This is a genomic window from Akkermansia muciniphila (assembly GCF_018709685.1).
GTDB lineage: Bacteria > Verrucomicrobiota > Verrucomicrobiia > Verrucomicrobiales > Akkermansiaceae > Akkermansia > Akkermansia muciniphila_E.
Window position 1 is genome coordinate 1 of sequence record NZ_JABDHQ010000008.1, and the last position, 115,343, is coordinate 115,343.

Below are 115,343 nucleotides of genomic sequence, written 5' to 3' on the forward strand. Positions count from 1 at the left end.
CCAGCTACAACAATCTGGCTTTCCTGTACAAGAGCCAGGGACGGTACGACCAGGCACTTCCACTCTATCAACAAGCGCTCCAAATTCTCCAGAAGACGCTCGGCGAGGAGCATCCGGACACCGCTACCAGCTACAACAATCTGGCAGGACTGTACGAGAGTCAGGGACGGTACGACCAGGCACTTCCACTCTATCAACAAGCCCTTCAAATCTGGCAGAAGACGCTCGGCGAGGAGCATCCGGACACCGCTACCAGCTACAACAATCTGGCAGAACTGTACGCAAGCCAGGGACGGTACGACCAGGCACTTCCACTCTATCAACAAGCCCTTCAAATTCTCCAGAAGACGCTCGGCGAGGAGCATCCGGACACCGCTACCAGCTACAACAATCTGGCTTTCCTGTACAAGAGCCAGGGACGGTACGACCAGGCACTTCCGCTCTTTCAACAAGCCCTTCAAATTCTCCAGAAGACGCTCGGAGAAAGCCATCCAACAACTCGGGCGGTCCTCAGTAATACCCTGTTCTGTCTTTATAAAATTTCGAACTCCAATCTTGATTTTGTTGATTGGCTTCAACAAGAATTTAATGATACTCCGTCCTAGGCTCAAAGACCAAAACTTCCATACCAACCGGGCTGTGGTGATTTTCATCCGCCAGCATCGTCACGGTATCAAGCAACACCAGGAGCCGACGGGCATGGGGCTCTCCCCGCCTCACTCTATAAGATGCCGTTTCAAGGCATAATAAGCCCCCCGGCGCCCTTTGCGGGATGACATCAGGCGGCAATGCAGGGAAGAAAGGAGATTGCCCTGAAGGGGGTAGTCCAGCAACAGGCGGCAGAACGCCTGGTCCCACCTGTCCAGTTGGCTGAGGATTTTCTCTGCGCCCACCAGTTCCAGCCACTTTTTCCATCCGGAAAGGAGGACTTCCCGTTCTTCCCGTGAGGCCTTGAAGAAGGCCCCTTCTTTCATGATGAAGTGCCTGCGGATGAATTCCATGTAGTAGTCCACCAGACCGAAGAGCGCCGCAGAATCAAGCAATCCATGCCGTTCCCAGAAACGGGCCACCCGGTCCATGCCCAGCAGGTCCATGCGGAAATCCCCCAGCAGCAGGTCCCTTCCATACGTGGCGGAGCCGGGACGTTCCCTGCGGTAATGGTAAAAACGGTCCGACAAGGTCCGGAGCCGGGGAGCAAAGGGCAGCAGCATCAACAGGAAGGCCAGGTCCTCCCCCTCCTTCAGCCCTTCTACAAAACGGAGGCCATGCTCTTCCATCAGGCTTCTGCGGACCAGCTTGTTGTACACGGGGCCCACGCACCGGCACCAGGCGGAACCGCGGCGGAATTGTTCCACACGTTCCTCCGCATAAAATTCATCATCCGGGGACCAGCCGCCCTCATGAACAACCACACCGTCTTTTTCCACAAATTCCCGGTAGCCGCACACCACGGCGTCCGCATCATTCTTTTCAGCGGCGCCCAGCAGGCGCGAGAACATCCTCCGGTCCACCCGGTCATCCGGGTCCACAAAGCCCACGTATTTTCCCTCCGCGGCATCCAGCCCCGCATTACGCGCGGCGGACACCCCCGCGTTGGCCTGGCTGATGATCCGGAGGCGACTGTCTTTTTCCCGCCACCGGTACAGACGCTCCAGCGTCCCGTCCGTGGAGCCGTCATCCACGCAAATGATTTCCATGGGGGCCAGCGTCTGTTCCGCCAGGCCGGACATGCAATCGTCCACGTAGGGTTCTACATTGTAACAAGGGACGATGACGGAAACGGCGGTTTTCATGATAATCCGGATAACAGGAGCTTAAGGCGGTGGTACCGCCCCTTTCTTCCACTGCAGGCGGACATCAGGGTACTGTAAAGACGCCCGCAGGGACCGACCTTTACCGTCTCCGCACTAAGCAGGAGGCAGAACGCGCGGTCCCACTTGTTCAAACATGCAAAGCCGGGCGCAATTTCCACGTCTTTCAACCATTTGCGGTAACGCGCCGCCAATCCCCGGCGTTCCTCTTCATCCAGCCTCTGAAAGATTTCTTCTGCGGAAGTGACATGAGCCAGCAGATAACGCTTCATGACATGGCCCAGCCAGCCCTGCCTGACGGCAGATTCCAGCCACCCGATTTTTTTCCAGTAGGCCGTCACGTATTCCAGGCGGTCCATGTTCATGGAGTAAAACCATCCGTCCCGGTCCCAAATATCGGAAAGGGACCCGGCCCTTTTCCTGCGGTAAAAGTACAGTTGATCCGGAATGACGGCCAGGCGGGAGGCGTGAGGGAGCGTCATCAGCCAGAATACGTCATCTTCCCCGCCCTTGAACGAAAGTTCAAACCGGAACCCGAGACTTTCCAGGAATTCTCTCTTGTACAGTTTGTTCCAGGCAACCACGTCCATTCTTTTCCAGACAGCATCTTCTTGGAATACGCTCGCGCGCGCATTCTCCTCCACTCCGCATAACGGGGAATGAGAGCATTCTTCCAGTACTTTTCCATCACCATCGGAAAAACTGACGTAACCGCAGGCCGTCACCTGCGCCTCATGCTTGCGGGCTTCCTCCACCAGACAGGCATACATGGAAATATCCACGTAGTCGTCCGGGTCTATAAAGCCGATGTATTCGCCCGTCGCTGCATCTATCCCGGTATTGCGAGCCGCGGAAAGACCTCCGTTTTCCCGGTCAATCACCCGGATGCGGGCGTCCTTTTCAGCCCATCCGCGCAACACGGCCGGCGTATCGTCCGTGGAGCCGTCGTTGACGCAGATGATTTCCAGGTCTTCCCAGGTCTGCCGGACCAGGCTTTCCAGGCATTCATCCAGATAGGGAGCAACGTTGTAGCAGGGTAAAATAATGGAAACAGTACCATCCATAGAGGAATCAGGAGTATCATTCAGTTTTTCATGGGAAAAACCAGAGGAAACCATGGTTCATGATGTCCGCGCCTTTTCCCGCAACGGCCATCCTACTTCAATACGGACGTTCCCGCAAGCCCCAACGATGCGCAGAAGTTTAAGAACCAGTCCGCCGGAAATCTATTTCCCACCGCCGCAAGAGGAAAGTTTCCCTTTAAGCCTGTAGTAACGCCCCCGCCGGCCGCGGCAGCGGGAGAGAAGATTCCACCACGCACGGGACAGGAATCCGGGATGTTCCGGCGGAGAGGCCAGCACCCGGCACAGCGCAAAGTCCCACTTGCCGAGAGTCCGGAACGCCTCCGCCTTCCCCGCCAGGGCAAACCATTCCCGGCATTTGCCGTGCAGACGCCCCCATTCCTCCTCACTCAATTGCGGCAGGGGCTGCCCCGGATTCAGCAGCCGGACCAGAAGATAATGCCTCAGGGCCCGGAGTACCCAGCCGCGCTCCAGGCCAGATTCCAGCCAGCCGCATTTTTTCCAATACTCCGTGGCATGCAGCAGCCGTTCCGCCACCAGCAGGAGGGGACGTTCCTGCGCTTCCAGCATCTGGGAGACGGAGCCGCGCCTCTGGCGGCGGTACCAGTACAAGCGGTCCGGTATCACGGCCAGGCACGTGGCATGGGCCAGCACCATCAGCCAGAGGACGTCGTCCTCCATGGATCTGAAAGAAGTTTCAAAACGGAGACCGTGCCGGTTCAGAAAATCCCTCCGGTACAGCTTGTTGCATGTCACCACGTCCATCCGCTCCCAGACGGAGTTCGTTCGCATCGCGTCTGACTGCACCTCCTTGTCCACGCCCGGAGCCGGAGACCAGCTCAATTCCTCCAGCACGGAACCGTCTCCGTCGGAAAAGCTGGTATAGCCGCAGGCCGTCACATCAGCGCCATTCCTGCGGGCTTCCTCCACCAGGCGGGCAAACATGGAATGCTCCACATAATCGTCCGGATCCACAAAGCCCACGTATTCACCCCCGGCCATATCCATGCCGAGGTTCCGCGCTGACGCCTGCCCTCCGTTTTCACGGTGAATGACGCGGATGCGGTCCTCCTTTTCCGCCCACGCGTCCAAAAGAGCCGGGGTCACGTCCGTAGAACCGTCATTCACGCAGATGATTTCAATATTCCGCAAGCTCTGGTTCACCAGGCTGTCCAGGCAGGCCTCCACATACGGGGCCACATTGTAACAGGGAACAATAATGGAAACGGAAACGGACATGGTGCATCAGCTATGGGTTTTACCTCCGCAGGAAGACAGAAGCAGACGGAGAGCGTAATAGCGGCCGCGGCGCCCTTTGCGGAGGGAAAGGCGTTTCCACCAGATGCGGGACAGCAGGCCGGGACGTTCCGCAGGCCGTTCCAGCAGGCGGCAGAAGGCTGTTTCCCACTTGTCAAGGCCCTGCAACCGCTCCGTGCCTCCCACCAGGGAGAACCATTCCCGGAACTGGCCGTGCAGCTGCGCCCATTCCTCCGCAGCCAGGCGGGGGAGAGGCTTGTGCGCAGGCACCAGATGAACAAGCAGGTAGTACCAGAGGGCATGCAGAACCCAGCCGCGTTCCAGGCCGGATTCCAGCCAGCCGCATTTTTTCCAGTAGGCGGTGGCATGGAGAAGACGGTCCGCAACGAGGGGCAACGGGCATCCCTCTTCCTCCCATGCCAGGGAGATGGCGCCCTCCCTCTGGCGGCGGTACCAGTATAATTGATCAGGAATCACGGCCAGCCGGGTGGCGTGGGCCAGCACCATCAGCCAGAAGGCATCATCCTCACCCTGCCGGAAGCGGGGTTCAAAGCGAAGGCCGTACCTTTCCAGAAATTCCCGCTTGTACAGCTTGTTCCAGGCCACGGCGGCCATCCTTCTCCACACGGCATTTTCCTGAAAAACGCATGACTGCACCTCTTCCTCCACCCCCTCTTCCGGAGACAGGCTCCATTTTTCCAGCACGGAACCGTCCTGATCGGAAAAGCCGGTATAGCCGCAGGCCGTGACGTCAGCGCCATGCCTTCGGGCCTCCTCCAGCAGCCGGGCATACATGGAATGCTCCACATAATCGTCCGGATCCACAAAACCTATGTATTCGCCGGAAGCCAATTCCATGCCGGTATTGCGCGCCGCGGACAATCCGCCGTTTTCCCGGTCCACCACCCGGATGCGGCCATCCCTTTCAGCCCACGCGCGGAGGATGGCGGGCGTGCCGTCCACAGAGCCGTCATTCACGCAGATGATTTCAATGCCCTCCAGCGTCTGGCTGGCCAGGCTTTCCATACAGGCATCCAGGTAGGGAGCCACATTATAACAGGGAAGAATGATGGAAACAGCCGCGCTCATACCAGGAAATTCTTATGTAACCGGATTTCAAATCCGAAGTCAATTCAAACAGCCGCATTTGAAAGTATCTAGACATAACCGGATGTGCCCCATAGCGCAACGTGGTTTGACAGGACAATGTCCCTGGATTTTCCCGGCTCCTTTTATTTCCTTGGGTTTCACGCTTTCACTCCGGAGAGCTACTCCCTCCGGATTTGAAATCCGTATGATGGCCGGACGTAATAGGGGCGTTTTCACCGCGGGAAGTATCCCATGCCGGGAATACCGGAATGCCGGGTCGGGAACGTCCATTTCCCTCCTTTCTTCATGACCTGTTGAATTCTTCCCATGCCGGCTGCACCCCCCTTATCCAGCATGAAGGGACCTCCCGTTTCCGTCATGTTTGCCGTCACTCCCTCCTGGCTTATCCCGCTGGCCGTAGCCATCCGTTCCCTTTGCCTGCATTCCAGCCCGCACCGGAATTATGAACTTCACATCGTCCACCAGGGGTTGGAGAAACGGCAGATGAAAGAACTGGAAAAAGCCGTTTCCGGTTATCCCCACGTTTCATTGGGATTCTCCATGCTTCCGGAAAAACTGCTCCGCATTCTGAATGGCAGGGATTGCGGACGCTTTTCTCCCCTTACGTACGGGCGCCTGCTGGCAGCGGACCTGTTCCCCAGGTGTGACAGGCTGGTATATCTGGACGTAGATGTTCTGCTGAATGGAGATGTGGCCGAACTTTACGGGGCGGACCTGCAGGGCGCGCCGGTAGGCGCCGTCCGGGACTGCGCCGTCCTGGAAAGCATGGGAACGGGCCAGCTTCCCGCCCATCTGGAATACATCAGCGGCATGGGGGTGGCTTCCGCCCGCCTGTACTGCAATGCCGGAGTGATGGTGATGGACCTGCGGAAAATGAGGGAAGAGGAGACGGAAGACAGGCTGCTGGGGCTGCTTGAGTCCCGTCCGGAGCCCTTCCCGTATGGCGACCAGGATATTATCAACATCGCCCTTCACGGGCGCATCACTCCGCTGCCCATCAACTGGAATTACCACTTCCAGTTTGAACTGCACCACGCGGGCATGGCGGAGCTTGTCTCCGGCACCGAGTTCGAGGAGGCCCCTTCCCTGTTTGAAACCCGTTCCTGGAAGCTCTTCCATCTGGTTGGCGATTACAAGCCGTGGCTGCCGCCGGACATGGAGAAAACCTACCACCGCCTGTACCTCGCGCTCTGGTGGCCGGTCGCCCGGCAAACTCCGGCTTTCCGCCGTGAACTGCGCGCACTGTACCGGCAATTCACGCACGCCCTCCGCTCCCGCCTGCGCCACCACCTGTGGAGCCTCCCCTTTTCCCCGGGCCGGAAGTTCCGGAAACGCCGGGAAAAAATCAAAGCCCTTCAGCGCCGGCTGGCAGTTTTCGACGGCCTGTGGCCATAACCCCTTTTAACACCATGTTCACCTCCACCCTTCCCTCCTCCATGCCGGGTACAGTTTCCGGCCCTCCCGCCGGACAGGCTCCCGTGGCCGTCATGTTCGCCGTCACCTCCGCATGGACCATGTGCCTGGCCGTCACCCTGCATTCCCTGGCGCGCCACTCCAGCCCGCACCGGAGCTATGAACTATGGGTGGTGCATGACGGGCTGGAGGAAGAGCATGTGCAGGGACTTCAAACCGCCGTTTCCGGTTATCCCAACGTGGTCCTTCAGTTCATGACCATTCCCGGCAAACTGGAGCAAATGCTCCATGACCGGGATGTCCGGCGGTTCTCCGCCCTGGCTTACGCGCGCCTGCTGGCTCCCAGCCTGTTCCCCCGGCATGCCCGCATGGTCTATCTGGATGCGGATACCGTCCTGTACGCAGACGCAGCGGAGCTTTATGATGCGGACCTCCACGGCGCCCCCCTGGGCGCCATACGGGATACGGCCGTGCTGAGCAGCCTGGTAGCAGGCTATCCCCGGCGCCAGCTCCGGAAGCTCCAGCCCCTGGGCCTGCACGATCCATTCCATTATTTCAATTCCGGCGTGCTGGTCCTGGACCTGGGCCGCATGAGGGAGGAAGATGCGGAATCCCGCCTGATCCGCTTCATTGAAGAACACAATGAAGCGCTGGAACATCCGGACCAGGATGCCTTGAATATTGTCTTCCACCGGCAGATTTCCCCGCTGCCCATTGAATGGAATTACCATTTTCAGTTTGAACTGGAAAAAGACGGGCTTGAGGAAGCCATCGCAGGTACGGAATTTGCGGGAGTCTCGGGCATTCACGCCCTGCGGGCCTGGAAGCTATTCCACATGATCGGCGCCAAAAAGCCGTGGCTGTTTCCTGAAAAGTCTGAGGAGTACATCATGTCCGCGGCCGTCTGGTGGAAACCGGCCATGGAGACCGCAGCCCTTCAGCCCCATTTATCCCAACTGCTGGCGGAATTCACGCAGTGGACGCGGCACCAGCTCCGCCACAATCAATGGCATCTGCCGTTCTCGTTCGGCAAAAGCTTCCGGAAGCGCAGGGCCAGAATCAATCTGCTGAAACGCCTGTTGCGCATCTTTGAAGAAGCGTAATCCCGCGCCTGGCAGCGGGAGCCCTTTCTTCAAGGGCTCCCTGTGGCCGTTACTCCGGCAGTTTAATGATCTCCCCCGTTTTCGGCTCCCGGTCCCTTAGGAAGGGATTCAGGCGGATGACTTCTCCCGCACGCTTCCCGTCCTTCAATTGGCTCTCAGCGATGGACGCCCGGGTTTCTCCGGCTTTCACCTGGTAATCCCGCACGCCATTTTCCGGCAGCGCCTGCCCGTACACCACTTTTCCGATGTCCACTACCTGCTTCCTGTCATTCAGGCGGAACATCAGCGTTTTCCGCTTTTCCTGCGGACGGGCATAGTCCGTGTACACTTCCGCATACAGGGTCACGGGAGCCAGCATTTTCTGGGACCGGGTTCCATAGTAATGCGTCTGAATGAGATAGGGACCGGGAAGAGCCTTGCGCACCAGGTATTCTTCCGGACCGTAGCCCTCCGTCACGTCACGGGACAAATGGCCGCCGTGAGTGGTCAGCTGATGCCTGTAATAGCATTTCTCTCCGGTGATGTCCGTGACCCAAAGGTCCATGTCAGACGCGTCCGTGTCCCAGTTGATGACCACGCGCAGATCAGCTTCCACCGGCTGGAGAAAAGCCGGGTCCAGCCCTCCGGTATCAAGCTCCACTCCGGCCGCCCTGCTCCGGCTAACGAGCCGGTTCAGTTCCACCAGCACAATTTGATCCACTCCGGTGAAGCGGCTGGACATCCGGCGTTCCAGCACCTCCCGGTACATGCCGAATGCCTTCCGGGCTTCTCCCAGTTCATCCAGCACCAGCGCCAGATCCCGGTAAGACTGGGGTTCCTCCGGAAACAGGGTTTTTACGGTTTCAAAAATGAACCTGGCCTGGCGGAGTTCCCCCATGTACCGCAGCTTGTAGCCCAGCATCCGCAGCAGGGAACGGTTTTCCAGTTCCAGCTCCGCCAGGTTGGACAGGATCTGGACGGCCAGCGCCTTGTCTCCCTTCCCGGCAAACCAGTCCGCGCAATCCATGTAAAATCCGGGGCTTTCCCCGTACTCCTCCTTAAGCTTCATGTAAACCGCAAAAGGACGGTCAGCCGCCTCCAGAGCGGCCAGATACGGAGCCTTGGAGTCCCACGCCTTCACGTTTATCACGGGAGAAGAACCGGCGTCCCGTTCCCGGGCCTTTGAGCCATTGAAAGATTCTCCCCCTCCCAGAAACAGGGACCCTACCATGCCTTGCCTTTGCAGAGCGGGATTCTCGTTCCCCAGCAGATCCGGGGAGGCGAAATCCGGAGAACTCCCGGCTTCCTCATTAAAACTTCCGGACGCCCTGATGGCAGCACCGGAATCTCTGGATATATTGTTACCTTGAACTATAATAGGCGCCGGGGCGGACTGCCCCGAATTTTCATTCCCCGGGGAGGACTGGACCGGACGCTCCCAGAGGGAATCAGCTTCCGCCAGCATGGCGCTCCTGCTTTCATCATAAGCCGCGGAGTAGTAGGCAGTTTTTCTGCGCTTGACGGTCTCCGCACCTCTCTTGGCCGCAACATTTCCCGGGTCTTCTTCCAATATCCTGTTAAACAGGAGAAGGGCCTTGCCGTAATCCCCCAGGTCATAAAAGCCGTAGGCCAGACGGAGGCTCCCCGCTATGTCCGCGGGCTCCCGGTCCAATTCCCTGTTCAAGTTTGCCCTTGCCTCAGTCAATTCCCCGTCACGGGCAACTTTTTCCCCCGCGGCTTTTTCAGCCCGCGCTTCTTTTTCTCGGAGGCGCTTTTCCATGACCGCGACGCCCCTCAGGGCCGTCCGGTTATTGCGCTCTTCCTTCAGTATTTTCCGGTAAATCTCCAGCGCCTCCCGGTCGTTGCCCCGGCACGTATGAATCAAGGCCTGTTTCAACCGGTCATCTTTCAGGATGCTTTCCATCTCTTCCGCATTGAAAAATTTCTTCCCGTACCATTCCTGCGTCTTTTTCCAGGAAGCAAGGCAGGCCTTCAGGCGGTTTAATTTTGCGGTCTCTTCAGCCATGTCCTCCCTTTGGCCGCGTTTCAGCATCCTCCGGTCATATTCCGAGCGCAGTTCAGGAGCGGAAGCGGGAGGGCGCACGCCGTATTTCAGGTATTGGTCCAGGGAGTCCAGCACCAGCAGGGAGGTGCCGGGCGTCACGATTCCGTATTCCATCCCCAGTTTCCCGACAGCTTCATCCCTGGCGGCGGAGGGGGCCTGGCAGAGGAGTTCCCGGAGCCTTGCCTGGGCATACAAGGCCTTCAGCATGGTTCCCGGCTCCGCTCCGGAGGCGTCCACCTCCACGGGAATGTCCACTCCGGCGACCTCCGCCGTCCCGCGGTAGGAACCCGGCTCCAGTTCCGCCAGCAGAAGAATGGAATCCGACGGCATTCCGGGGGCTTCATACCTTGAAAACGCTCCCCAGGGCATGTTTCCCCCGTCAGCGTAACGGATGGCCGCTTCCCCCCTGGCGACACGCTCCACCGCCTGCTCCGCCGTTTGGCTGGTCAGGTCAATCACGGGGATGCCTATCCGCGCGAACGTATTAGCATCCTGGCGCGGAGTCACCATCAGGGCAAAAGTGTTAGCGGAGCTGGCCGCCCGCTTTTCCGGCACGGGGCTGAAATTGGCAAAACCATCGCTGACAACCAGGCAGTCCCGGGCACGGGAACCGGCGGCCAGCCTTTCCTGAACGGCGCTCCAGTCACAGGTGGCCCCGTCATAGTCCAGAGCCAGCAATTCGCGGGCCAGTTCGTCCATGTTGTCCGGAGTAACCGCAAACGTTTTTGAAGGCATGATCCGGTCCCGGAAGACAGTCAGGCTGATGCGGATTTGCTGCCCCGGGGTTCTGCCGCAAGCAAGGTAGCGTTTCAGAAAATCCAGGAATTTCCGGACATCCGCCCCTTTCATGGAACCGGAAGCGTCCCAAACCAGCTCTATCGCGGGCGCGGCTTCCACGGCGTTCTTTTTGTCCGCCCGCACAGGCCGGGGAATAATCACGGCGGCATAATCCCTGCCTTCAGAAGATTCCACGAATACCCGCGCGGCCCCGGCCTCTTTACCCTCCGCACGCGGCAGGGAGATGAACAGGTCTTCCGTCAGGGAGAGGCCGTTCCACTCCTTTTCCGCCAGAAAGGCACGGCGCCAGCCCTTGAATTCCACGTTGTCCAGCGGGGAGGAAACCACGACGGGCCTCCGGCTGCCGAATACCTCCACCCTTAGTTTGAGGGAGTCCAGCTTTTCCTTGAAATTCATCGGAAGCCGGAGAGTGGGGACGCCTCCGGCATCTACGGGAAGGACGGCGGAATAACGCAGCCGCACGGTGCGCGTGCCTCCCGCAGGGATGGGATACACGCGCGTCTTGAACATGTTGCCGCCGGACCATTCCACCAGTCCGGGATCAACCTGTTTGCGTACTTCCTCTTCAAACGCCACGCGCGCCTTCTGCCTGGGCACGGGCACGCCGTCCACCATGCGGCCGTTGATGTCCAAAGCATAACCCTGCACGGTGGCACCGGAGGGAAGCGGACATGTCAATTCCCCCTCCATCACGCGGGTGTTGGGATTATGGAAAACCAGCGTCACTTCCGTTTCCGCCAGAAAATCCATCACGCGGGATTTGATTTCCGCCCGTGAAATGGAAACGGGCCGTTCCCCCTGGCGGCACTCCACTTTCATGAAGGGCGGGGGAAGAACGGTAGAACGCAGGGAAGCCGTTTGAGCCACGGAAACGCAGCAGGCAAGAATGCACAGGCAGAAAGAACACAGTAGTTTCATCATAGGGGGGGTTGGAGTTGGGAGGGAAAGGAAAAAGCAGGTTTTTCCAATCCCCGTCTTCCTAGCATAAGAAAAAAGCCGTGGCAAGCTATTTGTTATAAACGGCTCCCGCATGTTAATCGCCAGGGTGTTGCTGCCCCGTAATTAAAGGAGCCCTCTCTTCCCCGTTCAGAAATGGAACCTGACGGCGGCAAACCAGGTCCAGCCGCTGAAGCACCTGGCGCCTTCCGGCGCGCCGCTGGTCGTCGTGTATTCGCCCCCTGCCATCAATTTCAGCATGTCCGGGTCTTCCGGGAAAAAGTAATAATTCAGGCCCAAGTAAAAAGAATTCATCGTGCTGACCCATTTGGGATACGTGGTCACCGCAGGAATATAACGGGCGTACATTTTCACGGCGTCACGCCCATGGGAGAGCTGGTAGCGGAACACGCCTTCCAGATGAGGGGAAAACCTGTAGGAAGGCAATACCGCCAGGCCGTAAACATTTTCCCCCAGGGAGGTCCCCACCACGCGGAAGCCGGACATTAGCTCCGTCACCATGGAAAATTTCCCGCGGGACATGACCCAGTCCACCGCCGCCACATCCCGGGCGCCAAGCCCGGAATAATAGGAATCCTCCGGCAGGGGGCGCCCCGCGTAATGGGTGAAGTTGTGGGCATACGTCAGCCACACACGGCTTTTCTCCCCCGGCAGAAAGCCGCGGGCGTCCAGATGGACGGAGGCCTTGGCAAAGGCGTTATCCGCCGTATTAAACCTGATTTCATGCGCCAGGCTGTCGCTGGTGTCATTCAGGAAGACGGAAGCCTCCCATCCTACGGGCACGTCCTGACGCGGATTTTCCAGCACAATGCCCCAACTGGAAATAGTCCCGAGCTGGTTGACCAGGCCGGACCGTTCCAGGGTCTTGAGTTCACTGGCCGTCTCCCGGAATTCCGCAGTCATTTTGGAGGTGATTTTTCCAATGCGCGCGAAGAAGGAGGGGTTGACCTTGTATTTCAGGTAGAGTTCAAAGATGCTCCAGTCCGTCTTCGTCCTTCTCCAGCGGCCATCCTCCACCTTGTACATGCCGTCCAGCTCCCCCATGTTGGTCAGACTGTGCAGCGTCAGGCGGTTTTTGAAGAACACGGCTTCAAACCCTATCTGGAGCCGCCGCCATTCGTCTTCCCTGCCGTGCGATCCCTTGCGGAACCGGCTGGCTCCGGAAGGGGAAACCTGCGCCCCCTGGTACTGCCCCGTCAGCAGCAGCTTGAACTGGTTCAGGAATTCCGCGTCCTTGTTGTCGTAGAGATACGGCATTTTCTTCAGACGGGAGTACAAGCCGTCCTCCGCCGGATGGGAAGGAGCCCTTACGGAAGCGCCGGGGCCCGCAGGGCCGGACGCCTGCCATGCCGAACCTTCCGCCCAGGCAGAGCCGTGCCCCCCAGCCAGCGCGATCAGGAAAAAACAGCATACGCGGGCAAACATGTCTCATGAAAAGACACGTTCCGGGCCGGAACCTGTTGAAGGCATGCCGGAGAATGCCGCGCAGGCTCCCCAATGCCCCGGGCCGGGTTAATGCGGCGTGTGAGGCTCCAGCATCTGCTGGCGTTCCCGCTCCTTGTCCTTGGCCAGTCGGCGCGCCTCCTTGGTCAGGTATTGCTGGAGACGGAACGCTTTCTGGCCCTTTTTGCGCACGATGTGCTCGGAAGTGCCGTCCGGAAGGATGCTGCACGCCTGCACGTTGTCCTTGAAACAGGCTTCCAGGACGGACTTGAGGCGGCGCGCCAGCCTTCCGTTAGTGACGGGCACCATCAGCTCCACCCTCTTGTCCAGATTGCGGGTCATCCAGTCCGCGCTGGCGATGAAGAGCTGGTGGTTGCCGCCGTGGTGGAAGAAGAAAATGCGGGCATGTTCCAGATAACGGTCCACAATGCTGACCACGCGGATCACCTTGCCGTTGGGCCGTGGGCCCGTTTTCAGGCAGCAGATGCCGCGCACATTCAGTTCAATATCCACCCCGGCATCCGCGGCCCTGTACAAGGCGTCAATGATTTCCACATCCTGAAGGCTGTTCATCTTGGCGGAGATGCGGGCGGGTTCCCCCTGCCTCGCGCGCTCCGCCTCCCCCTCAATGAGCTCAATGAGGCGCGCCTTCATCAGCACTGGGGAGGGGTACAGCTTGCGGAAGCGCATGAGCTTGGTGCGCCCCGTCACGGAGTTGAAGAACTGGGAGGCGTCCGCCCCCAGCTGGTCGTCACAGGTAAGGTAGGAGATGTCCGTGTAAATCTTGGCGGTGGTTTCATTGTAATTTCCCGTGCCGAAGTGGCAGTAACGCCGCAGCATGCCCTGCTCCCGGCGCACCACCAGGCATATCTTGGCGTGGGTTTTAAGTCCTTTGACGCCGTAGACCACCTGCACGCCGGAACGCTGGAGCTCCTCCGCCTTTTCCAGATTGCGGGCTTCGTCAAACCGGGCCTTTAATTCCACCAGCGCCGTCACCTGCTTGCCGCTTTCCGCCGCTTTTTTCAGGGCGGCCACAATGCGGGAGTTTTTGGCGGTGCGGTACAGCACCTGCTTGATGGCGATCACATCCGGGTCCTCCGCGGCTTCCTCCACCAGGCGCAGGACGGGCTCAAAGCTTTCATAGGGGTGGTTGAGCAGGATGTCCCCGTTGGCGATGTTTTCAAAGATGCTGGCGGCAGGGTCCACGGAAGGGGACGGCTGTGGGGACCATTGCTCCACCTTCAGCTGGTCATTGCCGGGGGCGAAGGCCATTTCCATGAAGTCGGAAAGCATCAGGGGGCCCTTGAGGTCATAAGTTTCCTCCTTCCCCGCGCCCACGATCTGCATGATCCTGTCATGAAGGGGGGCGGGAGCGGAGGATTCAATTTCCAGTCTCACGCATTCGGAGAATTTGCGGGCCACCAGCACTTCCTCCATTTCATCCGCCAGGTCCAGGGCGTCCTCCTCCTGCACGGCAATGTCTCCATTGCGCGTAACGCGGAATACCGCCGCGGAGAGAACGGTCTCACCGGGGAAAACGGTACCTATGCATTCCCGGACCAGGTCTTCCAGCATCACGTAGCGTTCCGTTTCCGCGGAGGGAACGGGCACGCGCCGCGGCAGGCCGTCCGGCAGGGCCACCACGCTGGCGCGGACCTCACCGGTTTCATTGTCCCGCAGTTCCACGCCCATCAGCAGCTTGAGGGACGGGAGTGAGGGGGCTTCCGGAGCATCCATGTCCAGCGGCGTCAGCAGCGGGAATATCTGGTTGTTGAAATATTGTTCCAGCGTCAGCTTCTGGGACGTGCTGAGGTCCTCCATCGCCAAGGGGTTGATGCCGTTGATTTCCATCCACGGCAGGATTTCCTCATGAAACAGGCGGTACTGGTCCTCAATCATGCGGCCCACGCGGGCGCGGATGGCTTTCAGCTGGCGGGTGGGTGTGAGCCCGGAAATATCTTTCACGCGGGAACCGGAATGCCGCAGCATTTGCAGGCCTCCCACGCGCACCATGAAAAACTCGTCCAGGTTGGAGGCGGTAATAGCCAGGAACTTCAGGCGTTCCAGCAGGGGGAGGTCCGTTCTCACGGCCTGGTCCAGCACGCGCTGGTTGAATTCCAGCCAGGAGAGCTCTCTGTTGATGTATTCGTTCGACATGGAGAAATAAGAAATGGGAATTTGTAGAATCAGCTACCGCTGGGGCACCAGCACGACGTCATAACCGAAGATATCCGCAAAGAGGTCACCCTTCAGCCTCAGGGCCAGGTCTTCCACGGCGGTTTCCCGCACGCCCTGGAGCTCCAGCTCCAGCGTCCGTCCGCGGATATGCGCCCTGACTCCGTTCACGCGCTGGGCATGGCCGCGTTCCAGGGCGTCCGCCACGCGCAGGATGGCGGCCATCTTGGCCACGCGCATGCGGTCCGTCAGCTCCAGCTCCCCGTACATGGGATCGGAATTGGCGGGCACTTCATGCCGGTGGTAGCGGGCCAGCAGGGCGATGGTTTCCACGTCGTCCCGGGAGAGGCCGAAGATTTCACTGTTCAGGATGATGTACTGGGAATGGAGCTGGTGGTCCTGCTGGCTGATGAATGACCCCACCTCATGCAGGATGGAGGCCACCTCCAGCAGCAGCCGGTCATGCTCGGAAAGGCGGTGCAGGTCCTGGAGCTGGTCAAACATTTCCATGCACAGGAGAGCCACATGCTCGCGGTGGCCCTTGTCCGCCTTGTACCTGTCCGCCAGGATGCCGGCAAAGTGGAGCACTTCCGCCTCCAGGTCCCCCGGGTGCTGTTCCGCCTGGATCAGGCTGCTTGAGAATTCCTCGTCATAGCCGCTCCCGGGAATGATCACGTCATTCAGGTGCAGGCTGCGGGCAATCATTTCCGTCATCAGCACGGCGGGCAGCAGGGAATCCACCCCGGCAAAGTCCGCCCCGTAAACGTTCATGCGCTGTTCCAGGGTGGTGCGGGACATCCTTTCCGCTTCCGCCACCAGGGCGGAACACGCCACCTTGCCTTCCGGCGTGGGGTCCAGGCGGCCGCGCAGCTGCTGCATTTCCTGGCCGATGACGATCAGGCCCGCCAGCCCCTTGACGCCGCCGTAATCCAAGCAGATCTGGTCCACCTGCCCGCGCATGTGCTCCCGCAGCAGGGAGAGTTCCGTCACATCATCCCCATATTCAATTTCCCCCACGGCTTCACCCGTGCGGTGCGTCCCAAGCCGGTAGCAGGAATAGCGCACAATGCGCCCCTTCTGGAACAGGAGCACGCGGGTATTGCCCGGCCCCGTGTGAACCACGAGCACTTTTTTCTTGTTGAAGCCGGGGTACTGCGCCAGCGTTTCCTGCACCTTCACGTAAATGAGGCGCGTCATCTTGCCGTCGTCAATGCGGCGCCCGCGCAAGCCGTGGGCCACGTGCATGCGGTTGACGAAGACGTCCACATTATCCGCCTCGGAAATGATGTTGGAGATCATGAGGCGGACGGAGAGCTTGCTGCCGGTCCCGTATTCCTTGAGGATTTCCAGATAGTCCCCGATGATCTGCACACAGCGGTCCATGGTGTGCCGCGAGATGCGGTGGAACCGGAAGATGTCCCGCGCCATGGGTACGGGCTGCTGGAGGAAGTCCAGCATGCGGATCCTGTCCTGAACCACCTCAGCCACCAGCAGGCTCATGGAGCTCGGCCCCAGGTAGATCACCGCCTGCGTTGTTAATTCCGAATCCTGAGCCTGTTCACCTTGAATCATCGCCATACCATGTGTTGTTTCCCAGCCGTGGGGCAAGAACGGGAGCGTGACAAAAACGCCATCCCCGCCCATTCCAGCAAGGGGCAGAATAAGGAATTTGCCTTTTGACGGCAAGAGATAAGCGCGGCTCCTTTTCCGGTCCGGCGGAACGGACTTGCAGAACGGCTATTTTCCGTAAGCTCCCAGCAGGGGGACCAGGCGCGGGGCAAACCTTTTCATGCAGAAGAAGAGCCCCGCCAGCACGGCAAAGATGACAGGCACCAGGCAGAGCCAGAGAACGTCCCAGGCCTCCCCCCTCCAAGTAATCCACCCGCTTTCACGCAGCAGGATAATGACAATGTAATGCGTGCCGAAGATGAAGAAGCACGCCGGAGCCAGCCCCGCCACCCATTTGGCCGCGCGCGGAAACCATTCCGTGAACAGGATGGCCAGGGACATCAGCCCCAGCATCCCCAGCGCAATGAGCATGGAGTTATGCTGCTCCCGGTGGCCCACCAGCCACCAGGTGAGCGCGAGCGTGGCCAGCAGGAACGGCACCGCATACCGGCGTACGGATTCCGTCAGGAACGGAAGAGGATAACGGGATATGTACATCCCCAGCAGGAAAAAGCCCAGGCTGTTGGCAATGGGGAAGTCATGGTCCGCCAAATCCAGGGCAAAGTAGTTCAGGGAGAGCATGATGATACCCACCCAGAGCAGGTAGTTCCCCAACCGGTGCAGGAGGGGAGCCACGGCGGTATAAATGATGATGTCCCGCAGGAACCACATGGGGGCGTCCACCGGATGCCCGGCAATGCCCAGAGCGCGGCCGAACGCCGCCAGGGCGGGCCAGAAGCCGCTGCCCGGCTCTCCCTTCAGCCACGCATACATGGGCTGGTAGGACGCATAGTATTCATGCAGGGGGGACCAGCCGATCAGGACGGCCGCCGCCAGCCCCCATACCAGGTACGGACGGAACAGGAACCAGCTGCGCTTCCACAGGAAGAGGCTGCCGCCATCCAGCGGCCCGAATGCGCCCCGCCCTACAAAGTAACCCGCCACCAGCAGGAAGAAGGGGGTGCGCGAGGCCAAGAATTCCGCCCATATCCACCGATACAGCTCCGCCGAATAGAAAGCCATGTGATTGGCAATAATCAGCATGCACGCCACCACGCGGGCCACATCCACCCATACCATCCGGTGAGTGGCCGTTTTCTCCAGGATCACGGGATCGGGAACATGGGCGTCCGGCGGCGTCATTCCCTTGGGGGGGTGGAGTTGGTTATAAAGGAGCAATTCCGAGCTGCTCCGGCAGAGCGATGCGCGGACGCGCCGTCGTAATCAGCGGTTCCCCGTCCGTTACGATGACCGTGTGTTCAAAGTGGGCGGAGGGCTTGCCGTCCGCCGTGATGACCGTCCAGCCGTCATCCAGGATTTTAACGGACGGCCTGCCGGCATTCACCATGGGTTCAATAGCCAGCGCCATGCCTTTTTTCAGGCGCGGAAGCTTGTAATGGGGGCGGTAGTTGGGAATCTGGGGTTCTTCATGCAGATGGCGGCCTATGCCGTGCCCTACGAAGTCCCTGACCACGGTATACCCGCGGGGGCGCACAAAGCCTTCCACTGCCGCGCAAACATCCGCCAGCAGGGCCCCGGGCCTCACCAGTTCAATGGCGCGGAACAGGGACTCCTCCGTCACGGCCAGCAGCCGCAGCTTTTCCGGGTCTACCATGCCCACCGGCACGGTCATGGCGTTGTCCCCATGCCAGCCGTCCACAATGGCGCCCACGTCCAGGCTCACGATGTCCCCGTTCTGGATGCGACGGGGGCCACCGCTGCCGTGCACCACTTCCTCATTGATGGAAATGCAAAGCTGCCCGGGAAATCCGCGGTACTGGTAGAAGGAGTTGCCTACCTTGTGCTTTTTGAAAATTTCACGCGCGATGTCGTCTATTTCCCGCGTGGTGCGGCCCGCCTGAACCTCGGCTCCGATTTCCATCAAGATTTCCGCCGTTACAGCACCGGCCTTCTGCATCTTGGCAACTTCACCGGGAGACTTGATGTGGATTCGTTCTGCCATGGGATTCTTTTTTCTATTGCCGGTATTCTTCCAGCTTGCGGGCCAGTTCCCGGGAAACTTCCGCGGGTTCCCGTTCCTCGGTCACGGTCATTTTGACCACCAGGCCGCGGGCTTCGTAGTACTTGGCTACGGGCAGCGTCATGGCTTCAAAATCTTTCCAGCGGCGCGCGAAGGCTTCCAGGTTGTCATCCTTGCGGGAGACCATTTTGCCGCCGCATTTGGAGCATTCCTCCTCCGACGTCTGCACCACATACCCGCACGTGGAGCATTCCCGGCGGTGCATGATGCGTTCTTCAATGAGTTCCCTGGATACGTCCATCCAGACGACCACGTCCACGGACGTTCCACGCTGGGTCAGGAAGTGGTCCAAGGCTTCCGCCTGCGCCACCGTCCGGGGGTAACCGTCCAGCAGCCACCCGTCATTGTCCATTTCCGAGAGCCAGCCGCGCACCATGTCGTTGACGATTTCGTCCGGAACCAGCATGGCCTTGTCCATATAGCCCAGGGCCTTGCGGCCCAGCTCCGTGCAGGACTCCACTTCCCGCCGCAGCAGGGAACCGGTGCTCAGGGAGTTCAGGTTGAAAGTATCAGCCAGAAACCGGCCCTGGGTTCCTTTGCCGGATGCGGGAGGCCCAACCAGGATGAAATGCTTGAGTTCCTTCATGTCTTTACTTTCAGAAGAGGGGATGGAGTTCCTTACTGCATGGCATTGTAGGCGATGGCTCCGGCCAGCACAAGCAGGGCGATGACGATCCACATGACCGTGACCGTGCGGCTGCCTGCGGCGGCGCCGGTGCCCTGGATGTGGCTGTATTTGCCCTTGAGCTTGCCTTTTTTCAGGAAGCCGTCGTAGTTGCGGGAAAGAAGAGTGGTTTCCACCTGGCGCATCATGTCAAGCAGCACGCCGACCAGAATCAGAAGGCTGGTGCCCCCGAAGAACTGGGTGACCAGGTAGGGGATGCTGCCGCCGATGTTCAACAGGGAGGGCAGGAAGTAAATGAGGGTCAGGAACGCGGACCCGGCAAAGGTCAGCCTCTGCATGGTCTGGTCCAGGAACAGGGCCGTGGGGGGGCCGGGGCGGATGCCGGGGATGTAGCCGCCGTTGCGCTTCAGGTCTTCCGCGATCTGGGAGGGCTGGAACATGGTAGCCACCCAGAAGTAGGAGAAGAAGAAGATCATGAGGCCGGAGATGATGTAGTAGCCGGAGGAAGCGGGGTTCATCCAGTCATTCATCTTGGTGGCGATCCATTGCAGCGTGGTGTTGTAGTGGGCGATCTGGGAGAAGAGCACCTGCGGCAGGGACAGGATGGCCGTGGCGAAAATGACGGGCATCACGCCGGAGTAGTTGAGCTTGAGGGGCAGGTATTGCGTGGCGCCGTTGAACATTTTGTTGCCCATGACCCGTTTGGCGTACTGCACGGGGATGCGCCGCTGGGCCTGCGTCACCGTGACGACGAGCGCCACCACGATAATCAGGAAGGCGATCAGGGCCACCAGCAGCATGGCACCCATCGGAACGACTGCGCCGTCCTTGTACACCAGCGTTTTCCAGGCCAGGGTCACCGCGCCCGGAAGGGCGTGGATAATGTTGACGGAAATGATGAGGGAGACGCCGTTGCCGACGCCGCGCTCCGTAATCTGGTCACCGATCCACATCAGGAACATGGTGCCCGCCACCATGATGAGCACCGTCATCAGGGCAAACTGCATGCCGGGGTCAATGACGAGCTGGCAGTCCGGAGGGATGTTGAGGCCCACGGCTTTCAGACGGTCCGGGTGTTCCAGCGTGCCGACCAGGAACCAGCCCTGCACGATGGCGATGACGATGGCAATGGCACGCGTCCATTTGGTCATCTTCTGGCGGCCGCCTTCTTCCCGCACCATCTTGGCCCACTGCGGGACCACAGCGGAAAGAAGCTGGGTCATGATGGAAGCGGAGATGTAGGGCATGATGCCCAGGGCAAAGATGCCGCACTGCTGGAGACCGCCGCCGGAAAAGATGGTGAGCACGGTAGCCAGGCCCGCTCCGGGGCCGCTGGCGTTCGCGGAGGCTTCAATCACTTTCTGCAGCTCCATGACGTCAATGCCCGGCAGGGGTATCTGTACCCCCAGGCGGACGACGACGATCATCGCCAGTGTGAACAAAATCCGGTGCCTGAGCTCCGGTACTTTCATGGAGTTTGCAAATGCGGATATCATAGTCCTGTATTATAAAAGTTGGCGCGCAGCTTGGCTTGCCTGTCGGCGGCTTGTACCCGGGGCATCCATGGGAACCGCAACAGTAAACACAATGATGCGAACCGGGTCAAGCTGCATGACCCGGTTCGCCAAATGTGATTAGGCTTCGCTGAGCACAGTGACGGTGCCACCGGCCTGAGTCACCTTTTCGCGGGCGCTGGCGCTCACGAAGTCCACGACTACGTTCAGGCTCTTGGTCAGGGTGCCGTTGCCGAGAAGCTTCACGGCGTCACAGGGACCTTGAACGAGCTTGGCTGCACGCAGGGTGTTTTCATCAACCGTAGCGCCGGCTTCAAACACGCGTTCGAGCTGGGAGAGGTTGATGATGAGGATTTTGTCCTGGAAGCGGGTGTTGTTGAACCCCTTCTTAGGCAGACGGCGGTGAAGGGGCATCTGGCCGCCTTCAAACCCCGGACGGATGGAGCCGCCGGAACGGGCCTTCTGGCCCTTGTTGCCTTTGCCGCAGGTCTTGCCGAGACCGGAGCTTTCCCCGTTGCCGAGGCGCTTTTTGCGGTGCTTGGCTCCGGGATTGGGCTTAATCGTATGAAGCTGTAACATGTTATTTACAATGGTTGGATTTCGTGGAGGCGGCGGCGCCGGGCAGCCGCCTCCTTTGGATTAGATGGCCTTTTCCTTCTTCTTGCCGCGGTCGGCAAGAACCTGGTCGCTCGTACGCAGGGAAGCGAGCGCCTGCAGGGTAGCCTTCACCACGTTGGCATGGTTGGAGGAACCGAGGGATTTGGCAACGATGTCACGCACGCCGGCTGCTTCCAGCACGGCACGGATGGTGTTGCCGGCAATGAGGCCGGTACCGGGGGAGGCAGGCTTCAGAAGAACCTTGCCGCCGCCGAATTCGGAGTAGACTTCATGCGGAATGGTGCCGTTGGCGATGGAAACCGGACGAAGCTGGCGCTTGGCGGATTCCGTAGCCTTGCGGATGGCGTCTGCCACTTCATTGGCCTTGCCGAAGCCGAAGCCTACGCGGCCTTCCATGTCGCCGCTCACGACGAGGGCGGAGAAGGAGAAGCGGCGGCCGCCTTTGACGACCTTGGCGCAACGGTTGATGAACACAACCTTTTCAGCCAGCTGGGGGCCTTCTTCCACGGGAGCTTCAGCCTGGGGGCCACGGCGGCCGTCACGGCGGGGACCACGGGGTCCGCGGCCATTCTGGCCATCACGGCGGGGTCCGCGGGGACCGCGGAAGTCGCGGCCGCCCGGTGCGGGTTGCTGCGCTTGAGCGGGAGCGGCGGCTTCCGTAGCAGGAGCAGTGTTTTCCGTTTCGTTATTCATTTAAGGGAATCTTTCAATTAGAATTTCAAACCAGTTTCACGGGCGGCATCGGCCAGGGCCTTTACCTTGCCGCAGAACTTGAAACCACCGCGGTCGAAGACGACTTCAGTGACGTTGGCGGCCTTCGCACGTTCACCAATCAGGTTGCCCACCTTGGTGGCGGTAGCGCAGTTGGCGAGCTTGGAAGGATCGGCGATGGAGGCATCGGCCGTGGAAGCGGAGCAGATGGTCTTGCCCACCGTGTCGTCGATGATCTGGGCATAGACGTGACGGTTGGAGAAATAGACAGCCAGGCGGGGACGGGAAGCCGTTCCGGAGAGCTTTCTGCGGATGCGGCGGCGGACCTTGGCGCGGGTGGCTTTGCGATTGATAGTACTCATCGTGTATAAATATGTTGTAATAGTTATTACCTGAATTACTTACCGACGCTCTTGCCTTCCTTGCGGCGGATAACTTCACCGGCAAAGCGCACGCCCTTGCCCTTGTAGGGTTCCGGGGGATAGTACGCACGGACTTCAGCGGCAAACTGGCCTACGACCTGCTTGTCAACGCCTTCAACCGTCACTTTCGTGTTTTCCGTCACGGTCACCTTGAGGCCTTCGGGAATTACCTGGTTGATCGGATGGGACTTGCCCAGGTTCAGGTCCAGGATGTTGCCCTTGACGGCGGCGCGGAAACCGACACCGATGATTTCAAGGTTCTTGACGAAGCCTTCGGAAACGCCGATGACCATGTTGTTCAACAGGGAACGGTTCGTGCCGTGCAGGGCGCGAAGCTGGCGGCTTTCGCCGGCGCGGTCAACGGACAGCTGATTGCCTTCAACGGTGGCGGTGATGCCTTCCGGGAGAGTCCAGGAAAGCTTGCCTTTGGGGCCTTCCACCTGAACGGAAGAGCCGTTAACCTTTACCGTTACCTTGTCCGGCAATGTGATGGATTTTTTACCAACTCGGGACATATGTTTAGGAAATGTTAATGGTTACCAGACAAGGGCGAGAAGTTCGCCACCAATGCTCTGCTTGCGCGCCTGCGCACCGGTCATCACACCACGGGAGGTGGAGACGATGGCAATGCCAAGCCCACTGAGAACGCGGGGAATGTCCTCGGAAGAAACGTACTGACGGCGGCCCGGCTTGGAGCTGCGCTTCACGTCGGTAACGACCGGCTTGCCCTGGGAGGTAAATTTGGTCTTCACCTTGATTTGCTTCTTGGTGCCTTCACCGGTCACTTCATAGTTCCAAATGTAGCCTTCTTCCTGCAGAATCCGGGCGATTTCCACCTTGATGTTGGAGCAGGGAGCGGTAAATTCCTCGTTGCCGGCCAGGCTGGCGTTTTTCAGGCGGGTGAGGAAGTCGGAAATGGGGTCACTTAATACGGCCATGGTAAGAAATAGTTAGGCGTTAGCGGGTTGAGTTTCTTCGGCCTTCTTCGGTTCGCGCATGGGAACGCCCAGGGCGCGGAGCAGGTCGCGGCCTTCATCGTCCGTAGGAGCGGTGGTCACGAAAATGATGTCGAAGCCGATCTGGCGCTTGATCTGGTCAAGTTCGATTTCCGGGAAGATGGACTGGTCAGAGATACCGATAGCATAGTTCCCGTTGCCGTCAAAGGACTTGTAGGGGAGGCCGCGGAAGTCGCGGATGTTCGGAGCCGTAACGTTGATGAAACGGTCCAGGAATTCCCACATGCGGGCACCGCGCAGCGTTACGCGGGCTCCCAGAGGTTCGCCTTCACGCACCTTGAAGTTGGCCACGCTCTTGCGGGCAAAGGTAGTGGACGGCTTCTGTCCGGTGATTTTGGCAATTTCGTTGACGGCATCTTCCACGGCCTGCTTGCGGTCCGGGTGCTTGCCCATGCAGGAGGTGACAACAATCTTCTCCAGGCGGGGAATCTGATGCACGTTCTTGTATGCATGCTTCGCTTGAAGGCCGGGAACGACCTTTTCACGGTAGTATGTTTGCAGTGTTGGTGTACTCATTGTTTTAGCGGGTCAGCTCTTTATTAATGATTGGTATGGCTTAAGCGCAGGGTCAGGCCGGAGGCCTAGCCTACTTTTTTCACGTTGGAGATGTGAATCGGGCCGTTGATCTCCTGAATGCCGCCTTCCGGGTTCTGTTCGGTCGGGCGCACAGCCTTTTTCAGGGTGCGGACGCCTTCTACGATGACAGTACCTTTGGAAGCATTTACGGCGAGAACGGTGCCGCGCTTGCCCTTGTGGTTACGTCCGGCGATGATTTCTACTTCATCACCTTTTTTCACGTGGGTCTTCATATATGACTATTTCTTACGCGTTTATGCGATTAAGATCTACCACCCCCTTGGTGGTAGGGCAGGAAGAGTATGATAGGATGGGCCTTTTCGTCAAGCCCGCATCCTAAAAAAATAGTTTTACCGCCCCTCCGCCAATGCGGAACGATAAATGGAGGGCTCTCTCCGGCCCGCCAAAGCCGCCGCTGCGGGAACAGGCCGCCGGACGGCGGCTTCCGGGCCTCCGTAAGGGTTTACTCATCATCCGTGGGAATCTCCGCGCCCTGCCAGCGCAGCTTGGCCCTGAGAAGGGCGCCGAAGTTCTGCTTCCGGAGATGAACCAGGGAGAGGGTTTCCGGAGCTTTCCGGATCACGAGGCTTTCTCCCACTTCAATGGGGTAGGCGGAACGGCCGTCCAGGGAATAAACCATGGAATCAAAGCGGCCGCGGCGCTCGCGGGGGCGCAGGCGGATGGTCATGGTATCCGGAAGCACCACGGAGCGGTTGGTCAGGCTGTGCGGGCAGATGGGGGTGACGCACACCACCCGGGACATGGGCCATACCAGAGGCCCCCCCGCGGAAAGGGAGTACGCAGTGGAACCGGTGGGGGTGGAGACCAGGACGCCGTCCGCATGGTAGCGGTTCAGCAGTTCTCCGTCTATCTCCGCATCCAGGTCCACCATCTTGCCGGACTGGGCGCGGATGAGGGAAACCTCATTCAGCGCCAGCTTGCGGAGCGGTGCCGGAGAGCCGTCCACCCCCATCTTGACCACCTCCAGCATGGAGCGGTCATCCGTCAGGTAGGATCCCTCCTGGAGGGCATACGCCAGCAGCGGCAGTTCCTGCACGGAACAGGTGGTCATGAATCCCAGGCGCCCCAGGTTCACCCCCGCCAGGGGCACATGGTGCATGGCCGCCAGGGTGGAGACGGTAAGCATGGTGCCGTCCCCTCCGAACGTCACCAGCAGGCTGCACCGGGTGATGCACTGTTCCAGGGCATCAGGCGTTTCAATAACGCAGGAGCCCAGCCCGTGGCGGGCAAGCTCACGGCGCATGATGCGCAGCGCCTCCGGCAGCCCGGGTTTCTCCGCCAGTGCGACCAGGCCAATTACCTTGGAAGGATTCATGCGGGCAAGCATACTGCATTTTTCCACACCGCTCAACTGGTAAACCTCAGCGGGCGGAAGATTCCTCCCTGACCTCCCTACCCCTTAAATTTCAATTCCTGTTTCTTTTTTGTTATACAAGATTATAAACATGTGTTAAGGATAAAAAGCGTGAATTGGTCCATCCCCGTCCTGCTGCTTTTTCTGATGCCGGCCTGCTCCACCACGGAGAAGTGCGCACGGAAAACGGCCCCGTCCGTACAAGCGGCAGAAGCGCATGTAAAAAATGCGCCCTACCGGGTGCGGGGGAAAAGATATACACCCATGAGCGTGGCTGATGCCCTGAAATACAGTGAAACCGGCTATGCCTCATGGTACGGCGGAAAAGGCCGCAGCATGAAGACCTCCTCCGGAGAGTACATCAATCCCCAGAGCTCCATGACCGCAGCCCACACCACCCTGCCGATGCCGTGCAAGGTGAAAGTCACCTGCCTGGCAACCGGAAAATCCGCCATCGTCCGCATCAACAACCGCGGACCTTTTCACAGCAACCGCCTGATTGACCTCACCGCGTCCGCCGCAAGCCGCATCGGCCTGCGCAGCCGCGGCGTATCCAAGGTCCGTCTGGAAGTCATTTCCGTGGGCGACGGGCCTTACGAGGTTTTCGCCCGTTAATCACCATTCCATCCTTTCCGCAGCTCTATTTTTCCGTCCATGATTCCGCCTCGCATTATTCTTGCCGGTCTGGCCTGCCTGTGCCCGTTCTCCCTGGCCCAGAAGCTGAAATCGGACCCCAATAAAACGCTGATCATTATTTCCACCGGCGATATTCACGGCAATCTGGACAAATTACCCAAACTGGCCACGCTGGTAAAACAGTACCGCGCCAAGTACCCGCACGTCCTGCTGGTTGATTCAGGGGATTATTTCATGGGCAATCCCTACGTGGACGAGTGGGAAAAACGGGGCGAACCCCTCACCATCCTGATGAACAAGCTGGGGTATGATCTGGCGACCGTCGGGAACCATGACCTGGATTACGGACAGGAGGCCCTCCGCGACCACATCAAGGGGATGCCGCGCACCAAGTTTGTCCTTACCAACGTCAATGCCTCCCCCACGCTGACAAATTGTTTTTCACCGTATGTCAGCATACCTCTCAAGGGCACTCCCATTTCCGTAGGGTTCATCGGGCTGGCAGACCTGCAGACCACGGACGTCCGGAGGATGGGAGGCATTTCATGGAAGCTGCCGGATGAAGACGACTACAAGAGCATCATGGACAGGTTCCGCCTGCACCATAACACCATTAATATCATCCTGAGCCACCTGGGTTACGAACACGACATGAAAATGATGAGGTATTCACCGAATATCGACGTCATTCTGGGCGGTCATACCCATGTCATGCTGCCCAACGGACAGCTCAAGACCGGTACCCTGCTCAGCCACACGGGCCACAGGTTGAGCCATGCAGGCGTTACGGAAATTACCTTCTCCACGGAAAAGCCAGTCTCCATCCTCTCCAAATCAACCAAGACCATCGAGCTGAACGGCAAGATACCTGACGACCCGGAAGTGGAAAAGCTGGTGAAGAAGTTCACCGGAAACCCGCTTTTCAAGCAGCAGGTAGGCGTAGCCGGGGAGGACCTCACGCACGTCACCATAGGCACCATTTTCTGCAAGGCCATCCAGCAGGCCTCCAATGCCGACATAGCCATTTACAACCGCGGCGGCGTCAGGGCCAAGAGCCATCTCTGCAAGGGACCCATTACGATCAAGGACATTTATGAAATGGAGCCCTTCCGGGAAAAGATCGTCACCTGCTCCATGAGCAAGGCGGACATTGAACAGCTGATCCTGTCCAAATTCATGTCTCCGTCAGAGGATGAGGGCGGCATTCTGGAAGTTTACTGCTCCGGCTTTTCCTACCAGATTATGGACGGCGTTACGCCAAGCATCTCCAGCACCCTGAAGAATAACATGGTCTATACCGTGGCGATGGGAGACTACCTGTGCAATAATTTCAAGTTTCCTCAAAGGGGTAACGGCAAACCCACCGGCATTAAAGTCCGCGAAGCCGTGATTACCTACCTGAAACAAATCAAGGAGCTTTTCAACCCGCCGCCGCCCAAACTGCCCATCATCAAGACGAACACCTTCGCCCTGTAACGCCGCACGGGAACTGCATGCCACAGCGCGGCAGGATGGATTGAACAAGCCGCGCCGGCATGCTACAGTCCCGCCAGCCATGCAGCCGGACCCCCATCATGCAGCGCCGGAAGAGGAGCGGAACTTCAGCGGTTTCCGCATTCTTCCCTCCGGGGCGCTCGTGACGGATATTCCCCCCCTGGACCGCCTGTTTGAAGAAGGAGCCGGAAACGGGCTGTATGCCCTGGCCGTCTCCAACTGGGAAACCACGCCGGACCCGGCCGCTTATTTCATCAGGAATCTGGCGCGCCAGGCGCTCACTCGCATGGCGCATGCCGCCGCGGAAAGACCGGATGAGGTGGATGCCGTTCTGGACCACCTGCCGGGCTCCGCAGCGGAAAGAACGGCCCTGGCGGAGCAGTTCCCTCCCGTACCGGGCGCGGAATACGTGACTCCCGGCGTCATCGCAGGGTGGCTTTGGGACTTCCGGCGGCTGGTGAGCAGGGAAATCTCCGCACGCGGCATTACTCCCGCCGCATGGCTGAACAGCCTGGGCGCCCCCTGGAACCAGATAGGCAAGGTATTCTTCCACCTGGCGGAAAACCGGGATGACGCCACGGGCTCCCGCCCCTTTGCCTTTATGGCTACCTTCGCGCATCAGAGTGCGGCGGATAACCAGGTGCGCCACCTCCCCCTTTCCACCGCCCTGAAACTTCATGAAGGGAACCATACGGCCCTGCTGGCCGTGCTCCAGCCGCTGAAGGAAGCGGCGCGGGAAAGCCCCCTGCTCCAGCGCCTGCTGGACACCGGCAAGATTTACGCCCCGCTGGCCTGGAGCGCTCCGGAAGCGCGGGACTTCCTTCAGGACTCTCCGGCGTATGAACGCGCGGGCATCATCGTGCGCATGGTGAACCTGTGGAAAAAGGCCCCTCCCAAATTACAGGTGAAAGTCACGGCGGATGCTCCCGGCGGGGAAAAAACGGCCCATTCCTCCGGCCTTTCCGTCCACAGCCTGTTGAGATTCTCCGTCTCCGCCACGCTGGGAGGCAGGGACCTGGCACCGGAGGAACTGGAAGAACTGCTCAACAACGGGGACGGCCTGATCCGCTTCAAGGGGGAATGGGTGCGCGTGGATGCCCAGAAGGTCCGGGACCTGATGGACCGGTGGAACAAGGCCGCGCGCATGATGAGCTCTCTCGGCATTCCCCTGGTGCAGGGGCTCAGGTTGCTGGTCAACGGCCCCTCCGGCCAGCTGGTACAGCTTCCGGAACCGGATGAAGACTGCGTGATGGAACCGGGTAAGGGGCTTCAGCAGGTGCTGGACATCCTGGCCGGGGAGGTTCCCGTATCCGTGCCGGAGCTCCCGCCTCATTTAGACGCGCTGATGCGGCCCTACCAGAAAGAGGGCTTTGGCTTCCTGTACCGGGTGACGGAACGCGGCTTCGGCGCCTGCCTGGCGGACGACATGGGACTGGGAAAAACCCTCCAGGCCATCGCGTGGCTGGATGCCCTGCGCAGGGAAGGACGGCTGGACGGCCTCCCGGCCCTGATCGTGGCTCCGGCTTCCCTCCTGTCCAACTGGAAGGAAGAAGCGGAGCGCTTCGCTCCGGAGCTCGCGCTGCGCATCATGCACCCCTCCGCTCCGGACTCATGGCGGCCGGGGGAAAGAACGCACCGTGAAAACTGCCACGCCGTCATCACCACGTACGGCATGGCGGCACGCACGCCTGGCCTGGTGGAACTGCACTTTCCGGCCATTATACTGGATGAAGCGCAGGCCATTAAAAACGCCGGTTCCGCACGCTCCCGCGCCATCCGCTCCCTGCACGGGGAACGGCGCGCCGCCCTGTCCGGCACGCCGGTGGAAAACAACCTGAATGAGCTATGGAGCCTGATGGAATTCCTGAATCCGGGACTGCTGGGAAACAGGAAGAGCTTTGAAACCTTCACCCGCACCCTGGAACGCGGCTATGCCCCGCTGCGCCGCCTGGTGCGCCCTTTTATCCTGCGCAGGATGAAGACGGACCCGGCGCTGGTGCCGGACCTGCCGGACAAGACGGAAATCCCCGCCTACTGCCCCCTCACGCCGGAACAGGCCGCCCTGTACCAGACGCAGATAGACGCCCTGCACGCCATGCTGGATGAACCGGACCCCGCCACGCGCCTCATGCTGATTCTTCCCGTACTGGCGCGCCTCAAGCAGATTTGCAACCATCCCGCCCAGTTCCAGGGCACAGACGACTATGCCCCGGAGCGCTCCGGAAAATTCCTGCGCCTTCAGGAACTGTGTGCCTCCATCGCCGCCCGGCAGGAAAAAGCCATCCTTTTCACCCAGTTCCGCTCCATCATCCCGCACCTGCATGACCTGCTCTCCACTGTCTTCGGCCGCTCCGGGCTTACGCTGCACGGGGGCACCCCCATTCCGGAGCGGCAGGACATCGTGAACGCCTTCCAGAAGGAATCCGGCCCTCCCTTCTGCATCCTGTCCCTGAAAGCCGCCGGAACCGGCCTGACGCTCACCCAGGCATCCCACGTCATCCATGTGGACCGCTGGTGGAATCCCGCCGTGGAGAACCAGGCTACGGACCGGGCCTACCGCATCGGCCAGCACCGGAACGTGCTGGTGCACCGCCTGATCTGCCGCGGCACCATTGAGGACCGCATTGACGCCATGCTGGCGGAAAAACGCCGCATGGCGGACGACCTGTTCTCAGGAGGCCCGGAACAATGGCTCATGAACATGAATGCGGAAGAATTGAATAACTTATTTTCCCGCTACCATTCCTGATATTTCAGGACGGAAATTCAGGATAACAGTTCCTCTCTTGAATCCCTGCGATGACCTATCCCATCCAAAACATTTGGGAAAAATGAAAAAGCCTATGGTTCAATTTCATAAATGAAATTAACCTGGTCCCGCCTGGACTCTGTTACCAGCAGAGGAAACGCCTGTGTTTCCATGAATACATCCTCCAGCACCATCCTGTCCGGATGTCCGTACTTATTAGACTTTCCGGCAGAAATAAAACAAACCGGATTACTTTTCAGCATGCAGGAATCATAATTATGTCTGGAACCATGATGGGGTATCTGCAGCACTCCTATATGATCGGTCAGTGGAGCACAGTATGTTCTCACCTGTGACCATTTTATCTTATTAACGGCAAAATCCCCCGTATACATACACCCTGAGTATTTAGGGTATCTATACAATTTTTCATAATATAAATGAGCATACAGGGTGGGAGGCCAATCCTTATACGCAAGCCTCCGGAAATCTGCCAGGCGGCAGCTGTCTTCTTCGCATGGCCCGGAATACACCATCATTGAATGAGCGTTTATTCCACCATGCGGGAGTGCCTGATAGAATGCTTTTAATTTTTTAAAAGCACTTCTGTTTTTCAGCAACGTTTTTATTTCCTCCGAATTCGTCGGAACAGGAATTTTTTCTTTTTTTAAATACTCTTCCAGCTTTTCAGAAAGCTCCTCTCCATCCAGATTCACAGGGAAATAGATCCAGAAATACCCCATTTTCCCATGAAGGCTGGGAATTCCTATACTTTCCGAATTCTTTAAAACGATCTGATTTCCGGTTTTTAAATTATCCGGAAATTGATTAACAGACAGGATTGATCTTTCACTGTTTTCAAAATTTTCCCCCAGAGGACTCACGAAAATAATCTGCGGAGGCGTAGGGAGTCCGCGCACACTTTCCACGGGGTCAAGAATGAACTTGTACACAAAGGAGGTTTCCCTGAGGCCTTCAACAGCGCATTTTACCAAGGCCAGCAATTTCTCATTACTATTGAGCAGAGGAATACAAATATTCCGCACATCATGCTCCCTAATCAAATACTCCAGGCCATTGATGTGGTCGTTATCCAAATGGGAAATGAAGACAATATCTATTTTTTCATTCCTGGAAAAGACAGAATCAATTTCCCTCTGCACGTACCTGGATATTCCATTTCCGGCTTTTCCAGTATCGCTTCCGCAATCATAGACTACATTGTACGATTTCTTTTTGAGATATGAAATTTCTTTAAACCGCTCTGTATAAAAGCCTCCCTGGCCTACAGGATGTATGGTTCGGAAGAGGTATATCCTATCTTTTTCCATTTTTTCTCCAATAAACGTTCAGGATTGTTTATTTCAAAAAAATCACTTCCTTTCAACATTTTAATTGAATTCTTGCCTATGCGTCCTTAAAAACGCAACTTCCACTTCATCAAGACCTGGAATCCATTCAGGAAATCACGGCCAGCGGCGCGGTGGTTTTCCAGTCTCCGCGGGTAAAGTCCGGGAACTCCACGGGCATGCCGCCCTGGGCGATGGAATGGGCCGTCAGCGGCAGCAGGGAAGACCACGCGGCGCCTTCATAAACGTTCTGGTCCAGCGGCTCCCCATTCTGCAAGCATTCCACAATGCGGGAAAGCATCACGAAGTCCATGCCGCCGTGCCCGCCCATCTTCTGGGCCAGATCCCCGATGCGCTTCCAGAGCGGGTGGTCATACTTCTCATAGATGGCGGCCAGCTTCTCCCTGCCTTCAATCCATTCATGGTAGTTGCCGTTGCCCAGCTTTTCACCGGCCACGCGGGTCGGGAAGCCGGCAAGCGTTCCTTCCGTGCCCTGGATCAGGTTGGCGCGGGAATAGGGCCGGGGAGAGGTTTCATCCAGCTGGACGACGATGGTGCGCCCCAGCTGCGTCTTGACGATGGCCGTGTTCATGTCCCCGCAGATGAAGGGGGTGCGGTTCCAGCGGTGGTCCGCAGGGAGGTGCTTCTTCGCGTACGCGTTGCGTCCCAGCGCGGGAGAAGCGAACGCCGCTACCCGGCTGAAATGGTCTTCCCCGCGGGCCAGTCCCATGTATTGCGCCACCGGGCCCAGGCCGTGGGTGGGGTACAGGTTGGCGTTGATTCTGGTATGGTATTCAGGCCGCCAGGCTCCTTCACCGCGCGTATCCCCCAGCTGCGTCACCAGGCAGTGGATGTAGGCGGCCTCCCCGTGGAGCAGCTCGCCGATGACGCCCTGCCGGACCATGTTCAGGAACATGAGTTCATCCCGCCCGTAGTTGACGTTTTCCATCATCATGCAGTGCTTCCGGGTGGCCTCGCTGGTGTCCACCAGGTCCCAGAGTTCTTCCATGGAGACGGCTAGCGGAACTTCCACAAAGGCGTGCGCGCCGTGCTTCATGCTGTCACAGGCGATTTTCGCGTGCGTGCTCCAGTCCGTGCTGATGATGACGGCGTCCGGTTTCAGTTCCTTCAGCATGGTCAGGTATGCCGTGTCCCCGCCGGAATAACCCAGCGGCGTTTTCCCCATTTTGGCCAGCACGCGGTCCACGCCGCGCTTGGCCAGGTCTTCCTTCAAATCGCACACGCCCACAATTTCCACGCCGTCCATCACGCACATTTGCGCCAGATGGGAGAATCCGCGCCCTCCCACGCCAATAAAGGCCAGCCTGATGCGGTCCAGCCTGGGAGCCTTGAACCCCCCCATGTACATGGAGCCGGAAGGCCGCGGGGATGCCTTGGCGCCGGAGCGCCAGAGGCTGTCACCGGAAGGAATATCCAGGGCCTGCCCGGGAAGAACGTTTCCGGCGGCAGCCGCTCCGGCCGCCAGCCCCAGGGATTTGAGAAATTGCCTGCGTGATGAAAAAATAGACATGGTTTGAAAGTATAGTTTCAAAGAACTTTACGGGCCCCTGACTGCGGATTTATCATTATTCCGCCTCCGGAGGGAAAAAGCTCCGGATGGCTGATTTTATAGTTTGCAAATTCCGGCGGAACTTCCACTATAAGTTTAACTTCTGACTCTACCCTCCTTCAACTTATGCGTTATCTTCTCCTTATCCTGTTGCTCGCCGGCGGCTATTACGGCTGGGATTATTATGAAACCGGCCTTGTTCCGCAGCATGAGGCCATTAAAGCCATGGAGCAGGAGCCGTACCCGGAACTGGATGCGGCCCGGGAACGGTTTGACGAGGCGGCGGAGCTTCATGAGCAGCAGGCCGCACGGCTCCAGGCGGCCATCCAGCGGAAGGAGGAGGCCATCCGCAAGTACTGGGACGCCCAAATGGAGAAGGCGGACCAGGCCGCCGCCGGACAAAAAACAATGCCGGCGGACAAGGGAAAACCCAATGTGCGGTCCGTGGAAAGCCGGATAGCCCGTCTCCTGGAACAGTATGACCAGCGTTCCGCGGACGTGGAGGAGCTCAAGAGCAAGCTGGACACCACCCGCCAGCAGCTTGCTGCCGCCCGGGACCGGCTTCAGGAACAGATACGCCAGGTGGAAACCCGGCTGGACATCAACCGCATCCAGCGCGCGGAAGCCTCCAACACGAAGAGCAAGGGTTTCAAGGTGACGGAGAACCGGGCGGACCTGCTCAAGCTCCAGGCCAGCCTCCCGCAGGAACTGGACCGCGTCAACCGCAAGGGGGAAGCCCTGGTCAGTGAACAGACGGCGGCCTATGAGAAGGCCAAGAGGGAACTGACCCTGTTCCAGAACAAGGTGGACCGGCAGATTGCCAGCCTCCGGGATTCCATGAACTCCCCGCTGGCGGAAGAATATGACGAGACGGAAATTCTTTCGGAAGACCCGCAGTTCCGCACCATGATCGCCCCTTATGACCAGGCGGTCAGCCATGAGGAAACACTGGCCATGCGTACGGAGGCGGACGTGGAGGAACAGGCCAAGGTCCTGCACGGGCTCCAGCGCGTCAGGGACGGAAAAATAGAAGGGGAGCGCAGCCGGTTGAAGCAGGAGGAAGAGATTTTCTTCACCGCGGCAGCCGTCATCGGCGTGGTTCTGCTTATCTCCATCCTGCTCTCTTTCAGCAAAAGGAGATGATCTCCTTGATGGTTGACAATGCACGGCAAACCTAGTTTACTGTGTGGGCCGCCGGGAACCCGTGGAGGCACGACTGGCAAACCCCGCCAGGACCGAGAGGTAGCAACGGTAGCTTGTTCGTGTTTGCCGCGTCCGTTCCCGGCGGTATTTTATTGATGTCCCTCCATACCGGGGATTGAACCGGGGCCTTCCCATGGTAGAATACCGCCCATGAACGCGTCCGCCGCCCTTGACTGGCTTTTTTCCACTCAATTCTTCGGGATCAAGCTGGGGCTTGAGAATACGGAAAAGCTGCTGGCGGCAGCCGGGGCGGACCGCCCGGACGCCACGGTGGTGCACGTAGCCGGTACCAACGGCAAAGGCTCCACCTGCGCCATGATTGAGGCGCTGGCCAGGGCGCAGGGCTACGTAACCGGCCTGTTCACGTCCCCCCATCTGGTGGAGTTTTCCGAACGCATCCGCGTGAACGGGCAGATGATTTCCCCGGAGGCGCTGGCGGAGGAAATCACCTTCCTGAAACAACTGGCGGAAACCTGGGAACAGCCGCCCACCTTCTTTGAACTGGCGCTTGCCGTTGCCCTGCGCCACTTCCGCAAAAGCGGCGTGAACTTCATCATTCTGGAAACGGGCCTGGGCGGCAGGCTGGACGCCACCAATGCCGTTCCCAAGGACATCGCCGTGCTGGCCCCCATCGGGCTGGACCACCAGCAGTACCTGGGGGACACGCTGGCGCAGATTGCCGCGGAGAAGGCGGCCATCATCGCCCCGGGCAAGCCGGCCGTCACCGCTGTCCAGCACCCGGAAGCCATGGCCGTCATTGAACAGGCGGCGCGGGACTGCCATTCCCCCCTCACGGTCGCCCGCATGACCCGGGAAACGCCGCAGCCTTCCCTGCCCGGAGCCCATCAGCGGGAAAACGCCGCCCTGGCGCTGGAAACCATGAAGCAGCTCCATGCCCTCCCCTCCCCGGCGGTTGCCGGCGCAGCCCTGGCCAATGTGCAGTGGCCCGGACGGTTTGAACGCCTGGCCTGCCCTGCCCTTGTGCTGGACGGGGCCCATAATGAACATGCCGCGCGCGTGCTGGCGGCCACCTGGCGGGAAGAATTCCCCGGGCGGAAGGCGGCGCTGGTTTTTGCCGCCTCCGCAGACAAGCACATCCGGGACATGATTCCCGTTTTGCGGGAGATTGCCGGAGAATGGCACCTGGTGCCCTGCTCCTCCCCCCGCATCATGCCGCCGGAAGAACTGTCCGCCCTGCTGGCTGAGCTGGAAACGGGGCCCGTATTCATCCATTCCTCCCTTCCGGAGGGTCTGCATGCGGCCCTGGCCTCCCCCCTGCCGGCCCTAGCGGCAGGCTCCCTGTTCCTGCTGGGGGATTTGAAAGCGCTGCTCCTCCATGCGGAAAAACGCAGCACCGTCCAATAACCTTTTTTCTTTCTTCCCGTGACTCCTGACGACGATACCACCCTTTCCTCCCTCCGGCCCGGAGACCTGCGCCCGGAATTGCTCTCCCCCGCCGGGGACATGGAGTGCGCCCGCGCCGCCGTAGCCAATGGCGCAGACGCCATTTATTTTGGCCTGGACCGCTTTAACGCGCGCTTGCGCGCAGACAATTTCACGCTGGATTCCCTGCCGGAGCTGATGCGCTTCCTCCACGCTCACGGCGTGAAGGGGTACGTGACGATGAATACGCTTATTTTCACCTCGGAGCTGGAGGACGCCTTGGACTACCTGGGCCATCTCAACGCCGCCGGCGTGAACGGCGTCATTGTGCAGGATGTCGGGCTGGCACGCTGCCTGACGGAATGGGGCAGGCAGGATTCCGCCATGAAGCTGGAGCTGCACGCCTCCACCCAGATGACGCTCACCTCCCCCGCCGGGCTGGAATTCGCCTCCGGTTTTCTGGACCTGAAGCAGGCCGTGCTGGCTCGGGAATTGAGCCTGAAGGAGATCGGGGAATGCGCGCGCCATACGGACATCCCTCTTGAGGTGTTCGTGCACGGCGCGCTCTGCGTGGCCTATTCCGGCCAGTGCCTCACGTCGGAAAGCCTGGGCCAGCGCAGCGCCAACCGGGGGGAATGCGCGCAAGCCTGCCGCCTGCCGTACGCCCTGGTTGTGGACGGCAAACAGGTTCCCCTGGGGGAAAGGCGCTACCTGCTCAGCCCGCAGGACCTGTGCGCCATTGACCGCATCCCTGACCTGGTCCGCCTGGGCGTGAAGAGCTACAAGATAGAGGGACGCCTGAAAAGCCCGGAATATGTCGCCGCGGTGACGGCGGCCTACAGGAAGGCCCTGGACGCCGCCTGCGCCGGATTGCCCGTGGACGGCATGGTTACCGCACGGGACCGCTATGCACTGGAAATGGTATTTTCACGCGGCTTTTCCACAGGCTGGCTGGACGGCACGGACCACCCGCGCCTAACCCACGGACGCCACGGCAAGAAGCGCGGCGCTTATGCGGGCGTCATTACGGACAGCGGCCATGGCTGGCTGGACATCAGGCCGGAAGGGGAGGTGCCCCTCGCGCCCGGGGACGGCTTCGTCATCGACGCCGGGGAGGACCGGAATGAAGAACAGGGGGGCCGCATCTGGAAGGTGCAGAGAAACCGCCTTTTCTTCCACGGAAAAGCTTCCCGCATTGACTGGAACCGGGTGAAACCGGGGCAGAAGCTCTGGAAAACGGATGACCCGGCCCTGAATGCGGAGCTGAAAAAGATGCGGGAACACCTGCCGGAAGCGGCCACCCCCCTTCACTTGACCTGCACGGGGCGCGCCGGGGAATCCCTTACGGTTTCATGCCCGGAATACGGGTGTTCCGTGCAATCCGCCCAGCCGCTTCAAACGGCGGAGAAACGCCCGCTGACTCCTGAAACGCTGGAACAGCAGCTCGGCAGGCTGGGGGGAACGGGATTCCGCCTGGCCACCTGTGAATGCCGCCTGCCGGAAGGGCTGATGCTCCCGCTGAGCGTTCTCAACCAGACGCGCCGCGCCCTGGTGGAACGGATTCAGGCAGTCCGGCAGGAGAGGGAAACATCCGCTCCCCCTTCCCGCCTTCCGGCGCCGTTCGTCCTTCCCGCGCTCCCGGCGGGAACTGCCGCTCCGGATACGCCCCCGCGCCTGTCCGTGCTGTGCCGCAGGGTGGAACAGATACCCGCCGCGCTGGATTCCGGCGCGGACGCCGTGTACCTGGACTTTGAAGACCTCCGGGACTACGCGGCAGGAGTGGAAGCCGTGCGGAAGAATGAGAAAGGCTCTCCCGTTTTCCTGGCGACGCCCCGCATCCAGAAACCGTCGGAAACAGGCTATTTCAAGCTCATGGAACGGGCGGAGCCGGACGGCATCCTCATCCGCAACCTGGGCGCGGCCCAGTACTTCCGCCATTCCGCCCTGCGCCGCATCGGAGACTTTTCCCTGAACGTGGCCAATCCTTGCAGCGCGGCCATCCTGAAGGAACAGGGTAATTTGGAATTCCTCACCATCTCCTATGATCTGAACGCCGGGCAGGTGGAGGACCTGCTCCGCAGCGCCCCGCCGGAATGGTTTGAACTGACCCTGCACCAGCACATGCCCATGTTCCACATGGAGCATTGCGTCTTCTGCACCTTCCTTTCCGGCGGCACCAGTTACAAGAATTGCGGGCGCCCCTGCGAGCAATACCGGGTGCAGCTGCGGGACCGCGTGGGTCAGCTTCATCCTCTGCTGGCGGACGCAGGCTGCCGCAATACGCTGTTCAACGGACGCGCCCAGACGGGAGCCGGCTTTTTCCGGGACTTCCGCCGCCAGGGCCTTTTCCGCTTCCGCGTGGAACTGCTGGATGATTCACCGGAGAAGGCACGCCTGCTGGTGTCCCGCTACCGGGGGCTTCTGGACGGCGCCTGCACGGCTGCGCGGCTCATCCGGGAACTGGATGTTGCGGAACAGCTGGGTACTACGGAAGGAACGCTCCGGCCCAGATGACGCAGGGGGGGCGCAAAGGAAAAAGCGGGTAAAGAATGCACTACCCGCGCCTTGAAGCCGCGCAAAAACCGCATTATGATGGCTTCAATGGGAATGGAAGACCCCTTCCCCGGAATTTCCTCAAGATGAATACTCCCCTGAAAGACCGCCTGATCCGCCACATGGAGGACAGACATTACGAACCCCAGAGCAAGTCTGAACTGGCACGCTCCCTGAATGTGGATTCACGGCAGAAACAGGACTTCCGCGCCCTGGTGGACCAGCTGGAAGAGGAAGGCAGGCTCGTGCGCCTGCAAAAAGGCAGGTACGCCCTGAAGCGGGAGCGCCGGGACCTGGTGCACGGCATGATCCGCATCCTGCGCTCCGGGAAGATTCTTTTTATCCCGAGGAAGGAAGACCCCGCCGCCGCGGCCATGGGCTGGGACCTGGAGGCCATTCCGGAACTGGAACTGAAGCCCAACCACCTGGGGACCGCCCTGGACGGGGACCGGGTGGCCGCCCACGTGGAACGCAAGGCGTCCAAAGGACGCCGGAACGACCGCCGGGACCTCTTCTCCAGGCCGGACACGGGCATGAAAGCCCGCGTGGAGGAAGTGACGGAACGCGCCCGCTCACGCTGGCTGGGGGTTTTCCGCGCCGGAAAAAATAAATTGGGGCGCGTGCTGGGGGACGGCATCGGCTCCCCGGAATATATTGACCTGGTGGAAAAACCCGCCATGGAGGTGCTCCCGGGCCAACTGGTTTCCGTGGAGCCCGTGTCCCGCGGGGAGGAAAAGAAGGCCCCGCGCGGGAAAATCGTGGAGGTGCTGGGTTACCCGGACGATCCCCACGTGGACATGGAATCCGTCATCAGGAAGTATGACCTGCCCGTGGAATTCCCCGCCGCCGTGCTCCGGGAACTGGAAAACCTGCCCAAAGACCCTTCCTCCGGAGAGCTTGCCCGCCGGGAGGACTGGACGGACCGCACCGTCATCACCATTGACCCCGCGAGCGCCAAGGACTTTGACGACGCCATTTCCATCAAGGCCACCCCGCAAGGCTGGACGCTGGCCGTCCACATTGCGGACGTCTCCCACTTCGTGAAGCGCGGCAGCGCGCTGGATGAGGAAGCCCTGCGCCGCGGCAATTCCACCTACCTGCCGGACCGCGTTCTTCCCATGCTGCCTCCGCGCCTTTCCGACGATTTGTGCAGCCTGCGTCCGGACGTCGTCCGCCTGACGAAGGTGTGCGAAATGAAGTTTGACAAAAAGGGCAAGCTGCTCGGCGCCCGCTTTGCGGACGCCTTTATCCGCAGCAAGGCGCGCCTGACCTACCAGGAAGCCTTCACCATGATGAAGGGGCATGACAAGGGGGAAATTCCCTCCATGGTCCGGGAGGCCTGGAAGCTCGCCTCCATCCTGCGCCGCAACCGCTATGCCAAGGGAGCCCTGGACCTGGACTTTCCGGAAGTGCGCGCCGTCATGGACAAGGACGGCCGCGTGACGGACATTATCACGGAAGAGTATGACGAGAGCCACCAGCTTATTGAAGAATGCATGCTGGCGGCCAATGGAGCCGTGGCCCTGACGCTGAAGAACAAGAACCGCCCCACCATCTACCGCGTCCATGAAGAGCCGGACTCCGCCAAACTGTTCGAGTTCGGCCAGCTATGCAAACTTTACGGGCATCCCGTCCACGACATCAGCCAGCGGCAGTACCTGAATGAACTGATGAAGTCCATCAAGGGTTCCCCGGATGAACAGCTCCTCAAGCTGGCTCTGCTGAAAAGCCTGATGCGCGCCAGGTACGACACGGAACCCCTGGGCCATTACGGCCTGGCCACCCCCAATTACTGCCATTTCACCAGCCCTATCCGCCGTTACGCGGACCTGGTGGTGCACCGTTCCCTGGACCCCCTGCTGGCCAATCCCCCCAAGGGAGCCAAAGGCCCCGGCAGCGTGAGCAGGCTGGAAGAGGATGCGGAGCATATTTCAGAAACGGAGCGCACCTCCGCCAGCGCGGAAAAGGACGCCAACCGCATGAAGCTCTTTGAATGGCTGGAAGGCCAGTGCTTCGCGGACCATCCGGAGGTGCACGAGGCGCTGATTACGGAAACGCGCCACTTCGGCGTGATGCTGGAAATCCCCCGCCTCCAGGTCAAGGGACTGATCAAGCCCGACCAGCTTCCCGGCGGCCGCTGGGTGTATGAGGCCTTTGCCAACCGCTGGAAGAACGATCACGGCTCCGTGCTGTGCGCGGGGCTGCGCATTCCCGTCATCCCCGTGAAGGTGGACCGTGACCAGCAATGGGCGGATTTCACCATTGCCTCCCGGGAGAAACGCGGAGAGCCGGAAAAAACGGCCGCAACCGGAAAAAGGGGGAAACGCTCCAACGGGCGCAGGCGCCGCGCCCGCTAGGCGCGCAGGGAGGGACGCCGCGGAAACGCGGCGGAACGGGCATTAACCGCGGTTCTCCTTGCAGGAGAATCATCTCCGAACTTTTTTACTAAAAATTTTCTTGAAGTAAATTGCCCTTTTCGTGTATAGACTGGTTGCTGTTTACTTGTGAAACCGACCCCACGCCTATGAAACCAGGACGTTGAACCCGTAAGTAAGCGCGATATGAATGCTGAATGCCAAGGTCCGCTCCCGGGTCCGGAGCGGGCCTTTTTCCCGGAAGCCTGTCATGACGGAAACGGCAGGGGGAAATGAGGGTGTCCAACCTGCATGACAGCCATCCAGCACATCCCCGAACGGGCGCCTTTTACTTACGCGGACCTGATTGAATACCGCGACGGACAAATCACCAGCCTGGCCCTGGTGCGCTCCAAAGGCGTCAACATGACCATTCTGGCCTTTGACGACGAGCAGCTCCTCCCCACCCACCAGACGCCCGGCCCCGCCCTGGTGCAGGTACTGGACGGCACGGCCTTTTTTACCGTGGGCAATGATTCCATGAACGTGCCGCAGGGCCAGACCCTGATGATCCCCGCAGGCGTGCCCCATTCCGTGATCGCCCAGGGACGGTTCAAGATGCTGGTCACGTCCATCCTCCCGCTGGACTGACCAGGAGGGCCCCCTCCTGTTACAATTCCCTGACGGTAACGGTTGCGTGCTGTTCCAGATTCAGTTCCGGATGGCGCACGGTAATGACATGCGTCCCCGGTTCCAGCAGGGCGGAAGCCTCATCCCCATACTGCACGATAGCCAGGGTGGGGGAGGACCAGACGGCCCCGGCCGGAAGATTGGAGCGCAGTTTAAGGCGCCGTCCCTCTCCGGGCATTTCCGGGTCCAGAACCAGGCGTGAACCGTCCGCCGGAACCAGGATGCGCGGCGCCTCCCCGGACCAGGCAGCAGGAAGCAGGCAGTAAGCGTCCCCCGCCGTGCAGGAGGGACTGGTGAACCATTCCGTGTAACGGCTGTCCAGGCAGGCGCGGCCCGCCGCGTCATAATCCGCCGCCGCGGCCTCCTGCGGCATCGTTTCCGGTGAGGCCCATTCCTCCCGGGCATGGGCCTGCGGCACAGGCAGCGCGCCTTCCCGCCTGCCCGTGCGGGCGTCAATGCGGATGCGGACCATGCCGGGAACGGCGCAGGGGAAGGAGGGGGAAAGGTCCCGGTGCGCCAGCTTCATGACCCCGGCAAAAATGGGAGCGGCCCCGGCCATGCCCCCCACCTGCTTCATGGGGGAGGCGTCAAAGTTGCCTACCCACACGCCCACGGTGATTTCACGCGTAAAACCCACGCACCAATTGTCCCGGAAATCAGAGGAGGTGCCCGTCTTGCAGGCATACCGGAAAGGCAGGTCCATCACCTCCGCATCACTGAACGCAGGCAGCCGCGCTTCCCGGTCCGCCAGAATATCCGCCGTCAGGAAGCAGGCTTCCGCGGGGAGTACGGGCCGTTCCTGCTCAGGAGATCCCTGTTCCAGCTTCAGGGGCAGGAAGGTGCCTCCGCGGGCCAGGCACGCATAAGCTCCCGTCAGCTCCCTCAACGTTACCTCCGCATTGCCGATGGCCAGCCCCAGGCCATAACGCGCGGCGTCACCCTGAATGCTCCGGATACCCAGATTTTCCAGCAGTTTCAGCAGCCGGGCCGGACCACCGAACGTCCCCAGCGCCCTCATGGCCGGAATGTTCTGGGAACAGGCCAGCGCCTGCCTGATGGAAATGGGGCCCATATAGTTCCTGTTGTAATTCTGCGGCGCTTCCAGCCCGTGCGCGCTCCGGTATGTGGTGGGCACATCCGGCAGCACCGTCCCAGGATACGCCCCCAGGACAAACGCCTGGGCATACACGAAGGGCTTCAGGGCGGAGCCGGGGGAGCGCCGCAGCGCGGTGCCGTCCAGCAATCCCCCCGCCGGATGGTTCCTGTCAGCGGACCCTGCCAGGCAGAGGATATTCCCCGTGGCGTTCTCCACCACGACCACGGCGGCCTGCGTCACATGGTGGCCCTTCAGGCGCTCCAGCTCCCGCTTCACGATCTCCAGAGCGCCGCGCTGCAGAGAGGAATCCAGCGTGGTGCGCACCTCTCCCGTGCGGCCCGCATGCATCAGGGCGACCGTCACATGGGGGGCCAGCGGCCGGCGGTCTTCTTCCGCCCCCGCGCTGAACAGGGGTTCCAGCAGGGCACGGTCCACCATGCCGGGGGCGGCCCAGCCCTCTTCCCTCATGCGCCGGAGAACCAGGTTCCGCCGCTGCAATGCACGTTCCGGATGCCGGAGGGGGTTCAGGAAGGAAGGCCCCTGCGGCAGCCCGGCCAGCAGCGCGCATTCCGCCAGGGACAGGCGCGACATCTCCCGGCCAAAGTAGAAACGCGCCGCCGCGGCGGGTCCCCGGCGCAGATTGCCGTAATCCAGGCGGTTGAAATAGGACTCCAGAATAGCCTCCTTGCTCATGCTCATCTCCATGCGCCGGGCCTGGAAGAATTCCCTGGCCTTGGCGGGGAGGTTCCTGGGAGAGGGAGGATTGGCATTCTTGGCGAGCTGCTGGGTGATGGTGGACGCTCCGGACACGACTTCCCCGCCCGCGGCATTCACAGCCACAGCGCGGGCCAGGGCCAGAAAGTCCGCCCCGCCATGGCTGAAAAAGCGTTTGTCCTCCGCCGCCAGCGTAGCCTTCAGCAACATGTCCGGCACCTCCCGCAGCCGGACGGGCTCCGTGTGGTAATAATCCGGCCCCGGCAGCGTGGCGATCCTTGCGCCGTCCCTGTCCAGGACAAGGGCGCCCCGTTCTTCCGGATGAAGCAGCCCTTCCGGCAGGGGAACCAGCCAGGGGACCGCATACCATGCAAGCAGCCACGCCGCGGCCAGCCCTCCCGCAGCCCGGAGAAGGTTTTTCCGTTTCAAGAGCCCCTTGAAGAATGCCCTGGTCATGAATCTGCGCCGCATCGGAAGAAAACCGTGGTCACCGCCCCGGAGAGACGGTCAGCTTCTGGGGAATGCCCAGTCCGTAAGTTTCCGGCTTGTACATCAGTTCCGCCTTGGCGGACGGAGCGATGACGGAGCCGGACTTGGTCACCCGCGCCAGATAGCGCGCCGTAAACCGGCCCTCCCTCCAGGAATTGGCGAAGAAGCGCACCCGGTCCTTCAGGAATTCCCGGTGGGACACCCATCCGCTCCAGTAGAACCAGCGGTTTCCCTCGTCCTCCGCCTCGCTCTCCCGGCCTCCCGGTATCTGGGAAAGCAGAGCCGGATTCACGGCTTCAAAGGCGGAGGGCAGGTAATCCTCCATCACTACGTACGTCAGCGGGTCCGGAGCCTTGTCCACTTGCAGGGTGATCCTCACCAGATCCCCTACGGCAAACTCCGCCGCGGGCGCCCACGTCCCTTCCGGGGTAAGCTTTTCATAAATGCGTGAAACGGCAAAGCCCTTGTTGACGGCGGCGCCGTCGCGCTGCGTGCTGCTGCGCCCATGGGCCTCCGCCATGCCGTACACCCTGGTTCCGGCCTCCGGAAGGCTGAGCACGGCTTTCTCCCCGACTGCGGCGAGGAACCGGGCCGGAGAAGACACGGAGCATACGCCGTCAAGCGTCCGGCCGCCCCGTTCCACGCGGAAGGGAGCGGAAAGGGGAGCTTCCTGCAAGCCTTTCAGGTATTCCCCCAGCAGAAGGACGTCCCAGCCGGAAGTCCAGGTGGAGTACGGCGCCCGGCCCCCGAAGGAACCCGACGTTCTGTCCACAATCAGGCGTTCCAGCCTTTCCCGGACCGCTTCATCACCGGGGGCCAGGGCCATCTCCGCCAGGGCCGCCAGAAGGCGGCAGCGGGGTTCCCTCATTTCCTCCGTGGAAACCTTCATCAGGGTCCGGGCCTGGGCCTTCGCCTCCGGACGGGGGGAAAGCGCCGCAGCCAGCGCCAGGTACAGGCGGTCTTCCGCCCCCAGCCCGCGGGCCTGGTCCAGCAGGCGGTTGAGCAGGGAGGCGGGCATGCGCCCCGCGCGGGCCAGCGTCCAGGCCGCCAGGAGCCCCTCACGGGGCTTTTCAGACAACTGCCGCTCCAGATAGGCGTACAGCTTGTCAAGATCACGCTCCGGCACGTAAACTCCGTGTTCCCGCGCCAGGGTCAGCACCAGCGCGGCATACGGGCAGTACTCGCTCACCTCCCCGCTTCCCTCCCAGTAGGCCAGGGCGCCGGAGGAAAGCTGGTTCTTCATGATCTTGTACACGCCGCTCCGCAGGGCCCGCGCACGGTCCTCCGGAGATTTCCCCTTGAAGCCGGGAAGGTATTTGGCCAGAAGCGGCTCATAAATCCACGGGAGCGTGGAAGAGGAAAGCTGTTCCAGGCAGCCGTACGGATACCGCAGCAGGTAATTCACGCTGCCGTCCGCATACAGCAGGGGAGACGTGCCGAGCGTCACCCGGATGGGGGTTCCCTTCAGAAAGGGCGTGGTCACCAGCTCCGGCACGTCCAGCGTCTTCCCGGAGGAAAGGGAGAAACAGCGCAATTCCCGCAGGTCCGGGAAGGGAGGCACCACCTCAAACGCATGCTCCACGGAATCCTTCAGCAGGGAGTAAACCCCGGAGGAATATGGCGTGCCGCTGCCGTCAGCGGCACGTATGTCCCAGGTCAGCCGCGCTTCTCCGGGCTGCGTGAATTTCACGTTGAACACCAGCGTTTCAGGCTGGTTTCCGTTCAAGGTCAGCGTCTGCACGGGCTGCGGCACGGTGGCGGCAGCGGAACCGGATTTCAGCGTGACTACCCACGGTCCCTTCCTGTCACCCATCTGGCTCACCGTCACCGGAATATTCAGGGAATCGCCTTCCGTCGCGGTGAAGGGGGGAGCGGGTTCCAGCATCACAGGCTTGTTCACCACGTAAGCCCCTTCCCCGGTTCCGAAAGCGGAATCCCCCGCCAGGGCGACCGCCATCACCCGGTAGCGGGTCAGCGTATCCGGATTCCTGTATTCCGCCTTGAACCGGCCTTCCCCGTCCGTGCGGAGTGAGGCCAGCCACACGGCGCACGGGTTGAAATTCTTCCTTAAATCCAGGTTCTCCGGCGCTTTCCGGGAACCGTCGGAAGAATCCCCGCCGCCAATGAACACGCCCTTGTTATCCGTGGGGCGGGCGCCCCAGTCTTCATCCAGAATTTGTTCCAGCGTGGTCCACGTGCCCACGGACAGGGGGCGGTCCGCATAAAAATAACGGATGGGCAGGGGCGTTCTGTAACCGATGACCTGGAGGGTGCCCTCATCCTCCGCAAACAGGCACACCTCCGCATTCCGGACCGGCCTGCCCAGATAATCCGTCACCACGCCGCTGACCACGGCAAGGGAACCGGGCCGGGACATGCCGGCGGGCGGAGACACCTTTACATTCAGGGTATGCCGGACGGGCTGCACCTTCAGGGCGGCGTATCCCAGCTTCAACTGGGGATTGCGGGCCTTGCGGCCGCTCAAATCCGCTCCCTTCACCAGAAAAACGGAGACATAGACATTCGGGGCGTCCGCATCTTCCAGCGGCACTTCAATCACGGGGTTGTCCAGCGTTAGCTTTCTGGCGAAGCTCCGCAGCACCTTCTCCCGTTCCACCGTTACCATCACTTCCCCCTCAATGGGCGTCTGGACCAGAAGGCGGGCCGTCTCTCCCGGCTTGTACAGCTGCTTGTCCGGGATGATCTTCACTTTCAGGCCGTCATGGTATTCCCACGGGGAAACGTCACTGCCGTAAACCCAGTACTTCACGGCGGTGCGGAATTCCCGCCCCTCCGCGTCACGTCCGGAAAAAGCCACCTCGTATATGCCGTCCTGCGCGGTGGGGATGGAGACGGCCTTTCCTCCGGTCCGGATATCGGCGGAATCCGCCGGAGTCACGGTCAGCGTCTCCTTCATCACCGTGGCCGTTACCTCGTCATTGCGCACGGTCGTGGCATCATCGCTCTCGTACCGCACAGGGCGGAAAGCGGTGCGCGTCACCGTCATGTCCAGGTCCAGGTCACTTCCCGCGTAGGGCTTCCCGTCCAGCCCCAGCGCAATCAGGCGCAAATCCAGAGGCGTTCCCTGGCGGCAGATGGAAGAGCTGTTCTTCACCCCCACAAACACGGAAGCCGGATTCCAGACGGCGCTCCGGGAAGCCTTGACCAACTGCTCATTCCCGTTCACCACGGAAGCCTGGAGGGACAGCCGCCTGACCCTGGGGAAGGACTGGCCGGCCAGGGAAAACTCCACCGTATTCGCGCCTTTCCCGTCCAGCACGGCGGACTGCTGCTTCATGCCGGAAGAGGCTCCGCCGCCGGAATAACCGTAATAAGCCTGCCAGTAGCCTGCATCCTCATTCCGGTAATCCCCGAAACGGTAATCCCTGTATCCGGCGGGATAAAAATTGGACGGTACGCTGCGCAGAGACCAGTTCACCTTGCCGCCGGAAACGGGGGTGCCCGTGAAATTCGTGGCCTTCACGTCGGCCTTCAGGACAGCGGCCCCCGGTTTCAGGTCATGAATCCTTTCCTCTACTTCAAACTCATTCCGCTTGAACTCGGCCACCTCTACGGGATACCGGAACTCCCGGTTGCTCTTGTGGAATTCCTGACGGTAATATTTTTTATAGTCGTCCCCGCCGGAGGAGTCATCTTCCTTCTCCTCCTGCACGGAATCCCCTTTCAGCCGCAGGCTGGCAAGGACGGTATAGGTTCCCGTCTCTTCCTCAGGGAAGGTGAAATCCAGGTCAAACGTTCCCGCATCAGACAAATTCACCTGCCTGACGGCCACTTCCCGGTCCCGGCTGTCCCGGACGGTCAGCTTGACTTCCTCCACGGGGGCCGGGGTAAGGCAGTTGTCCAGCAGGGACCTCACGATTCCCTTCAGGTGCATCGTCTCTCCCGGCCGGTAAAGGTTCCGGTCAGAGAACATGAACAGCCTGGTTTCCGCGGTGGTGGCCGGGTTCAGCCCCAGGGCCTCCCATTCATAAGGCAGGGTCTTCACGTCAAAGGACCACGTACTCACTTTTCCCGGCCAGTCTTCCAGGGGACTCAGGTAACTGTCCGCCCCGGACAGGACGCGCACGTAAGCGGCCTTCCCGCCCATCCCGGTCATGGGCAGCCGCACGACGCCCTGCTCCACGGGAACGGAAGCCAGCACGGCGCCCCCGGCGTCCAGGAGCTGGACCTGCGCCTTTTCCGCAGCTTTCCCGGTAGCCAGGGAATACACGTACACAAACATATCATCCGCCGTCTTCTTGTGCAGGACGCCCATATCCGTCACCTGAACGAGGGCCTGCACGGCATAAGAAGCCTCATCCCTGCTGAACTCCCTTCTGCCTCCGTTCTCTGAAGGCGCGCCGAACAACTTGTACGCCTCCAGCACCGGATCACTGACGCGCCCCTCCACCTCAATGAAATACATGCCCGGCTCCACGGCCCCTCCAAACAGGCCGTCCAGGCCGATGGACGCTTCCGTTTTGTCACGGACATCCAGGGCCAGCGCCCCCTTTTTATCCGCGGCAAGAAGTTCGGCAGGCAGAAAATGCCTCCGGTCAAGGTCCGTCACGGTACGGGAAAGTGGCGCCTCCCGGTCACGCTCATAAATCTTCCTGTAAGCCGCCATCGTCTGGTGCTGGTAGCCATCCCTGATCCGGTAGCCCCGCACGGTTAAATCCCTCAAATTGCTGACGGAAGCTTTCAATTGGCGGGAACCGGCGTACATGATGCCGTTATTGCCCGCATCCAGGTACAGGGAGGGAGCCTCCGGCCTTACCTCCACGCAATCCTCCGCATTCTTCCGGGACAATTCCTGGCCATCCACGGAACGGACGCCCTTCAGCTTCCACCGCAGTTTGAACACGGCGCCCTCTCCGCTCACCAGGAAAGGCAGGGAGGAATACCACTGGGGGCGTATCTGCTTCATATCCGCCAGCCGTCCCCTGTCCAGGCGGATCACTACCTTCCGCGCGGTATCCCCGTCTTCCCCGCCCAGGGACGCGACAAAGCCTCCCTCCTGTTCCTCGTACTCCATGGGCTTCTTGCCGCCCTGCACGAACAACTCCACATGGTCCCGGCAGAATTGTTCCAAATCCCCAATCTGTACAGGGAGGGTCCATTCCAGGGTTAAACGGCCTCCGCTGCCGGAAAACGCATGGTAATAACCGGAAGCGGAAAAACGGGGCACGGTGCCCAGCTTGGTTTCCTCCAGTCCGGTTTTCAGCCCCCCTCCACGGGAAGAGAGAAAAGAAGCATCCCGGCTGACCAGATAATAGCTCCTTCCATACCGGAACATCCCTTCCGGCTGAATAACGTACACGCCGGGAACGGCCATGCCGTCAGGACTGCCTTTGAACCTTCCCTCCCCGGCAATATTTCTCACACGGTAGGATTTGGCGTCTCTCACCTCCTTCAACGTGGCGGGCCGCAGGCGGAACCCCATATCGTGCCCCGAAGCTCCTGCTTTAAGCTGCTCCATAAAATCTCCAGACTGGAGCTGTTTTTCGTCCGAAACGGTGGTAAAAACGAGATTCTTCTCCAACGCTTCTTCCCATGAACAATAGCCTGGAAGCATCAGAAAATTCTTGCCGTTGCGATACAAACTGACTGCAAAATTGCTCTTGTCCGAAATATAATCCGGAATCACCAGGAAAAAACTTTCCCACGGGTAAACTTCACCCCCCTGCCAGCCCCTGTCCACGGAAGACAGGTAGAAATTCCAGGTCGCGCGCCCTGTCAGGCGCAGCGGAACGGACGGCACCGGGGAACCGTCCAGAAAACGGGTGTTCTCCGCCGGTTTCCATAGATAGGAGGCCCGGAAGGGGACCTCCTCCAGCGGTATGAACTCCAGTACGTTGGGAGTAATCCATTTGGAAGAAAACTTCAAGGAAGGAGGAAGAAGCGTCAGCTCTGTCAGCCCTGCCTCCTCCAGTTCCGTCACCGGTACGGTGGACTTGTCGAATGCCAGTTTCCACGGTTTCTCCTCCGGGGAAAAGGACGTCAGCGCCGGATCCGCCGGTTTTCCTACCTCGGAAGCGGGTACCACGGCCTTGTCAAAGACCAGTTGGAACGGCTTCCCCTTTTCCAGATGGGAGGGCGAGTGAGGCGGATAAGCCACCGTTGTGGCGGCAAATTCTGAACAAACACTGCAAATTCCTAAGAAGCAACCAATAGCAAAAGAATAGGGTTTCATGGGAGGAGGGTAATTCTATGTACCCATCTTCTCCTACTTTTGAGTCTTCAACACAAGCAGAAAATCCGCAAGCGGCAAAAAATGAAGCGGAAGCGCAAATGCGCTTATTGAACCTCTCCGGTTCCGGACAGGAAAGAGACGGAAACATATCCATGCGGACTTGACATAAAATGCTGGCATTCTTAATGTAATATGAATAAAGAACACCGCAACAAGCGATTTTCACGGCCATGCCATTTTTAAAAAGACATAAACTGTTGCTTTCCGTGCTGATTCTGGCCGCCGGACTCTATTTTCTTTCCATCCCCGTCCTTCTTTGGAGAGCCCACAGAGACCTGGACCTCGCGAAAAACCATCAGGAAACATTTTTTAACGTGTCCGCGGTGGAATTCTCCGATGGAACAGCCACATATGGCATCGGTTTCGACAGCCATGGCAGCATTCTTCATCCCCTGGGCGGAACTATTGTTCTCCTGGACGGCAGCGGTACAAAACGCCGCATGACAGGCGGCCATATATGCGGTGGAGACGGCCTGGGAATGTACATGCGCATCTACGAGAAAATCCAGGAACGGGACAACCTTCCCGCCACGAATTCCTCCTTCCTCGAATTTCTGCACCAGCAGAGATTCAGGGAATAAAAAACCTTTGACGTGCCGGGAAGCTCCCTTTTTCCATCTTCCCCCTCTCCGGAAAAGAAGAATGGCTGTAAACGGCCCATTCAGGCTTCCGCCTTTTCCCCGGCGTCCAGAGCCTCAAAGCGGGCCAGAACCCAGCAGAGGTCGGAAAGGCGGTTCAGGAAGAGGGCCGTGTTCACATTGCTCAGGGCATTATCCAGCCTCAGCGCCACCACCCGGCGTTCCGCACGGCGGCAGACGGACCGGGCCAGGTCCAGATAGGCGGAACCCAGTGACCCCTCCTTGCCGGGGCGCGCCCACCCCTTGAAGCGGATGTCGCATTCCTTCTCCAGCAGGTGGGCCTGTTCCTCCAGCCACGCCACGTCCTCCGCCGTGATGCGGGCATAGCCTTTGGCATCATACTTGGGAAGGTCTTCCTCCAGCGTGGCCAGTTCCCCCATGGCGCCCACCAGGCGCGCCTGAACGCCGTCCAGCATCTCCACCGTCCGGGGGCTCACTCCGGAATGGCGCACCACGCCGATCAGGGAATTCAATTCATCCACCGTTCCGTAAGCTTCAATGCGCGGAGCCGTCTTGGGGCTCCGTTTGCCGAACATCAGGTCCGTTTCTCCGCTGTCTCCACGCTTGGTTATTACGCTCATACCCGGTACCCTACCATGCCCGCGCGGCCCTGCACGCAAAAAAGAAGGCATGTTCCGGAAGGAGCGACAGAGTATCCGGATTCCGACTATCATCGGTCCAGAACTATTTTTCTCTAACGAATTAACTTGATTTTCAACGTAATATGAATTTCACTAAACAAGTGACATACATTTCCCATGCCCATAATCCCAACTCTTCTCTCATGCTTCGCCTGCCTTTTGCTTGGAACGTGTTCCAAAGAGGAACCTGCCTTATTGCCCGGAGAAATTGTCCTGAACGCTTCGGAACTGCCCGGCCCCGCCATGGAATGGAAGACGGACCCGGCCTCTGAAAGAATCCTGACGATCAATCTGGACAATCCTCTTCTTCCGTGGTCCCGTGTCCACGAGGGGCTACAAAAAGCTTATGAGCTCAGCGTGGACGATATCCGCCTGCGCAAGGGTGACGCCGTGGCGCCTGCGTTCGCCAATGTCCTTTGCTGGGACTATCCCGGAACTCCGGATACGGATGAAGAAATAGACTGGGAAGGTGTAAACCACATGGTCCCCAGTATTCCGTGTCTTCCGGATGATCCCGTTATGAAACATCCTTTCCGGGAAAACGTCTTCATTCCTGTTAAAAAAACTTCCTCCACGGAACCTTCCTATCCCTTCGTGGAGTTCATCCAGCCCTTTCGTGCGGGAACAGATCCCTACCAGCTCATTCACTGGCATGTCCGTGACGAGGGCAACGATGAACGCCGGAAAAACGATGTTCAAGCTTTTGCTCGCATGGCAAATGCCGACATCCGCCAGCACAGGGCATTCATTTTCCTCGTTGAGGATGAAGTTCCCTGTGGAGAGGTGTTCGACTATCTGAACGCCATTGACGGGAGAGACACCCTGGTTGGGGTGGGCTTTTCCTGTAAAGAAAGATAATTTTTCCCAAAAAGAATCCACAGGACGCTTTTCACACTCCACGCAGCGGCATGACACGTCAGACCGTTTGAAACTTTTTCCGATGGCTGTACAACCCCTGCATGACCCGGACCAGAGATGAATTGGCGGCGGAAACCGCACCCCCCGTCAAAACGCCCCTCTGGACGCGGGACTACATCCTGGCCTGCTGCGCGAACCTGATGATGGGGCTGGCCTTCTTTGAACTGGTGCCCGTCCTCCCGCTGTATTTGACGGGTCAATTGCAGGTTTCCTCCGGCTGGCTGGGCTGGATCATGTCCATTTACGTGCTGGCCGCCATCATTTCCCGCCCCTGGTTTGCGCACCGGGTGGACACCGGAGACCGCAAGAAGATTTACATCACGGTTTACATCCTGCTGGCCCTGTCCTTTTCCGGGTATGCGGTAGCGGCCACTGCCCTGGCGATTTTTCTGACGCGCTTTGTGCAGGGGCTGATCTGGGGCGGCATGACCACCTCCGGCCCCACGATGGCGGTGGACATCATCCCCCCGTCCCGGCGCGGGGAAGGCCTGGGCTTTTTCGGCATGACGATGACGCTGGGCATGTGCCTGGGGCCCGTCATCGGCCTCCAGGTGTACCAGGTATACGGCTTTTACGTGATTACGTGGAGTTCCCTGGTGCTGTGCCTGGCCGGGGCCGGAATAGCCTCCCTCATCCGTGCTCCCGGACGCCCTGTCCAGGAACCCGTGCACGAAACGCCCAAAAAGGTGCTGGACCGCCTGGTGCTGCGCGTGGGCATTCCGCTGGCGGTGAATGTGATGATCGCCTCCTTCTCCTACGGGGTGGTGGCCGTTTACTCTGCCCTGTACGGGAAAATGTACGGCTTCAAATACGCCGGGCTGTTTTATGCGCTGATGGGGCTGGGCATGCTGGTCTCCCGGTTCATGGTGGGCAGGCAGATTGACCGCGGACGCGTGGCGGAGCTTTCCGTCATCTCCCTGAGCATCCTGACCGTCAGCTTCGGCGCGCTGGCGCTCGCGCCGCTGGAATGGGTTTACTACACATCCGCCATCCTCATCGGCTTCGGATTCGGCATCTTCATCCCCACCTTCCAGACCATGAAGCTGAACATGGCGGACCGCGGCCACCGGGGAGCCGTCAATTCCACGTTCTTCACGGCCTTTGACATCGGAGTAGGCACGGGCATGTTCTTCGGGGGCAAGATTTACGCATACCTGAACCTGAACTGGGCCTTTGGCACAGGGGCATTGCTGAACCTGCTGGCGATCGTGTACTTCTACCGCATCTCCCTGGACCATTACCGGAAAAACAAGCTGGGCGTGGATTCCGATTGATCCCCATGCCGTCAACCCCGTTCCGGGGAGGAAAAGACGTCAATCACGCGCTATTCCCTTTTTCATTTTTTGAGTATTCTCTTCAGGGCGGAAATATCCGGCAACAAATTCACCGTCTCAAATTTCCCCTTGTAGAACACACCCCAGTTATTGAAGACACAAGGCAATTCCTTTGCTTTTTCCAAGGTATCCACCTGAATGAACGATGCAGGAACGCTGTTCATTTCACAATACCGTTTGATCATCTCAACGTTCTGAAGGACAAAGGGGCACTGCATATCATAATAAATGGTCAGCTCCCGGCTTTCAATTTCCCCGCGCTTTATATTTTGTGAGAACTGCGGCTTTGTTCCGTCCAGAGAAAGCGCCAGCAGTTCATAGCCGTTCTCCGTAGCATCCACCACATCAAAGCCGAACTTTCTGGCAAACGACTGGTCTGAAAGCCAATGTTTCTGCTTTTTTGCCCCAAGCATGCAAATGCCGGATTTACCCTTTTCCCGGGCGTCAGCCAGGCAATACTTCATCAACGATTTGCCGTAGCCTTTCCCTTTATCGTTCCCGGAAACCCACAGGCAGTACACATAATAATAGTTATCACCGATGATGGGAACCCAGGCTTTTTCAAGAGGGGCGTATTCAATAAAAACCGTAGCCTTTGCATTCAGCTTTCTGAAGACATGTCCTTCCTTCAACCGGCCTGAAAGCCATTGCCGTTTTGCGTCAATGCCCGGATGGGCTTTTTTACTGCGGATGATGCAGCATAAATGTTCGCTGGCTATGTTTTCCGGCGTCAAGTTTACAAACTCGGTACTCATGCGCATCCTGCTTCAGCTTTTCATGTTCCGGCCTGCGCCTTATGCGCAGGAGACGGACAAACCCAGTCCGGTTTCCTTGGTTTTAATAGCTGCGTTCGGAAATGTCAAACGGCTCATTTCATGCCGACACGTGATGTTGCTGTGCACAAGGTGTTTTACAAAAACGGCTTGAGTCCGGCTCCATTTGCCGATGGACACCGCCGGAAACTCATGTCATGCTGAAGGTTCTTCCATGAACGCGGAACCACACAAGGGCAACGGGCGCCGGAACAGGCTGCGCCGATGGATGGCCATTCTGGCCGTCCCCCTTTTCCTTGCAGGCACGGCGCTGTTTTCCTTTCTGTGGAACGTGCCGCTGGACAAGCTGGCCGCCCCGCGCAGGGCGGATTCATCCCCCGCCATTTTATTCAGGGAGCCATCCTCCCCCGCCGTCCGGGCCGTCCCCAGCCACCCTTCCCTGGAGCCCGGCATTCTTTCCCTGCTCAGGCATTATACGGAAACCATCAGCAATGCCGGCCACCTGGATTTCACCAGTTATGCCCCGCAGGATGTGGAAATACGGATGGACGGCCTCTCCATCAACCTGGGCCCTTCCCTGGCCGTTTTCAATTTTGAAACCAAGTACGGATTCCGCATGCAGACGAGCAAAAAGCCGGACGCCACGGACCGTGCCGTTTATCAATGGCTGAAAGATACGATGCAGCCGGAAGAACCTGCGGAACCGGACACGGCGTTGACACAGCCATCGAACAGAACGGGCCCGGCGTTGTCTAATCCTTCATCTTCCCTGAAAAGCTGTGGAACGGCAGGTTCTTCAGCCCGGGAGCCGGATGCTCCCTGACCGGAAGGCGACTCCACACAGCGTTTATGAAACGTATTTACCACGGACCATGGACCCTGGCCGGGCTGGCATGCGCCATTCTGGCCGCAGCAGCCATGCTGGCCCTGTTCTCCTGCGGAGAAAACGGCCGGGCGGCCAACAATAACAGACATCATATGGACAATAAGGATTTGAAGACGATTTATCTGGCGGGAGGCTGTTTCTGGGGCGTGGAGAAGTTTTTCTCCCTGATTCCCGGCGTCAAGGAAACGGAGGTGGGATACGCCAACGGCTCCACAGCCGCTCCCACGTATGAGGAAGTCTGCACCGGAGGCACGGGGCACGCGGAAACGGTGAAAGTGGTGTTTGACCCGGAAGAAGTCAGCCTTCCCTTCCTGCTGGAGCAATACTACTCCATTATTGACCCCATTTCCGTCAACAAGCAGGGGAATGACAGGGGCGTTCAATACCGCACGGGCATTTATTACACGGATGAGAAGGACAAGCCGGTGATAGAGGCGTCCCTGAAACGGCTTCAGGAGCAATTCAAACAGCCCCTGGCGATTGAAGCCCAGCCCCTCCGCCAGTTTTCACGGGCGGAAAAATACCACCAGCGCTATCTGGACAACCACCCCGGCGGCTACTGCCATATTCCGTCCTTTAAGTTCCAGCAGGCCGCCCAGGCGCGGGAAGCCGCGCCCGCCTACCGGAAAAAATCAGACGAAGAACTGCGCCGCACCCTGACGCCGGAGCAATTTGCCGTTACACGGAAGAATGCCACGGAACCTCCCTTCCGCAACGAATATTTTAATAATGACAAGCCCGGCATTTATGTGGACATCACCACCGGGGAACCCCTCTTCCTTTCCACGGACAAGTTTGATTCCGGCTGCGGCTGGCCCAGCTTTTCCCGGCCCATCAAAGAAGACCTGATTCAGGAAAAAAAGGATCTTTCCCATGGCATGAGCCGCACGGAAGTGCGCAGCGCCACGGGGGACGCCCACCTGGGCCACGTCTTTACGGACGGTCCCAAGGCCCGCGGCGGCCTGCGCTACTGCATCAACAGCGCCTCCCTGAAGTTCATTCCTGAACAGGACATGGAGGCACAGGGCTACGGCAAGTACCTCCCCCAACTGCGCAAGGAAGAGAAGGCCCGGTAACCTGCAGTGGAAACCGCTGCATGAAAATACCATGCTTCCGCCCGGAGCAGGGAAAGGGTAGGCGTCATACAAGGTGAAGAACCGGGCGTTTCATTATCGCCGGACGCCTGCCTCTGGCCAGCTCTGTGCAGCCACGCCCTTGCCTGGGAACCAAAGCGGCGCACCCTCCAACCATGCCGCCGCCGGGAGATGGAAGCCATTCAACCGGCAACAGAACATGGAGGGTTTGGGTGTTGGGGCAATACGACTTGCGGGATGGCCGTTTATCTTCATGCCTTTCACTTGAAATAGCGGCGGCCAAACCCGTTTTGTGTAAAAAAAATAAGTTTTTTTCCTTAACGCTCTTATCCAACCATGAAATTTATTATATTATACTTATAATAAAATTATCATGGATATACATAACATTTTTGCGCACCGGATTTCCCGCACTTCCAAAAAAGCATGGCAAAGGCGCCATCCCTCCCGAAATGCTCCGGGTGGCTCACCCAGCCCCTGCGTCACGGCACGATCTTGACGGGCGTGCCTACTTTAACGGTTTTAAAAAGCGGCACGCAGGAGGAGCGGGTCATGCGGATGCATCCATGGGATTGCGGCGTCATGAAAACGGGACCCACATGCATGCCGATGCCCCCGTCCGTCAGCCGCATGAAGTAGGGCATGGAGGCATCATACAAATTGGAAACGTGGTGGACCGCCTTTTCCGTAATACGGAAATTCCCTACGGGAGTCCGGTGGGAAGGCATGCCCAGGCAGACGGGGAAATCCATGGCCACTTCATCCCCCACCATGAGCTGCCCCCTCTGGCGGGCTCTGCTGATCACCACGCGCGTGTTGCCGGACGTGGCCTTCTTCATGATGTCCGAATTCATCCACTCGTCATGAACTTCCGTATAATCCACTCCGGCCACTACCACCCTCGTACGGGGTCCGTAAGAAGTCATGGGCATCGTGGAATATCCGGTTAAAGGCACCATCCGCAAATTTTCTTCCTGCGGTCCTGCACAGGAAGCCAGGGCCAGCACTCCGGCCATGATTGACAAGGTTTTTTTCGCATTCATTACTTTTCATCCCTTTCACAGGATTGGACAATGCCGCGAACTTATTTTCAATGTTTCATGACGCATTCTCCATCATTCCGGCATGAACGGAAGAGATGAAAAATAAAGAAAAAAACAACCTCTCACGCCAGAGGAATATTGCGTACCACGGTAAACAAAACAAGCACGGCCGCTCCCGCAACCAGCACCCTTGCGAATACGGCCCTGTCCCGGATGAAGAACAGCGTTCCCAGCCAGACGAGCGTGGGCACCAGCAGCACGTTGTACCGCAGGGAGTCCAGCCAATGGCCGTGAAGCAGGGCGTGCAACGCCCTGGTGGAGCCGCAGCCGTAGCAAAGAAAACCCGTCGTTTTATAAAAAAGGCACTCCGGCAGCCAGCCGGACCGGGACGGGTCACCCGCCAGCAGGAGCACCGCGCACGCCGCAGCCAGCAGCGCCAGATACAGGAGGAACAGTTTCATGCCATGAAAAAGGCCTGCGGACATTACTTTCTCCGCAAGCCTTGAATTCACGTAACTGGCGAGGACTTTTAGCGGACCATCGCCGTTCCCGCTCCAATAAGCATGAGGACGATGCTGACGATTACGGCAATAAGGCTCATGGTTTTGCCGTTGCTCTTGTCCGGATATTTGTTGAGGCCGATGATTCCCAGAATAAGGCCCACGAGGCTGCACACAACGGCAAAGACGAGGGCCAAAATGGCAAGTGTATTGTTCGGTTGCTGTGATTCATTCATATTTTCATTTCAGTTTAATTCATATTGGGTGCGAACAGCAGAATGCCGCACGCTATTCGTTCCTATCTAAGCAAAATCGCATGCCTGCACAAGTTTTTCCTGTTTCTTCCGGCAGTTCCGGCCCCCCTCCACCGGCAACATGACGGAAAAGCCCGGCTGCGGCCGGCAGAAAAAGGAATTCCCGGTTCCGGCGCGAACGGGAAAAATCCGCTCCCGTCACACAGAGTCCTTGCCTTATCGGGCTTGGCCTGTATAGTACCCGCGACTGCCAGGAGGGCAGCCGCCTGTTTACAGTTAACCCTCTATTCCGCATCATGACCAAGATTGCCAAGAGCACGTTCACCACGGGAGCCGGAACCCCCGGACAGTTTTATTCACTCCCAGCCCTGGCTGAAAACGGTTATCCCCGGCTGAACCGCCTTCCCGTTTCCATCCGGATTGTTCTGGAATCCCTGCTCCGCAACTGCGACGGCTTGAAGGTGACGGAAAAGGATGTGGACAACCTGGCCTCCTGGAACGCCAAAAACCCCGGCTCTTATGAAATCCCGTTCACCGTGGCCCGCATCGTCCTCCAGGACCTGACGGGCGTACCCCTGCTGGTGGACCTGGCGGCCATGCGCTCCGCCGTGGCCGGACTGGGCAAGGACGCCTCCGTCATTGAACCGCTGGTCCCTGTGGACCTGGTGGTGGACCATTCCGTGCAGGTGGACTGGGCAGGCCGCACGGACGCCCTGGAGAAGAACCTGGACATTGAATTCCAGCGCAATGCAGAACGTTACGAGTTTCTGAAATGGGGCCAGCAGGCGTTCAGCACCTTTTCCGTGGTGCCGCCCTCCGTGGGCATTGTCCACCAGGTGAATCTGGAATATCTGGCTCAGGGCGTCATGGAAAAGGACGGCGTTTACTTCCCGGATACCCTGGTGGGGACGGACTCCCACACCACGATGATCAACGGCATCGGCGTGGTGGGCTGGGGCGTGGGCGGCATTGAGGCGGAAGCCGGCATGCTCGGCCAGCCCGTCACCTTCCTGGTGCCGGAAGTGGTGGGCGTCCATATGACGGGAGAACTCCGGGAAGGGGTGACCGCCACGGACCTGGCGCTGCACGTCACCCAGATGCTTCGCCGCCACGGCGTGGTGGGCAAGTTTGTGGAATTCTTCGGAGACGGAGCCGCGGCCCTTCCGCTGGCGGACCGCGCCACCGTGGCGAACATGGCCCCCGAATACGGCGCCACCATGGGCTTCTTCCCCATGGACAAGCACTGCTCCGAATACCTGCGCCTGACCGGCAGGAGCGAGGAAGCCATCACCACGTACGAAAACTACTTCAAGGCCCAGGGCCTGTGGGGCATGCCCCGCAACGGGGAGCTGGATTACACGGACCAGCTGGAACTGGACCTGTCCGCCATAGAACCCGCCGTTTCCGGCCCCAAACGCCCGCAGGACCACATTCCCCTGGCCTCCATCAGGGACAGCTTCCGCAAGCTGGTCAGCATGCCCGCGGCGGAAGGCGGATACGGGAAAAAGGAATCCCCCTCCGTCAAGGTCGCCATGCACTCCCCCGCGGGCGTTCCCGTTCCGGTAGAAGGCTTCAGCCAGGAAGCGGAATTGAAGGATGGCAGCATCCTCATCGCGGCCATCACCTCCTGCACCAACACCTCCAATCCGGGCCTGATGCTGGCTGCCGGGCTGCTGGCCAAAAAGGCGGTCGCCTTGGGACTGCAAGTGCCTCCGCACGTGAAAACGTCCATCGCGCCGGGCTCCCGCATCGCCTCGGACTACTTTGCCGCCAACCAGCTCCAGGACTCCCTGGACGCCCTGGGTTTTGAAACCGTGGGCTACGGCTGCACCACCTGCATCGGCAACTCCGGCCCGCTGAATCCGGAATTGGAACAGGCCGTCAGGGACAATGACATCGTGGCCGCCTCCGTCCTGTCCGGCAACCGTAACTTTGAGGCCCGCATCCACGCCTCCATTAAAACCAACTTCCTGATGTCCCCCCCCCTGGTTGTCGCCTTTGCGCTGGCCGGACGCGTGGACATTGACTTCCAGACGGAACCGCTGGGCACGGACCGCAGCGGAAACCCCGTCTTCCTGAAAGACATCTGGCCCAGCGCCCCGGAAATCGCGGAAGCCGTCGCCAAATCCCGCAATCCGGAAGCGTACCGGGAGCTTTACACCATCACGCCGGAAAAAAATCCGCGCTGGGCGGCGGTGTACGCGCCGGAAGGCTCCGTCTTCCAGTGGAATGAAAACTCCACCTACATCCAGAACCCACCCTTCTTCTGCGGCTTCAACAGCCAGCCCCGCACGCTGGCGGACATCCGGAACGCGCGGCCCCTGGGCATCTTCGGCGACTCCGTGACCACGGACCACATCTCCCCCGCCGGAGCCATCCGGGAAACCGGCCCCGCCGGGCTGTACCTGCAAGGCATGGGGATTGACAGGAAAGACTTCAACTCCTTCGGTTCCCGCCGCGGCAATGACCGCGTCATGACCCGCGGCACCTTCGCCAACGTCCGCATCAAGAATCTGATGGTGGACGGCACGGAAGGCGGCTACACGCTGTACTTCGGCGACCGCTCCATTCCGGCCCCGGACAAGAAGATAGCCGCAGCCGCAGGCACCCCCGCCTTCATTTACGATGCGGCCATGGCCTACGCGCAGGACGGCGTCCCCCTCATCGTCATCGGCGGAGAGGACTACGGCATGGGCTCCTCCCGCGACTGGGCGGCCAAGGGCACGAACCTGCTGGGCGTCAAGGCCGTCATCACCAAGAGCTTTGAACGCATCCACCGCTCCAACCTGATCGGCATGGGCGTGCTTCCCCTCAACTTTGCGGACAAGGCGGATTATGACCGCATCGCCCCGCTGAAGGACGCCACGTTCTCCATCCTGGGCCTGGAAGGCGGCATTTCCCCGCGCCAGCAGGTCACCCTGCGCGTGCAGCCCGCAGGAGCAGAGGCGTTTGACGTGCCCGTCATCGTCCGCATTGATACGCCCATTGAAAAGGAATACTACCTGGCGGGCGGCATCCTGCAATACGTCCTCACCCAAATTCTCAAATAAACCTCCGGCAGGCCGGACTTTTCCGGCGCCGCATCCTTTCCGGACGGGCCGCCCTTCCCCCGAAGGCGCGGCCCGTCCGGCGTACTCCGCACAACGCACAGCGGGAGAACATGACACAGCTTGATTAGTTCAGTTGAACTAATTCCAAATTCTGCTTGCAATCCCCGCGGGCTGTTTCTAGAACAAACACATGGAATATAGATCTGTCTGGACGGGCTTTCTTGCCGTATTAGCCGCCCTGACGTTCTGCAGCTGTTCGCAGAACGATAAAATGAGACCGCCTGCCGTCTCCTTTAAAATTCAAAAAGCTCCGGTCGTCCCCCGCACACCCGGCCAGATGGGCCGTGAAGTGGGCATCCGCGTCTCCTACATGCCCAAAAACACGTACGCCCGGCGGCATGCGGCTTCCATGCAGCCCCGCTTCATCACCATCCATAGCACCGCCAACCCCAAGGGAGACGCCCATGCCCATTCCCGCTACCTGAACAGCGGCAAATCCCGCAGCCTGAACTGGCACTTCACGGTGGACCAGTTCGGAGCGTACCAGCACATCCCCACCACGGAAACGGGCCACCATGCGGACCACTCCGGGCCGGGGGACCAATACTCCGTAGCCATTGAAATGTGTGAATGCACTACGCACAACCCCGTGGTCATCTACAACAAGACGGCCAAGCTGGCGGCCCTGCTGATGATACGCTACAACGTCCCCCTGCGCAACGTGGTGCCCCATAACTACTGGTCCGGCAAGAACTGTCCGGCCCCGCTGATGACCAATGGAAGGCCCGGCTACAAATGGAGCTGGTTCATCTCCCGCGTGGACTACTACTACCGCTGCCTCCAGGCCGGGAAATAGCCCTTTCCGGCTCCTCCGGCGCTGCCGCGCATGCCGCATTCATGACAAGGCGCCCTCTTTACCGTTTCCGGCGGAGGGTGCTTCATGAAGGGTATGAAAAACATCACTTCCCCCGGAGATACGCACCGGCTGAGCAACGGACTCCCCATGCCCGTCATCGGTTACGGAACCTATCTGGCCCCGGACGGCACGGCGGGCGCCAGGAGCATTCTGGACGCGCTGGAAGCGGGCTACCGCCTCATTGACACGGCCAGCGTGTACGGCAATGAAAAAACGGTGGGCCGCGCCGTCAGGGAAAGCTCCATTCCGCGGGAGGAAATTTTCATCACCAGCAAGGTCTGGAACACGGACCAGGGCTACAACACCACGCTGGCGGCTTTTGACGCCTCCCTGAACCGTCTTGGGACGGATTACCTTGACCTGTACCTGATTCACTGGCCCATCCCCGCCGGTTATGAAGAAGACTACCGGGAACTCAACCGGGAAACCTGGAAAGCCATGGAACGGCTTTACAAGGAAGGCCAGGTAAAAGCCATCGGGGTCAGCAACTTTCTTCCCCACCATCTGGAAGCCCTGATGGAGGAAGCCGAGATCATGCCCATGGTGAACCAGCTGGAGATCAACCCCAGGTACCACCAGACGGAAACGGTCGCCTTCTGCCGGGAACACGGAATTCTGGTGGAATCATGGGGCCCCCTGGCCCGCGGCGGCGTACTGGAGGAACCCGTTCTGTGCCGTATAGCGGACAAGCTTAAAAAATCCGTGGCCCAGATATGCCTCCGCTGGGAACTGCAGCGCGGCATCGTGCCCCTGCCCAAATCCATGCACGCGGATAGAATCCGGGCCAATCTGGACGTCTTTAACTTCTCCCTGGACGGAGAAGACATGGCCCTTATTGACACACTGGATGCCCCCGGCCATTACTCCATCCATCCGGACCATCTTTCCGAGGAATGAGCTCAACGTTCTGCCAGACGCGGGAAGCGCAGGCCTATTCCCTCCGCTTCCTGGCGGACTCCACCAGGCGTTGCCGGGCCTGCTGTCTGGCCCGTAATGCCTGTTCACGTTCCTTTTCCTTCGCCAGAGCCGTTTTCTTTTCGGAATCACGGAGTTTTCCGTAATGCAGGGGATCAAGGTCCGCCTCGGTTTCCGGTCCTTCATGGTGGTACACGGGCAGGCCGTCCGCGGCCAGCGCCACGTGGTAGTAATGGCCGTCCTGCCCCTTGGAATCCCTGCCCTTTTTGTCCAGGCGGGAGAGGATCACGGCATACCCCAGTCCCGGAGCGTTCACCAGCTTCCGCTGGTCATCAAACAAGGCGGCCAAACGCAGGTTGTCGTATTCCAGCTTGATGACGCCGCAGACCATTTTGCCCTCCGTATTCCAGTACATGGCCAGCTTTTTTCTTCCCAGGGAGTTCGGTTTGCACGTCTCGTAAGCTCCCTTGACGGGACGGGCTTCCATGACCAGGGAATAGTCCGTGTTACTGTAGGATTTCGCCTCCCTTGCGGCGATTTTCTCACCCGCAGGAAGCAGGGAGGAAACGGGGCCGCGCATCTCCGTCCGTTCCTCAAGCATGTATGTTGAAGGGGTTAGCAGGCCCGTTCCGGCATCGTAGCAGGCGGAGAGGCTCCCCTGGTCCAGAACCATGTCAAAGCTTTTCTGGACCCGTGCGCTTTCCGGCCGGTTCTGCGGACGGTAATATTCCTGAATGCGGAACGGAGGTCCCTTGATGGCGGAGAGAGAGGTGGTACAGGCCAGTCCGTCAATTTTCCTGTTCCCGGTCAAGGTTCCTCCGGTTTTTTTCCGGGCCGTTTCGTTGTACCGGGGGGAGATGTCCTTTTCCACAGTCGTCCACGTTACCTTTTCCAGCTCTTTCATCAGGAACGGCCAGAGCATCGCGGCCAGCTTGAGGTCCCGCCGTGCCGCAGTACCCGTCAGGGAATTGACCAGAGCCGCGTCTTCCTCATCCAGACGGTTCAGTGGAATTTCCACACGCTTCCGGCCTGTTTTCAGGGCCAGTTTGCTTCCCGTGCAGGATTGGAAGCTGCCTTTTACCACGTCTCCAAGCTTGGATATCCATTCCCGTTCACCCGGAAAGACATATTCCTCCGCCGGGGCGCCAACAGCGCCGCACCATACCAGCACAGCAATCAGAAGCAGTTTCATCGTCAGGGACACAGGGTTGCGGGTGTAGCCTAACACACGGGAACGCCCCGGAAAAAGCTTTTTCCCGGCCCTTCCCTGCTTCCTTGACGGAAAGCTCCTTTCTGCGGCTGCCGGCATTCTTCCGCCGGCAGCTTTTGCTCACCGTTCTTACTGCTTGCGGGGCTTTTTGGGAGCAGCGGCGGTTTTGGCGCTCTTACCGGCGCTCTTGGCCGCAGTGGTTTTCCCCGCGGTCCTGGCAGCGGCGGTTTTGCCCGTCTTCACCGCCTTTTCCTTCTTGTCTTCCGCCTTTGGGGCGGTTTTCTTTGCGGGATATTTCTTTTCCCGCGGCGGGAATTCAAAGCCTATCTTGCCCGTCTTCGCGTTGAAGACCAGATAGGCGTCAAACGGGCGCTTGGTGCGCTGCGAGATGAAGCCCTTCAACAGGTCGGACTTGCCTTCCCCCAGAATCTTCAATACCTGGTCCAACGGGATTTCACGGCCCAGAATGGTCCGGGAGACGGAGACGGGCACACTTTCCTTCCCGATCGTCAGGGAAGGCACCTTCCAGGCCTTGGCCGTTTCCATCACATCGTGTTCCCCCAGGTCCGGAATGGTCACGGAGGCCACCTTCACGGCTTCCTCCGTCCCGGCGGCGTCCTCTTCCTCACGGGCCGGGAAGTAGAGCGTGGCGCGGAATTTGTCATTGAGTTCCAGCCCCGCTTCAAAGGGCTTGCCGAACCGGGAGGTGAACCCGTGGAGGATTCCCGTCTTGCCGTCCACAATGAGGGTTTTCAGTTCTTCATCCGTCATGTCGCGTCCGGAGATGACCTTGCGGATGCTGAACTTGCAGGAACGGCAGGAGACGGCGTCCAGCGTGTTTTTCAGGCCGTGGGCGTGGCAGGACGGGCAGTCCAGTTCGATTTCCGGCAATTCCACCTGCTGCTGGGCCTCCCGGAAGTCTTTCACCCTTTTCACGATTTCCCCGGTCAGCGTCTTGATGCCTTCCATGAAGGAGTCCCGCGGCAGGGCGGCCTGCTCCATCTGCTTGAGCTTGTATTCCCATTCCCCGGTCAGGCTGGGGGAGGTGAGCGTTTTGAGCCCGATGCGTTCCAGCAGGCCGATGAGTTCAATCCCGCGGCGCGTCGCCAGAAGGTCCCTGCCGTCACGGACAATGTATTCCTGGGAAATCAGGCCTTCAATGATGGAGGCGCGCGTAGCGGGCGTACCCAGGCCGCGCTCGCTCATGGCGGCGGCCAGTTCTTCGTCATGCACCAGTTTCCCGGCGCCTTCCATGGCCGCCAGCAGCGTGGCTTCATTGTACCGGGCGGGCGGCTTGGTCATGGCGTTGCGGATTTCAATTTCACGCACCGCGGCTTCCTCACCATCCTGCACGGGCACCAGTTCCTCCTTGCCGGAGGCTCCGGCCTTGCGGCCGTACACGGCCTGCCAGCCCGGCTCCACCAGCACGCGGCCCGTGGTCAGGAAGGCGTCCGTCACGTTGCCCCCGTGGGCGATGACCGTGGTTCTCCGCGTGTCTTCAAAGACGGCGGCGGGGAAAAAGACGGCCAGGAAGCGGGCCATCACCATTTCAAAAAGTTTCTGCGCGTCTCCGGTCAGCTTTTCAATCTTGCCCGTCGGGATGATGGCGAAGTGGTCGCTCACCTTCTTGGTGTCAAACACCCTCCGGTTGGGCTTGATGCGCTTGTTGTCCAGAATGTCCCTGGCAAAGGGGGAGAATTCCGGATCCTGCTCCGCCACGGTGCCCACAATGCCGTACACCTTGCCCAGGTAGTCCTCCGGCAGGTAGCGGGAGTCCGTACGGGGGTAGGTGAGCACCTTGTGCTTTTCATAGCATTCCTGGGCAAGCTGGAGCGTGCGCTTGGCGGAAAAGCCGTAGCGGTTGGCGGCTTCCCGCTGGAGGGAGGTCAGGTCATACAGCAGCGGGGCAATGGTGGTGACGGGCTTCTTTTCCTCCGTCACGGTGCCGGATTTCCCGCGGCAGCGGTCGCGGATGACGGTCGCCATCTCGGAGTCCCAGATGCGCTCCGGGCGGGACTGCGCGTCATCGCTCTTTTTCCAGTCCCGGTCAATCCACCGTCCGGCGTAGGACCCCGCCTTCACGTCGAACTCCGCCCATACTTCCGAGTAGGGCACCGGTTCAAACGCCTGGATTTCCAGTTCCCGCTGCGTCAGAATGGCCAGCGTGGGGGTCTGGACGCGTCCGGCGGGGGTCACGTTGAACCCGCCGCGGGATTGCAGGATGGTGAGCGCCCTGGTGCTGTTCAGGCCCACCAGCCAGTCGGATTCGGAACGGCAGACGGCGGCATTCGTCAGAGGCTGCATATCGGCCTCGCTGCGCATACTGTGCCACGCATTCAGGATGGCTTCATCCGTCATGGACTGCATCCAGAGGCGGCGCGTGGGCTTGGTCCATTTTCCGTAACGGACCATGTTATGGAAAATCAGTTCCCCTTCACGGCCCGCATCGCATGCGTTGACGATTTCCGTGACGTCCTTGCTTTTGGCAAGCTGAAGCACCTTTTTCAGGCGGTCTTCAGACTGCTTGATCGGTTCCAGTTCAAAAGCGCTGGGGATGACGGGCAAGTAGTCGAACTTCCAGGGAAGCGACTTGCCGCCCTCCGTCATGGGCTTTTTCTGCTCCAGCAGGTGGCCCACGGCGGACGTGATGATCGCGCGGTCATTCTGGTAATACGCCCCGGACTTGTCCCGGGTGAATTTTCCAAGCTCCTTGCCGAGCACCCTCGCCAAATCAGTGGCGACGCTCGGCTTTTCTGCTATGATTAAAGTTTTGGACATATTGGCGGCTCGGAAAAGTAAATGTGGTAAACAGTGGCGGCAGCGTTATCCGCATCATGGCGGCGCGTTGCATTTGGAGGTGAATTCCTACTCCCCTACCCCCCATCCCTGTCAATAACCAATTATGTATTCACGGAAAAAGCATCCTTTTTTATGCCGTGAAGCGGGTTTTCCACTCTTTTTTTGCCGGAAAAGCCGCGTTGCCCCCTTGTCAGCCGCATGGGGGCATGCTATTTCATGGGATGATGAAAACGAGCCTTTCCCGCGTCCTTTTTTCCGCCTGCGCCGTCCTGCTGGCGGCCTGTTCCCCCACCCCGTCCGACCGCATCGCGAAGAATATGCCGGCCTATGAACAATTGCCCCCTGAGCAGCAGGTCAAAGTGGCGCGCGGAGAGCTGGAAAAAGGCATGTCTCCCATGGCGGTGCTGCTGGCATGGGGAGAACCCGAGCAGAAAATGACGGGCCGCATGGACGGCAAGAACACGGAACGCTGGATTTACACGAAGAGCGGCACGGGCTGGGCCGTGGGGCTGGGCGGCGGAGGCTTCCGCAGCCGGGATTCCGGCGTGGGAACGGGCATAGGCGTCACAATGCCGCTGGGCAGCCGGCCGCCCGTTTCCTATAATGTCCTGTTTGAGAATGGAAAGGTAACCGGCTGGGAAGCCGTCAGCGGCTTCTGACCCGGAGCATGCGGCATCCGGGGCGGCAAGGCCCCGGCGGTTCCGTATCCTGCCAGGCAGGGGCGGTCCTATCTCCTGGCGGCCTTGAGGATGGCTTCCACCAGGCCGTTGATGTCGTGCGTTTTTGCCGTAATCGCGGGAGCGTGCCCCAGTTCCTTCAGGGTGTCCGTGGTCACGGGTCCGATGCTGGCGGCCTTGCAGCCGTCAGGCCAAGGCAAACCCAGCCGGAAAAAGTTTTCCGCGGTGGAGGAGCTGGTAAACGTCACGATGTCCGCGCCCCGCTCACGGAAAGCCGCCTGGGCGCCCGCCACATCCTCCGTTTCCGCCTCCGTCCTGTAGGCAATGCATTCATCCACAATGGCCCCCAGGGAGGTGAGGCCGTCATAAATCACCCGGCGCGCTTCCTCCCCGCGGACCCACAGGAAGGTGCTGTGTTCGATGCCGCCTATTTCCTTGCGGGCATCCTTGAAGGCTTTCACAAGGCCTTCCGCCACGTATTTTTTAGGCATCACGTCCACGGCCAGCCCGTATTCCCGGAGCTTGGCTTCCGTTCCCGGCCCAATGGCCGCAATCCTGGCCCCGCCGATGCTCCGGATGTCCTTGTACACGGCAAAGAAGGCCTGGAAGAAGCGCTCCACCCCGTTGGGGCTGGAGAATACCAGCCAGTCATAGGTGTGGGCGTGCACCACGCCTTCCGCAAATTCCCGCTTGTTGGCAGGCGGGGCAATGCGGATGGTGGGCATTTCCAGCACGTCCGCGCCCAGCCTGCGCAGGCGGGAACTCAGTTCCCCCGCCTGGGAGCGCGTGCGCGTCACCACGATACGCTTTCCAAAGAGGGGAAGCCGTTCAAACCAGTCCAGCTGTTCCCGCTCCTTCACCACGTCTCCAACGACAACCACGGCAGGGGCCTCCAGGCCCGCTTTCAGGACCTTGGCGGGCAGGGTCTTCACTGTACCCGTAACCGTCCGCTGAAGCCCCGTGGTGGCCCACTGGATGGCCGCGGCGGGAGTGGACGCGTCCTGGCCGAACCCGATCAGGGCCTCGCACACTTCCGCCAGCTTCCGCATGCCCATCAGCATGACCTTGGTGCCCTGCGCTCCGGCGATGCCCTTCAGATCCAGGGAAGATTCCTTTTTGTTCACGTCCTCATGGCCCGTGAACACGGTGAACTGCGTGCAGTACTTGCGGTGCGTCACCGGAATGCCCGCGTACGCCGGCCCCGCAATAGCGGAGGTAATGCCCGGAATTACTTCAAACGGCACGCCCGCTTCATGCAGGGCGTCCGCTTCCTCCCCTCCGCGGCCAAAGACGTAGGGATCGCCGCCTTTCAGGCGCACTACCCTTTTCCCGGCGTTCCCCAGCTTGACCAGCAGAGCATTGATTTCCTCCTGGGGCAGGGCATGGCGGGAGGCGCGCTTGCCCACAAAAATCCGTTCGCACGCGGCAGGGGCCCAGTTCAGCATTTCCGCGGAACTCAGCGCATCATATACCAGCACTTCCGCCGTTTCCACCAGCTCACGGCCGCGGACGGTCATCAGGCCGGGGTCCCCGGGACCCGCTCCAAGCAAATAAACAATACCCTGTTGCATACTGCCATTCAACTCCATCACCCTCTTTTTGGCGACAAGAAACCCCGCCATGTCCGGATTCATTCCATTTATGGCTAAATTGTCACGGAGCATCCGCAAAAGTTTCTTGTTTTTCGAATAAATACAATTATTACGTATCTATGAACATTTCACGTATGCTTGCAGCTACTCTTGCCGCCGCGTTCACTCTTCCGGCTTTGGCGGATATTCCGGCTTCCCGCGTTCCGGCTCCCGTGAAGGAGCAGGTGCAGAAGCAGTATCCGAACGCCGGGGCCATCGAATGGGATTTCGACAACGACGAGGATATTTATGAAGCGGAATTCCGCCTCAACGGCCTGGAATATGAAGTAAAGCTTTATCCCGACGGCACCGTCTGCCTGGTCAAGGCGGACATCTCCCTCCAAAATCTTCCCGCTCCCGTTACAGCGGCTATCGCCCGCGATTTTCCGGGGTACGCACCCCGCCGCGCCAAGCAGATTACCGCCAGGGGCGCCCTGAAGTACCGGGTGGACTGCCGTTCTGAAACCGCCGCCGTCCGCAAACTGGAGCTTTATTATGCCGCAGACGGCAAACTTCTTTCCCAGAAGGCGGACGATTGAACCGGCCGTTCTTCCTCATGTTTCCGTATGACAGAAGCCGGGTGGCCATCCCCCGGAGGCTGACACGGCATCCTCTGGATTCAACAAAGCCTTATGATATAAGGTCAAACTTGCAATGATTGAGTTATTCAATATCGACCTCCTTTCCTATACGGCCCAGGCGGCTGAAACCGCCCCGCAGCATTCCTACACCATTTACTGGATGATTCTGCTGGGCTCCATGCTGCTGAGCTGGCTGGTCAGCGCCCGCATGAAGAGCCGCTTCAGCGAGTATTCCCAGATTCCCATTCCGGTGACCGGGCGGGAAGTGGCGGAACAAATGCTGAAGGACAACCACATTACGGACGTGAAGGTGATTTCCACGCCCGGCCACCTGACGGACCATTACAATCCGGCGGACAAAACGGTCAACCTGAGCGAATCCGTCTACAATTCCAACAGCATTGCCGCCGCGGCCGTGGCGGCCCATGAAGTGGGGCATGCCGTGCAGCACGCCCAGGCCTACCACTGGCTGGGCCTGCGGTCCGCGCTGGTCCCCATCGTCCAGTTCTCTTCCAACATGGTGAGCTTCGTGCTGATCATCGGCATTGTACTGCTGGCCATGGGCGGTTCTCCGTGGGTGCTGGGGCTGGGCATCGGCCTGTTTGCCATCACTACCATCTTCGCGTTCATCACGCTTCCGGTGGAGTTTGACGCTTCCGCCAGGGCCCTGAAGTGGCTGGACCGCTCCCACCTGATGAATTATTTTGACCACGGAAAGGCCAAGAGCGCCCTGTTCTGGGCGGCCATGACCTACGTGGTGGGCGCGCTTTCCTCCCTGGCCATGCTGCTGTATTACGTGTTCATTTTCCTGAACGCGCGCGGCAGGGAATGATCCCGCGCCGTACTCCGAAGAAAGACGGCCCCGGCAACGGCGAAAACAGGGAGGTATTGCGCCGTTGCCTCTGCCTCCGGAAAAACTTTATCCCCCCTCTCCACCGGGCGGTTCCATAACCGCCGCGCAACTGGAAGGGGGACGCTCCCGCCGCGCGGAACCGTCCCCCCCCTTATTTCCTTGTTTCAGTTCCCTGGCGAGTCCTTCTAGAAGCTCCGGGACACTCCCGCGTTTACCCGGTGGTACACCGAGCTTCCTCTCACCTCCAGGCCGTAGCCCCCGTACACGCTCCAGCGCTCATTGCATTGCAGGGACGTGTTGTACTCCGCACGCAAGCCGTGACGTTCCGGGCTCACCGCCCTCCCCCTCCAGCTCATGTCGCTGTACGGGCTGTACACCGTTCCGCCAGGCACGTCCTGCAGGGCGTCCCCCACGTAGGACAGCCGCAGTGACTGCTCCCACGGCCTTCCCTTCCATTCGTCCGTCCTGCCTATTTCCAGACCCACGGGAATGGACAGGCGCCTCAGCGTCGCCCCTCCGAAATCGCGGCCGTAACCGCCCTGCTCCCGGAAGGCGTCCTGACTGCCGTGCGTGAATTCCACCCTCACGAACGGAGTCAGCCTCCACCCTCCGGCATAGTCCGCCGTCCGGGACACTTCCAGCTGCGCCAGCCATGTCTGGTTGTTCCATTTGCCCGTCGAGGACGGCGCTCCGCTCAGGCGGCTGTCCATCTTGTTGTGCGTCTCCGCCCACGTCAGGCTTCCCTTGAAGGTCCAGCGGGCCTGCTTGCTTTCTTCCAGCAGACGGCCCCAGTACAGGGAGCCCATCCGGGTGTCCTGCGTGTTCCGGCCCTGGAAGTCCCGGCTCTTGGAATGCCCGTAGATTTGTCCGAAGGCAATCCCCCAGATGCCGCTGTTAGCGCCAAATCCGCTGTCCGCCCCAACGGAGTAACCGCCCCCGTTGTAGTCGTAGCCGTCCACGCCTCCCCGGCTGCGCTGCCGGGCGAAGTCGCCCAGGCCCATGCCCCAGAGGTCGCGGGAGTGCTTGTCGGCCAGACGGAAGGCGTTCAGCCGGGAGAGGACGTTGCCGCCCAGGGCCGCCGCGTTGGAGGCCGAGCTCCAGAGGGAGTTGAAGGCCAGTTCCCCGGCCAGTTCCGGGTCTACCTGGCTGATGGAGCCTCCGTCCGCCTTCCAGACCAGCTGGAGCTGTTCGGCGTAGCCGTCCCCGTCGGCGTCCACCCACTGGTGGCTCCAGGTTCCCGTGTAGGAGTAGGGGGAATCCACCCGGTCCGTTCCCGTGGCCTGGGAGACGGCACCTTCAAAGTCTCCTTCAAGGGTGTGTTCCGCGTCCGTCAGCACGTGGAAGACGCGGTCCTGCCTCCAGGAGCGGTCCGCGTAGAAGAAGGAAGCGTTTTCCCCCGTGTCCGCCACGCCGATGAGGCCACCGGCTGTGAAGGATTCCAGCGCGGAGAGCGTCAAGCCCGGCCCGAAGCCCCGCCCAGCCTGGAGCTGGTGGCGCATGTCGAAGGTGAAGCCGCGGGAGAAGTCAGCGGTGTGGGCGTTAATGAAGGCGCTTTCCCCCGGGCGCAGGACGGCGTCAGGGCCGGAGAGGGTAAAGATGTCGGCGTTGGCGGTACTTCCTCCGGTGATTTCCAGCACGCCTTTCTCTACGGTCAGGCTTGATCTATCATCTACTTTGCTGTGGTCCAAGCTCCTGCCGAAGACGACGTCATGTTCCAGCACGAGGGTTCCGCCGTAGAGGGTGGTCTGGGCTCTAAACTCATTGTACCGGCTGGCAATAAGGCGGGCCTCTTCCCCCTGGTAGAGCTCGCCGCTGAAGACGATGGTTCCGTTCGTGTCGTGGGCGGTTCCCTCTCCGTCCGTGTAGCGGTTAAACGTAAAAGTTGTTTGACCGTGTGAATCCGCGGTGATGACCGGGTCGTTGAAGCGGACTTCGCGCCCCTGCGCCGCAGCAAGCGTCAGCTGGGCATCTCCCCCAACAATGTAAATGGCATTGGCGATGCCGTTTTCCACGGAGGAACCGGCGCTATTAAAAGTGAAGGTGCCTCCGGTCATGTTGCCGCTGAAGAGCACGTCCTTCGTCAGGGCGTAGAAGTTGAGCTTACTATCATATCCAGCCCAAATAGCTCCCCCGTCCATAGTCGCGTAATTTTCGACAAATAAGGCTCCATCTCTGAAAGTCAGACTACCATTCGCAGCGTGGATAATCGCTCCGCCATGGGCGCCGTTCAATCCAGAAGCTTTATTTCTGACGAAAACGGCGTTGCTTCCTATAGTGATTGAACCTGTGTTGTAAATGGCTCCACCATAGACAAAGCCACCACCCAAGGAGGAAGAGAAGCTTAAATTATCGGAAAAGGTAGCATTGTCTCCTATGGCAAGATGCCCCCCGTCAGCGTTGTAAATCACTCCTCCATATATGTCAGTATCTTGAGAGGTCGCAATCATATTGCTGGAGAAGGTAGCGTCGTTCCCTATGGTCAGGCGTTGTCCGGCATTATAAATCAATCCAGAAATATCCACGAAGGGCGCTCCTCCAATATGGGTATTCTTGTCAAAAACAACACCATTTCCCAGCGTCAGGGGACCGTCTGATGCTATAAATGCTTTTCCGTAACTGCCTCCCGTAAATTGAACACGGCCCGTTATTTCCAGAGAAGAAACTTGGAGTTCCGCTCCCGTGATGGGCTCAGTGAAATTGCTCCAGATGATGGCATCCATCTCCAGCGCTACATTGCCTTGCAGCTGAGTTCCATCATACAGGCTCTCGCCAGAGGCCAGGTTGACCAGGTCTATGGTACGGAACGTATCCGGATCATTGGAACGGAAATTGACGGCAGCCGTCAGACTGCCGGTCAACGAGGAGTCGTCATTGTACAAGACAACGGTATCCCCGGAAGCCAGCACGCCGGAAGCGGCCAGTTCCTGAAGCGTCCCGTACACGTTTCTGCTTGAGTCGGTTGCCTGGGAGGCATCCACTATGAATTCCGCCGCAGATGCGGAAGTGGCCAGCGTTACTGAAAACAAAAGATGTCCCAGCAAAAAGCGGCGCAACGGCAATGGAAGAACAAGTCTCATTTTTAAGTAGTGATTAATTTGAAAAGCCGCTAATAGTGTTCTAACAATCTTTTGTCAACCCTATCGGTTTAATAGGAATTTCATGCCGCCATGAAAAACGCATAGCTTATGAATAACCTAATATATTAATAATTAAAACGTTACCACCCACCCCCCCACAAGACAGAGATGGGCTACTCTACTTCTGGTCTTTTTTGAGAAGCGCATTTTTTTGAGATGAATGGGATATTTTTAAGGCTCTCCCGGTCAAGACTCAGCCTTAACAGCGGATAACAATATACCTGTCAATAATCCTCCCGCGGCCTTTGCATGGAGGAAAATAAGCGTGCTCCGGCATCTCTATTCCGGCAGCTTTCAAGAAAAGTTTTCCGCAGCTGGAATCCTGCCCTATGCTTCTTCCGGTTGGTCCGTTTTCCTCTTTCCTGCCGTCAGGCGGAAGAAGAGGGGAACCAGGAAGATCGCCAGCAGGGTGGCCGTAATGATGCCGCCCAGCACCCCCGTGCCTACGGCGCGCTGCGCGCCCGCCGCCGCCCCGTGGGCGAAGGCCAGCGGAACCACCCCGGCGCCGAACGCCAGGGAGGTCATAAGGATGGGCCTCAGGCGCAGCTTGGCGGCGGTCACGGTAGCTTCCATCACGCCCATTCCCTCCCGGTAGAATTCCTTGGCCACTTCTACAATGAGGATGGCATTCTTGGCGGAAAGGCCGATGGTCGTGATCAGGCCCACCTTGAAGTAGATGTCATTGGGCATGTCGCGCAGGAAAACGGCCAGCAGGGCCCCGAGCAGGCCCAGGGGCACCACCAGGATCACGGCCAGCGGAATGGACCAGCTTTCATAGAGCGCCGCCAGCACCAGGAAGACAATCAGGATGGACAGGGAGAACAGCAGGGTGGCCTGGGAGCCTGCCAGCTGTTCTTCATAAGACTGCCCCGTCCATTCAAAGCCTACGCCCTGCGGCAGGGAGGCGGTAATCCGTTCCAGGGCCTTCATGGCGTCTCCGCTGCTTTTGCCGGGCGCAGCGGAGCCGTTGATCGTGAAGGAGGGATAGTTGTTGTAGCGCGTGAGCTGGGGGGGGCCCGCCGTCCAGTCCAACCGGACGAAGGAGGAGAGGGGCAGCAGCTTCCCCTGGTCATTGCGCACATGCAGGTCTTCAATGTCATTGCCGTTCAGGCGGCTTTTCCCGTCCGCCTGGACAATGACGCGGCGCACCTGGCTGCCGTGCATGAAGTCCCCCACGTAGCTGGACCCGAACATGACGGCCAGCGAGTTGCTGATTTCCGTGATGGGCACCCCCATGGAGAAGGCTTTTTCCCGGTCAATGGAGACGTGCAGGCGCGGCGTGTCCGCCTGGCCGGAGAAATAAACGCCCGCCAGGTTGGGGTCCGCATTGGCGCGGGCCAGAAGTTCGTCACGGGCTTCCACCAGACGGTCATAGCCCAGGCCGCCCCTGTCCTGAAGGCGGAAGTCAAACCCGGAGGTGTTGCCCAGTTCCGGCAGAGCGGGCATGTTCAGGGCCATGACGAGCATCTGGCGGTCCCCGGCAAAGCGCATGTTGACGCGGTCAATGATTTCCTGGGCGGAGTTGCCCGGCCCGGTGCGTTCATCCCATTTTTTCAGGCCGATGAACAGGATGCCCATGTTGGTGCCGGAGCCCATGAAGCTGAAGCCGCCCACGGAGTAGGCGTATTCCACGGGTTCATGTTTCATCAGGTAGTCCTCCACCTCGCGCAGACGGGTGCTCGTCTCCTCCTGGAGCGTTCCGGCAGGAAGGGCCACCATCGTCATGAAGTTGCCCTGGTCTTCTTCCGGCAGGAAGGAGGTGGGGAGCGTCATGTACAGGTACCCGGCCCCCGCAATGATGAGCACATACAGGAACAGGGAGCGCACGGGGCGCTTGATAATTCCGGTCACGGCGCTGCCGTACCGGTCCGTGGACCGGTGGATTGTCCTGTTGAACCATCCGAAGAACCCCTTCTTCTCCTGGTGCTCCACGGAGGAAGCTTTCAGCATGGCGGCGCAAAGCGCCGGAGTCAGGGAAAGGGCCAGGAAGGCGGAGAAGGAGATGGAGACAATGAGCGTTACGGCAAACTGGCGGTAGATGTTGCCCACTGCCCCGCTGAAGAACGCCATGGGGACGAAGACCGCCACCAGCACGGTGGTGATGCCCACGATGGCGCCGCCGATCTGCTTCATGGCCTTGACCGTAGCGCGCCGGGCATCCAGCCCTTCCTCCATCATGATGCGCTCCACGTTTTCCACCACCACAATGGCGTCATCCACCAGAATGCCGATGCTGAGCACCATGCCGAACATGGTAAGCATGTTGATGGAGAAGCCGGAGAGCCACATCACGGCAAAGGTTCCCAGCAGGGCGACGGGAACGACGAGCGTCGGGATGAGGGTGGCCCGGAAGTTCTGGAGGAACAGGAACATGACCAGGAATACCAGGATAATGGCTTCCACCAGGGTGGAGATGACCTTCTGGATGGAGATTTCCACGAAATGGGTGGTTTCATACGGAATCTGGTAGGAGACCCCGGCAGGAAAATCCCGGGCGAGTTCGTCCATCTTGGCCTTGAGCAGGCCCATGGTTTCCACGGCGTTGGAGCCCGGAGCCATCTTGATGGCCATGCCGGTGGCAGTCTGCCCGTTGCAACGGGAGAAGAACGCGTAGCTGTTGGCGCCCAGCTCCACCCGCGCCACGTCCCCCAGCTTGACGGAAGAACCGTCTGAAAGAGTCCTCAGGGCAATGGAGGCGAATTCCTCCGGCGTGCGGAAGGCTTCCTCCGCCACCACGGTGGCATTGATGGGGGCGGAGTCGGAAACCGCCGCTCCGCCAATGTCGCCGATGATGATGCGCTCGCTCTGGGCGGCCACGGCGGTCACAATGTCCGTGGGCGTGAGCCCCAGCGCTTCCAGCTTCTCCGGATCAGGCCAGATGCGCATGGACGTTTCAGCGCCGAACAGCTCCACGCGCCCGACGCCCTTCACGCGCTTCAGTTCCGGGATGATGCGGGCGGAGGCCCATTCCCCCAGCTCCGTATCATTCAGGGCCCCCGTGGAGGAAAGGGAGATCATCGCCTGAATGTTGTTGGAGGATTTTTCCACGAACACCCCTTCCCTCCGGACGGATTCCGGCAGGCGGGATTCCACGATTTTCAGGCGGTTCTGGACTTCCACGGCGGCAATGTCCGGGTCCGTCCCCTGCTCAAAGGTGGCGATGATTTCCACCATGCCGCTGGAGCTGCTGCTGGCGGACATGTACAGGAGTCCCGGCGCGCCATTGATTTCCCTTTCAATGACGGCGGTGACGGCTTCTTCCGTGTCCTGGGCGGAAGCCCCCGGATACGTGGTGCGCAGGGAGATGACCGGCGGAGCGATGTCCGGATACTGGGCAATAGGCAGGCTGGGAATAGCCAGCAGCCCGATCAGGGAAATCAGCAGGGCTACTACCCACGCGAAAATGGGGCGGCGTATGAAGAAGTCAGGCATGGCGGTTTATTGCTGGGAGTTGGATTGCGGCTGGGGAGCGGCGGCGCGGACCTGCATGCCGGGCCTGAGGGACATGATGTGGCTGACCACCACCTTGTCCCCGTCCTTGAGGCCTTCGGAAACCAGCCATTCCCGGCCATTCAGCGTATCCGCCTTGACGGGGCGCATTTCCAGCACGCCGTCCGGCCCCATCACAAAGACGGAGGCGCCCTGCGCGGTGCGGATGACGGCGTCACGGGGAATGGCGAACACGTTGTCGCGCACCGCCTTGTCAAACACCACGCGCACATAGGCTCCGGGCAGAAGCTCATAGTCCGGATTGGGGAACTGGGCGCGCATTTCAATGGTATCCGTATTCGGGTCCACCGCCATGTCGGAAAAAATGATCTTGCCGGAGTGGGGGTATTCCTCCCCGTTGGAGAGCAGCAGGCGCACCTTGATGTCCTCCAGCGGCACCCCCTTCCACAGGCCGGACACCACGGCCCGGCGCAGGCTGCTGTACTGGGTGGCCGGCTGGGAGAAGCGCACGTAAATGGGGTCTATCTGCTCAATGGTGGTCAGGTGCGTGAATTCATTCTGGTTGGCGAACGCCCCTTCCGTCACCAGCGCGCGGCGCACGCGTCCGGAGATGGGAGCCTCCACCCGGGTGTATTCCAGATTCAGGCGCGCCTGCTCCAGGGATGCGGCGGCGGCGGCGTATTCCGCCCTGGCGCGGTCTTCCTCCGCCCTGGCCTGCTTGTGCTCGCGCACGCTGACGGCGCCTTTGGCGACGAGGGAGGAGTAGCGCGCGGCCTTGTCCTCCGCATCCGCCAGCACTGCCCTGGCGCGGGCCACCGTAGCCTTGCATTCATCCAGAACAGCTTGAAGAGGAGCGGGGTCTATCTTGAAGAGAAGATCGCCGGGCCGGACCGTCTGCCCTTCCTGGTAGCAGCGTTCCTGAATGATTCCGGTCACGCGGGCGCGGACTTCCGCCTGCAGGTAGGCCTCCATGCGGCCGGGAAGATTAACGGTTACGGGAACCTGCGTGCCGCGGGCCGTCAGCACGGCCACTTCCGGCACCATGCCTGTGGGAGGCCCCGCGGCCTGGTTTTCATCCCCCTGGCGGCAGGAGGACAGAACCGCCAGGAGAGAGGAGCAGAGAAAGAGGAGACAAGTCGTTTTCATAAGCAATAATACTGTAATTAAGCCTCAAGAGATCCCGGAACCGCATTTCCGACAAGACCGGAGATTTTTCAATTGCCATATGATGTAAAGTATCCCATAATGGGAGAGTCAAGAGGTAATGAAAAGATTAAGAGGGACGGCTTTTTATCATTTGCTGTAAGCCATTGACAGAACAAATTAAATGAAGACACAGAGATTTCGTCTTCATAAAGATTTCTTTTACATGCGGAGGCCGTTCCTGAGGGAATGCTCCTGAAGAAAGGAATCCGTTTCCCTCCAACCGCGATACAGGATGGACAAGCAGAATTTACTCACCATCGGCAGCCTGTCCAAGCAGACCGGCGTGCACATCAAATCCCTCCGGTATTATGAGCAGCTGGGCATTCTGCGCCCGGCCCATACGGACCCGGATACCGGGTACCGCTATTACACCCTTTCCCAGATTCCTGTGGTGGACGCCATCCGCGCCTGTATCTTTCTGGACATTCCCCTGAAGGAGTTCACCACCTTTCTGACCAAGGACCAGCAGAGGATCCACTACAAGAAACTGATTTCCCACGGCACCATGCTGGCGCACCAGAAGATCAGGGACATTCAGGAGAAACTGCACCTGCTGGAAAAATTCCAGAAGCAGATGGACCGGATGGAAGGCTTTCAGTACAGCGAGGGGCAGACCGTCCACGCGCTGCCGGAAAAATACTGCTGGGCGGTACCGTATGCCGGAAAACAGCACAGTCCGGATTACAATATCCTGATCACCCGGATGTTCCATGACATCAGCCGCAATGAGCTGCGCCTGGGCGCGGAAGCCGGCCTCCTTTCCTTCCACCGGAGCTCCGGAACGGAACAGTTCCTGTACGTGGAGGTGGAAGCGACAAAGAAAGACGCCCGGCAGCTGAAGGAAATCATGCGCCTTCCGGCAGCCGCCTTCCTCTGCGCCATCACGCAGGAAAGCGGCATCGGGAAAGCCCCCCTTGTCTTTCCGGAACTTTTCGCACGGGGGTATGATAAAATCATCATGGAAACGGAGTTGTTTTCCGGAGATTACGATGTGGCGCACCCCAAATTCGAACTGAGGTGCTCCCTCCCCCCGGAAGAGAAGTGAAACGGAAGGATTCTCCCGGAACAGGCAACGGGTTAAGGAGATGTAAAAACGCGGCCTTGGCATCCGGGGTTCCCGGTCCGCGCTCCTGCCGCCCTGCGGGAGAGCCGGAACGCCCGTTCAGGCTCACTGGCACGGAGTCTCCGGAAGTTTCATGAAATGGCATTGCATTTCCCCATTCAGCATATAAAATAATGGGGTGGCACATTGCGACACTAAACAACCGGACCTGAAGGAAAGCGCCGTCAAGGCTTACAAGGCCATGTTGCTGGCGCGGGCTTTTGACACAAAAATTTCCAGCCTGTATAAAGCGGGCAAAATCACGGGCGGCGTTTACCTGGGCCGCGGCCATGAAGCGATTGCCGCCTGCGGAGGCGTTTTCCTGACTTCCGGGTATGATGTGATCGCCCCGTTCATCCGGGAACAGGCGGCGCGCATCACCTGGGGGGAACCGATTATTGAAGCGGCGCGCTCCTACCTGGGCTCCGCCCTGGGCTACATGAAGGGACGGGACGGGAACGTGCACCGCGGGCTCCCCGCGGAAGGGTACATGGCCCCCATCAGCCATCTGGGCAGCACGGTTGCCTTCGTCATCGGCTGCCTGTTCGCCAAGCGCCTGGACGGCAAGCTGCCCGGCCCCGTGGGCGTAGCTTTCTGCGGAGACGGCACCACCTCCACCGGGGCCTTCCATGAAGCGGCCAACATGGCGAACGTGGAACAACTGCCGCTGGTGCTCGTAGTGACCAACAATCAATTTGCCTATTCCACGCCCAATGTCCGGGAATTCGGGGAAGCCTCCCTGGCGGACAGGGGCCGCGGCTACGGCTTCACCGTGCATGAAACGGACGGCACGGACTTCATGGCCACGCTGGAGACGTTCCACGCCGCCGTCAGCAACGCGAGGAAAGGCCTGGGCCCCCAGTGGGTGCTTGCCAAGACCCTGCGCATGTGCGGCCACGGCGAACATGACGACGCCTCCTACATCCCCCGGGAGCTGAAGGAAGAGTATAACAAGAAAGACCCCGTGGTTATTGCGGAGCGCCAGCTTCTGGAAGCCGGGTGGCTGACGCCGGAAGAAGTGGCGGACCTGAAAAAGCAGTATGCAGATGAAGTGCAGCTGGCCGTGGCTACCGCCCAGCGGGAGCCGGAACCGGACCCCTTCCGGGAAGACTGGAACGCCACGGTATGGAGACCTTATTAAGCCTGCAAACGGAATATTCCCATGAGCGTAACATACATTGATGCCATTCACGACGCCCAGAAAGACCTGCTGACGGAAGACAAGGACGTTTTCCTGTACGGACAGGACATAGGCGTTTTCGGCGGCGCTTTCAAAGCGACCAAGGGCCTCAAGGAGCTGTTCCCGGACCGGGTGATTGACGCTCCCATCAGTGAGGACGCCATGGCCGGCATGGTCACCGGGGCCGCCGTCATGGGCAAGAAGCCCATTATGGAAGTCCAGTTTGCGGATTTCAGCACCATCGCTTTCAACCAGATCGTCAACATGGCGGCCACCCATTACTACCGCACGGGCATTCCGGCCAATATCACGGTACGCCTGCCCTGCGGCGGAACGCCCGGCACGGGCCCCTTCCACAGCCAGAGCCTGGAAGCCCTGTTCGCCCATTATCCGGGCCTGCACGTGATGACCCCGGCCACCGTGGCTGATGCCTACTGGATGCTGCGCCAGGCCGTGGAAGTGCCTGATCCCGTCATCTTTCTGGAGCACAAGTTCCTGTACCGCTGGCTGAAGGCGGAGGACAACTACCGGGAAGCCCCGGTCGTCCCCTTCGGCATGGCCCGCATCGCCCGCACCGGGAAGCACGCCACCGTAGTGGCGTACAGCGCCATGGTGCCGGAAGCCGTGCGCGCGGCGGACCTGCTCGCCAAGGAGAGCGGTTATGAAGTGGAAGTAGTGGACCTCCGCACGGTGCGCCCGCTGGACATGGATACCGTCATCGCCTCCGTAGCGCGCACCGGGCGCGTCCTGGTCATCGGGGAAGACTTCCCGTGGGGAGGCGTCACGGCGGAAGTGGTTTCCCGCATTGTGGCGGAGGGGTTCCATCTGCTGGACGCCCCGCCCCAGCGGCTCAACGCCAAGGACACCCCCATTCCCCAGCACCCCAACCTCTGGAAGGCCCACCGCCCCACGATGGAATCCATTGCGGCCTCCATCCGTCACCTTTTATCCATCTGATACAACCCAGTTTCCACCATGCCTAAAGTACCCATTCTGATGCCCCAGCTCGGGGATTCCATTGCGGAAGCCACCGTGCTGCGCCTGCTGGCGGCCCAGGGCGCCACCGTAGAAGCCGACCAGGAAATCTTTGAGGTAGAGACCAACAAGGCCACCATGGGCGTCACCACCATGTGCGGCGGCGTCCTGAGCGAAGTGTTTATCAAGGAAGGGGAATCCGTCGTGGTCGGCGCCTGCATGGCCATGATTGACGCCACGGAGGAGGAGATTGAGCGTTCCGGGGCCACCCCCGCCGGTGAATCGCCTTCCCTTCCGGCCAGTCCGGAATCCGTGCCCCAGCCCGTGCCCGCCCCAGCCAGCCAGGAGGACAAGCCCGCCGGGGTGCACTTCGGCGTGACGGGGGAATCCTACCAGGAAAACGGCACGGACCTGAAAGTCCAGCCCAGCGTGCGCGGCCTTCCGGTGCCCGCCGGCATGAAGGGCGCGCATTACATGTCCCCGCGCATGAAGGCGCGCATGGATGAACTGGGCATGAGCGCCTCGGACATTGCCTTCATTTCCGGCTCCGGAGCCGGAGGCCGCGTCACCATTGACGATCTGGAAGAATTCCTGGAATACGTAAGCCAGTGGCCGCACCGCAAGGCCTCCTCCATGCGGCTGGCCGTGGCGGACGCCATGCGCCGGAGCTGGACGCGCCCCCTGGCCTCCGCCGGGCGCCCGGTCTTCATGGACCCCCTCATCAAGCACAGGCAGCATTCCCCGCTGCGGCCCGGCATCACCCTGTACTTTGCCCGCGCCCTGGCCCTGGCCCTGGCGGAAAGCCCGGAATGCGCCGGCTACCTGGTAGGGGAAAACATCCTCTCTCCCAAGACCATTGACATCGGCATCGCCGCGCAGGTGGCGGACGGAGTCATGGTACCCGTGCTCCGCCGCGTGAACGAACGGACGATGGAAGAGCTGCTGGAGGACTACAACCGGCTGATCGCCCAGGCGCGCCGCCGCAGGCTGGCGCCGGAAGACAGCACGGGCGGCATCGCCACGGTCACCAACTTCGGCGGCTTCGGCCTCACGTTTGCCGCGCCCATGCCCATGCCCAGCGAATCCCTCATCCTGGGGGTGGGGGCCGTCACCAAGACTCCGGTCTGGAGCGACGAGGTGGAGGCGTTCATTCCCATTTCCAAGGCCAACATCGTGGCTACGGGGGACCACCGCGTGGTGGACGGCGCGGACATCGGCCGCCTGCTCATGCGCGTGTCGGAACTTCTCCAGCGCCCGGAATACCTGTAACCAGCCTCCCGTTCCCGCACGCTTCACGCCGCATGACGACCAACCCGCCCGTATTAGGCCTGGTAGCCGGAGACGGCCTCTACCCGGAATACATTGTCCGGGGGGCGCGCCGCCGGACGCCGGAGCTGCGCATTGTGGCCGTGGGTTTCAAGGGGGAGACCAATCCCGCCGTCATCCCCCTGTGCGACGTTTACCGGGAGTTCAGCGTGGGGCAGCTCACCAAGCCGTTCTCCTTCCTGAAAAAGCACGGCGTGCAGAACGTCATCATGGCCGGAGGCATCAACCCCAAGAATATTCTTTCCCTCCGTCCGGACCTGCGCGCCCTTTCCGTGCTGATGCGCATGCCGGAGAAAAACGCGGATTCCCTGCTGGGAGCCGTCATCACGGAGGCGGAAAAGGAAGGCTTCACCATCCTGCCCGCCTTCACGTACATGGAAGAGCACATGCCGCAGCCGGGCCACATCGCCGGACCGCGGCCCACGCCCGAACAATGGGAGGATGCCGTCTTCGGCATGCAGATGGCCAAGGAAATCACGCGCCTCCACATCGGCCAGTCCGTCATCGTGCACCATGGCACCGTGGTGGCCGTGGAAGCCATTGAAGGCACCAACAACTGCATCCGCCGCGGCGGCGAGCTGGGCAACGGCAAACCCGCCACGCTGGCCAAAGTAGCCCGCCTGGGGCATGATATGCGCTTTGACATACCCACCGTCGGCCCCGTCACCATTCAGACGTGCGCGGAATGCGGCATCAGGCAAATCGCCCTGGAAGCGGGAAAAACCATCCTGCTGGAACGGGACCGGGTGGAGCAGCTGTGCAAGAAGCATAAGATCAGCCTGCACGCCCTCCAGCTTCCGGAAGAAGGCGCCCCTCCTCCGGCAAACCAGCCTTCATAGAAATCCCCCTGCCCGGGAAACCCGGACAAGGGGAAATCATTCCGCATACGGGATGCAGAATAAAAAACGGCTTATTCACTCGCCGGAATTAAGCGTCTTTGTCCTTGTGCATCATGGATTTGGTCTTGTCACTTACACCGGAAGCCATATCCTTGACGCCTTCCTTGCCCTTTTCGTAGGCATCCTTCATCGCCTGCTTGCCCTCTTCCATCTTTCCGGAAGCGGCATCCTTCATTGCCTGCTTGTCTTCTTCCATTTTTCCGGAAGCGGCATCTTTGGAGCAACCGCAGCCTTCATGCATATGGTTCATATGATCTTTGGAGTTACACATAATAATTAAATGGTTTGTTTTTTATCGTTTGAATTAACCGTTTTTCGCAGCGTCGCCAATGGCTTCGGCCTTATCGGCAGCCCTGTCAGCCGCATGGTCCACGGCTTCCTTGCTGTCCTGGTAAGTATCCTTGACGGCTTCCTTGCTTCTTTCGTAAGCGCCCTTCATCGCTTCCTTGCCTTCCTTCATTTTTTCAGAAGCGGCATCCTTGGCGGCTTTGGCGCCCTTTTTCATGTGGTCCTTGGCTTCGGCCATGTCCTTGTCACCCTTGGTGCAGGAACCGCTGTTACAAGCGCTTTGGGCCAGGGCCACGACGGGAACTGCAACGGCTACCGCTGCTATAGCATATATCAATTTTTTCATGACGTTGTTCTATTTGGATTCATTCCAATAGACCCTTTCTTCATGAAAAACTATGAATACAGTCGTGTCATTCTGCGTTCACTCCTGCAAATCAAAAGCCATAAACGCGGCAGAAGCAACGCAGTCCCGGCACGGAACGCGGCCTTCTTTTTTCAGCTCCCTGCAATGGGAATAACCCAGCTTTTCCACAAACCGCCGCTTCAGCTCCTCCCTTGACTGCACGGGCGTGCACAGGAGGGCTCCATACAAGGCGCCGCATACCCCGTCAGGCGCTCTTCCCGTGCCGCACGCGGAGACGGCTTCCAGCAAATCCTCCCTTCCCAGCGCCGCGCAAACGGCCTGGGCGCAGTTGTGGCGCCAGGGTTCCGTGCGGAAGGTGGACAGCGCCTTTTCTTCAACGTTCATGCCCCCACTGTAGGCCCGGCCCCCTTCCGGGTCAAGAGCCCCGTCCTCCCTTCCATCCGCGAACTCCGCCGCCATATTCCGGATGGATTCCGGGGGCGGAGAATATAAGCCGTCCGGGAAACCGCCGGAAACGGCATTCACTTTCCGGCAAGACGGTGGCTGGCCTCCAGGCGTGCGGCCAGTTCTTCAAAGGGAATGGTCCTGTCCAGACAAAGGCTCACCCAGCTTTTCTTATTCATATGGTAGGCCGGAAAACGGCTGCGATGGTCCACAAGGCCGTCAAGCTCTCCGGGACAAACCCGCAAATTCAGCACCTCAACCCTCTCTTTGGAACTGCCGCCCAGCTTCAGCCGCGGCACAGCCAGAAAAACGGCATACCATTTTTCCGTGTCCTTCCGGCGCACAATGGCGCTCCCCGGCGACTTGCGCCACAGGAATTCCAGTTTGTCCCCGTAAACCTCCCGGACGTGAGCGACGAGGCTGCGGGCAGGATCGCCGTGGAAGAAATCAGGCTCAAAGCAGCATTCAGCCACATGCCACAGTTCTTCCTCATATTCCCTCCGGAGCGCCCTTTCCTGCAACTTGTCTGCCGCCTCCCGGGCTGAATGACGGATGTCCCTCCCGTCTGCATCATGCATTGCCACGCAGACGGAACCGTCCGCGTGTATTTCAAATTCCATGCGGCGGCGGCCATTCAGCAGTTTTGTCCGGTACAGAAAACCGTTTTCTCCGCGAACGCAGCCGAAGGGGAGCAGCTTTTCCTCACACAGTTTCCTGTCTCTGAAAACGCGCTCCACGGCTTTTTCATACCAGGTTTTCCGGGGAATGCGGTGAAAGAACATAGGAGAAATGGAGTTGAAGGCGGCGCAGGAATGGAGAAACGTCACCCGCACCCCTTGCGGACGTGCAGGACCGGGAGAAGCCATGATAAAACCGCACAAGAACGGTACAAGCCAAAAAACCTGCGCCTCCTGTCCGGGCACGCACCGGAAAAGGCTTTACCGTCCCGTCAGCAGGTACCACACAAACAGGCTGTTATGCTTCACGTACCGCTTGAGCAGTCTTCCCGGCTCCCGGTAAATGCGGTACAGCCATTCCAGGCCGTTCCTCTGCATCCAGCGGGGAGCGCGTTTCACCGTTCCGGCATGGAAGGCGAACGCCGCGCCCACGCCTACATAAACCGCCGGGGGCAGCAGTCCCTTCTGCTCCGCCATCCACCGTTCCTGCTTGGGACAGCCCAGGCCCACCCAGACCACATTGGCCCCGCTTGAAGCGACGGCCTCCCTCATGGCCTTCCGGTCTTCCTCCGTCCAGGAACGGAAGGGCGGGGAATAGACGCCGGCCAGATGAAAAGCGGGATGCTTCTCCTTTAAGACGGCGGCCAGAACTTCCAGCATTTCTTCATCCCCGCCCAGCAGAAAATGGCGCAGCTCCGGATAAGCGGCATTCGCCCTGACCAGCGCTTCCATCAAATCCGGCCCGCTTACGCGTTCCGCGGCCCTTTCTCCGGCGGAAAGCCCCCGGTTCAGCTTCCACACCACGGGCATTCCGTCCGGGCAAACTACGTCCATCTTTTCCAGCACGGCTCCGTAATCCGGGTCGTGCACGCCGAGGGTCATCACGTGCACATCCGCGGCGGCGACCAGGCACGGGACCTGCGCTTCCCGCGCATGCTCCGCCAGGACGCGGCTCATTTCCTCCACGGAACTGACAGCCACGGGAAAGCCGAACACCTTCCTGGTCTCGCACGGAATCCGTCCGCCGGGCTGGTCAGGATCGTTTGGAGGAGTCATGGCCTGATGGGAATGAAAGAGGAAATTACGGCAGGGACAGCCTCAGGCCGTCATAAGCCGGAATAACGTTCTCCGGCAGTTTGCCGGAAAGAATATGGTAATCCATGTCATGGGACATGTGGGTCAGCACGGCGCGCCGGGGCCGGATGGCGGCAATGGCGGCCAGGGATTCCTCCAGGCACAGGTGCGTGGGGTGCAGATGGTAGCGCAAGCCGTCAATAATCAGCAGGTCCACCCCTTTCATGGCTTCCAGGGAGGCCTCCGGAATGCTTTTCACATCCGGCATGTACGCCAGCCGCTGCCCTTCCGCCTCCAGCACGTAGGCATAAGTCTCCACCCCGGCATGCATGACGGGAAGAGGCGTCACCAGAACACCGCCCACGCGGAACGGCTCCGCCACCTCGTGAGGTTCCGGCCTGACGTAGCCGCTCCGGGCCGTTTTCGGTTCAAACGCCCAGCCGTACATGGTCCGCAGGGCCTCCATCGTCTGCGGGGAGGCATACAGGGGCAGGCCGCCGGACCTGCGCCAGCAGAAGGCGCGCAGATCGTCAAACCCGCCCACATGGTCCACATGGGCGTGCGTGTACAGCACGGCATCCACGTCCGTAATGTTTTCCCGCAGGGCCTGCTGGCGCAGGTCCGGGGAGGAATCCAGCAGAATGCGGGTGCCCGCGGCTTCCACGTAAATTGAGGAACGCAACCGCTTGTTCCTGGGATCCGGCGATGTGCAGACCGCACAGGAGCAACCTATCTGGGGAACTCCGGTGGATGTCCCGGTACCCAGAAAGAGAATGTTCATCACAGAGGTCATGATTGCGTTTAGAGCGAATGATGCCATAATGCATTCAAAATCCAAAGCCCGAATGCTTACATTGCTGAAAATTAGAAACCTGGCCCTCGTGGACCAGCTGCTCTGGGAACCCAGTTCCGGCTTCATCTGCATCACGGGGGAAACGGGAGCAGGGAAATCCGTCATCATCGGCGCCATACGCCTGGCGCTGGGGGAACGCGCGGACAAGACGCTTATCCGGTCCGGAGAACAGCAATGCAGCGTGGAAGCCGTCTTCCACCTGCCGGACTCCTCCCCGGTGCACGCCATCCTGAATGAACACGGCGTGCCGCCCTGCGAAGACGGCAACCTGATCATCAAGCGCATTATTTCCTCCACGGCCAACCGCCAGTTCCTGAACGACAGCCCGTGCACCCTGAACCTGCTGCGGGAGGCGGGCGCCTGCCTAGTGGACATGCACGGCCCCAGCGACCACCGCTCCCTGATCTCCCAGGAAAGGCAGCTTTCCCTGCTGGACGCCTTCGGGGAACACGCCCCCCTGGTGCACGCCTATGCGGACGCCTGGCGGCAGTGGCAGGACGCGCGCCGGGCGTATGACGACCTGGAACACGCGGAAGCGGCCACGGCGCGGGAAATAGAATTGCTGCGCCACCAGGTGGACGAGATAGACGCCGCCGCCTTCACGCCGGAGGAAGTGCCCACGCTGGAGGAACGCTGGCAGCGCGCCCGCAACGGCACCAGGCTCCAGGAACAGGTTTCCAGAATGCTTGCCATGCTGGAGGAAACGGACGTTCCCGGCCTGGCCTCCCAGTTGAGGGAACTGACCAGGGCGGCCCATGAACTGGAACGCATGGACGCCTCCACCGCCGCGTGGCTGGCTCCGCTGGCGGAAGTGAATCTGGAGCTCAAGGAGATCGAGGGGCGCCTGGCGGATTATTCCTCCGAGCTGGATTCCGATCCCCGGGAACTTTTCCAGCTGGAGGAACGCATCAACCTGCTGGAATCCCTGAAAATGAAATACGGCCCTTCCTTTGAAGACGTCTGCGCCCGCAGGGAGGAGGCGGCCCACCGCCTGGACCGCATCGAACACCGCACGGAGCGCCTGGAAGAACTGAGGGCCTCCATGGCCGTTCTGCGCAAGCAGGTGGACGCCGCCGGACAGGCCCTGACCAGGGCGCGGCAGGCCTCCGCGCCCAAACTGGCTTCCTCCATCGTCAAGCATTCCCGGGAACTGGGCTTCCGCCAGGCCGTCTTTGAAGTGGGCCTGTCCCCCCTCCAGGAACCCGGTTCCCAGGGAATGGAAACGGTGGAATTCCTGTTCGGCCCCAATCCGGGGGAACCCTCCAAGCCTCTCCGGCTGATCGCTTCCAGCGGGGAGCTGGCCCGCATCATGCTGGCGATTAAAAGCGCGCTGGCCCACAAGGATTCCACCCCCCTGCTGGTGTTTGATGAAATAGACGCCAACGTGGGCGGTGAAGTGGCGCGGGCCGTGGGCTTCAAGATGCAGCAGCTCGGGAACAGACACCAGGTCATTTCCATCACGCACTTTCCGCAGGTGGCGGCCCTGGCCTCCCACCACTACCTGGTCCAGAAGGCTTCCGCGGGCAACCGCACCATCTCCTGCCTGCGGGAGGTGAGCCATGAAGACCGGATAGACGAGCTGGTCCGCATGCTGGGCGGCGGAGGCGACCACGCGCGCACGCTGGCCCGGGCTCTCCTTCAACCCGCCTGAACGGGCGCGTTAAAGGGGATAAAACCCTCTCATTTTTCCAGACGGGGCCTGAAGCCGCGCAGCCGCAGGGAATTGAACACCACGCACAGGGAGCTCAGGCTCATGGCTCCGGCGGCAATCATGGGGTTCAGCGTAAGGCCGAAGGCGGGATACAGGCACCCGGCGGCCAGGGGAATGCCGATGATGTTGTAAAAGAAGGCCCAGAAGAGGTTCTGCCTGATGATGTGCAGCGTGGAGCGGCCCAATTGAAGGGCTTCCGCCACGCCCACGGGATTGCTCTTCATCAGCACGATGTCGGAAGACTCCATCGCCAGCTCCGTTCCGGATTTCATGGAAATGCCTACCCGGGCGCAGGCGAGCGCGGGGGCGTCATTCACGCCGTCCCCCACCATCGCCACCTTGTCCCCCCGTTCCTCCATTTTCATCACATGGGTGGCCTTTTCATCCGGCAGCACGTCGGAAATGACTTCATCAATGTGGAGTTCCCCCGCCATGTGGCGGGCGGTGGCGGCGTTGTCCCCCGTCAGCATGACCACGCGCAGGTTCATCCGCTTCAGATTGTCCACGGCCGCGCGGCTGTCCGGTTTCAGGGAATCCGCCACCATGATCACTCCGGCAGGACGGTCTTCCCTGCCCACATAAAGCGGCGAGGCTCCCTGCCGCATGAACTCCCGCAGGCGCGCCTCCTCCTCACTCCATGAAATCCCCCTGTCCTTCATGAAGCTGAGATTGCCCACCGCGTAAGACACGCCGTCCACCGTACCGGAAATGCCGCGGCCGGGGACAATGGACAAATCAGCCACCGCGCGTATGGGAAGGTCCAGCAGCCGGGCATGGTCATAAATGGCTTTACCTACCGGATGCTCGGAGCCCTGCTCCAGGGCCGCCGCCATCTCCACCAGTTCATCCGCATTCATGGAATGTTCCGGCAGAACGGCCACCACCCGGGGCTCCCCTTCCGTCAGGGTGCCCGTCTTGTCAAAGACGACGGTATCCACGCGGCTCAGGGCCTCAAGGGCGCTGGCGGACTTGCACAGGATGCCCAGGCGCGCGCCCCGCCCCGTACCCACCATGATGGCGATCGGGGTGGCGAGGCCCAGGACGCAGGGGCAGGAGATCACCAGCACCGCAATCGCCCTGGCCAGGGCAAAGGAAAAGCCCTCTCCGGCCACCAGCCATGCGACAAACGCAATGAGCGCAATGGCAATCACTGTGGGGACAAAGAAATAGCACACCCGGTCCGCCAGCCGCGCAATGGGCGCCCTGGACTGGCTGGCCTGCTCCACCAGGCGGATCATGCGGGCCAGCGTGGAATCCCTGCCCACGCGCTCCGCACGGATTTTAAGATACCCGGCGCGGTTGAACGTGCCGCTGATCACCCGGTCCCCGGCCGTCTTGTCCACGGGCATGCTTTCTCCCGTCAGGTCGGATTCGTCCAGCGCGGCCTGCCCTTCCTCAATGAGGCCGTCCACCGGAATCCTCTGCCCGGTCTTCACCACCACCAGGTCCCCGGCCCGGAGTTCATCCAGCGGGACGGCGCGTTCCGCGCCGTCATGCCACACCAGGGCTTCCTGGGGAACCAGCTTCACCAGTCCCTTCACGGCGGCGTTCGTCTTTCGGTAGGAGCGGCGTTCCAGATACTTCCCCAGGGAAATGAGGGTGACGATCATGGCCGCGGACTCAAAATACAACTCCATCCCGTCCACATTGGCGCCCTGCCACAGGCCCGCAATCAACAGAAACAGCCCGTACAAAAAGGCGGACCCCGCGCCGATGGCGATCAGGGAATCCATATTGGGAGACAGCGCGGCAAGCTGGCGGACGCCATTGATCAAATAATGCCGGTTCAGCCATAAAACCGCCCCCGCCAGGACGCACTGCGCCCACAGATTCAACCAGAGCCCCCAGCCCCCTCCCGGAACGGGCCAATGCCACATAGGCCCCATGGACAGGTACATCAGCGGGACCAGCAGCAGAACGGACCAGACAAGGCGGGAACCGCCGTTTTCCTCCTCACGGGCCTCTTCCTCAGTGCCGGAAAGCGGTTCTTCCCGCCAGTCCGCCAGATGGAAGCCAGCTTTCTCCACCACCTTCGCCAACCGGTCCCTGGCCGGGGAATCATGCTCCCGGAACACAACGGCCATGCGCCCCGTCAGCAAATTCAGCTCAACGCGTTCCACACCCTCCAATTCCTCCACGGCGTGCTCCACCTTGGCGGCGCAACCCGCACAGTGCATGCCGGAAACCAGATAATTCCTTTCTTCCATTATCGTTAAAATCAGGGGTTGAAATTGCGGAACCAGACAAAGGCCCCATGTTGTTAGAGAACACTAACACATCAATCCGGTTTCTCAAGCCGCTTTCACGGCTTCACCTTTTTCCAATAAAAAATGACAAAAAAACACCCGCTCCTGCGTAACAAGAAAAACAATTCTATTTTTCCATGAATATTACCTCCCTATTACGAGCGACGGCCTGCGCGGCCCTGCTGTCCACCCCCCTCCACGCCCAGCTCTACTCCCTCCACGGGGACGGCGTCAAGAAGGCTGACCGGGTGGTGGAAAAAGCGGATTATTCCGGTTATGAACTCGTCTGGCACGACGAGTTTGACAAGGACGGCCGTCCGGACCCGGCCAAGTGGAATTACGAACACGGCTTTGTCCGCAACAAGGAGGCGCAGTGGTACCAGCCGGAGAACGCCTATTGCAAGGATGGAATGCTGATTATTGAAGGCAAAAAGGAAAAACGCGCCAATCCCCATTACGATCCGGCGGGGAAGAGCTGGCAGACCACGCGGAAGGAGGCGGACTATACCTCCGCCTCCCTGACCACGCGCGGCAAATTCTCCTGGCTGTACGGCCGCTTTGAGATCCGCGCCAAATTCAGCCCGCGGGAAGGCATGTGGCCCGCGTTCTGGACCATGGGAGTCAAGGAAGGCTGGCCCATGTGCGGAGAAATAGACATCATGGAGTATTACCAGTCTACTTACCTGGCCAACCTCTGCTGGGGTTCCCCCAAAAAACATGTGGGCAAATGGAGCACCACCTATACGCCCCTCAAATGGCTTCAGGAAAGGCACCCGGACTGGGCGGACAGCTTCCATGTCTTCCGCATGGACTGGGATGAAAAGGAAGTGCGCCTGTATGCGGACGACATTCTGCTGAACAAGACCCCCCTGGACAATATCGTCAACGCCACTTACAAGGAAGTAGCCAACCCCTTCCGCCAGCCTCATTTCATTATCCTGAACCTGGCCCTTGGCGCCACCGGGGGAGACCTCAACAAACTGCCGCTGCCCCAGAAGTATGAAATAGACTACGTCCGGATTTACCAGAAAAAGGACTCCCCCCACAAGGGAACCATCCCGGCCCAGCCGGAAAAGAAACAGCAGGCCTCCCGGTAAAACCGTTCCGCCTTAATAAGACAGGGGCGTGCGGGATGGACGGAAAGGGCAAGGTAAAAGGGATTCCAGCGGCCCCGCGCCCATAAGGTCCATTTGTTCCTCCCTGCCTTCTCTTGGAAAACCCCTGCCTCCGGGAACGGGGGCAGGCCGTTATTCCGTAGCCTTTCCCTTGAGAACCAGGAGAATGTGTTCCGCCATGAGGGCGTGCCCCTCCGCATTGGGATGCACGCCGTCCACCAGCAGGCCGTCCTTGTCCTTCATCACCTTGTTGAGGTCGATCACCCTGGATTTGGTGCTCCTGGCCACCTGCCGGATAAGAGGGATGATTTCCTTCTCAATGCATTCCCTGCTGATCCCGCCTTCCCTGGCTTCCTGGGAGGGGATGGGCAGCAGGCAGTAAACCTTCAGTTTGGGATTCTGCTTGCGGAACTCCGCGATGATCTCCTTGTAATTGTCCACGAAATCATCCTTGTGGCTCCAATTTACCTTTTTGCTGTCATTGGTGCCCAGGCCGATGAGCAGCACGTCAGGCTTGAACGCCAGCGCGTCCCGATAAACCTTCTCCCGCGTGATGGGGCGGTCTCCCCTGAATAGCAGGCACCGGGCGGAAATGCCGAAGTTCCCCACTTCCGCCTTCTTGTCCAGAGCCTTCGCAATCCGGGACGCCCAGCAGTCTTCCTTCCCGACCCTCATCCCGGCGGTGATGCTGTCCCCCAGACAGGCCAGCTTCACCGCAGCGGCGCAATCCACCGGCAGCAAAGCGGCCAGCAGGCCTATCCATAATAAGACAATGAACTTTTTCATGGAGTAAATATTACAATGAAAATGACTTACTGGAAGCGCCTTCAAATGTAAAGCCCGTACACCGGGCCGCTTTCTGGTCTTTTTTCACGCGGCCCCGGCATGAAAAAGCCCCGGCCGGGAAAACCGGCGGGGCTTCTTGAATACCAGGAAAAGGGAATGTTTCAGTTTACGCGGCCCAGGTAGGAGCCGTCTTCCGTTTTCACGGAGATCTTTTCACCGGGCTTGATGAAGAGGGGCACCTGCACCACCAGTCCGGTGGTCATTGTGGCGGACTTGTATACGTTGTTCGCGCTGTCGCCCTTGACGCCTTCCGGGGCTTCCGCCACTTCCATGGTGATGGCGGCGGGAAGTTCCACGGAGACAACCGTTTCATCCGTGAAAAGCAGGATGTAGATATTGCCTTCCATCAGGTAATCCTTCACGGGCTCCACGATTTCCGGAGACACGGTGATGTCTTCGTACGTATCGGGATTCATGAAGTGGTAGCCCATGCCGTCAATGTAGCTGAACTCATATTCCTCACGGGCGAGGTTCACGCCTTCCAGGGATTCGTTGGAAGTGAGGCGAAGGTTGTACACCTTCTTGGTGGAAATGCTGCGGATGCTCATTTGCACATAGGAAGCCATGCGGGGGGGGCACTTGTGCTCCATGCTGACTACAACGCAAACGTCATTGTTATGATTAACCGCGTGTCCCTTGCGAAGATTGATTACGGGTACTTTTGCCATGCGGCCCGTACCATACCATGTTTTCCCCTCCCGTCAAGCTGAAAAAACGCGCCAAACCCTTGATGCGCTTGGAGAAAACGCCTTTTGCACGGCAGCAAAAACAAGCGGAAAAACGCCGTTCTCACCGGCTGAGGTCCTGCTGGAACAGGACCTTGATGCCGCTGGAATTCAGCACGGTGCGCCCGAAGTTGAGATCCTCCACATGGAGGGCGACCAGGGAACCCCGCGCCGCACAGGGCAGGAGCGGATACAGGAAGTTGACGTTCATTTCCGCGGCATACAGCACGTCCAGGCATTTCTTGAGGTCCGCGGGGCCGTGGCGGAGGACGGCCACCAGCACTTCGGATTCCGTGTAGCAGATGCCTTTTTCCAGAAAGATTTCCGACGTCCGCTCCGGGTCGCTGACGATCAGGCGCGCAATAGTCGCCTCATGGCAGTCATGCATGCTGAAGCCCAGGCAGAAGATGCCGTGCATGTCCAGCAGGCCCAGGAGGGCGGACAACGCCCCCACCCGGTTCTGGAGCATGATGGAATATTGCTTTATCGCATTGCCGGGGGCTTTGATGGATTCATCCTTCATGACAATAAAGCAGGGAGTCAGGTTACTATTTAACGTATGTCTTAAGCACGCGCCTGATGATGGCAAGCGCCTGTTGGACTTCCTCTTCACTTACGTTCAGGGGAGGCAGGAGACGGACGGTTTCCGGACCCGCGGGAACGGAAAGCAGGCCTTCCTGCCGGAGGGCTTCCACTACCACGGAGGCAACGGTCTTGCCTTCCGGCGCGTCCACCATCTCCGGGTTGAGGCCGATGCCCAGCAGAAGGCCCAGGCCGCGCACGCCCTGAACCACGGGCAGGTTCCAGGATTCTATTTCCGCGCGGATTTCCGCGCCCAGGCGCTGCGCCCGTTCCGGGAGGCCCTGGGAGACTACTTCCCTCAGCACGGCCAGGCTCACGGTAGTGCCAAGCGGATTGCCGCCGTACGTGGAACCATGGGAGCCGGGGTCCATGATGGAGGCAAGCTCCGTGCCCTGGTCGTCAATGGCGCGGTCGGAAATCCAGAAGCCGCCGATGGGGAAGCCTCCTCCCAGCGCCTTGGCCCAGGAAATGCCGTCCGGCTCCACGTCAGGCGCAACGGCGCGCCATCCCATGATGTCGCCGCAGCGGCCAAAGCCGCACTGCACTTCATCCATCAGCAGAAGCAGATCATGCTCCTTGCACAACTGTGCCAGCCCGCGCAGGAATTCCGGGGTCACGCAGTTGACGCCGCCTTCACCCTGGATGGTTTCCAGCATGAAGGCCACGGTTTCCGGGCGAATGGCTTCACGGGCCGTTTCCAGGTCATTGAAAGGCAGGTGGCGGAAGCCCGGCAGCATGGGGTCAAAGCCTATCTTGATTTTATCCTGCCCCGTGGCGGACATGCTGCCCAGCGTTCTTCCGTGGAAGGATTTGTTGAACGTGAGCACTTCAAAACGGGGCTTGCCGTCCGGCTGGGGCTTCCGGTGCCCGTAGCGGCGCGCCACCTTGATCAACCCGTCATTGGATTCCGCTCCGCTGTTGGCAAAAAAGACTTTTCCCGGACGCTCCACGCACTTGGTAACGATGAATTCCGCCAGATCCGCCTGCTGGGGAATCTGGTACAGGTTGGAGCAGTGCACCAGCGTGGCCGCCTGCTTCTGCAGGGCCTGCGTTACCGCGGGATGGCAGTGCCCCAGCACGCAGGTGGCGATTCCGGCACAGAAGTCCAGATAGCACTTCCCGGTGCTGTCCCACAGGCGGGAGCCTTCCCCGCGGACGGCAGCCATGGGATAACGGCCATAGGAATGAAGTACGTACTGGTTGAGTTTTTCTTCTGTGTTCATAAGCTAAGGTAATACGCGTGTAGTTTGCGCTTCTGGCCTCGTCTGTAAATGATTTTTTTGGGAGCCACGTCATGATTCTCACATTTTGCCGGGCACGGTGGTCATACTTCTGTTCCGGAGGGGGAAGTTCATTTTTTCTTTTCTTTTATTCTTTTGCCTTCAGAATGAAATAAATCATCAACACCGATTCATCATGGCCCGCTTTTTCAACGTCAAAGGATTTCTGGAGGAATTCAAGGCATTCGCCCTGAAAGGCAACGTGATTGACCTGGCCGTGGCGGTCGTCATCGGCGCCGCGTTCAACAAGATTGTTTCCGTCTTCGTCTCCAGCATCATCACCCCCATCATCGGGTACCTCACCTCCGGCGTAAACCTGGCCTACCTGACCTTGAAACTGGGAGATGTGGAACTGAAGTACGGGGAGCTGCTCCAGGCGACCATTGACTTCGTGATCATTGCCTTCTCCGTCTTCGTGGCCATCAAGCTGATCGGCACGATGAGGCGCAAGAGCGAAGAAACGCCCGCGGCCCCCGCGCCCAAGCCGGATGACGTCGTCCTGCTGGAACAAATCCGGGACATCCTGCAAAAGCAGGCGGACGCCAAATAAGCCGCTCATCCGGTCCATGCCGGTTCCCGGCGGAACCGGCACATTTTTCCTCTTTACTTGTTCCCTTGCGGGCGGGAAAGTGGCGGCATGATTTCCCCGCTGCGCTCCCTGGCCTGTGTCCTGCTGCTTGCCCCGTCCCTGCTCACGGCGGGGGAGGCGCAGCGCTTCGTTCTGGAACATCCCTACCCCGTAACGGAAATACGCGAGCCGGACCGGAACGCCCCCGTCACCAGCGTCATCCTGATGATCGGGGACGGCATGGGCATCCATCACCTTTCCGCCGCCTGGGCGGCCAACCGGGGCCGCCTGTTCATTGAGAACTGCCCGGTCACGGGCATTGCCAAAACGTGGTGCGCTGATAAGCTGGTAACGGATTCCGCCGCTGCGGGAACCGCCATGGCCACGGGAACCAAGACGCTCTACAAGAGGGTGGCCGTGTGCCCCAAGGGCAACAGGCTGGATTCCCTGGTGGACAAGGCGGCGGACATGGGCAAATCCACCGGAGTAATCGCCACCTGCGAGCTGAACGACGCCACTCCGGCCGCCTTCTGCGCCAACAATGAACAACGGTCGGATTCCTACGGCATCATAGGGGATTATCCCCGTTCCCGCGCTGACTTCATTTTTGGCGGCGGGAGCAAGTATTTCACGCAAAGACCGGACGGAAGGGACATTTTCAAGGAGATGGAGGCGCAGGGCTACCGGGTCGCCCGCACCTGGGAGGAGGCCGCCGCGCTGCCGCCCGGAAAAACGCTGGCCGTCACGGCCCCCGGCAACCTGCCCCCTCCCTCCAAACGGGGAGACGTTCTGCGCCGGGCCACGCTGAAGGCGCTGGACGCCCTTTCCCGGAATCCCAACGGATTTTTCCTGATGGTGGAAGGCTCCAACATCGACAAGGCCGCGCACAGCAACAAGCTGGAGGAAATGATGGAGGAGCTCCTGGATTTTGACCGGACCGCCGGGGCCGTGCTGGACTGGGCCTCACGCCATCCCGGCACGCTGGTCGTCATTACGGCGGACCATAACACGGGCGCGTTCGCCCTCACGGGAGGCAACCGGGAGAAGGGGGAAATAACAGCCCGGTTCGGTTCCGGCAGCCATGACGGGATAGCCGTTCCGGTTTATGCCTTCGGCGCGGGAAGCGGGGCTTTCACGGGCATTTATGAAAATACGGACATCTTCCGCAAGATCATGGAAGCCTTTAAAAAAGGGGCGCCCGGGGTCCCAGCCGCACGGCAGGACATCTGAACGGTCCGTTCCGCCCTCCCCTGCCCGGCTAGGCCCCGTTCCGCCGCGGCTCCTCCATGTGCCGGGCCACCAGTCCGGCCCCTACGGTAGCCAGGCCGCCGATCAGGAACACGGCCTGCGGCCCTCCCGTCTTCATCCAGATCACGCCGCCCAGCACGCCGTAAGCGATGGAGGCCACGTGGTTGATGGCCAGCCCGGTATAGATGCTGGGGGTGATGTCCTCCGGCTTCTCGCAGATGCGGGCCACGTAAGTGCTGCGGGCCATGCCCAGGGCAAACAACAGGTTATCCAGCACAAAACAGGCGGTCACCACCCCCACAGCCCAGTGGAGGGGCAGCAGCTCCGGGGCAAAGGCGTACGCCAGGCACAGGAGGGACAGCGCCATGCTGTCGAAAATCGTCACCTTCCTCTCCCCGTATTTCTTGATGCTCCAGCCGATGAGAGGCTGGGTGCCCAACCCGATGACACCGGCAATCAGCAGGGTTTTTCCGATGTACCCGGGCGGCTGGCCCAGCGTGCTGACCATCAGCCAGAAGCCGAAGGTCAGGTACAATTGCTTGCGGATGCCGTGCAGGATTTCCAGCCCGTAATAAACGGCGTACCTGCGCTTGAAGACGAAGCACTGACGCCATCCGCGCCGCTGCGGGAAGACCGGCGTTTTCACACGGCTCAGGAACACGAACGCCAGCAGGCACACGCCGCCCGTCACGAAGAAGTCCACGGCAAAGGACTGGTTGAATTTCCACTTGATCCAGACGCACAAGGCGCCCAGCAGCGCAGCCGCCGTCCCCAGCGCCTTCATCTGCCCCAGCCTCAGGCTGCGGTTTTCCGGGCGCGCCGTATGAATGACGATGGTGTCAACCATCCCCATCAGGACATGCTGCCCCAGGCTCACCGTCAGGATCCACGCGGAAAGCACCCACAGGCTGGTTCCGGCACTGCACGCGGCCAGCGCGTACATGCCGCCGAACATCAGCAGGCACGCCACCCCGGCCACGCGCACCTCATTGAACATGAACAGCAGGCTGACTACAAACAGGGAGAGGATGCCGGGCAATTCCCGGGGGAGTTCAATAAACCCGCGCATCTCCACGTCCAGGTGCTGGGCGTCACGCAGGAAGTTGCTGAAAATGAGGTCATACACGCCGCTCCCGAACTGGCCTAGAAAAAGCGCCAGCAGCACAAACACCATCGTCTTCCTGACAGGCGGGGAAGCGGGATTACTCATAGCGCCGGGATACTCTCACAGGAGCCCGGGCGCGGCAACCGCTATTTTTACGCGGCGGCTTTTCTTCCCGCGGAGGGAAAAAGACGCCACAGGGAAGAATTTTTTGGCTGAATGCCGCGTACTTAAGCTATGATTCCCAGACATCTTTTCCCTGCCATGACTTTCTGCTTATCTCCGTTCTGCTGGGGTGCCGCATCCGCCCCAGTTCAGGAAACGCCCCACATCATTCCGCTGCCCGCGGCCATGCAGGTTAAAACCGGGGAACCCGGTTTCTCCCTGAAAGAAGGCGTCAGGCTGCCGGAGGGGCAGCCCCTCTCCACCCAGGCGGAACGTATTTTCAAGGATAACGGCATTAAAACGTCGCTGGTTCAATCCGGAGCGGACGTCGCCTTTACGGAAGACGCGGCCCTGGGCGGGGAAGGCTACCGCGTTGCCGTAACGCCGGATTCCATTTCCATTGCCTCCGGAGGCCGGAACGGCGCCCTGTACGCTCTTCAAAGCCTCATGCAGAGCATCGTCACGGACGGGAACGGAGACCACGCCCTTCCCCACATGGACGTGAAGGACCGGCCCCGCTTTGCGTGGCGCGGCCTGATGATGGACAGCTGCCGCCACATGATGCCCGTGCGGGACATCAAAAAGATTCTGGACCTGATGGAGAGGTACAAATTCAACACGCTGCACTGGCACCTGACGGACGACCAGGGATGGCGGCTCCCAGTTGCCAAGTACCCCCGGCTGACGGCCGTCGGCGGAGCCCGCGCGCAGTCCCCCGTCATCGGCAGCCGCAACAAGCCGGACGGCATCCCCTACTCCGGCCATTACACCGCGGACGAAATCCGGGAGGTGGTTCAATACGCCAGGGATCGGGGCATCACCGTCATTCCGGAAGTGGAGCTGCCGGGCCACGCCTCCGCCGCCATCGCCGCGTATCCGGAACTGGGCAACACGGACATCCCGGGCTTTGCGCCCCAAGTGCAGGAAACCTGGGGCGTCCACCCCTACACGTTCGCCCCCACGGAAAAGACCTTCCGCTTTCTGGAAGACGTGATTGACGAAGTGTGCCTCCTGTTCCCGGACAGCCCCTACATCCACATCGGCGGGGATGAAGCGCCCAAGGACCAGTGGAAGCAGTCCGCCGCGGCGCAGCAGGTCATGAAGGACAACGGCCTTGCCAATGAGAACGAACTCCAGAGCTACTTCATCCGCCGCGTGGAAAAAATGATCAACAAGCACGGCAAAAGACTCATCGGCTGGGATGAAATCCAGGAGGGCGGCCTCTCCCCCACCGCCACCATGATGGTTTGGCGAAGCTGGATGCCGAACAGCGCCCGGCACGCCCTGGAACAGGGCAATGACGTAGTGATGACGCCCAACAGCCATCTGTACTTTGACTATGACCAGGGCCCCGGCAAGCCGTCCGCCCCGGAATATGAAACCATCAACAATGACAACCTGGCCTGGCAGCGCGTGTACTCCCTGGAACCCGTCCCGCAGGGCACGCCCAGGGAACGGGAAAAACAGGTGCTGGGCTGCCAGGCGAACATCTGGACGGAATACATTCCCAACCTGCCGAAATGGGAATACCACGTCTTTCCCCGCGCCCTGGCGCTGGCGGAAGTGGCCTGGACGCCGCGGGAACTGAAGAACGAGAAGGATTTCAAAAACCGCATGGAACGCGAACTCCCGTTCCTGGACGCCCGGCGCGTCAATTACAAGCGCCCGGACAACGGGGCACCCGCGCAGCCGGACGCCGTCATTACCCGGGAACGCCGGTAAAAACGGGAGGAACGCCCTGCCGGGCCTCCTTCCGGAGGCCGCATTATGGACTAGCCAACCTTCACGAAAACCAGTACATTGGCGGCATTATGAATTTGGAACTGCTTCGTCAGGTTTGCGTAACTCCGGGCGCTCCGGGGTTTGAAGACAAAATCCGTGATTTTATCATCCAGGAAGTGGCCCCGCTGGTGGACGCCGTGCGCGTGGACAATCTGGGCAGCGTGATTGCCATTGTAGAAGGCAAGGACACGGAAAAAACCATGATGGCCGCCGCCCACATGGATGAAATCGGCTTCATGGTCCGTCACATTGACGACAAGGGGTTTATCAAATTCCTTCCCCTGGGCGGTTTTGACGCCAAGACGCTGACGGCCCAGCGCGTCATCGTCCACGGCAGGAAGGACCTCATCGGCGTCATGGGCGTGAAACCCATCCATGTGATGTCTCCCGCGGAACGCACCAAGCTGCCGGAAGTGACTGATTTCTTCATTGACCTGGGCATGAGCAAGGAGGAAGTGGAAAAATACGTTTCCGTGGGCGACTCCGTCACCCGTGAACGCGACCTGGTGGAAATGGGGGACTGCGTCAACGTGAAGTCCCTGGACAACCGCGCCGGGTGCTACGTGCTGATTGAAGCCCTCCGCGCCATCAAGGCTTCCAAAAAGAAGCCCTCCTGCAACTTCGTGGCCGCCTTCACCGTCCAGGAGGAAGTGGGGTTGAGGGGCGCCCAGGCCGGCACGCTGGACATCCAGCCGGACTTTTCCATCGCGCTGGACGTCACCATCGCCTGCGACATTCCCGGCACCCCGGCCCACGACCAGGTCTCCCATCTGGGGGCAGGGGCCGCCATCAAGCTGTATGACGGCTCCGTGATTGCGGACCGCCGCATGGTGAAGTTCATGAAGGCCATGGCGGACGCCAACAAAATCAAATGGCAGGTGGAAATGCTGCCCGCGGGCGGCACGGACGCAGGCGCCATGCAAAAGTTCGTACCGGGCGGCTCCATTGCCGGGGCCATCTCCGTTCCCACCCGCAACGTTCACCAAGTCATTGAAATGGCGCACAAGGATGACCTGGACGCTTCCGTGGCGCTCCTGACCGCCTGTGCCATGAACGTGGACAAATGGGACTGGTCCTGGAACTCCGTCAATGAATGCCCCGCAGAAAAACCCGCCAAGGCATCCAAGACGGCAGCCAAGCCCGCCAAAGCCGCCGCCAAAAAGAAAAAGGCCAAATAACACGCCTTACCATTGATTCATCACACCCGGCAGGCCGCCCCGGAAACGGAGGCGGCCTGCCTTGTTTTTGGGCATCTTTCCGCGTTTTCAAGCATTCCGGCAACACGCCGTACCCGGCCCTGCCCCGTTCAGGCAAGGCGTCTCGCCATAAAAAATCCTCCGGTATCCAAAGATACCGGAGGAGAATCAATCCTGGAAAAGAAAGTTACTTGGCGGCGGGAGCGGGAGCTTCCTTGGGAGCGGGGGCGGGTGCCGGAACGGCGTCCACTTCCACTTCTTCTTCCTCCACTTCAACGCCTTCTTCCGGACCGGAGGCTCCGGTCTGCTTCATGGCGTCCTTCAGCGCCTGGCTTCCGAAGAAGTCAGCCTGCTGCAAACGCTGCATGTCGGTCATCATGCCCATGAAAATAGGCAGGAGTTCAGCCTGGCGTGCCTGCATGGCGGCATCCATTTCAGCCTGGACCTTCTGGGCGCTCTTGGAAAGGGCTTCACCCTTTTCATTGATCTTGGCCATCTTTTCAGCGGCCGCGTCTGCGGTGGCCTTGTCCTTCACCGTGCTGAGCGTGGCGGACATTTCCTTCATCAAAGCCAGCATCTGGTCAGCGGCTTCCTTTGCTTCCTTGGAAACTTCAGCGGCCGGCGCAACGGGCGCGGCAGGGGTTTCAGCGGCCGGGGCGGGTGCCGGAGCCGGGGCGTCCTGAGCGGAAGCCATACCTGCAAATGCCAGGGCACATGCCGAACTAATTGTTACAATGCTCTTCATAACGTTTCCGTTGTACAGGTTCATCATGCACCCGTCAATGACTCATTGTGTAACATCTCCCCGTGATGCCGCAGAAAGAGGAATTTGCATTTTTTCTGCTCTAAAAGGATTTTTTCAGTTGCTTCTTTTTAGAATTATTATAAATTCATTCCCGATGACTAAAACCATAGAAAACCTGAAAGCCGCCATTACGGGAGAAAGCACAGCCTCCGCCACGTACGCGGCCTATGCCGCCAAAGCGGGCCAGGAAGGGCAGCCCCTTATCCAGCGGCTGTTTGAAGCCGCCTCCAAGGCTGAATCCGTACACGCCGCCAACCACAACAAGGTTTTGGAAAAACTGGGCGCCTCCATGGACCCTATCGACATCCAGATTCATGTGGGAACTACCGCGGAAAACCTGAAAGCCGCCATTGCCGGGGAAACCCATGAATTCGAAAGCATGTACCCCGAATTCATCGCCGTGGCGGAAGAAGAAGGCCAGAAGGCCGCCGTCCGTTCCTTCACGTGGGCCACGGAAGCGGAAAAGGAACACGCAGATTTTTACGCCGCCGCCCTCAAGGCTCTAGAAGACGGAGACACCAGCGCCCTTCCCAGGCAGTACTGGATCTGCCTGGTCTGCGGGGACACCTTCAAGTCCCTGGAAGGCGTGGACGCCTGCCCCCTCTGCGGGACCAAGGCTGAAAAATTCCTCGTCATCGGATAAACTCCGCCTGAGCACCGGAGGCCATCCATGGCACATGAAAACCGCCCGGAACATTCCGGGCGGTTTTTTACAAGCCGGCCCCCCCTGCCACTTGCAGAAGCGGTCCATGGGAAAAAACCCTACCTGTCTTTTTCCTCCCGGCTCTTCTGGTTTTCCAGGCTCCAGGTTACGCTGATTCTCTCCCCAACCTGTTTTGAACATTTCATTTGGGACTCTTCCCCATGCTTGAACATCAAGTACATGACCCCGCTTTCAGCAATGCCGCAGGCAACCAGTCCCGCAAAAATCATGACGATGCCGAATACAACGGATTTTCTGCACAAGGCGGCAATGGCACAGGCCACGGAAGCCACCGCCAGCAGAATGCCGGCTATTCCCAGCGCTATTCCAGGGATTAATCCGGTACCGGAAAGCGCTCCAAGCCATGGCAGAACAGCGCCTGCCACGGCGCAAGCGACGGCGGCGCTTTTGAGGGTACCGGAACATTGTCCCGCAACGTATTGATTATCCATAAGTTTCATATACTCTTCCCGGATTGTTTCTGTCAACCATAACCGTAAGGCCTGCCCTTTTACGGCTTCCCGGCGGTCATCCCTCCTCACGCTGTATCCGGATTTGCTTCCGGCATTCCACGGGAGGACCTTGGCCACGCTTGTTCACCATATAATTACATGCGCTTTCAGCGACTCCGGCAGCAATCAATCCAGCAAAAATCATCAGGATTCCAAAGGCAAAGAATTTTCTGCATAAGATAATGGCGGCACAGGCCACGGAAGCCACACCCAATGCCATGCCGGCCGCCCCCAATACCATTCCGGGAATATAACCGATGCCGCAAGCGGCAGCCATCCATGACAGTGCCAGGGCAACTATCACACAGACAACGGAAGCTATCTTGAGGCCATCGGAGCCCTGCCGCCCAACAGGTTGATTTTCCATGGTTTCCCTATGCTACCTCAGAATTACCATTGTCAATAACAACAGGGAAAAGGTCTTTTCCTTTTACGTAGAAAGAGCACGCCGGAAAAAAGGCCCTCCATATTCTGCTTGAGCATCACTGTGAAACCCTTACAATGGCGCTCCCCTTCAAGCAGGAAGAATACTTTATCCTTTCTTTGCGATGACCCCTCCCCATGCACCCACCCGTTCCGTAGAACGGTACGCGGACCAGCCAGGCGTTCTTTCCGCCGTCTTCCAGGCTCTGCGCGCCGCGTTCTTTCCGCGCCGCATGCGCTGCCTGTGGGCGGCCGGCCTTGCGGCGGCCCTGGTGGTGAATCCGTATGTACTGAATGACGGCCAGAGCGTGCTGATGAGCTGCATGGGCATCGCCTGTTCCGCCTCCCTGCTCTGCGGCATTATCCTTCTCTGCCTGAAATACCGCTTCACCGCGTACGTGGTTCTTCCTGCCGTCATCCTGTTCAACGCGGGCCTGTACATGATGCAGATGCGGTACGGGCTGACCCTGAACCTTTCCGTCCTCTCCAGCATGGCGGAAACCAATTTCCGGGAAGCCTGCGCTTTCTGCACCGCCGCCACCGTCACCGGGGCCCTGCTGCTGGCGGGTTTCATCTACCTGGCCATTTACTGGAGCCGCCGCTCCCTGCGCCAGAAAGCCACGTGGGGCGCGCTGGCCTGCATCTGGGGCCTGTACGGAATTTTTCTGCTGCTGGGCATTCCGGCCACCTCCTACAGCTCCGAACCCCTTTACCTTTACTACACCTCGGACAAGGCCAAGGGCTGGCCCCTCGTGGACTTTGTGATGGCGTACAAGCTGGCGGACGAATACATCACCCAGGACGCAAGCAGCTTCAATGAGCTCCGGAACCTGCCGTCCTGCGCGGAACCCCTTTCCGGGTGCGATGCGCCGGACGATCTTGCCGTGGTGTTCCACATGGGCGAGAGCGTGCGCGCGGACCACCTTTCCCTCAACGGCTACCACCGGAACACGATGCCCCTGCTTTCCCGGGAACCCAACGTGGTTTCCTTCCCCCATGCCACCTCCTTCGGCATCGTGACCCGGATTTCCGCCATCGGCATGTTTACGGATGCGGAACTGTCCCGCCGCCGTCCCGCCCATTCCTCCTTCATTGACCTGTTCAACAAGCACGGCTTCCGCACCGTCCGGATCATGGACCTGTGCGGAGACTCCATCCATGACTATTCCCTGGGCATCCTGACCCGGAACTGCCGGGAACGGAAACAGACGCCGCCCCTGCACCAGACGCCCGGAATGATGCAGGAACGCACCTCCCTGGTGCTGGAGGAATCCCTGAAACAGCATGGACGGAACAAGCAATTTTACGTCATTTACAACAACGGCAGCCACATGGCGTTCAGTTATCCGGAGCAGGCCGGGCGCTTTACTCCGGCCTCCTGCAACATGGATGACCCCAAGGCCCATCTGGAAGAAACCGTCAACGCGTACGATAATTCCATCGTGGACCTGGACGCCTCCGTCCACCGCATGATTGCGCGGTTGAAAGACAGGCCTGCCATTTATTTTTATTGTTCCGACCACGGGGTAGCCCTGGGGGAAGAGGGGAAAATGTTCCAGGGGCACGTACTGCCTCCGGTTTACCGCCCCGCGATGTTCGTCTGGTATTCCGACGCCTTCGCCTCGCGCTATCCGGACATGGTGCGCGCCCTGAAGGCCAACCGCCTGAAAGCCGTTTCCCACGACCACATTTTCCACACTCTTCTTTCCCTGGCTTCCATCCGCTCGGAAGTCGTCAGGGACGGCCTGAACCTAGCTTCTCCAGACGCCCGGGAAACCCCGGCGCCCCTCCAGCCCGAAATGCTGGCGGAGTGGCTGGCCGCACCCGCGCAGCAACAGCCGCCCCGGTAAAAGAGAAAAGGGCGGAGAAGGCTTGCACAGCGCCCATCCGCCCGGGGCGCCAAACGGCCGGAGGCCCTACCGAACCTTCACCCGGAGGGGATTCCCGATGCACTCGCGGACACGGCGCGCTTCCGCTTCCCAGTCCGCGGCGGATTTGACCGGGGAGGCCTTGTCCCAGACGGCCCCCATGTACCAGTCAAAAGCCTTTCCGTTCCCGATCTCCCGGGTCCAGTAGGTGCACCCCTCCGACTCCACTGCCCGGCCTTCCGGCAGCCACGGTACGATCACCGCGGTTCCAAAGCGCCCGTCATTCTTCCGGGGATTGCTCCACGCAGTAATCAGCCCTCCGTTCTTCCGTTCCGCCGCCACCGTTTCATAATTGTTCCTGCCCTTTCCGGTATCCATTCCCACACCCGCCTTAACCGTTTCAGCTCCCTGAATGGACAGGGTGCTGCGGACTTTGGAAAAACGGCTTCCCGCATCCAGGGTCACTCTCCGCTTCTCCGCCACGCGCACGCCGCCGCCAATGTTCCACGGCGCATAAACCACCTCAAAGGCCGTCTGGACCGGACCGTTGTACAGGGTGCGGGCGCTGGCCCAGTTACCGGACACATGCGGTTTCCCATCCCTGAACACGGCAATGCCTCCGCAGCCGCGGCCCGGTCCCACGTTATACATGTCCAGGCCGCTGCCATGGTCCCGGTGGTAATCTCCCTTCTTGTAAAATTCATTGATGACGGGAACTCCCGCACGCTTGCTCCACACGTCCGTTCCGCTGGAAACCAGCCCTTCCCCCGCCGGGGCGGGTCTGGCAACGGCCGGGCCGTAAATCCGGTGCGCCGTCAGGTCGTTTTCCCACGCAAAATCATCCAGGCGCTCCGGCACAGGACGGCTGAAACAGACGTCCGCGGGAGGGGCCGCCTTCAGGGAGGAACGGTTCAGAATCCAGAAATCGCGGGCTGTTCCGGGCCGGAAATTGCCCTGGAACAGGAGGGTATCCTTCCTGCCGTCTCCATCCGTATCCACCGCCTGGTGGGGGATCACCCGCCCGTGGCGCACGTCAAAGACGCGCAGGGAAGACGCATTCCCGGAAGCTCCGGACGGCAACGGAACCGCCACGGTTTCACCTGGCCGGAACCTGTTCAGGGGATTCGTGACGGTCACGGTCTTTTTCTGCGGATGATCACGGCCAATGACGTACTTGCGCAGCTCGGTGCCGGCCATCAGGTAAGCGCCCGCGCCGTACACTTCCGTATCCTCCCCGGAATAATGCCCCGGCTTGTCCGCAATAGGCTGCACCCAGCCCAGCGCGCCTTCCGCGTTGACGGAATCACAGGCGGCCTTCCAGGCCCTGCGGATGACGGGAAGGTATTCCTTCGCGTCCAGATACCCCTGGTTCACCCCCCACAGCATCCCGTACATGATAAACAGGGTGCCGCTCATCTCCTTCAGGGGCGGCTCTTCCGGGTCCAGCAGGCTGGCGTGCCAGGAACCGTCGGGCGACTGGCATTTTTTCAGGGACGCCGCCAGGCGCTTGAGCAGGTCCACGTAAAAGGGACGGGTAGGCCAGTCCGCGGGCATGTCTTGAAGAATAAGCGGCAGTCCGGCAATCACCCAGCCGTTGCCCCGGCTCCAGAACATCTTTTTCCCATTGCCCGCCGGAATGGTGAAGTAACGGGAATCCCGGAAAAACAGTCCTTCCTTCCGGTCAAAAAGATAGTCGCAGGTGAGCTTGTATTCCTTGTCCATGAATTCCAGATAACGGCGGTCCCCGGTATAGGCCGCCAGCTTCACGAATACCGGAGGGGACATGAACAGGGCGTCCGACCAGCTCCAGCGGTCCTGGCACCGGGGTGTCTGGAACTGGAGGGAGGCGGAGGAAGGCCGGTTCATTACCTTGTCCAGCACGGCGCGTATCTTTTCCGCCGCGGCGGGATTGCCGTCTTCCATCGCCATTTCCATCCAGGCATGCCCCACGGCGTGATCGTCCGCATGGTAATGCCGTTTCAGGGTTTTCCATTCCTGTTCCTCCCCCGCTTTCCTCAGCAGCGGCAATCCCGGCCCTTCCGGAACGGACAGGCCGTACTGAACCATGCCGGAATAAAAGGCGCCGTAGGTCCAATGCAGCGGCGAGCGCTTTTTGGGATGCTCCGCCTGCCATTCCGCCACCAGTTGGAGATTGTCCCGGATGGTCTTTTCATTCCAGTCCGCAGAAGCGCCGGAAGCAGGATTCCCCGCAGAGAGAAGGGGAAGAACCAGCATCAGGAAGGATTTCCGCCATCCGTTTTTTGTAGAGAAAAAGAAACGCATTTTATTGATACGGAAAAAGCCGTACGGAAATTTCTCCGCAAGGGATGATTCTTCTTTTCATTCTATCCGCTTTCCTCCGGACCGGGAAAGGAGACAAGGGCACATATGGTGCCATGACGGAAAGGAATGCCGCGTTATCAATCATTCCGCACCCGGCATATACAACATGATGTATACTAACAAATATTTAATACATCATTTATACATTTTCCTTGCGCGAAGTTCCTTTCTGTGGTTCATTGCGTTTCAGCGCAGGTAACGGAAGACGGTGAAAATCCGTCGCGGACGCGCCGCTGTAACCGGTAGACGATGGACCGGACACTGACTGCCCAGGCAGCCGGGAAGTCCCCATCACATGTCGCACCGGAAGCCAGAAGACGACCTGATGCCCCCGTATCCCATCCCGCGGACAGGATGAACATACGCACAGGTCCTCATCGTGCCCCTTGTTAAAAATGCACGCATGCGGCGGCCCCTGCCTATGATTTTTCCAGGCTTTTGCCCAGGCTCGCGGATGAACGGTCATCATCCCTTCCAAGCGAGACATCCACCATGGCAACAAGCATCATCAAACGTTCCGGAAAAAAGGAACAATACCAGGGCTATAAAATCGAGGAGGCCATCAAAAACGCCTTCCACAGCTCCGGAACCGCCTACAACCGTTCCATTTATGAAGAAGTGGAGGCCAAGCTGACCCACCAGGACAGCGCGCACGTGGAAGAAATCCAGGACATGATTGAACGCGCCCTGTTCCGGTGCGGATACTTTGACACGGCCAAGACCTTCATCACCTACCGCTTCCTGCACAAAATGCAGCGCGAACAGCTCGGCGGCCTTTATTCCGGCAACACGTACGTGGACTGCAAGCAGACGGTAGAGGAATACATCGGCCAGAGCGACTGGCGCATCGCCGCCAACTCCAACACCACGTACTCCAACGCCGGTCTCATCAACAACACGGCGGGCAAGGTGATCGCCAACTACTGGCTGGACCAGGTTTACTCCGCCCGGGAAGGCGCCGCCCACCGTGAAGGGGACTACCACATCCATGACCTGGACTGCCTGACCGGGTACTGCGCCGGGTGGAGCCTCCGCAACCTGCTCAACGAGGGATTCAATGGCGTGCGCAGCCGCGTGAACAGCCGCCCCCCGCGCCACTTCCGGGAAGCCCTGGGCCAGATGGCCAACTTCCTGGGCATTCTGCAAAGCGAGTGGGCGGGCGCGCAGGCGTTCAGCTCCTTTGATACCTTCCTGGCGCCCTACGCCTTCAAGGACCGGGCGGACTTCACGCGCATCAAGAAGGACATCCGCAGCTTCGTCTACAACCTGAACGTGCCCTCACGCTGGGGGCAGTCCCCCTTCACCAACGTCACGATTGACTGGACCGTGCCGCGCGACCTGCGGGACCAGGCCCCCTTCAGCGGCGGGGAGCACCTTTTTGAAGGGATGGAGGACCCGGGCCTTCTGGCCCTGGCGCGGGAACGCGGCGCGGACAAGCTGACGGAACTGACCTACAAGCACTTCCAGAAGGAAATGAACCTGATCAACAAGGCCTTTTATGAAGTGCTCACGGAAGGGGACAGCACGGGACAGCCCTTCACCTTCCCCATCCCCACCGTCAACATCACGGAAGACTTTGACTGGGAGGGGGAAAACGTGCCCCTCCTGTTTGAAAACGCCGCCAAGATCGGCTCCTCCTACTTCCAGAACTTCATCGGCAGCCAGTACACCGTGAATGAAGACGGGGAACGCGTGCCGGACGAACGGGCCTACAAGCCGGACGCCGTGCGCTCCATGTGCTGCCGCCTGCAGCTGGACCTGCGGGAGCTTCTCAAGCGCGGCGGCGGCCTCTTCGGCTCCGCGGAAATGACCGGTTCCATAGGCGTGGTGACCATCAACCTGGCCCGGCTGGGCTACCTCTTCAAGCAGAACCGGGAAGCCCTGTTCGCCCGGCTGGGCGAACTGCTGGACCTAGCCAAATCCTGCCTGGAAAAGAAAAGGGCCTTCGTGCAGGAGATGTACGACCGCGGCCTGTACCCCTACACCAAACGCTACCTGCCCACCTTCCGCAACCACTTCTCCACCATCGGGGTCAACGGCATGAACGAGCTGCTGCGCAACTTCTCCAACGACACGATGGACATCACCTCCGAAGAAGGCAGGGCCTTTGCGGAGGAAATCCTGGAATTCATCCGCCTGCGCATGCAGGAGTACCAGGAGGAAACGGGCAACCTGTATAACCTGGAAGCCACGCCCGCGGAAGGCACCACGCACCGCTTCGCCCGCGAAGACCAGAAACGCTATCCGGACATCCTCCAGGCGGGACCCGTGGGGCAGCGCTACTACACGAACAGCTCCCAGCTTCCCGTGGACCATACGAGCGACCTGTTCCGGGCGCTCCAGCTCCAGGACGAACTCCAGTGCTGCTATACGGGGGGAACCGTCTTCCACATGTACATGAATGAAGCCATCAGCTCCCCGGAAGCCTGCCGGGACATCGTCCGCAAGGTGCTGACTCGCTTCCGCATGCCGTACCTGACCGTCACTCCGCTCTTCTCCGTCTGCGAGAAGCACGGCTACCTGCGCGGGGAACACCAGTACTGCCCCTTCTGCGATGAGGAGCTGCTCCACCTCCACAGGCATGAATAACCCTTTTCAACCGACCGCCTCGTTTCAAAACCCAACCATCAATACGACAATGACCAAGCAGGAAATATTAAGCAAATACGCACAGGACCGGACCCGCTGCACCGTTTACACGCGCGTCATGGGCTATCACCGCCCTGTGGAAACCTTCAACGCGGGCAAACAGGGCGAGTTCCATGACCGCGTCCACTTTGTGGAACCGGGCCGTCCCTGCCCCTGCTCCGCCCGGACGGAACAGCCGCGGTAATTTTCCCAATAACATATGCGAAGTCAATGGGAACGGGCCGGGGCATAGCGGACATCACGCCGCTCACCTTGCTGGATTTTCCGGACAAGGTGGCCTGCATCTTCTGGCTGAGAGGCTGTAACTTGTTTTGTCAGTACTGTTACAACGTCTCCCTGGTCAGAGGAACGGGCTCTCCTGCCGGAGACCGGACGGACTACCTTGATTTCCTGAGAGATCGGGTGGGATTTCTGGACGGGGTAGTCCTGTCCGGCGGCGAATGCACGCTGTGTCCCGACCTTATCCCCATCTGCCGCGAGATACGGCGGCTAGGCTTCGCGATTAAAATAGACACCAACGGCACCAGGCCCGCCGTGGTGAAAACGCTGGTGGAAGAGGGGCTTTGCGACTACATTGCCTTGGACTACAAGGCGCCCCCGGAACAATACGGCGCCGTCACCGGAAGGCCGGACCTGTTCCCCTCCTTTTCTGAAACGCTGGACTACCTGATCGCCTCTGAAACCGCTTTTGAAGTCAGAACCACCGTCCATCCCGATTTATTGACGGAAGATCACGTCAACAACATCATACGCGACTTGACAAAGCGCGGGTATGGGGGCAACTACTTCGTGCAAAATTTCTACCTGACCCAACAAACACTCAACTCTCTTCCCGCGCCAAGCCGGTTGTTTGACCGGACCCGGCTGGAGGCCGCCTCCATCCCCGTCCGTTTCCGCAACTTTGAGTTCGCCCCGGGAGAAGACTGACCCAGCCGACCATGTTCGACATCCTGCTCAATCACAACACCCTGGTTCTCTTCGGAATCATCTTCTTCGGCATCGCCCTTGGCAGCATTAAAATATACGGCCTGAACCTCGGCCTCTCCGGCGTGCTCTTCGTCGCCCTGGCCGCGGGGCACTACCGCCTGGCCATCCCCAACGGCGTAGGGCAGCTCGGCCTGGCGCTTTTCGTTTACTGCGTGGGCCTGAGCGCGGGCAACCGCTTCTTCTCCGCCATCGCCAAGCAGGGCAGCAAGCTGGCAGTCATGTCCGTGGTCATTGTAGGCGTCTCCGCCCTCTTCACCTGCCTGTTCGGCATCTGGTTCGAGGTGCCCGCGGGAATCTCTTCCGGCATCTTCGCCGGAGCGTGCACCAGCACCCCGGCGCTGGCGGCGGCCACGGAAAGCCTGCCGGGAGCCTCCGGCAGCGGCGTCAGCATCGGCTACGGCATCGCCTACCCGTTCGGCGTGGTGGGCGTAGTCCTGTTCGTCCAGCTTCTGCCACGCCTGCTGCACTTTGACCTGAACAAGGAAGCCAAGGCCATGCACTCCAAGCAGGAGGCCAGCATCATCTCCCGCCTGGTCCGCGTCACGCAGCCCAACCTGATCGGCCAGAACATTGCGGACTGCAAACTGCTGGACGGCCTGCACTGCATGGTTACTCGCGTGGTGCGCAACGACAGGCTGATGCCCCTGACGCCGGAAGACACGTTCCGGGAAGGAACGGAAGTCCTCATTGTGGGCAACAGTGATACGATGCCGCATGACGTCGCCTTCCTGGGGGAAGTATGTGACAACCCCTACCCCATGGACTCCCAGAAGGAGCGCCGCAAGCTGATCCTGACCAACAAGAACTATGCCGGGCGCAAGCTCCGCGACCTGAAAACCTTGCGTACGGACGGCGTGATCATCTCCCGCATCTCCCGCCTGGGCTTCACCTTCGTCCCCACCGGGGACACCACGCTGGAGCGCAATGACGTGCTGACCGTGGTGGGTTCTCCGGAAAACCTCACCAAGTACGGGGACAAAATAGGCCACCGCAGCCAGGACATGAACCAGACGGACCTTCTTTCCCTCGGGTTCGGCCTCTCGCTCGGCATCATTCTGGGACTGGTCAACTTCAGCCTGGGCAACGGCCTGGGCATCTCCCTGGGGATTGCGGGCGGCCCCCTGATCGTCGCCCTGCTGCTCGGCCACTTCGGCCGCCTGGGTCCCATCGTGGGCTACATCCCGCGGCCCACCCGCCTTCTTTTACAGGACCTGGGCCTGGTCTTCTTCCTGGCGGACGCCGGCATCAAGGGCGGCGCAGACCTAGTCACCACCGTAGCCACGCACGGCGCGGCCGTGTTCATCATGGGCGTCATCGTCACCTGCTCCGGCATGTTCGCCGGTTACTTCGTGGGCATGAAGGTCTTCAAGATGAACATCCTGGAATGCCTGGGCGGCATCTGCGGCGGCATGACCTCCACCCCGGCCCTGGGCGCCATCGCCAGCAAGACGGACTCCCAGGCTCCCGTGGTCAGCTATGCCACCGCCTACCCCGTGGCCCTCATCCTGATGACCATCATTGCGAAGGTCATCATCCAGACCATTGGCGGCGTGGTGGGTATTTAACAAGGGCGGAAACAATCCGGCCCAAAAAACAATCTCCTCTACTTTACCACCTCACCAAGGGGTTCCATTCTTTTCCCGAATGGAACCCCTTTTTCATAAATCCTCCGGAGAGGGTAGAAACGAAATAATCCCAGGTCCGGTTCCAGCAGTCCAATCCCTCTCAAAATCAATTGTCTCACCATTATTATGGTATATAAGTAAAACATACGATTATTTTTTCATACTCAAAAAATACATCTTTTTATTGACATTATATCAATTTTCTCTAGCGTAATATTTACCCTTTTAACCTACCCTAAGCACTCTATGAAGAATATCCTCTGGATTTTCCTCTTCAGCATACTCATGCTGCCAGAGAGCCCTGCCGCGCTGGCTTCATCTGAATCAGACATACAGACACTACTTTCTGAGGGACGCTCCTCCTTCATTACCGGTAAAGCCCGGGAAGTCATGCGCAGTCGGCTTGACTCCGGCCCGCTTACTATCGAAAAAATACGAGAACTGATTCATTCTCCACAAGTAGCGTCACTGTGCTACCTGCACCAATTTTTCAATACTGCCGAAGATGGCAAGCCGTTCACTCAGGAGGAACTCAAGGATCAGGTCTTCAGGAAATGGCTTTCCAGCCATCCGGAAGTATTTAAAATGCTCGCCCAATCCGGTCCTGCCAGCAAAAATACCCTTTCCGTTTTTTACCGAATCTGGAATACCAGCGATCAAAAGCTCAATTCTGTTGAACTCAGCATGGCGCTTGGAGCCGCCCTTGTTGCGAACACCTTCTCTCCCGAGGAATGCATCGCCAAATTTAATTTCTCCCGGGATTCCCATCACCACGCCAGATGCTATCCACAGGCAGACACCTTGCAACCCTGGGAATGGGCCATTATATTCCGGGGTAAAGACAGCCTTGAAGACCTCGCATGGGCACAGCAATTCATT

Annotated in this window: 91 protein-coding genes, 1 other RNA gene and 1 riboswitch (1 of these 93 running past the window's edge); of the genes, 41 read left to right on the forward strand and 51 right to left on the reverse strand. The window is 59.8% G+C overall.

Annotated features, from left to right (window positions below; all coding sequences use genetic code 11):
* Window positions 1-605 (forward strand): tetratricopeptide repeat protein (locus HHJ06_RS06630; protein ID WP_215428569.1); only part of this gene is annotated, 605 nt, incomplete at its 5' end.
* Between the two features lie 111 nt (window positions 606-716).
* On the opposite strand, the gene HHJ06_RS06635 is transcribed toward HHJ06_RS06630, so the two are convergent.
* The 4 genes from HHJ06_RS06635 to HHJ06_RS06650 form a co-directional block, all read right to left on the reverse strand.
* Window positions 717-1,793: a glycosyltransferase gene (locus HHJ06_RS06635; protein WP_215428570.1), complete on the reverse strand. Its 1,077-nt coding sequence runs from the start codon at window positions 1,791-1,793 to the stop codon at window positions 717-719.
* Window positions 1,790-2,875 (reverse strand): glycosyltransferase family 2 protein, encoded by a 1,086-nt coding sequence (locus HHJ06_RS06640; RefSeq protein WP_215428571.1) that lies wholly within the window; start codon window positions 2,873-2,875, stop codon window positions 1,790-1,792. Before HHJ06_RS06640 ends, HHJ06_RS06635 begins: the two co-directional genes overlap by 4 nt.
* A 162-nt stretch (window positions 2,876-3,037) precedes the next feature.
* A complete protein-coding gene (locus HHJ06_RS06645; protein WP_215428572.1) occupies window positions 3,038-4,132 on the reverse strand; it encodes a glycosyltransferase family 2 protein in 1,095 nt (364 codons plus the stop codon).
* A gap of 6 nt (window positions 4,133-4,138) precedes the next feature.
* A complete protein-coding gene (locus HHJ06_RS06650; protein WP_215428573.1) occupies window positions 4,139-5,239 on the reverse strand; it encodes a glycosyltransferase family 2 protein in 1,101 nt (366 codons plus the stop codon).
* Between the two features lie 354 nt (window positions 5,240-5,593).
* Here HHJ06_RS06650 and HHJ06_RS06655 point away from each other — a divergent pair, with 354 nt between their 5' ends.
* Together HHJ06_RS06655 and HHJ06_RS06660 are read left to right on the forward strand one after the other, a co-directional pair.
* Complete coding sequence (locus HHJ06_RS06655; RefSeq protein ID WP_215428574.1) at window positions 5,594-6,655, forward strand: glycosyltransferase family 8 protein; 1,062 nt, start codon at window positions 5,594-5,596, stop codon at window positions 6,653-6,655.
* Window positions 6,656-6,669: 14 nt separating this feature from the next.
* Entirely contained in the window at window positions 6,670-7,776 is a 1,107-nt protein-coding gene (locus tag HHJ06_RS06660; RefSeq protein ID WP_215428575.1) for a glycosyltransferase family 8 protein, read from the forward strand.
* Window positions 7,777-7,825: 49 nt separating this feature from the next.
* On the opposite strand, the gene HHJ06_RS06665 is transcribed toward HHJ06_RS06660, so the two are convergent.
* The 16 genes from HHJ06_RS06665 to HHJ06_RS06740 all read right to left on the reverse strand — a co-directional run bounded on the left by HHJ06_RS06665 (window position 7,826) and on the right by HHJ06_RS06740 (window position 25,720).
* A complete protein-coding gene (locus tag HHJ06_RS06665; RefSeq protein WP_215428576.1) occupies window positions 7,826-11,539 on the reverse strand; it encodes a VIT domain-containing protein in 3,714 nt (1,237 codons plus the stop codon).
* Between the two features lie 165 nt (window positions 11,540-11,704).
* Window positions 11,705-13,000, reverse strand: coding sequence for a hypothetical protein (locus HHJ06_RS06670; protein ID WP_215428577.1), 1,296 nt, complete (start codon window positions 12,998-13,000; stop codon window positions 11,705-11,707).
* Window positions 13,001-13,087: 87 nt separating this feature from the next.
* Window positions 13,088-15,175 carry a polyphosphate kinase 1 gene (ppk1, locus tag HHJ06_RS06675; RefSeq protein WP_215428578.1) on the reverse strand — a complete coding sequence of 696 codons (2,088 nt, stop codon included), beginning with the start codon at window positions 15,173-15,175 and terminating at the stop codon, window positions 13,088-13,090.
* 33 nt (window positions 15,176-15,208) lie between these two features.
* On the reverse strand, window positions 15,209-16,771 hold the full coding sequence (locus HHJ06_RS06680) for an HD domain-containing protein (protein ID WP_215428579.1): 1,563 nt from the start codon (window positions 16,769-16,771) through the stop codon (window positions 15,209-15,211).
* A gap of 159 nt (window positions 16,772-16,930) precedes the next feature.
* Window positions 16,931-18,004: an acyltransferase family protein gene (locus HHJ06_RS06685; RefSeq protein ID WP_215428580.1), complete on the reverse strand. Its 1,074-nt coding sequence runs from the start codon at window positions 18,002-18,004 to the stop codon at window positions 16,931-16,933.
* 22 nt (window positions 18,005-18,026) lie between these two features.
* Window positions 18,027-18,824: a type I methionyl aminopeptidase gene (gene map, locus HHJ06_RS06690; protein ID WP_102714981.1), complete on the reverse strand. Its 798-nt coding sequence runs from the start codon at window positions 18,822-18,824 to the stop codon at window positions 18,027-18,029.
* A gap of 13 nt (window positions 18,825-18,837) precedes the next feature.
* Window positions 18,838-19,488, reverse strand: coding sequence for an adenylate kinase family protein (locus HHJ06_RS06695; RefSeq protein ID WP_215428581.1), 651 nt, complete (start codon window positions 19,486-19,488; stop codon window positions 18,838-18,840).
* A gap of 32 nt (window positions 19,489-19,520) precedes the next feature.
* Complete coding sequence (gene secY, locus HHJ06_RS06700) at window positions 19,521-20,999, reverse strand: preprotein translocase subunit SecY (RefSeq protein WP_251841450.1); 1,479 nt, start codon at window positions 20,997-20,999, stop codon at window positions 19,521-19,523.
* A 162-nt stretch (window positions 21,000-21,161) separates the two neighbouring features.
* Window positions 21,162-21,620, reverse strand: a complete 459-nt coding sequence (gene rplO, locus HHJ06_RS06705; RefSeq protein WP_215428582.1) for a 50S ribosomal protein L15 — start codon at window positions 21,618-21,620, stop codon at window positions 21,162-21,164.
* Between the two features lie 60 nt (window positions 21,621-21,680).
* A complete protein-coding gene (gene rpsE / locus HHJ06_RS06710) occupies window positions 21,681-22,352 on the reverse strand; it encodes a 30S ribosomal protein S5 (protein ID WP_102725734.1) in 672 nt (223 codons plus the stop codon).
* A gap of 17 nt (window positions 22,353-22,369) precedes the next feature.
* Window positions 22,370-22,732, reverse strand: a complete 363-nt coding sequence (gene rplR / locus HHJ06_RS06715; RefSeq protein WP_215428583.1) for a 50S ribosomal protein L18 — start codon at window positions 22,730-22,732, stop codon at window positions 22,370-22,372.
* A 35-nt stretch (window positions 22,733-22,767) separates the two neighbouring features.
* Window positions 22,768-23,307, reverse strand: a complete 540-nt coding sequence (gene rplF, locus HHJ06_RS06720) for a 50S ribosomal protein L6 (RefSeq protein ID WP_102714969.1) — start codon at window positions 23,305-23,307, stop codon at window positions 22,768-22,770.
* Between the two features lie 21 nt (window positions 23,308-23,328).
* Entirely contained in the window at window positions 23,329-23,730 is a 402-nt protein-coding gene (gene rpsH / locus HHJ06_RS06725) for a 30S ribosomal protein S8 (RefSeq protein ID WP_215428584.1), read from the reverse strand.
* A gap of 12 nt (window positions 23,731-23,742) precedes the next feature.
* The gene (gene rplE / locus HHJ06_RS06730; protein WP_215428585.1) at window positions 23,743-24,324 is read right to left on the reverse strand and encodes a 50S ribosomal protein L5; all 582 of its coding nucleotides are present in this window, start codon (window positions 24,322-24,324) and stop codon (window positions 23,743-23,745) included.
* Window positions 24,325-24,389: 65 nt separating this feature from the next.
* Window positions 24,390-24,617, reverse strand: coding sequence for a 50S ribosomal protein L24 (gene rplX, locus HHJ06_RS06735; protein ID WP_022396872.1), 228 nt, complete (start codon window positions 24,615-24,617; stop codon window positions 24,390-24,392).
* A 230-nt stretch (window positions 24,618-24,847) separates the two neighbouring features.
* A complete protein-coding gene (locus tag HHJ06_RS06740; protein ID WP_215428586.1) occupies window positions 24,848-25,720 on the reverse strand; it encodes an NAD(+)/NADH kinase in 873 nt (290 codons plus the stop codon).
* 303 nt (window positions 25,721-26,023) lie between these two features.
* On the opposite strand from HHJ06_RS06740, the gene HHJ06_RS06745 reads away from it, so the two are divergent.
* The 3 genes from HHJ06_RS06745 (at window position 26,024) to HHJ06_RS06755 (ending at window position 30,638) form a co-directional block, all read left to right on the forward strand.
* The gene (locus HHJ06_RS06745; RefSeq protein WP_215428587.1) at window positions 26,024-26,374 is read left to right on the forward strand and encodes a septal ring lytic transglycosylase RlpA family protein; all 351 of its coding nucleotides are present in this window, start codon (window positions 26,024-26,026) and stop codon (window positions 26,372-26,374) included.
* Window positions 26,375-26,413: 39 nt separating this feature from the next.
* Window positions 26,414-27,871, forward strand: a complete 1,458-nt coding sequence (locus tag HHJ06_RS06750) for a bifunctional metallophosphatase/5'-nucleotidase (protein ID WP_215428588.1) — start codon at window positions 26,414-26,416, stop codon at window positions 27,869-27,871.
* Between the two features lie 79 nt (window positions 27,872-27,950).
* Complete coding sequence (locus HHJ06_RS06755) at window positions 27,951-30,638, forward strand: DEAD/DEAH box helicase (RefSeq protein ID WP_215428589.1); 2,688 nt, start codon at window positions 27,951-27,953, stop codon at window positions 30,636-30,638.
* 92 nt (window positions 30,639-30,730) lie between these two features.
* Here HHJ06_RS06755 and HHJ06_RS06760 read toward each other — a convergent pair whose 3' ends face one another.
* Window positions 30,731-31,969 carry an MBL fold metallo-hydrolase gene (locus HHJ06_RS06760; protein ID WP_215428590.1) on the reverse strand — a complete coding sequence of 413 codons (1,239 nt, stop codon included), beginning with the start codon at window positions 31,967-31,969 and terminating at the stop codon, window positions 30,731-30,733.
* A gap of 127 nt (window positions 31,970-32,096) precedes the next feature.
* On the reverse strand, window positions 32,097-33,518 hold the full coding sequence (locus HHJ06_RS06765) for a Gfo/Idh/MocA family protein (RefSeq protein WP_215428591.1): 1,422 nt from the start codon (window positions 33,516-33,518) through the stop codon (window positions 32,097-32,099).
* Between the two features lie 165 nt (window positions 33,519-33,683).
* Between HHJ06_RS06765 and HHJ06_RS06770 the strand changes: the two genes are divergently transcribed.
* From HHJ06_RS06770 to HHJ06_RS06795, 6 genes are all read left to right on the forward strand, one after another.
* Window positions 33,684-34,700 (forward strand): hypothetical protein, encoded by a 1,017-nt coding sequence (locus tag HHJ06_RS06770; protein ID WP_215428592.1) that lies wholly within the window; start codon window positions 33,684-33,686, stop codon window positions 34,698-34,700.
* 51 nt (window positions 34,701-34,751) lie between these two features.
* An RNA gene (gene ffs, locus HHJ06_RS06775) (signal recognition particle sRNA small type) lies at window positions 34,752-34,845 on the forward strand.
* Window positions 34,846-34,910: 65 nt separating this feature from the next.
* Window positions 34,911-36,125, forward strand: coding sequence for a bifunctional folylpolyglutamate synthase/dihydrofolate synthase (locus HHJ06_RS06780; protein ID WP_215428593.1), 1,215 nt, complete (start codon window positions 34,911-34,913; stop codon window positions 36,123-36,125).
* An 18-nt stretch (window positions 36,126-36,143) separates the two neighbouring features.
* The gene (locus HHJ06_RS06785) at window positions 36,144-38,657 is read left to right on the forward strand and encodes a U32 family peptidase (RefSeq protein WP_215428594.1); all 2,514 of its coding nucleotides are present in this window, start codon (window positions 36,144-36,146) and stop codon (window positions 38,655-38,657) included.
* Window positions 38,658-38,782: 125 nt separating this feature from the next.
* Window positions 38,783-41,053, forward strand: coding sequence for a ribonuclease R family protein (locus HHJ06_RS06790; RefSeq protein ID WP_215428595.1), 2,271 nt, complete (start codon window positions 38,783-38,785; stop codon window positions 41,051-41,053).
* A gap of 309 nt (window positions 41,054-41,362) precedes the next feature.
* Window positions 41,363-41,701 carry a cupin domain-containing protein gene (locus HHJ06_RS06795; protein ID WP_215428596.1) on the forward strand — a complete coding sequence of 113 codons (339 nt, stop codon included), beginning with the start codon at window positions 41,363-41,365 and terminating at the stop codon, window positions 41,699-41,701.
* Between the two features lie 19 nt (window positions 41,702-41,720).
* Here the strand turns inward: HHJ06_RS06795 and HHJ06_RS06800 are convergent, their stop codons facing one another.
* Both HHJ06_RS06800 and HHJ06_RS06805 read right to left on the reverse strand, forming a co-directional pair.
* The gene (locus tag HHJ06_RS06800; RefSeq protein WP_215428597.1) at window positions 41,721-44,006 is read right to left on the reverse strand and encodes a transglycosylase domain-containing protein; all 2,286 of its coding nucleotides are present in this window, start codon (window positions 44,004-44,006) and stop codon (window positions 41,721-41,723) included.
* 31 nt (window positions 44,007-44,037) lie between these two features.
* A complete protein-coding gene (locus HHJ06_RS06805; protein ID WP_215428598.1) occupies window positions 44,038-50,157 on the reverse strand; it encodes an alpha-2-macroglobulin family protein in 6,120 nt (2,039 codons plus the stop codon).
* Window positions 50,158-50,498: 341 nt separating this feature from the next.
* Between HHJ06_RS06805 and HHJ06_RS06810 the strand changes: the two genes are divergently transcribed.
* On the forward strand, window positions 50,499-50,873 hold the full coding sequence (locus HHJ06_RS06810; protein ID WP_215428599.1) for a hypothetical protein: 375 nt from the start codon (window positions 50,499-50,501) through the stop codon (window positions 50,871-50,873).
* 80 nt (window positions 50,874-50,953) lie between these two features.
* Here HHJ06_RS06810 and HHJ06_RS06815 read toward each other — a convergent pair whose 3' ends face one another.
* A complete protein-coding gene (locus tag HHJ06_RS06815) occupies window positions 50,954-51,511 on the reverse strand; it encodes a cob(I)yrinic acid a,c-diamide adenosyltransferase (RefSeq protein ID WP_215428600.1) in 558 nt (185 codons plus the stop codon).
* A gap of 255 nt (window positions 51,512-51,766) precedes the next feature.
* On the opposite strand from HHJ06_RS06815, the gene HHJ06_RS06820 reads away from it, so the two are divergent.
* Window positions 51,767-52,429, forward strand: coding sequence for a hypothetical protein (locus HHJ06_RS06820; protein ID WP_215428601.1), 663 nt, complete (start codon window positions 51,767-51,769; stop codon window positions 52,427-52,429).
* A gap of 101 nt (window positions 52,430-52,530) precedes the next feature.
* Window positions 52,531-53,763 (forward strand): MFS transporter, encoded by a 1,233-nt coding sequence (locus tag HHJ06_RS06825; RefSeq protein WP_215428602.1) that lies wholly within the window; start codon window positions 52,531-52,533, stop codon window positions 53,761-53,763.
* Window positions 53,764-53,825: 62 nt separating this feature from the next.
* Here HHJ06_RS06825 and HHJ06_RS06830 read toward each other — a convergent pair whose 3' ends face one another.
* Window positions 53,826-54,578: an N-acetyltransferase gene (locus HHJ06_RS06830; protein WP_215428603.1), complete on the reverse strand. Its 753-nt coding sequence runs from the start codon at window positions 54,576-54,578 to the stop codon at window positions 53,826-53,828.
* 232 nt (window positions 54,579-54,810) lie between these two features.
* On the opposite strand from HHJ06_RS06830, the gene HHJ06_RS06835 reads away from it, so the two are divergent.
* Together HHJ06_RS06835 and msrB are read left to right on the forward strand one after the other, a co-directional pair.
* Window positions 54,811-55,419 (forward strand): hypothetical protein, encoded by a 609-nt coding sequence (locus HHJ06_RS06835; protein WP_215428604.1) that lies wholly within the window; start codon window positions 54,811-54,813, stop codon window positions 55,417-55,419.
* Between the two features lie 26 nt (window positions 55,420-55,445).
* Entirely contained in the window at window positions 55,446-56,558 is a 1,113-nt protein-coding gene (gene msrB / locus HHJ06_RS06840; protein ID WP_215428605.1) for a peptide-methionine (R)-S-oxide reductase MsrB, read from the forward strand.
* 500 nt (window positions 56,559-57,058) lie between these two features.
* On the opposite strand, the gene HHJ06_RS06845 is transcribed toward msrB, so the two are convergent.
* The 3 genes from HHJ06_RS06845 to HHJ06_RS06855 form a co-directional block, all read right to left on the reverse strand.
* Window positions 57,059-57,502, reverse strand: coding sequence for a L,D-transpeptidase (locus HHJ06_RS06845; RefSeq protein WP_215428606.1), 444 nt, complete (start codon window positions 57,500-57,502; stop codon window positions 57,059-57,061).
* A 239-nt stretch (window positions 57,503-57,741) separates the two neighbouring features.
* Window positions 57,742-58,080, reverse strand: a complete 339-nt coding sequence (locus tag HHJ06_RS06850) for a DUF2752 domain-containing protein (protein WP_215428607.1) — start codon at window positions 58,078-58,080, stop codon at window positions 57,742-57,744.
* A 68-nt stretch (window positions 58,081-58,148) separates the two neighbouring features.
* On the reverse strand, window positions 58,149-58,355 hold the full coding sequence (locus tag HHJ06_RS06855; RefSeq protein WP_215428608.1) for a hypothetical protein: 207 nt from the start codon (window positions 58,353-58,355) through the stop codon (window positions 58,149-58,151).
* A 314-nt stretch (window positions 58,356-58,669) separates the two neighbouring features.
* Here HHJ06_RS06855 and acnA point away from each other — a divergent pair, with 314 nt between their 5' ends.
* The 3 genes from acnA to HHJ06_RS06870 all read left to right on the forward strand — a co-directional run bounded on the left by acnA (window position 58,670) and on the right by HHJ06_RS06870 (window position 63,236).
* Window positions 58,670-61,423 (forward strand): aconitate hydratase AcnA, encoded by a 2,754-nt coding sequence (gene acnA, locus HHJ06_RS06860; protein WP_215428609.1) that lies wholly within the window; start codon window positions 58,670-58,672, stop codon window positions 61,421-61,423.
* Window positions 61,424-61,694: 271 nt separating this feature from the next.
* Window positions 61,695-62,279 carry a peptidoglycan recognition protein family protein gene (locus HHJ06_RS06865; RefSeq protein WP_251841451.1) on the forward strand — a complete coding sequence of 195 codons (585 nt, stop codon included), beginning with the start codon at window positions 61,695-61,697 and terminating at the stop codon, window positions 62,277-62,279.
* Between the two features lie 93 nt (window positions 62,280-62,372).
* On the forward strand, window positions 62,373-63,236 hold the full coding sequence (locus tag HHJ06_RS06870; RefSeq protein WP_215428611.1) for an aldo/keto reductase: 864 nt from the start codon (window positions 62,373-62,375) through the stop codon (window positions 63,234-63,236).
* Window positions 63,237-63,270: 34 nt separating this feature from the next.
* Here HHJ06_RS06870 and HHJ06_RS06875 read toward each other — a convergent pair whose 3' ends face one another.
* Complete coding sequence (locus HHJ06_RS06875) at window positions 63,271-64,482, reverse strand: hypothetical protein (RefSeq protein WP_215428612.1); 1,212 nt, start codon at window positions 64,480-64,482, stop codon at window positions 63,271-63,273.
* Between the two features lie 111 nt (window positions 64,483-64,593).
* Entirely contained in the window at window positions 64,594-67,242 is a 2,649-nt protein-coding gene (gene topB, locus HHJ06_RS06880; protein ID WP_215428613.1) for a DNA topoisomerase III, read from the reverse strand.
* A 242-nt stretch (window positions 67,243-67,484) separates the two neighbouring features.
* On the opposite strand from topB, the gene HHJ06_RS06885 reads away from it, so the two are divergent.
* Window positions 67,485-67,922, forward strand: coding sequence for a hypothetical protein (locus tag HHJ06_RS06885; protein WP_215428614.1), 438 nt, complete (start codon window positions 67,485-67,487; stop codon window positions 67,920-67,922).
* 68 nt (window positions 67,923-67,990) lie between these two features.
* On the opposite strand, the gene cobA is transcribed toward HHJ06_RS06885, so the two are convergent.
* Window positions 67,991-69,511 (reverse strand): uroporphyrinogen-III C-methyltransferase, encoded by a 1,521-nt coding sequence (gene cobA / locus HHJ06_RS06890; RefSeq protein ID WP_215428615.1) that lies wholly within the window; start codon window positions 69,509-69,511, stop codon window positions 67,991-67,993.
* A gap of 140 nt (window positions 69,512-69,651) precedes the next feature.
* On the opposite strand from cobA, the gene HHJ06_RS06895 reads away from it, so the two are divergent.
* Together HHJ06_RS06895 and HHJ06_RS06900 are read left to right on the forward strand one after the other, a co-directional pair.
* Window positions 69,652-70,110, forward strand: coding sequence for a PepSY-like domain-containing protein (locus HHJ06_RS06895; protein WP_215428616.1), 459 nt, complete (start codon window positions 69,652-69,654; stop codon window positions 70,108-70,110).
* 202 nt (window positions 70,111-70,312) lie between these two features.
* The gene (locus HHJ06_RS06900; RefSeq protein ID WP_102715973.1) at window positions 70,313-70,984 is read left to right on the forward strand and encodes a zinc metallopeptidase; all 672 of its coding nucleotides are present in this window, start codon (window positions 70,313-70,315) and stop codon (window positions 70,982-70,984) included.
* Window positions 70,985-71,190: 206 nt separating this feature from the next.
* On the opposite strand, the gene HHJ06_RS06905 is transcribed toward HHJ06_RS06900, so the two are convergent.
* From HHJ06_RS06905 to HHJ06_RS06915, 3 genes are all read right to left on the reverse strand, one after another.
* On the reverse strand, window positions 71,191-74,031 hold the full coding sequence (locus HHJ06_RS06905; RefSeq protein ID WP_215428618.1) for an autotransporter outer membrane beta-barrel domain-containing protein: 2,841 nt from the start codon (window positions 74,029-74,031) through the stop codon (window positions 71,191-71,193).
* A gap of 438 nt (window positions 74,032-74,469) precedes the next feature.
* Entirely contained in the window at window positions 74,470-77,574 is a 3,105-nt protein-coding gene (locus HHJ06_RS06910) for an efflux RND transporter permease subunit (RefSeq protein ID WP_215428619.1), read from the reverse strand.
* A gap of 6 nt (window positions 77,575-77,580) precedes the next feature.
* Window positions 77,581-78,738 (reverse strand): efflux RND transporter periplasmic adaptor subunit, encoded by a 1,158-nt coding sequence (locus HHJ06_RS06915; RefSeq protein WP_215428620.1) that lies wholly within the window; start codon window positions 78,736-78,738, stop codon window positions 77,581-77,583.
* Window positions 78,739-79,030: 292 nt separating this feature from the next.
* Here HHJ06_RS06915 and HHJ06_RS06920 point away from each other — a divergent pair, with 292 nt between their 5' ends.
* The 5 genes from HHJ06_RS06920 (at window position 79,031) to HHJ06_RS06940 (ending at window position 84,220) form a co-directional block, all read left to right on the forward strand.
* A complete protein-coding gene (locus tag HHJ06_RS06920) occupies window positions 79,031-79,843 on the forward strand; it encodes a MerR family DNA-binding transcriptional regulator (protein WP_215428621.1) in 813 nt (270 codons plus the stop codon).
* Window positions 79,844-80,039: 196 nt separating this feature from the next.
* Window positions 80,040-81,041 (forward strand): thiamine pyrophosphate-dependent dehydrogenase E1 component subunit alpha, encoded by a 1,002-nt coding sequence (locus HHJ06_RS06925; protein WP_343206607.1) that lies wholly within the window; start codon window positions 80,040-80,042, stop codon window positions 81,039-81,041.
* Between the two features lie 21 nt (window positions 81,042-81,062).
* The gene (locus tag HHJ06_RS06930) at window positions 81,063-82,037 is read left to right on the forward strand and encodes an alpha-ketoacid dehydrogenase subunit beta (RefSeq protein ID WP_215428622.1); all 975 of its coding nucleotides are present in this window, start codon (window positions 81,063-81,065) and stop codon (window positions 82,035-82,037) included.
* Window positions 82,038-82,055: 18 nt separating this feature from the next.
* Complete coding sequence (locus HHJ06_RS06935; RefSeq protein WP_215428623.1) at window positions 82,056-83,324, forward strand: 2-oxo acid dehydrogenase subunit E2; 1,269 nt, start codon at window positions 82,056-82,058, stop codon at window positions 83,322-83,324.
* A gap of 32 nt (window positions 83,325-83,356) precedes the next feature.
* A complete protein-coding gene (locus HHJ06_RS06940; protein ID WP_215428624.1) occupies window positions 83,357-84,220 on the forward strand; it encodes an LpxI family protein in 864 nt (287 codons plus the stop codon).
* A gap of 88 nt (window positions 84,221-84,308) precedes the next feature.
* On the opposite strand, the gene HHJ06_RS06945 is transcribed toward HHJ06_RS06940, so the two are convergent.
* The 6 genes from HHJ06_RS06945 to HHJ06_RS06970 form a co-directional block, all read right to left on the reverse strand.
* Window positions 84,309-84,530, reverse strand: a complete 222-nt coding sequence (locus tag HHJ06_RS06945) for a hypothetical protein (protein WP_215428625.1) — start codon at window positions 84,528-84,530, stop codon at window positions 84,309-84,311.
* Window positions 84,531-84,584: 54 nt separating this feature from the next.
* Window positions 84,585-84,914 (reverse strand): hypothetical protein, encoded by a 330-nt coding sequence (locus tag HHJ06_RS06950; protein WP_215428626.1) that lies wholly within the window; start codon window positions 84,912-84,914, stop codon window positions 84,585-84,587.
* A 78-nt stretch (window positions 84,915-84,992) separates the two neighbouring features.
* On the reverse strand, window positions 84,993-85,319 hold the full coding sequence (locus tag HHJ06_RS06955; RefSeq protein WP_215428627.1) for a hypothetical protein: 327 nt from the start codon (window positions 85,317-85,319) through the stop codon (window positions 84,993-84,995).
* A gap of 137 nt (window positions 85,320-85,456) precedes the next feature.
* Window positions 85,457-86,161: an MmcQ/YjbR family DNA-binding protein gene (locus HHJ06_RS06960; RefSeq protein WP_215428628.1), complete on the reverse strand. Its 705-nt coding sequence runs from the start codon at window positions 86,159-86,161 to the stop codon at window positions 85,457-85,459.
* Between the two features lie 156 nt (window positions 86,162-86,317).
* Window positions 86,318-87,112, reverse strand: coding sequence for a WecB/TagA/CpsF family glycosyltransferase (locus tag HHJ06_RS06965; RefSeq protein ID WP_215428629.1), 795 nt, complete (start codon window positions 87,110-87,112; stop codon window positions 86,318-86,320).
* Between the two features lie 25 nt (window positions 87,113-87,137).
* Window positions 87,138-87,812, reverse strand: coding sequence for an MBL fold metallo-hydrolase (locus tag HHJ06_RS06970; protein ID WP_215428630.1), 675 nt, complete (start codon window positions 87,810-87,812; stop codon window positions 87,138-87,140).
* A gap of 163 nt (window positions 87,813-87,975) precedes the next feature.
* Here HHJ06_RS06970 and recN point away from each other — a divergent pair, with 163 nt between their 5' ends.
* On the forward strand, window positions 87,976-89,634 hold the full coding sequence (recN, locus tag HHJ06_RS06975; protein WP_215428631.1) for a DNA repair protein RecN: 1,659 nt from the start codon (window positions 87,976-87,978) through the stop codon (window positions 89,632-89,634).
* Between the two features lie 29 nt (window positions 89,635-89,663).
* Here the strand turns inward: recN and HHJ06_RS06980 are convergent, their stop codons facing one another.
* Window positions 89,664-91,871: a heavy metal translocating P-type ATPase gene (locus HHJ06_RS06980; RefSeq protein ID WP_215428632.1), complete on the reverse strand. Its 2,208-nt coding sequence runs from the start codon at window positions 91,869-91,871 to the stop codon at window positions 89,664-89,666.
* A 206-nt stretch (window positions 91,872-92,077) separates the two neighbouring features.
* Here HHJ06_RS06980 and HHJ06_RS06985 point away from each other — a divergent pair, with 206 nt between their 5' ends.
* Window positions 92,078-93,037: a glycoside hydrolase family 16 protein gene (locus tag HHJ06_RS06985; protein ID WP_215428633.1), complete on the forward strand. Its 960-nt coding sequence runs from the start codon at window positions 92,078-92,080 to the stop codon at window positions 93,035-93,037.
* A gap of 150 nt (window positions 93,038-93,187) precedes the next feature.
* On the opposite strand, the gene HHJ06_RS06990 is transcribed toward HHJ06_RS06985, so the two are convergent.
* The 4 genes from HHJ06_RS06990 to HHJ06_RS07005 all read right to left on the reverse strand — a co-directional run bounded on the left by HHJ06_RS06990 (window position 93,188) and on the right by HHJ06_RS07005 (window position 96,431).
* On the reverse strand, window positions 93,188-93,841 hold the full coding sequence (locus tag HHJ06_RS06990; RefSeq protein ID WP_215428634.1) for a GDSL-type esterase/lipase family protein: 654 nt from the start codon (window positions 93,839-93,841) through the stop codon (window positions 93,188-93,190).
* Window positions 93,842-94,002: 161 nt separating this feature from the next.
* A complete protein-coding gene (gene efp / locus HHJ06_RS06995; RefSeq protein WP_215428635.1) occupies window positions 94,003-94,569 on the reverse strand; it encodes an elongation factor P in 567 nt (188 codons plus the stop codon).
* Window positions 94,570-94,690: 121 nt separating this feature from the next.
* The gene (locus tag HHJ06_RS07000) at window positions 94,691-95,149 is read right to left on the reverse strand and encodes a hypothetical protein (RefSeq protein ID WP_215428636.1); all 459 of its coding nucleotides are present in this window, start codon (window positions 95,147-95,149) and stop codon (window positions 94,691-94,693) included.
* Between the two features lie 25 nt (window positions 95,150-95,174).
* Complete coding sequence (locus tag HHJ06_RS07005; protein WP_215428637.1) at window positions 95,175-96,431, reverse strand: aspartate aminotransferase family protein; 1,257 nt, start codon at window positions 96,429-96,431, stop codon at window positions 95,175-95,177.
* Between the two features lie 193 nt (window positions 96,432-96,624).
* Here HHJ06_RS07005 and mscL point away from each other — a divergent pair, with 193 nt between their 5' ends.
* Window positions 96,625-97,038 carry a large conductance mechanosensitive channel protein MscL gene (mscL, locus tag HHJ06_RS07010; RefSeq protein WP_102714863.1) on the forward strand — a complete coding sequence of 138 codons (414 nt, stop codon included), beginning with the start codon at window positions 96,625-96,627 and terminating at the stop codon, window positions 97,036-97,038.
* Between the two features lie 87 nt (window positions 97,039-97,125).
* Entirely contained in the window at window positions 97,126-98,286 is a 1,161-nt protein-coding gene (locus tag HHJ06_RS07015; RefSeq protein ID WP_215428638.1) for an alkaline phosphatase, read from the forward strand.
* Between the two features lie 28 nt (window positions 98,287-98,314).
* On the opposite strand, the gene HHJ06_RS07020 is transcribed toward HHJ06_RS07015, so the two are convergent.
* Window positions 98,315-99,514: an MFS transporter gene (locus HHJ06_RS07020; RefSeq protein WP_215428639.1), complete on the reverse strand. Its 1,200-nt coding sequence runs from the start codon at window positions 99,512-99,514 to the stop codon at window positions 98,315-98,317.
* A gap of 156 nt (window positions 99,515-99,670) precedes the next feature.
* Between HHJ06_RS07020 and HHJ06_RS07025 the strand changes: the two genes are divergently transcribed.
* Together HHJ06_RS07025 and HHJ06_RS07030 are read left to right on the forward strand one after the other, a co-directional pair.
* Window positions 99,671-101,293, forward strand: coding sequence for a beta-N-acetylhexosaminidase (locus HHJ06_RS07025; RefSeq protein WP_251841452.1), 1,623 nt, complete (start codon window positions 99,671-99,673; stop codon window positions 101,291-101,293).
* Window positions 101,294-101,382: 89 nt separating this feature from the next.
* Complete coding sequence (locus HHJ06_RS07030; protein WP_215428641.1) at window positions 101,383-102,531, forward strand: M42 family metallopeptidase; 1,149 nt, start codon at window positions 101,383-101,385, stop codon at window positions 102,529-102,531.
* 205 nt (window positions 102,532-102,736) lie between these two features.
* Here the strand turns inward: HHJ06_RS07030 and HHJ06_RS07035 are convergent, their stop codons facing one another.
* Window positions 102,737-103,243, reverse strand: coding sequence for a hypothetical protein (locus HHJ06_RS07035; protein ID WP_215428642.1), 507 nt, complete (start codon window positions 103,241-103,243; stop codon window positions 102,737-102,739).
* 205 nt (window positions 103,244-103,448) lie between these two features.
* On the opposite strand from HHJ06_RS07035, the gene HHJ06_RS07040 reads away from it, so the two are divergent.
* Entirely contained in the window at window positions 103,449-103,997 is a 549-nt protein-coding gene (locus HHJ06_RS07040) for a rubrerythrin family protein (protein WP_215428643.1), read from the forward strand.
* 119 nt (window positions 103,998-104,116) lie between these two features.
* Here HHJ06_RS07040 and HHJ06_RS07045 read toward each other — a convergent pair whose 3' ends face one another.
* Both HHJ06_RS07045 and HHJ06_RS07050 read right to left on the reverse strand, forming a co-directional pair.
* Window positions 104,117-104,518: a hypothetical protein gene (locus HHJ06_RS07045; RefSeq protein WP_215428644.1), complete on the reverse strand. Its 402-nt coding sequence runs from the start codon at window positions 104,516-104,518 to the stop codon at window positions 104,117-104,119.
* Between the two features lie 67 nt (window positions 104,519-104,585).
* Window positions 104,586-104,936 (reverse strand): hypothetical protein, encoded by a 351-nt coding sequence (locus HHJ06_RS07050; RefSeq protein WP_215428645.1) that lies wholly within the window; start codon window positions 104,934-104,936, stop codon window positions 104,586-104,588.
* A gap of 181 nt (window positions 104,937-105,117) precedes the next feature.
* Between HHJ06_RS07050 and HHJ06_RS07055 the strand changes: the two genes are divergently transcribed.
* Window positions 105,118-106,842: a phosphoethanolamine transferase gene (locus HHJ06_RS07055; RefSeq protein WP_215428646.1), complete on the forward strand. Its 1,725-nt coding sequence runs from the start codon at window positions 105,118-105,120 to the stop codon at window positions 106,840-106,842.
* Window positions 106,843-106,908: 66 nt separating this feature from the next.
* On the opposite strand, the gene HHJ06_RS07060 is transcribed toward HHJ06_RS07055, so the two are convergent.
* A complete protein-coding gene (locus tag HHJ06_RS07060) occupies window positions 106,909-109,095 on the reverse strand; it encodes a glycoside hydrolase family 88 protein (protein ID WP_215428647.1) in 2,187 nt (728 codons plus the stop codon).
* Window positions 109,096-109,367: 272 nt separating this feature from the next.
* A riboswitch (cobalamin riboswitch) is annotated at window positions 109,368-109,543 on the forward strand.
* Between the two features lie 152 nt (window positions 109,544-109,695).
* Here HHJ06_RS07060 and HHJ06_RS07065 point away from each other — a divergent pair.
* The 5 genes from HHJ06_RS07065 to HHJ06_RS07085 form a co-directional block, all read left to right on the forward strand.
* A complete protein-coding gene (locus HHJ06_RS07065) occupies window positions 109,696-111,792 on the forward strand; it encodes a ribonucleoside triphosphate reductase (protein ID WP_215428648.1) in 2,097 nt (698 codons plus the stop codon).
* On the forward strand, window positions 111,785-112,036 hold the full coding sequence (gene nrdD, locus HHJ06_RS07070) for an anaerobic ribonucleoside-triphosphate reductase (RefSeq protein ID WP_251841453.1): 252 nt from the start codon (window positions 111,785-111,787) through the stop codon (window positions 112,034-112,036). Before HHJ06_RS07065 ends, nrdD begins: the two co-directional genes overlap by 8 nt.
* Before the next feature lie 26 nt (window positions 112,037-112,062).
* Window positions 112,063-112,779, forward strand: a complete 717-nt coding sequence (locus HHJ06_RS07075) for an anaerobic ribonucleoside-triphosphate reductase activating protein (protein ID WP_215428649.1) — start codon at window positions 112,063-112,065, stop codon at window positions 112,777-112,779.
* Between the two features lie 11 nt (window positions 112,780-112,790).
* The gene (locus tag HHJ06_RS07080; RefSeq protein ID WP_215428650.1) at window positions 112,791-114,404 is read left to right on the forward strand and encodes an aspartate:alanine exchanger family transporter; all 1,614 of its coding nucleotides are present in this window, start codon (window positions 112,791-112,793) and stop codon (window positions 114,402-114,404) included.
* 306 nt (window positions 114,405-114,710) lie between these two features.
* Window positions 114,711-115,343 carry the 5' portion of a hypothetical protein gene (locus HHJ06_RS07085; protein WP_215428651.1) on the forward strand. Its footprint extends 63 nt past the window's final position, so the window shows 633 of its 696 coding nt (coding positions 1-633); its start codon is at window positions 114,711-114,713; its stop codon lies beyond the right edge, outside the window.

Coding starts and splice junctions, on each gene's coding strand:
- HHJ06_RS06635 (WP_215428570.1), bottom strand. CDS start 1,793: ATGAAAACCGCCGTTTCCGTCATCGTCCCTTGTTACAATGTAGAACCC.
- HHJ06_RS06640 (WP_215428571.1), bottom strand. CDS start 2,875: ATGGATGGTACTGTTTCCATTATTTTACCCTGCTACAACGTTGCTCCC.
- HHJ06_RS06645 (WP_215428572.1), bottom strand. CDS start 4,132: ATGTCCGTTTCCGTTTCCATTATTGTTCCCTGTTACAATGTGGCCCCG.
- HHJ06_RS06650 (WP_215428573.1), bottom strand. CDS start 5,239: ATGAGCGCGGCTGTTTCCATCATTCTTCCCTGTTATAATGTGGCTCCC.
- HHJ06_RS06655 (WP_215428574.1), top strand. CDS start 5,594: ATGAAGGGACCTCCCGTTTCCGTCATGTTTGCCGTCACTCCCTCCTGG.
- HHJ06_RS06660 (WP_215428575.1), top strand. CDS start 6,670: ATGTTCACCTCCACCCTTCCCTCCTCCATGCCGGGTACAGTTTCCGGC.
- HHJ06_RS06665 (WP_215428576.1), bottom strand. CDS start 11,539: ATGATGAAACTACTGTGTTCTTTCTGCCTGTGCATTCTTGCCTGCTGC.
- HHJ06_RS06670 (WP_215428577.1), bottom strand. CDS start 13,000: ATGTTTGCCCGCGTATGCTGTTTTTTCCTGATCGCGCTGGCTGGGGGG.
- ppk1 (WP_215428578.1), bottom strand. CDS start 15,175: ATGTCGAACGAATACATCAACAGAGAGCTCTCCTGGCTGGAATTCAAC.
- HHJ06_RS06680 (WP_215428579.1), bottom strand. CDS start 16,771: ATGGCGATGATTCAAGGTGAACAGGCTCAGGATTCGGAATTAACAACG.
- HHJ06_RS06685 (WP_215428580.1), bottom strand. CDS start 18,004: ATGACGCCGCCGGACGCCCATGTTCCCGATCCCGTGATCCTGGAGAAA.
- map (WP_102714981.1), bottom strand. CDS start 18,824: ATGGCAGAACGAATCCACATCAAGTCTCCCGGTGAAGTTGCCAAGATG.
- HHJ06_RS06695 (WP_215428581.1), bottom strand. CDS start 19,488: ATGAAGGAACTCAAGCATTTCATCCTGGTTGGGCCTCCCGCATCCGGC.
- secY (WP_251841450.1), bottom strand. CDS start 20,999: ATGAAAGTACCGGAGCTCAGGCACCGGATTTTGTTCACACTGGCGATG.
- rplO (WP_215428582.1), bottom strand. CDS start 21,620: ATGTTACAGCTTCATACGATTAAGCCCAATCCCGGAGCCAAGCACCGC.
- rpsE (WP_102725734.1), bottom strand. CDS start 22,352: ATGAATAACGAAACGGAAAACACTGCTCCTGCTACGGAAGCCGCCGCT.
- rplR (WP_215428583.1), bottom strand. CDS start 22,732: ATGAGTACTATCAATCGCAAAGCCACCCGCGCCAAGGTCCGCCGCCGC.
- rplF (WP_102714969.1), bottom strand. CDS start 23,307: ATGTCCCGAGTTGGTAAAAAATCCATCACATTGCCGGACAAGGTAACG.
- rpsH (WP_215428584.1), bottom strand. CDS start 23,730: ATGGCCGTATTAAGTGACCCCATTTCCGACTTCCTCACCCGCCTGAAA.
- rplE (WP_215428585.1), bottom strand. CDS start 24,324: ATGAGTACACCAACACTGCAAACATACTACCGTGAAAAGGTCGTTCCC.
- rplX (WP_022396872.1), bottom strand. CDS start 24,617: ATGAAGACCCACGTGAAAAAAGGTGATGAAGTAGAAATCATCGCCGGA.
- HHJ06_RS06740 (WP_215428586.1), bottom strand. CDS start 25,720: ATGAATCCTTCCAAGGTAATTGGCCTGGTCGCACTGGCGGAGAAACCC.
- HHJ06_RS06745 (WP_215428587.1), top strand. CDS start 26,024: ATGAGCGTGGCTGATGCCCTGAAATACAGTGAAACCGGCTATGCCTCA.
- HHJ06_RS06750 (WP_215428588.1), top strand. CDS start 26,414: ATGATTCCGCCTCGCATTATTCTTGCCGGTCTGGCCTGCCTGTGCCCG.
- HHJ06_RS06755 (WP_215428589.1), top strand. CDS start 27,951: ATGCAGCCGGACCCCCATCATGCAGCGCCGGAAGAGGAGCGGAACTTC.
- HHJ06_RS06760 (WP_215428590.1), bottom strand. CDS start 31,969: ATGGAAAAAGATAGGATATACCTCTTCCGAACCATACATCCTGTAGGC.
- HHJ06_RS06765 (WP_215428591.1), bottom strand. CDS start 33,518: ATGTCTATTTTTTCATCACGCAGGCAATTTCTCAAATCCCTGGGGCTG.
- HHJ06_RS06770 (WP_215428592.1), top strand. CDS start 33,684: ATGCGTTATCTTCTCCTTATCCTGTTGCTCGCCGGCGGCTATTACGGC.
- HHJ06_RS06780 (WP_215428593.1), top strand. CDS start 34,911: ATGAACGCGTCCGCCGCCCTTGACTGGCTTTTTTCCACTCAATTCTTC.
- HHJ06_RS06790 (WP_215428595.1), top strand. CDS start 38,783: ATGAATACTCCCCTGAAAGACCGCCTGATCCGCCACATGGAGGACAGA.
- HHJ06_RS06795 (WP_215428596.1), top strand. CDS start 41,363: ATGACAGCCATCCAGCACATCCCCGAACGGGCGCCTTTTACTTACGCG.
- HHJ06_RS06800 (WP_215428597.1), bottom strand. CDS start 44,006: ATGACCAGGGCATTCTTCAAGGGGCTCTTGAAACGGAAAAACCTTCTC.
- HHJ06_RS06815 (WP_215428600.1), bottom strand. CDS start 51,511: ATGAGCGTAATAACCAAGCGTGGAGACAGCGGAGAAACGGACCTGATG.
- HHJ06_RS06825 (WP_215428602.1), top strand. CDS start 52,531: ATGACCCGGACCAGAGATGAATTGGCGGCGGAAACCGCACCCCCCGTC.
- HHJ06_RS06830 (WP_215428603.1), bottom strand. CDS start 54,578: ATGAGTACCGAGTTTGTAAACTTGACGCCGGAAAACATAGCCAGCGAA.
- HHJ06_RS06835 (WP_215428604.1), top strand. CDS start 54,811: ATGAACGCGGAACCACACAAGGGCAACGGGCGCCGGAACAGGCTGCGC.
- msrB (WP_215428605.1), top strand. CDS start 55,446: ATGAAACGTATTTACCACGGACCATGGACCCTGGCCGGGCTGGCATGC.
- HHJ06_RS06845 (WP_215428606.1), bottom strand. CDS start 57,502: ATGACTTCTTACGGACCCCGTACGAGGGTGGTAGTGGCCGGAGTGGAT.
- HHJ06_RS06850 (WP_215428607.1), bottom strand. CDS start 58,080: ATGAAACTGTTCCTCCTGTATCTGGCGCTGCTGGCTGCGGCGTGCGCG.
- HHJ06_RS06855 (WP_215428608.1), bottom strand. CDS start 58,355: ATGAATGAATCACAGCAACCGAACAATACACTTGCCATTTTGGCCCTC.
- acnA (WP_215428609.1), top strand. CDS start 58,670: ATGACCAAGATTGCCAAGAGCACGTTCACCACGGGAGCCGGAACCCCC.
- HHJ06_RS06865 (WP_251841451.1), top strand. CDS start 61,695: ATGAGACCGCCTGCCGTCTCCTTTAAAATTCAAAAAGCTCCGGTCGTC.
- HHJ06_RS06870 (WP_215428611.1), top strand. CDS start 62,373: ATGAAAAACATCACTTCCCCCGGAGATACGCACCGGCTGAGCAACGGA.
- topB (WP_215428613.1), bottom strand. CDS start 67,242: ATGTCCAAAACTTTAATCATAGCAGAAAAGCCGAGCGTCGCCACTGAT.
- HHJ06_RS06885 (WP_215428614.1), top strand. CDS start 67,485: ATGATGAAAACGAGCCTTTCCCGCGTCCTTTTTTCCGCCTGCGCCGTC.
- cobA (WP_215428615.1), bottom strand. CDS start 69,511: ATGCAACAGGGTATTGTTTATTTGCTTGGAGCGGGTCCCGGGGACCCC.
- HHJ06_RS06895 (WP_215428616.1), top strand. CDS start 69,652: ATGAACATTTCACGTATGCTTGCAGCTACTCTTGCCGCCGCGTTCACT.
- HHJ06_RS06900 (WP_102715973.1), top strand. CDS start 70,313: ATGATTCTGCTGGGCTCCATGCTGCTGAGCTGGCTGGTCAGCGCCCGC.
- HHJ06_RS06910 (WP_215428619.1), bottom strand. CDS start 77,574: ATGCCTGACTTCTTCATACGCCGCCCCATTTTCGCGTGGGTAGTAGCC.
- HHJ06_RS06915 (WP_215428620.1), bottom strand. CDS start 78,738: ATGAAAACGACTTGTCTCCTCTTTCTCTGCTCCTCTCTCCTGGCGGTT.
- HHJ06_RS06920 (WP_215428621.1), top strand. CDS start 79,031: ATGGACAAGCAGAATTTACTCACCATCGGCAGCCTGTCCAAGCAGACC.
- HHJ06_RS06930 (WP_215428622.1), top strand. CDS start 81,063: ATGAGCGTAACATACATTGATGCCATTCACGACGCCCAGAAAGACCTG.
- HHJ06_RS06935 (WP_215428623.1), top strand. CDS start 82,056: ATGCCTAAAGTACCCATTCTGATGCCCCAGCTCGGGGATTCCATTGCG.
- HHJ06_RS06940 (WP_215428624.1), top strand. CDS start 83,357: ATGACGACCAACCCGCCCGTATTAGGCCTGGTAGCCGGAGACGGCCTC.
- HHJ06_RS06945 (WP_215428625.1), bottom strand. CDS start 84,530: ATGAACCATATGCATGAAGGCTGCGGTTGCTCCAAAGATGCCGCTTCC.
- HHJ06_RS06950 (WP_215428626.1), bottom strand. CDS start 84,914: ATGAAAAAATTGATATATGCTATAGCAGCGGTAGCCGTTGCAGTTCCC.
- HHJ06_RS06955 (WP_215428627.1), bottom strand. CDS start 85,319: ATGAACGTTGAAGAAAAGGCGCTGTCCACCTTCCGCACGGAACCCTGG.
- HHJ06_RS06960 (WP_215428628.1), bottom strand. CDS start 86,161: ATGTTCTTTCACCGCATTCCCCGGAAAACCTGGTATGAAAAAGCCGTG.
- HHJ06_RS06965 (WP_215428629.1), bottom strand. CDS start 87,112: ATGACTCCTCCAAACGATCCTGACCAGCCCGGCGGACGGATTCCGTGC.
- recN (WP_215428631.1), top strand. CDS start 87,976: ATGCTTACATTGCTGAAAATTAGAAACCTGGCCCTCGTGGACCAGCTG.
- HHJ06_RS06980 (WP_215428632.1), bottom strand. CDS start 91,871: ATGCACTGTGCGGGTTGCGCCGCCAAGGTGGAGCACGCCGTGGAGGAA.
- HHJ06_RS06985 (WP_215428633.1), top strand. CDS start 92,078: ATGAATATTACCTCCCTATTACGAGCGACGGCCTGCGCGGCCCTGCTG.
- HHJ06_RS06990 (WP_215428634.1), bottom strand. CDS start 93,841: ATGAAAAAGTTCATTGTCTTATTATGGATAGGCCTGCTGGCCGCTTTG.
- efp (WP_215428635.1), bottom strand. CDS start 94,569: ATGGCAAAAGTACCCGTAATCAATCTTCGCAAGGGACACGCGGTTAAT.
- HHJ06_RS07000 (WP_215428636.1), bottom strand. CDS start 95,149: ATGAAGGATGAATCCATCAAAGCCCCCGGCAATGCGATAAAGCAATAT.
- HHJ06_RS07005 (WP_215428637.1), bottom strand. CDS start 96,431: ATGAACACAGAAGAAAAACTCAACCAGTACGTACTTCATTCCTATGGC.
- mscL (WP_102714863.1), top strand. CDS start 96,625: ATGGCCCGCTTTTTCAACGTCAAAGGATTTCTGGAGGAATTCAAGGCA.
- HHJ06_RS07015 (WP_215428638.1), top strand. CDS start 97,126: ATGATTTCCCCGCTGCGCTCCCTGGCCTGTGTCCTGCTGCTTGCCCCG.
- HHJ06_RS07020 (WP_215428639.1), bottom strand. CDS start 99,514: ATGAGTAATCCCGCTTCCCCGCCTGTCAGGAAGACGATGGTGTTTGTG.
- HHJ06_RS07025 (WP_251841452.1), top strand. CDS start 99,671: ATGACTTTCTGCTTATCTCCGTTCTGCTGGGGTGCCGCATCCGCCCCA.
- HHJ06_RS07030 (WP_215428641.1), top strand. CDS start 101,383: ATGAATTTGGAACTGCTTCGTCAGGTTTGCGTAACTCCGGGCGCTCCG.
- HHJ06_RS07035 (WP_215428642.1), bottom strand. CDS start 103,243: ATGGCTTCCGCTCAGGACGCCCCGGCTCCGGCACCCGCCCCGGCCGCT.
- HHJ06_RS07040 (WP_215428643.1), top strand. CDS start 103,449: ATGACTAAAACCATAGAAAACCTGAAAGCCGCCATTACGGGAGAAAGC.
- HHJ06_RS07045 (WP_215428644.1), bottom strand. CDS start 104,518: ATGAAACTTATGGATAATCAATACGTTGCGGGACAATGTTCCGGTACC.
- HHJ06_RS07050 (WP_215428645.1), bottom strand. CDS start 104,936: ATGGAAAATCAACCTGTTGGGCGGCAGGGCTCCGATGGCCTCAAGATA.
- HHJ06_RS07055 (WP_215428646.1), top strand. CDS start 105,118: ATGACCCCTCCCCATGCACCCACCCGTTCCGTAGAACGGTACGCGGAC.
- HHJ06_RS07060 (WP_215428647.1), bottom strand. CDS start 109,095: ATGCTGGTTCTTCCCCTTCTCTCTGCGGGGAATCCTGCTTCCGGCGCT.
- HHJ06_RS07065 (WP_215428648.1), top strand. CDS start 109,696: ATGGCAACAAGCATCATCAAACGTTCCGGAAAAAAGGAACAATACCAG.
- nrdD (WP_251841453.1), top strand. CDS start 111,785: ATGAATAACCCTTTTCAACCGACCGCCTCGTTTCAAAACCCAACCATC.
- HHJ06_RS07075 (WP_215428649.1), top strand. CDS start 112,063: ATGGGAACGGGCCGGGGCATAGCGGACATCACGCCGCTCACCTTGCTG.
- HHJ06_RS07080 (WP_215428650.1), top strand. CDS start 112,791: ATGTTCGACATCCTGCTCAATCACAACACCCTGGTTCTCTTCGGAATC.